We start from the raw sequence: 115,343 nt of genomic DNA, 5'->3' as shown, positions 1-115,343 counted from the left end.
GGCAAGCTCCTGTAGCGTGGAATAAAATCCACCGGAACACATAACTGTAACTTCCTTTTCGTTGCTTTTTACTGCGAGGTGGTCAGCGGTTTGAGCAAAAGCTGTCCCGCCCAGAGAAGATACCACTACTAGCATAAATGACAAGACCTTAATTAGCTTTAACTTCATAGAAAATCCTCCTTATAATTTGTATAGTTTTGTTTCAGTAACCAGAATATATAGATTACTCAGATTTTATCTTACAACTATTGCAAATTAATATGAAATATATTTTTTATATGGACGTCCATATAATTATTTGATATAGAGGGGGTTATGTTAGGGGAGACTCTTAGCGGTGCGTGGAAATTTGTTTTTATCCTGTCATTAGATAGCAGGTAAAGACAGGAAAGATGATTCGGACAGGTATACTATATTATACATGGAGGAGTTCTATGGATTGGCTTAATGCAATGAACAAGGCGATAGAATATCTGGAAGAGAATATTACGGAAAAGCTTGATATTGCAAAGGTAGCGAAGATTGCATTATCGTCCCCGTTTCACTTTCAGCGGATGTACCATATGATGACTGGAATTACAATAGCAGAATACGTCCGAAGAAGAAGACTGACACTTGCTGCGCAGGATATTATATCTGGTGAGAAAATTATTAATGTGGCTTATAAATACGGATATGAAACACCGGAAGCATTTACAAAAGCTTTCGGAAAAATGCATGGGATGACTCCTTCTGCTGCACGGGAACCGGGGCGAAATCTTAAGGCATATCCTAAACTCTCATTCCATATTTCAATAAAAGGAGATAAAGATATGGAGTATAAAATTGTTGATAAGGAAAGCTTTACGGTAGTAGGTAAACAAAAAAAGATAACGATGGTTGATGGAGAAAATTTTAAACAGGTACCGCAATTTTGGGGTGAATGTATGAATGATGGAACCTACGATTGGATTTGCAATAAAGCCGGGAAACTTGGTATCTTAGGTGTGTGTAAGGATTTTGAAGAAGATAAGTTTAACTATATGATAGCCGTTGAGGGCGTGAACGAAGAACTGCCTCAGGGCTATATTTCAGCTAAGATACCAGCAGCAACGTGGGCAGTATTTGAATCAGTTGGAGCATTACCTGATGCGATACAGGAGCTGACTCGACGGATATTTACAGAGTGGCTGCCAGCGACTGGGTATCAGTATGCTTGTGCCCCCGAGATTGAGGTTTATCCTAAAGGCGATACAACTTCTCCCGAGTATCGGTGTGAGATTTGGGTTCCTATCAAAAAGTGAAAGTTATAGAAGTGAAAATAAGAGCAAGAAGTGTTTTTTGAATTTGAGAATACTTCTTGCTCATTTGCGATTTGAACTTGTTTTTATAACATTACAATACTGTTTTCTGGAAGGCGTATGGGACAAGAAAGCTGTTTTTTATAGGAGATATTCTATTTTCTTGACAGCCAGAAAAAGGTGTTTTATAATATCTTTAATTCAAGATATTATAAATTGCGATAGGTGATACAGTGGAAAATGACGCCATGCCAATTAATCGACAAGCCATGCGACTTTATATTGCATTAACTAGAACGTATAAGAAGTTGCTTGATCGGGATCTGCAAAATATTCGTGCCTATGGACTCAATGCGACAGAATTTGGAGTGTTGGAATTTCTCTATAATAAAGGAAGTCATCCGTTGCAGCAAATTGGGAATCACATTCTCATTACGAGCGGCACAATTACCTATGTGATTGATAAATTAGAAAAGAAAGGCTTGATTACTAGGAGGTCTTGTGAGAAAGATCGACGCATCGTTTATGCGGAACTCACCGAGGCTGGTCGGAATAAAATGTTTAAAATTCTACCGATTCATTATGCAACGTTTAACGAAGCCTTTGAAGGTCTTACTCCTGCTGAAATGGAACAGACAATAGATTTATTAAAAAAAATAAGCTTTTATTCTAAAGAATAAAAGAAATTTTTTTACCTTAAAATCTTTAAATCAAGATTCTTTAATTGAAAGCATAATAAACATATCATGAAAAAATATTTTAATAACGAGAATTCTTGTTACTCACGATAAGGAGGGAATACTATGGTAAAGAAATATTCTGCAGCTAAGCATGGGAGAGCAGATCACGGTTGGTTAAAAAGCCTGTTTCACTTTTCCTTTGCGGAATACTATAACCCAGAGCGTCTGGATTTTGGCGTTTTACGGGTCGTGAATGATGATTTAGTCGAACCCAATACTGGTTTTGAAATGCATCCTCACCGTGACATGGAAATCGTATCTTATGTCATCGATGGCGAATTAACACACGGTGATAGCATGGGGAATCAGAATACCATTTCTCGGGGACACATTCAGTATATGAGTGCTGGCACAGGTGTTTTTCATAGTGAACATAATTTAGGATTAAAGACAGCTCGCTTCTTGCAGATTTGGATAAAGCCTAGTCAAATAGGGCTGAAGCCGCAGTATGGCGATCATAGATATGATTGGGATTTAAGAAAGAACCAATTATTGCATCTAGTGTCATCGCCAGAAGGGGGCGCTCCTGTCCAGTTAAACGCAGATGCCAACTTCTATGCGTTAGAACTGGATAAAGGACTAGAAATGGAGTTCACTGTAAAATCGGATCGACAAGCCTATGTCGTTCAGATTGAAGGAAGTTCTGACATTAATGGAACAGAATTAAATGCAAAAGATGCTCTCGAAAGTGTGGGAGAGTCTCTGCGAATCAAAGCATTGAAAACAATGCATATATTAATCATCGAAATGAAAAAAGCGTAAGCCAGCTTATTGTTTTTCTAAAAGACTGAGGTTTGTCCTACGCTGATAGGTACGAGATTTGTGTAAGCAAATAGAAAAATGAGGGATAGGGAGCGTATTTCGTCAAATTTGAAATACAATCCCTATCCCTTTGCTTTTTAGGGGAGATAAACTCATTTATCAGTTAGCTTTTCTTGATAATTATGCTTTTTATGTTCAATAAAAGCCAGTTGTTGTTCAATTTCATTTTTTTTGGCTAAAAGAAGTTCCTCTTGTTTCAAAACAATTGAATAACGTTCTTTAAGTTCAATTTGGTTTTCATTAGAAAGGTCTATATAATGGCGGATTAAATCAATTCCCATTCCTGTACTTCGCATACATTGGATCATTCGCAATCGCATAATTTGATCATCAGAGAATAAACGAATATTATTCTTATCTCGAGCTATATCTTGGAGTAATCCGATATCCTCATAATAACGTATGGTAGGTTTAGATAAGTTCGTTATTTTAGAAACTGCATTAATTGTATATTTTGGTTCAGATCCATAAATAAAATTTTCCATAAAAAATCTCCTGGATTTTCTTGACTTAAAGTTACTTGAATGTATTAAAGTGAGTGTAACACAGAGAAATACGAAAATCAATTTTGGAGGTAAAGAAATGGATAATAATAAAAAAATGAACCGAATTGATAAAATTTACATTAATGGAGAATTTATAAGACCTAAAGGGACAGACTCAATTGATATTATAAATCCTTCAACAAAAGAAATTATTGGACGTGTCACATTAGGAAATGAATTGGATGCACAAAGAGCCATTGCAGTCGCTAAAGAGACATTTAAGACATTCTCAAAAACTACGATAGAAGAGAGAAGTGAAATGCTTAAAAGTCTTCATGCTGCTGTAATGTCGAGAGCGGATGAGTTAACGCAGGCATGCGTAGAAGAGTATGGCGCTGCAATAAAGGCAGCTGAAGGTCGCACGCAACTTACTGCTAATAGTTTTCTATGGGCTAAGGAAGTGTTAGAAGAATTTGAGTTCACGAAGTACATTGGTAAAGCCAAGGTTGTTCTTGAACCTTTGGGCGTAATTGCTTTGATCACACCTTGGAATGCAAACAATTCTCAGATTGCTATAAAATTAGCAGCAGCTATTTCGGCAGGATGCACCGTAGTTATAAAACCCAGTGAATATTGCGCAATACAGACACAAATTCTAGCGGAATGCTTTCATGAAGCAGGAATACCAGCAGGCGTAATTAATATCGTAAATGGTCTAGGCGGTTCCGTCGGCGCCGAATTAACGCATAATCCAGATGTTGCAATGATTTCTTTTACTGGCTCTAGTAAAACCGCTAAGATAATTCATCATGGTGCTGTTGATACCATGAAAAGAGTTGTTCTCGAATTAGGGGGTAAATCCCCTAATATAATTCTTGATGATGCTGATTTTACCAAAGCTATTCCACGTGCAGTTAGGAGTTGTTTTGGAAATAATGGACAGATGTGTATTGCAGGAAGCCGTCTATTAGTTCCAGAACACCGTCTTAATGAAGTTAAAGAACTTATTAAAATGGCTGTTGAAAATATAAAAGTAGGCTATCCCTGGGAAGAGGATACGTTTATCGGCCCTATGATAAATGAAAATCACTATAATAACGTTCAAAAATACGTAAAGATTGGTATAGAAGAAGGTGCAGAATTAGTCGTTGGCGGGGAAGGGCATCCAGAAGGACTGGATAATGGTAATTTTGTAAAGCCAACGGTTTTTGCAAATGTAACTCGGGATATGACAATTGCTAAGGAAGAAATATTTGGCCCCGTTTTGTCTATCTTAACCTATAGAACCGAAGACGAGGCTGTAGAAATTGCAAATGATACAGAGTATGGCTTAGGCGCATATATAAGTTCTTCTAACATAGAAAAAGCAAATCAGATTGCATCTAAAATAGTTGCAGGAACAATTTATATAAATGATGTCATGCTTGAAATGAAAGCTCCTTTTGGCGGTTTTAAGCAGTCTGGAATTGGTAGAGAGTGTGGCATCTACGGACTTGAAGCGTATTTGGAACCTAAAACAATACTCGTTTCCGATTAGTATGACAGTCGTTTGGTGTGAAACAAAGGCAATATGGTTAAGTAATTGCTTATTTCGGCATTATAATTGATATGGGGAAAGGTATCAGGTATAGTTATAGAGAGTAAAGACTTGCGTTATTGTAAATTTAATTTGTTTTAGTCAAGAGTGTGGCATTAGTTTACAGGTTTTTGATGCTTATCTGTATAAATTTGATAGATTTTTTAGATTGGAGGAGTTTAATTTAAAATAAGGAGGAGATAATCATGTCACTTTTAGAAATTTGTCAGAAATCGCTTTTGAAAAATAATTTTAACTGTGAAATCGTAGAAAATGCAGTAGAAGCAGGTAATAGCATAAGAAATCTTATGGAAGGTATTAAGCCTAAAACTGTATCATATGGTGATTCGGAAACTCTTAGAAGTACAGGAATTATTGAATACTGTAAAATTTGTAGTGATTTCAAATTCATTGATACATTTGACCATGATAAATCATTTAAAGAACAGATCGCTCTAAGAAAAGAAGCACTCTCTGTGGATTTGTTTTTAACCGGAACAAATGCAGTAACCGTTGATGGTGTTCTTGTGAATCTAGATATGATCGGCAACCGTATTGGTGGAATCATTTTCGGACCCAGAAAGGTTATTTTAACTATAGGAATAAATAAGATAGCACCGGATATTCATTCTGCTTTTAAAAGAATTCGCGAGGATGCCGCACCGAAAAATGCGGCGCGGCATCCTGAGTTAAAGACTCCCTGTGTAAGCACTGGTATCTGTATGGATTGTTCTTCGCCGACAAGAATATGTAACAACTGGTCGATAACAGAGAAGTCCTATCCTAAGGGAAGGATACATGTAATTCTTATCAATGAAGAACAGGGACTCTAGTCAGCCACACCTTGGGGGAGAAATTGGTTCTCGCGGGACGGGGGAAGTGTTGTCTAGCCCCACACTTGTTCGGCGATTTCTTTAATAAAAGCAATCTTTTTCCATTGCTGATCTTCGGTCAGAAGATTCCCCTCTTCGGTGGAAGCAAAACCGCACTGGGGACTTAGAGACAAGCAATCCAGCGGAACATACTTTGACGCTTCATGAATGCGAGCAATAATCTGTTCTTTATTTTCAAGTTCTCCTGTTTTAGAGGAAACCAAGCCAAGCACTACTTTCTTATCCGCGGAGATTGATTTTAGCGGCGAAAAATCACCAGCGCGATCCGTATCATATTCTAGGAAGAAGCCATCAACATGGCATTTGCTGAATAGTGGTTCCGCTACAGCTGTATATCCCCCGGAAGAAAACCAGGTAGATCTAAAATTGCCACGACAAATATGCATGGTAATAGTCATATCTGTCGGCTTATTTTGTATAGCCAGATTGATCATCTCTACATACTTTTCAGCAACTTTATCCAAATTGATCCCTTTTTGTGCATAGGCTGATCTTTTTTCCGGATCACAGAATTCTCCCCAGGAAGTATCATCTAACTGCAGATAACGGCAGCCTGCATCGTAGAAAGATTGAATGATTTTTTGATAGGCTATTGCAATATCAGAATATAAGGCATCCTCATTTTTATAACGTTCAATGGGGATATATTGCTCGGCTCTGATGCAAGCAATTAAATGCAGCATCGATGGTGAGGGAATTGTCAGCTTGGCTATGTGGTTTCCCGCAACTGTTTTTAAATATTGAAAATGATCAAGAAAAGGATGCGTGGTAAAGTCGACTTTATCGACAATTTCTAAGGTTGCAGCTTTTGGCTGATGGCCTTTAAAGTCTACAGACCAACGTTCAGCCTTGATTTCTTTGACTCCAGCTAAAGCTGCCAAAAAATCAAGATGCCAATATCTTCGCCGAAATTCCCCATCGGTAACAGCTTTTAGTCCCACAGCTTTTTGTTTATCGACGAGTTTTTTTATTGCTTCATCTTCAACGCGTGTAAGTTCTTCCTGAGTGATTTTATTTGCTGTAAATCCTTCTCTAGCTTCTTTTAAAGCCTGTGGGCGCAAAAAACTTCCCACTATATCATACCGAAACGGTCCTGTTGCTGTTTTGGTGGTATTTACTAATCCATGATCCATCGGGGATCCTCCTTGCTATTCATAATTTTTGTTAGTATAGCATAGGAAAAGTGATATAGGGTAACATATAAAACTTATCCAGAGATATAGCTTTTAGCTATATCTCTGTCTGTGTTGTGCAGGAAAGTCCGTAGCTTTGGATTACTAGCTCTAATTCCTGTAAATAAGCACTTGCTTGTTTGCTCAGTTGCAGCTGATGATTGGAAATCCAGCCAACATCGATCTGATCATCAACTTTAAGCGGAACTGATATGATATTATCACCATTTAAATCGGCGCTGACAATTCCCGTAGAAATCGTATAGCCGTTCAAGCCGATCAAAAGATTAAATAGCGTGGCCCGATCACTGACATAAATGCTTTTTTTATGAAATACCGTACTTAAAATTTCTTCTGAAAAATAGAACGAATTAAATTCGCCTTGTTCAAAGGACAAGTAAGGATATTCCTGTAAGTCATCTAGTGTTACAAAGTCTTGGTTTGCAAGCGGATTTTGTGTACTAATAAAAATATGAGGTTTGGCCGTAAATAGGGGATGAAAATCAAGACGATTTTCTTTCAGCAGCTTCTCGATGACTTTTCGATTAAAGGGGTTCATATACATAATGCCAATTTCACTACGCATATTTTTAACATCTTCAATAATTTCATAGGTTCGTGTTTCCCGTAACGTAAATTCATATTCATCAGCGCCGCTTTGTTTTATCAGATTGACAAAAGCATTGACAGCAAAAGCATAATGTTGAGTAGAAATAGAGCAAAGCTGTCGGGACGGCTTATTATTCAAATATCTTTGTTCTAAAAGTCCGGTCTGTTCCACAACTTGTCGAGCATAACCAAGGAATTCCACACCATCGCGAGTGAGCACGATCCCTTTTGGTGTCCGAATAAAAAGCTCGATTCCAATTTCAGTTTCCAGTTCTTTAACTGCATTCGACAAACTAGGCTGTGTAATATAAAGTCTTCTTGCCGCCTCATTTATTGATCCGCAATTTACAATTTCGATTACATATTTTAGCTGCTGTAGTGTCATTGTGCCCTACCCCTTTTGCATTAAGCTGACTTAATATTTGTTTTGCCAACAGGCTACTTGGATTTATTGTACCATTATTGTAAGGACAAATCTGATTCAAAATTAAATAATTACCGGATGGAGGATTTTGTCATAATAAGTCCGAATATGAGATGATAATGAAACAATCGAAAGCAAATACCTAAAAGAACTTGTGGCTAAATTTAAGATTAGAGGGGGATAGAGTTTATGAATATCATTAAAAGGATGAGCATTGGGAAGAAAATACAAGCAATTTCTTTTTTGTTAATTGTGGCTTTAATTGTGAACGCAATAATTAGTTTTTACTTTGGTAAAGAGACAAACAAAGATGTTGATGAGGTCTTTTCACATCTTTATATGATTGAATGGGCGAATGATCTGCGACAACATAACCGAGCGGCTGAAGGAGATATGTTTAAAGCGATTAATGCCGCTAATGATACGGATAGAAAAGCCTTTTTAGATAGCTTAACTAAGCGCGATCAAAGTTTTGAAAGTCTCTTAGGCAAAATTGAGTCACATGGAGACTTAACGAATGATGAGAAGTTGTTGGTCAAAAAGGTGCAAGATAATCTTAAAATTATACAAGAAAAAAGACCTTTGATTATTGCGCTTACGCAGCAAGGCAAGCAGAGTGAAGCCTTTGTTCAAATGGGGCAATTACAACCGACCTATGAGAATGTTGCTTCTGGTCTTCGCGATTTAGCTAGTGAATTTTCAAAACAAGCAGGGATATTAAAGATCAGTGTGAATGAAAAATATAGCAATTCGGTCCAAATCCAGTTAATTATTATCGTTTTATCTATAATTTTTGGCATAGGGGTAAGTTGGATTATCGCAAGAATCATAACGCGAGTTCTTAAAGCGATGGTAGCACAAGCACTCACTATCTCCCAAGGAGATTTGACGGGGTGCCGGGACGAAAATGCTTGTGTAACAAATTATAGTCAAGATGAGATCGGTCAATTGGAAAAAGCTTTTGGCGAAATGTGCGTAAACCTTCGCGTATTAATCGGGAAAATTATTGATTCAGCTGTGCTTATGGCCGCATCGGCGCAGCAACTGAGTGCAAGTGCGGAACAATCGGCGCAGGCTTCGGAGATGGTGTCAGTTTCCATTCAACGCGTAGCCGATGGAGCGGAAGGGCAAAATAGTGTAGTTAGCCAGGGAAATAGTGCAGTTGCGACAATTGTCAGCCAGCTTGGTGAAACAGCGGAAAATGTTCAAAGAGCCATTGTTATTAGTGACAATATGACGACAGCTACTACGAAAGGCGTCAGTGGTGTTGAGCAAGCGATTGCGCAAATGAAGAGTATAGGCGAAGGAACTAGACAAGTTAAAACTGCCGTAGATAGTCTCGCACAAAGTGGACGTAGTATTGGTGAGACCGTAGGGATTATTAGTGAAATTGCCGGTCAAACCAATTTACTCGCTCTCAATGCAGCAATTGAAGCGGCTAGAGCGGGAGAACAAGGCAGGGGATTTGCCGTTGTAGCGGAAGAAGTTCGTAAACTTGCCGAACAGTCAGAGTCAGCGGCGAAACAGATTGCTTTGATGATAAAAGAAAATCAAGTGCAAATTGATTTGGCAGTACAAGTGATGGAGACCGGAAATAAGGAAGTTGACAATGGTATTGTTGTTGTGGATGAAGCAGGCAATGTTTTTATGCAAATTGCTGACTTAGTAAAACAATCATCGGTTGAAACGGGTGATATTTCGAAAATCGTACAGAGTATGGTGAGTGACAGCCGCAATGTTAGCTCAGCTATGGCGGAAATTTCAACAATTAGTAAAGAGACGGCGAGTGAAAGCCAAACCGTATCTGCTGCGACAGAAGAGCAGACGGCAGCTATGCAGGAAATTGCTGAGGCAAGCAAAAAAATGGCTCATATTGCCCAGGAACTCCAAGATGCGAGCAATCGTTTTCGTCTGTAATGATTTCATAATAAAAGAGTCTTCTGAATTAGCTTGCTGGTAAATGTAATTTTTTAGCAGGAGATGGTGTTTTGAAAATAGAAATAACCCATACCTTATATTGTCAAAGGTGTGGGTTATTTCTATTCTTCACCGCTGAGCAAGGGGAGGGGTGGAAGGGGTGGATGAATAATTAACACAATGCTGGTAGTTCAGCTGAATTTTTTTATGGTCATATTATTGTCAAGCATTGCGATTCATGCTTGGTTTAAGTTAGATAGAAAAGAGCGCCTACATAAACTGTTTTTGGCATTCATACTCATAACGATATTCATTTTGCTGTTAGAAATTTTAAGTGTCTTATTGAATTCTACTACGTATATCCATTTTATTACTGCCCATAAAATAGTAGATACTTTAGGGTTTTTATTGGCGCCATTGGTACCGATTTGTGCAGTATTATATGTATATGAGAGAATGAATAAAAGCACAAGTATAAATAGAAATCAGTTTCTCTGGCTAGGGGTACCTTTGGCGGTAAATAGCATTATATCGCTGGGGTGTTTGAAATTTAATTGGATTTTTTCGATAACGGATGAGAATATTTATGTACGAGGGCCGCTGTTTTTGGTTTCGCCAATCACAAGCTACTTCTATTATTTGGCCAACTTAGTCATTCTATATCGAGCTCGCGCTAAGATTTCGCGAGAAGAAATGGCTATATTGAGTTTGCTTACCCTTATTCCTTCCGTGTTATCAATCTTTCAACTATACTACTTTATCTATCTAACGATTTGGAATAGCGTAGCCATTGCGGTTGTCATTAATTATGTTTTCCTAGTACAAAGTCAGGCGAGGATCGATCCGCTAACACGATTAGGTAACCGCATTGCATATAATGAATACCTTGCCGCCTTGGCTAACAAAAGTAATATTGTTTTGGCCGCAATCAATATTGATTTAGATGATTTTAAGAGTATTAATGATAATTACGGACATCATGAAGGCGATCGGGTGCTGCAACTTTTTGCGAGGCAACTAGAAGAAGTTTTTGAAGGAAAAGGTGCTTTGATTCGTTGGGGCGGCGATGAGTTCATTATATTGATCAATGAGAATCGACCAGAATTTCTAAACCGGTATATAGAAATTCTAAACAATCATATGAACGCTTATAATGTTAGCAGCAACAAACCGTATGATATTAAATATAGCTATGGAATGGCTATTTTTGATAATACCTACAATACGATACACGAACTAATCGAATATAGTGATAAGCTCATGTATGAAGCAAAAAATAAAAAACGTTTAATGAAGAAGGAACCGATATGATTGCAGAATTCAACGCAAATGAAGGTTTTGTAATAGAAGCTGAACAAGCGAATGCAAGCTCTGGCTTTAAGGAATATATAATGAGTTGGGAAAAATAGGAATTGTAAGCTGACTATGGAAAAATACTTGATAGGTACAACAGAAAAAAGAGAAGCTCGATAAATGCTTTATTTATCAGAGTTTCTCTTTTTTAGTCAATATAATGAACCTACCACAAGCCTAAAACCTTCCACCAAGCAAGTCCCACGCCAAGCCAGCAGACTAGATACACTAAGGACATGGTAAACCCGATACGCCACCAAGTACCTTGCGACATATAGCCAGCTCCAAAGTAGATAGGGCCGACGCCGTTGCCGTAATGCGTCAGGCAGGAAAAAAAGTTAGAGAAGAAGCCCATTGTCAGAGCCACAAGCATCGGAGGAGCGCCAGCAGCTCCGGCCACAGCAATAAATGCCGGGTACATAGCCACAACATGTCCCGTAATGGAAGCAAAGAGGTAATGGGAATACAGGTAGATTACCAGGATTGCAATTAAGGTCAGCAGCCAAGGAATCCCTACAAGCGAGGCTGTTGCGGCCTTGCTAAACCAAGCAATTAATCCGTGCTTATTTAGCAGGCCAGCAATCGTACTTAATACGCCAACCCATACCATAGCATCCCAAGCGCCATTTTCGTTCAATACGTCTTTCCAAGTTAGTACGTTCGTTACCATCAGAATAGCGCCACTGCCAAGGGCGATGAGGGTCGCGTCGATGTTTGTCATAGTAGCCGTAGCCCAGAGCAGAATACTGCCAATAAATACGATAAACATGATTTTTTCATCAGTGGACATGGGGCCCATTTTCTTCAACTCTTCACGAGCCAAAGTTGGAGCTTCTGGTGTGTTCTTCTGTTCCGGCGGTAGGATATAGTACATGAGCACCGGGATTAGAATCATCGCTAATGTACCGGGAACAAATGCGGCGATAGCCCAGTCCATCCAACTGATTTTAAGTCCGAACGCTTGTTGCGCAAATACAACCATAACCGGGTTAGCAATCATTGCTGTCAGAAAGAGGCTACCACTCATGCAGTTGGATTGAAATCCGACTTGCATGAGGTAGGCGCCAATTTTTTTTGCGGTCGGGCCGGGCTCCGAATTAAAGGCGGCAGCTAAACTACGGGCAATGGGATATACAATAGCGCCACCGCGAGCGGTAGTAGAGGGGGTAGCAGGACTAAATACATATTCACTTAACATGATGGCAAAACCAAGCTTCATTGCCTTATCGCCGAAGTTCGATATTAAAAGATAGGAAATACGACGTCCCAGCCCCGTTTTACCGAAGCCTCTAGCTAGTAGAAACGCAGACACAATCAGCCAGATTGTTGAATTGGAAAACCCAGCTAGTAGTTCGTTGATTGTTGCCAGACCCAGAAATCCTACAAGGCAAAGACTTACCATTGAAATGGCTCCCAGCGGAATAGGTTGGATGATACAGCCCACAATTGTGGCGACGAATACAGCTAGTAGTTTCCAGGCAATAGGTTTGACACCGGCGGGAATGGGGATGAGATAGATCAGCAGGCCGGTGCAGATTACGATAAGCCATTTTTTAATTTGGTCATTCACGTTAAGTCCCCCGTTCTACTGTTTCTTTAACCCTAGAATCTCTCTTGCTTCAGCTGGTGTAGCGATTTCTTTGCCCATAGCCAGGGCAATATTTTTTATCCGGTTAACGAGGTCGAGGTTTGTAGCTAGGACTCCTTTGGAATAATATATATTGTCTTCTAAGCCAACGCGTACATTGCCGCCGAGTGATAGGGCCATGACGGATAAGATCACATGGTCTTTGCCGATAGCGGAAATCGTCCAGTGAACATCTTTAGGCAGACACTCGAATAAGTAGAACAAGCCCTTTGGCGTTGCTGGTTGTGAGCCGGGCACTCCCATTACGAGATTGATTTGGAGTGGCTTAGCAATCAATCCTTTTTCAGCTAATTGAATGGCACTAAACAGCATGGCTGTGTCAAAGACTTCTATCTCCGGCTTCGTTCCATACTGATTCATTTCATTGGCTAAATACTTCACCGTTTCCGGATCATTCAAATTTGCTTTGGCGGGAAAGTTTGAGGAGCCTGTTGCCAGACTTGCCATATCAGGAGCTAAACAGATCATTTGACCTCGCTCGGTATAGGAGTTGCCAGCTCTACCTCCCGTAGATAGTTGCCGAATAATATCACAGTCTTCATATTTATCTAGTTCCGCCATAATTTCTCGATAGACATTTACATCAGATGTTGGCTTTTCTTCTTTATCACGGGCATGGATATGGGCTACAGCAGCCCCGGCTTGCCAACATTCATATATTTGGGCGGCAATTTCTGCCGGCGTTACCGGTAAATTCGGGTTCATTTCTTTGGTGGGAACATTTCCGGTAGGGGCAATGGTAATAATGACTTTGTTATTCATCAGGCACACTCTCCTTCAAGTTTTTTATTTATTGCAATTTTATTACTATTTATCTTTGCAAGTTATATGCCAACAAAAAAAGCCAGAATGTATCGATATTTTACTCCAGAGTAATTCCGAATACCTGGAATAAAGGATCGAACAAATCGGCTTATTTTTAAGCAGGACAAGTATTTATTTAACAATATCTTCGTTCTTGTTTTCCAGAATAATATTCCGGAAACGTAGAATGGGTCAAATATTATATTTCTTTATCTTTTCATAGAGGGTTGAAACTGAAATTTGCAGTTCTAAGGCGGCTGCTTTTCTGCCCTTTAGCGTTTGATCATGTTTAATAAGCACCTTTCGAATTAACTCTTTCTCATAAGCAAGCATTTGCTCGCCTAAGGACTTTTTTACAGAGCGTAGCCCGCTGGCAGGAACAGCGGCAATCAAAGCTTGCGGTAAGTGATCGGCTTGAATGGTGTCGCTATCACTAAGCGCCGTAGCCAATTCTAAGGCATTGATTAGCTCTCTGACATTACCGGGCCAGGGGTAGTTTGTAAGAATCCCCAAGGCGTATTCACTGATTTTGAAGTGCTTTTTCCGGCGTTGGCTTATCGAAGTTAATTGGGCTGATACAATACTTGGGATATCTTCTTTTCGTTCTCGCAGTGGGGGAATCATAATTTGGGCTACATTTAAGCGGTAATAAAGATCTTCACGAAATTTATTTTGAGAAACGAGTTTTTGTAAATCTTGGTTTGTTGCAGCAATTATGCGGATATCTAAGGCGATTTCCTCTTGACCGCCGACGCGGCGAATTCGTTTGTACTGGAGCGCTCGCAGTAACTTTGCCTGTAACTCAAGGGGCATTTCCGCAATTTCATCCAGAAATATGGTACCGCCATTCGCTAGTTCAAACAAGCCGACTCGTCCGCCTTTTTTTGCGCCGGTGAAGGCGCCACTGTCGTAACCGAACAATTCACTTTCCAGTAACTCGGCGACAAAGGTTGCACAATTTACTACTACGAAGGCTTCGTTGGTCCGTTCACTGGCCGAATGAATCGCGTGAGCGAACAGTTCTTTGCCTGTACCACTCTCACCAGTCAGCAGAACGGTTGTGTCAGCTCGGGCTATTTTTTGAGCAATTGTGACGATATTTTTCAAGCCGCCGCCATGTCCGACAATGTCATTAAATGAAAAGTACGCATGGTGCAAGCCCTTTACGCCGTCGTGCAGCTCTTTCACTTTTGTTTTCATTTCGGTGAGTTGCTTGATTAACGACTTTACCTCAGTCAAATCTTTCGCAACGGTCACAGCGCCAAGTACTGTACCATTTTCTTTAATGGGCTCGATACTAACAGCATATTCAGCATCGTTAGCTTCTTGCTTTATTACATTCACGATCGCTTCACCGCTTTTTACAACTAAGGGCAGCAAGGCATTGGGGCGAACCTGCAGGATGGGGCGGCCAATAATATCTTCGGCACGAACTCCGGTCATTCGGCACCAAGCGGGGTTTACATATTGCACAATCGTATTCTTATCGGCAACGACAATGCCGTCATGAAGTGAAGAAATAACAAGTTTAAACCATTTTTCAATAGAGGCTTCTATTGCTTCGTTCATATCTCTTCCCCTTATTTTCTATGGTATGTATTTTACAATAAATCGAAAGGATTTCGCTAGAACGTACTGGAATGGTTATATATTATACTTTTAATAGCTAACGTACAAGGGGGACATCATATGAAACTTGGATTCATTGGATTAGGACAAATGGGCAGACATATGGCACTCAACTTGAGTAAATACGGCGATAAATTGATTGTCTGCGACAAAAGTTCAGCAGCATTTCCTATGTTCGAAGCAAAGGGCATTGAAGTAACTACGAATCAAGTCGATTTAGCGGATTGTCCAATTATTTTCCTCTGCCTACCGAATACAGAAGTGGTGACGGACGTTATAAATCACTTATCGCCCTTACTGCAAGCCGATCAAATCATTGTCGATATGAGTACCATTGATTACACGGCAAGTGTAGAGTTAGCCAAGAGTCTGAAAGCTAGAAACGTAGAATTCATCGATGCCCCGGTAACTGGTATGGAAGCGCGGGCCATTGACGCTACTCTGACGATCATGTGCGGCGGCAATAAAGATACCTATGAAACTGTGTTGCCCTATTTCAAATATATGGGCAACAACGTGCTGCATATGGGGGCGCATGGCGCCGGTCAGCTCACCAAGACCATTAATAATATATTATTTGATATCAATATTGCGGGACTGGCCGAAGTTCTTCCCATGGCTGTTAAACTTGGCCTAGATCCTGAAAGTATTGGTGCTGTTGTTAATAGCGGATCAGGCAGAAGTTATGCATCAGAGTTCTTTATTCCACGTATTCTTGCAGCGAATTTTAAAGATGGGTATCCCTTAAAGCATGCCTATAAAGACCTGATTGCTGGTGCGACAATTTCGGCGAATCATAGTATTCCTTTGCCAGTAACCCATGCGGCCACGTCAACCTATCAAATGGCCTTACTAAAAGGACTGGGTGACAAAGATAAGGGAGCTATGATCGAAATATTTGAAGAGTTGCTTGATACGAAGTTCCGTAAGAAATCGTAAATCGATTTGCCGATACGCGTCTAAAATGTCATGGCTTTGACAAGAACTAAGCGGCAATTAAGATTCGAATATGAATAATGCACACTCCATAAAGACATCAGTTGTATAATTACATAAAAATCTTGAAGGTCGCTATAAGCTGTGTTATATTAGTAGGAAATACAAGACCTGCGAGAAAAGTTCTCGTCTTTAACCGGATGAGAACTTTTGCATTCTTAGGGGGAGACAAACAACTAGGAATTTTGTAGGATGGTAGTATGGAGTGGTAATGAAATGGGGGAATTGGACGATGTGTAGAAACGTAGGCAAAGTAGGTAAGGGAATATTGTCAATCCTGGTAGGTGTTTTCTTGGCAGCCGTGTTGCTGACTGGCTGTGGTAAGTCAACTGAGCCGGAAAAGGTTAATGTAGGCTTATTGAAACTTACGAGTTCCGCGCCCATCTTTATTGGAATTGAAAAGGGCTTTTTTAAAGAAGAAGGGTTAGATTTAAATGTGGAGTGGTTTGAAGCGGCCCAACCTATTGCTGTTGCGACAGCATCTAATAAAGTGGATATTGGTGCGACAGGCATCACGGCTAGCTTGTTTAATATGGTTGGCGGTGGTCAATCGCTATCTATTGTCGCCGACAAAGGCCGGGAACAGGCGGGATATTCCTCTTCGGCTGTTCTGGTAAGAAAAGCGTTGTGGGATCAAGGAATAAAAAAAGTTGAGGACCTAAAAGGGAAGCGCATTGGCATTACCCAGAAGGGATCCACTTTTCATTATATGATAGGCCGCTTATTAGAGGAAAAAGGATTAACCCTAGATGATGTAGAGATCGTTTCGCTTGGCAGTATTGGTTCGTTAATGGCCAGCTTGCAAAGCGGGCAAGTTGATGCGGTTATCTTGAATGAACCCAATATTAGTAAGGTCGAATCCGCTGGTTACGGCAAAGTAATGGTACAAGTTGGCGATGTCATGGAGTATCAGACTTCAGGGATCTTTTTTTCACCGAAGTTTACTAAAGATAAAAATGTAGCGACAAAATTCCTTAAAGGTTATATAAAAGCAACTCGCTACTACTATGATGCGGTACTCAATAAACAAGACGGCAAAGTAGTGCCTGGTGCAAACTATAATGAAGTCGTTGATATTATTGCTAAATATACGGGAGTTCCGGTAGAAGATGTGAAATCCGGGTTACCCTATATTGATCGTGACGGGAAACTGTTAAGTGCCGATATCCAAACACAGATTGACTGGTATGTCAGCCACAAAATGATGGATAAACCGATTAGTGGTTCTCAAGTCGTCAATACAGATCTGTGGGAAGCCGCATTGAAAGAGCTGAAGTAGGGCTTTCAGGAGGATAGAATGAGAGTAATTATTGAAGACGTTCATAAGAGTTTTTCGACGCGAGGGCAAGCGACGGTTGCCCTTGAAAAGATAAATTTTGCGATTGAGGAAAAGGAATTTGTTGTTTTAGTCGGCCCAAGCGGCTGCGGTAAATCGACACTCTTAAATATGGTAGGGGGTCTGCTTAGCCCCACCTCGGGAAAAATTTATGTAGAAGGCTTAACAGTGGATCGCGATCCTTCGATTGGGATTGTCTTTCAGGAAGTGGGCCTTTTTCCGTGGATGACTGTTTCTGAAAATGTGGCCTTTGGTTTAGAAGCCATAAAATTACCGCAGGCGGAGCAGCAAAAGCGAGTACAATATTATACGGAGCTCGTTGGTTTAACGAACTTTAGTCAAGCTTTTCCGCACCAGCTTTCCGGGGGGATGCGCCAGCGCGTTGGAATTGCCAGAGCTTTGGCGATTCAGCCGGACATCCTCCTGATGGATGAGCCTTTTTCGGCTCTTGATGCGCAGTCTAGGACGTTGATGCAGGAAGAGTTGCTGCGAATTTGGCATCAGACGCAGCTGAGTACGCTTTATGTAACCCATAATATTCAAGAAGCCGTTTACCTGGCCGATCGTGTGATTGTTTTGTCGCGGCGTCCTGGCCGCATCGTGAACACGATACCCATTGATTTGCCTAAATTCGGCAGAGATGACAGTCAATATATGACCGCTTTTAATGACTATGCAGAACAAATTTGGCAGATGATCCGCAAGGACGCCCAGGATGCCCTGCAGGAGGGAGACGAATAATGGCTTATCAACGTGAAGTTGTGAATCGTTTAGCTTCTATCGAAAAAGACGCAGGCAAATGGGTCTCTGTCGTGGCCATGTTATTGCTATTTGTGCTTTGGGAATTGATTAGTCGCAGCGGTGTTGTATCAGAATTGTTTTTGCCTGCACCAACCTCCATTTTGCTGACTGGCTGGGATATGGTGATAAGCGGCGAATTGCTCATAAATGCGCAAGCCAGCTTGATCCGCATCTTAATTGGGTTCTTCATTGGCAGTACGGCGGGAATTTTAATGGGACTACTCTTAGGATTTTCTAAATTGGCTGATGCTATGGGCAATCCCGTGATTTATGCTCTATATCCTATCCCTAAACTTGCCTTATTGCCATTAATTATTCTTTGGTTGGGCATTGGCGAGTTATCGAAGGTTTTGATTATTGCTCTGGGAGTGTTTTTCCCTGTTGTAATCAACACCTATTCCGGCGTGAAAAATCTTGATCCACTTCTCATCAAGGTGGCTGTTAGTTTCAAAACGACTAAGTACAACATACTTCGCAAGGTGATTTTGCCAGGGGCTATGCCGGTCATTTTTGCTGGATTAAAGCTTGCCGCCGGGACGGCTTTGCTGCTCTTAGTTGCGGCGGAAATGATTGCAGCGAAGGAAGGCATCGGCGCGATGATTTTGCACTATGGCGATCTAATGCTGACAACGAAACTCATGGTTGGAATCTTGACGCTATCGTTGATGGGCGTTATTTTAAATCATTTTTTGCAATGGGTGGAAAAGTGCCTTATTCCCTGGAAAAATTAACTCATACTGTATTCAATCATTACGCCTGTACTATATGCAACTCATTATAGTACAGGCGTTTTTTTTGCCCAGGACGGTTTTGGTGTCTCGTATTATTCATTCAAGAAAAACTTTAAGATTGGAAAGGGAAAAAGCCTTGATTGTCAAATAATGATGGAAATGAGAATTTTATATCCGGAGGGATTTTATGGGGGCCTATATAAAACCAGAGAAGAGCGATTTTCTTACAATTCGGTTTTTACTGCTTGCTTACTGGAAGTCGAAGGAAAAGTGGGGGGCGCTTGGGCTACTAAGTCTTTTAATTGTTCTGGCTTTATTTAGCGTATATCTAAGTGTTCGGTTAAACGAATGGAATGTTGAGTTTTATAATGCTCTAGGCGCCTTAGATCAAGACGCCTTTTGGCAATCTGTCCGCGTGTTTGCTCTCATTGTGACTGTTTTTGTTCTGCTTACAGGCTACTCCACTTATTTGCAGATGTTGCTGCAAATCCGTTGGCGCCAATGGCTAACCAAGCAGCTAGTTGATAAATGGCTTGTTAATCATACTTACTATAGGATGCGATTTCTGGGAGGCGCTGGACAAGCTGATAATCCTGATCAGCGAATCAGCGAGGATATTGCCAGTTTTGTAAATATATCAATTAGCTTATTCCTCGCGTTTATTCATCAAGCCGTTAGTTTAGTATCTTTTGTCTTTATTCTCTGGGGGTTGTCTGGTGTCGGTAGCGTTACCCTAAGTGGCGTTAAGATCCATATACCGGGATATCTTGTCTGGTTAGCTATAGCCTATGCTTTGATAGGAACATGGATTACCACGAAAATTGGTCGACTTTTAGTACCGCTGAACTTTACACAACAGCAGTATGAAGCGGATTTTCGGTTTAATTTGATGCGCCTGCGTGAAAATGATGAAAGTATTGCTTTGTTGGGGGGAGAAAAGTGGGAATCGGGCAATTTAAGTGAGCGCTTTCGGTTCATTGTTGGCAATTATCGTCGTCTTATGACAGCAAATAAGCGCTTATCTTGGTGGAAGACGGGATATGAATATTTAACCATGATTTTTGCTTTAGTTGTTGCAGCACCACGCTATTTTGAGAAAGAAATTGCATTAGGTCAAATGATGCAAATTTCTAGCGCCTATCAACAGGTGGCATCGGCCTTATCTTTTTTTATTACGGTGTATACGCAATTATCGGAATGGAAGGCTGTTGCCAATCGTCTGCGCGGTTTTGCTGCTTCCATGGATGAGGCCGAGCTTATGCGGTCAGAGCGAGATAACGCGCCTGTTTCTAAAATTGAAAATGCGATTGCCGCCAAGCTAACAGTCTGTAAAGAGCCTGGCGCCGTTTTGATTCGAGATTTAACGCTCCAGCTTTCTCCTGGTGAGAAGTTATTGGTAACAGGACCTTCTGGTGTAGGTAAAAGCACGCTGTTGCGCAGCTTAGCCGGTCTTTGGCCGCATACACAAGGTGATACAAATTTGACGGAGCCTGTTTGGTTTGCGCCACAAAAGTTATATGCTCCTCAGACCTCTTTGCGGGAAGCACTTTGTTATCCCAGTCAACCGAACCTAAGTGATGAATCGTTAAAAGCTTTGCTAATTGAATGTAGTCTGTCGCAATTTACGGAGCGGCTTGATGAACGACAAGACTGGATGAAAATTCTATCTCCGGGAGAGCAGCAACGGTTAGCCTTTGCTCGTTTGATTCTCCACAAACCCCACAGCGTGTTTTTAGATGAAGCAACTTCTGCTTTAGATGAAGTAACGGAAGCAAAACTATATCGTTTGTTAGTGGAAAAATTTCCGCAGTCCATTATCATCAGTGTGGGTCACCGCTCAACACTTACTGAATTTCACGATAAGCAGTTAGTCATAACGGGCCAAGGTGACTGGAATTTGCAGGCGTTACGATAGAGCCACTTTAGCTTTGAAAAGTTAATAATGATTTAATAGCTACATTGAAATTTATATCATAAATAGAGGAGAGGGTATTAATGAAGTTTAAAAAGATTCTTGTATTGCTTACCTTTGTATTATGTTTATCCCTGTCAATTTGTCAGGCCGAAGAACGAAAAGATGAATGGAAAAGTCCTAGCTTTAATTTTGGTAGTGTGAAAACTGTAGTTGTTACTATGGCTATTGCTCCTGAAGCAAAGTTCGATGAATTTAGTTCGCGTAAGTTGGAAAATATTTATTTAAATACATTTTTTCAAGATAGAAATAGATGGGCAAAAAGTCATTTTCAATTTATTACGCTAAATCAATTAAAAGATCGAGTTAGTCAGGCGACAGGAGAAAATATTCGACAACTTGAAAAGGAAGACCCAGTTCGTTATAAATCCGAAATTGATAAATTTACGCCGATCATAGCAGATGCTGTTTTAAATATTAAAGTAACTGCTTTTGGCTATGACAAACGTTTTGTGCCAGAATCATCTTATACTTACACGGAGCAAGTTGAGTCGGAAGCGGATATGGAGGTTCTAGACTCAAATGGCCGTTGGGTACATAAAAAAATGAAGGTCAGAAAACCGGTAGAGCGAACTGTAGTAACACCGGCTCACTATGATACCTACGCAAATGCCGGAATGGAGTATATTTTGCTTGATAGTAAAACTAATGAAGCAATTTGGATGCTACGTGATATTCGAGAAGCGAATGGGAAAGATCCCATGGGGATGACAGAACGCATTATGAATCGGGCAGCAGATTATATGTTGAAGCTTTAAGATTAGAGGGATCATGCATGAAGAAAAAAAGACGTTCAATAGCTGAAAAGGTGGGACTTCCGCCCGGAACGTTATTACATATTGGTGATGTTTATTCTGAGGAGGTTAAGATTCGCGTAATCCATTATAACGAGAATCTTATCGAGGAAAAGGAGAATCCGCCGCTGGCGCAGTTGAAGGACTTAATGCATCAATCTGGTGTGACTTGGATTGATATTCAAGGATTGAACGCTCAGGTTGTTGCAGATATCGGAATGGAGTTTTCAATCCATCCATTGACCTTAGAAGATATATTAAATACGAATCAACGGCCTAAGTTTGAAGACTATGGCGAATATCTCTGTGTCATTGCCAAGTCCTTAACAATCCAACAAAATCAAATGGGCTATGAGAGTCAACAAATTAGTCTTATTTTGGGAGAGGGATATGTAATCTCTTTCCGGGAGAGGACTGAAGGCATTCATGATGTGTTTTCCGGCGTTTATGAACGGGTTATTCAAGGTCGCGCAAAGTTGAGAACAAGAAAAGCCGATTATTTACTTTATGCTTTGTTAGATAATATGGTGGATCATTATTTTCTTGTATTAGAACGAATAGGAGAAAAAATTGAGACGGTGGAAGAGCAGATTGTTATACATCCCTATGAAAGACTTTTACAAGAATTACATCAACTGAAGCGCGATATGTTATTTATTCGCAAGGAAATCTGGCCAGTTAGAGAATTGATTGGCGAACTGGAGCGCGGCGAGTCGGTACATATTCAAGAAGCGACTTATATTTATCTGCGCGATATTTATGATCACGTGATTCAAGTTATAGAAACCGTAGAGATTTACCGGGACATGCTGTCAGGCATGCTGGATATTTACCTATCTAGTATTAGTAACCGTATGAATGAAGTGATGAAATTACTTACAGTAATTTCGACAATCTTTATTCCCTTGACTTTTATTGCGGGCGTCTATGGAATGAATTTTGAAAATATGCCAGAATTGAAATGGCAGTATGGCTATTATGGCGTTTTAGTAGTTATGGTTTTCTTGACTTCGGCCATGGTAATTTATTTCCGAAGAAAGTCCTGGCTGTAATGCCAACCATATCCGTGGGAGATATTGATTATTTTACTTGCAATGAAAGGATTTGCTGAGCAACTGGCTGACTCCGCTGCCGAACTGAACAAATTAGTTGCAACCTTTACAAGTTGCTTAAAGATTTGGATAGATCTACATATAGAAAAAGCTGTTACTGATTTATTTCAGTAGCAGCTTTTTTGCGCAAATTCGAGGATCTGATTCGTTTTCTTGCTTTGCAATAATGTACTATACCTACTTATCTTTTAGCTGTATTATCCTTGATAACAACTATTGAGGGGTGTATATCATGGATATTACAACTTTTTTTATATACTGCATTATTATAACCTTTACCCCTGGGCCGACTAATATTGTCATATTAGCTACAGTACAGGGATATGGAGTTAAAAAAGCGATGCAATATACCTATGGAGCAACGATTGCCTTTAGTATTTTACTTGTCATTTCCGCAATATTAAATACCATACTTGTAAGTGTAATACCTAAGATTTTGCTGATCATGCAGATTGTTGGCGGCTCTTATATCGCGTATTTAGCTTATCAGATATATAATATGGATACAGTAGATACAGCTGTAGCGGGAGTCGCCAACTTTAGCTCAGGGTTCATTATGCAGTTCGTAAATCCTAAGGTCGTGTTGTTTACTATGACAGTAATTCCAGGTTTTGTTATGCCGTACTATACGGAATTGTATATGTTGGCAATATTTGTTGGGGTTATTAGTGTTATTGGCTTCTTAGCATTTGTGACTTGGGTGCTGTTTGGTGCAATTTTTAAAGAAATACTGCTGAAGTATCAAAAAATAGTGAATATAAGTATGTCACTTTTTTTACTCTATTCTGCTATAATAAGCTCGGGCTTGGTTGAAATGATTAGGTGGTGATGGGCGTGGAAAAGTTTATATATAAAAAATTGTCAAATATCACTGCATTATCGGCTAGTTTTACTGATTTCATGTATAAAAAGCATTGCCATGAAGAATACGCCTTAGGTGTAACGCTACGTGGTATTCAAGAGTATAATTTAGAAGGCAGTTTACATTCATCCTATGCTAGTGGGGTTATGCTGTTTAATCCCGAACAGATACATGATGGTAGGGCGCATGATAGGACGGGCCTTGATTATGTTATGCTTTATATTCAGCCACGGGTGTTTTTAGAGATACTAGGGAAAAGGAATATAGTTCGGTTTGTATCGCCTATTGTCTATAATCAAGGCCTTAGAAAACATATTTTGAGTCTTTCCAATGCCGTTTTGAGTGGAAAAGATGAGGACTTGTGTAACGAATTGCTGCTGTCTCTTATAAGTAAATTTGGACCAACTGAGATTTGTAAAGCGGATAAGAAAGATAGTAAACTAGTTACAAAGGCGAAAGAAATAATTTTTTCTAAACGAGAAGCGGTACTTAGTCTTGATGAAATATGCCAAGAACTTGCTATGTCGAAGTTTCAGTTTATCCGTTTATTTACTGCTAATACGGGAATTTCACCGTATCAGTATTTTATACTTTGCAAGGTACAGCGGGCCAAGCAATTATTAGAACGCAATGAAGATGTTTACTCGGCGATTGCCGAATGTGGTTTTGTAGATTTATCACATTTGAATCGGCACTTTAAGAGAATCTATGGAATAACAGCTTTTGAGTACAAAAGACATTTAATGTAATAGCAAAGAAGTGGCAATCCTTAATATGGGATTGCCACTTCTTTGCTATTATATTTTATTCTACTCAATATCAGTAGTTATTGCCTTTATTCTTACTCTTAGAGTAGTATATAGGTAAAAGCAAGGTAGCTGGTTAAAAGGAGGGTATTATGGATGATTTAATTCATAAGTTGACTCAATTAGGGTTCTCTACCTATGAAGCGAAAGCATATCTTGCACTTCTGCAAAAGAATCCGGCTATTGGATATGAAGTAAGCAAGATTGCCAAAATACCAACAGCAAAGATTTATGAAACTTTGACGAATTTAAAAAACAAAGGATTTATTCTATCAAGTACGTCTGAGCCGGTATTATATTATCCCATAGATCCTGATGTACTTCTGAGCAGAATTCATCGGGAATTTGACGAAAGAATGGAAAGCTTGAACGGGTTGCTAACTAAGGTAACACCAATACCGGATATTGATTTGACTTGGAACCTTTCAGGCTATCAGTCTGTAATTGAAAAAGCCGTTGAAGTTATTCAACATGCAACGAAAGATGTATTGGTTTCACTTTGGCCGCAAGAGGCTGAGGTGCTAAAAGAGCAGCTTGTTTTAGCAGAGCAGCGAGGAATACGGGTTATTGCTGGAGTATTTGGCTCTTATAGTCTCGGGTGTGCCTATACGATAAATCTGGATTCTTGCGGGGATAGCTCGCAAACACGACTAGGTAAGCGATTAAATGTCGTAGTTGGCGACTCAAATGAAGTTGTAGTTAGTGAGATGAGCGGTGATAAGGCAGCGACGGGAATTTGGACGACTACACCTTCCATCATCCTAATTACAAAAGAATATATCAAGCATGATATTTGGGGGAAAGCGCTTATTGATAAGTTAGGAAAAGAATGTTTTGATGAACTGTGCCAGGAAAGTGAAACCTTATCCTACTTAATTCGAAATCGTTGAAAGATCGCAAGATCACTAAATGCTGTAAAAGGAGGGATTTTCTTAATGCGTAAGCAACTAGAGTTACTGAATAACCTCAAAGTTGGAATTGTGGGATGCGGCCATCTCGGGCAAGCCATTACGCAAGTACTTCTCAGGCAAGGAATAAAAAAAGAAAATCTCCTTATTTCATACGGCGGAAGCCCTCAGACATACCAAAAGCTTGCAGCGAAGGGCTTGGATTCGTGTCTTACTACGAATCACCAATTGTTCCAAAGCGCGGACATTGTTTTAGTTACACTAAAGCCACTGGATATTTTTGTACTCAAGGAAGTTGCTATATCAAATGAGGTTCTCGTTGTCTCCTGTATGGCGGGAGTATCAACAGAAATGCTGGATCGGATACTAGGAAAGAAAGTCTATCGGATGATGTTTAGCGGACCGGATACGATAGCATCAGGCAAAGGGGTAGTAACGATGTATCCAGAGAATGATCTTTTGAAGGCGCTGCTTTTCTTGATGAATCAAACCTATGTTGATACAATGACGGAAGCTGATTTGGATATTTTTACTGTTGGCGTTTGTATGCCAGCGGCAATTTTGAAGCTGGAAAGTCCAGTCCAACAAAAAAAGGCGATTGACAGAATTAGCGTCGAATATCCGCTGTTTTCAGAGCTTTATACCTGGGCTTTAGGGGTGTTGCCTTCCTTTCAAAACGGTTCCGATAAAAGGGCCTATATTGAGAGAATGATTACGAAAGGAGGGGTTACCGAAGCAATTATTAAGAGTTTGATTAGTGGGGGCCAACTCGATGATTCCTTAAGGAAAGGAATTGCTCGGACAAAAGAAATCGTTTTTGAAATTCAGCAGTCAATTGATAACCAGGAGGAAGAGTAATTTATTTAACGGAGGGATACTATGGACAAGTTTGAAAATGCTACTATTGTTAAAAAGGCCAATGTGTATTATAACGGAAATGTAACGAGTCGTACCATTTTATTGGAGAATGGAATGAGAAAAACATTGGGCTTGATTTTACCAGGTCAATATGAATTCAGCACACAAGATAAGGAACAGATGGAGGTACTCGCAGGAAAGCTGGAGGTTTTGGCACCTGGCAGTACCGAATGGGAATGCTTTGAAGCCGGACAAACTTTTGAAATACCTGCCAACTCTACATTCAAGGTGTCTACGGATCAAGTGTCTGACTATTGTTGCTCATACATCAAGGCATAAGATTTGTAAATTGCAATAACCAATTTTAGAGCGTGAGATTTAATTTGTAAAAGGGGAAATTGCTAAAGTCACTGAAAGCGGTAGCCGAGGCATTGACGCCATGCAAGAATTTACTGATCAACTGGCTGAGTTCGCTGCCAAGTTGAATAAATTAGTTGTCACCTTCAAAATCTAGTTGTTGCTTCAAGCTTTGGATAAATCTAACGCACAGAAAAGCTGTTACTGATTCATTTCAGTAGCAGCTTTTTTGTGCGAAACGGTTTAAAGGATGGCTTGTTATTTTTGGCAGAGGAAATTAATTACAAAACTTGTTATTTTCATGTTAATATTTATCAGAATTATGAGAAAAATAGCAGGGATTGTTCACTAATTAACGAATAGCTTAAAAACATAGCCATTTTAATAACACAAATTTTAAAAAGAGGAGGAACCGAAGCGTGAAAAGCATTCAGACTAAATTGACAGTTATAATATTGAGCATTTTTGTAGTTGCTACAGCGACTTTAGGGGGATTAAACTACTGGAAAGCTAAAGCTATTATTTTTGAAGATGTAACAACAAACTTGAAGAATGAAGCGCAAGATACGGCTGGATTGATTGATAACTGGCTTGAAACTAGTAAGCTGGAATTAGCCGGTATTGCTACATCGCCGGTACTTCAAGCAGCAAAAGGTGAAGATATTGTTCCTTATCTTAAGTATCTTAAGCGGGAAAGAGGACGTTATGAAAATTACGGTTTTGTTTTTCCTGATGGTAAATATTATGATGAGGCAGGGAGTAGCGGTTCGCTGAAAGATCGAGCTTATATTCAGAAAGCTTTGCAGGGAGAAGCAGCGGTCTCAGATCCGGTTATTTCGCGCGGAACCGGAATATTAGTTACCCTTGTAGCTGTTCCGGTTAAGTCCAACAATCAAGTGGTTGGCGCTTTGTTTGGTGCAATCAGTATGGAAAATATGACAGAAAAAGTGCTGGGAAAAAAGGTGGGTGATACTGGCTATGCGACGCTAATTCGCTCTGATGGGCTTACGATTATTCATCCTGATAAAAGTTTTGTAATGCAAGTAAATCCTGTTACAGATACTCGATTTTCTGAAGAGATTCGCTCTATCCATGCGAATATTATCAAAGGTGGAAAAGGCGTAACGCAATATTCTTATGCAGGTGTTTCGAAAATAGTAGCGTTTACGCCGCTAAACAATGCGAAATGGTTTCTCACGATCAATGTCCCGACTGCAGAAGTGACGGAATCGTTATCATCCTTAACCTGGATTTCACTAGTGACTATTCTCGTTGTTCTTGTGCTTACTGGTATTATTATTGCGTTCTTTGCTCGGCGAATTGCCCAACCAATTCAATCACTGGAATTGGCAGCTAATAAAATAGCGTCTGGTGATTTGTCACAAACGAATCTCAACATTCAATCGAATGATGAAATCGGGCGCCTGGCCAAAAGCTTTGAGAAGATGACCCAAAATATTAGTTGGTTAATTCAGCAGATATCGAATAATGCAGAACAGCTAGCTGCGTCTAGTGAGGAGCTCACGGCTAGCGCGGATGAGTCAACGCAGGCAGCCAATCAGGTTGCTGGTTTGATTCAGGAAGCTGCCACCGATGCATCAACGCAGATGAGAGCAGCAGATGAATCATCTGCTAGTGTAACTGAAATTTCTCTTCGCATCGAAGAGGTTGCCAGTAATGCCAATTCTGTGGCCAATCAGACCGAGTCGGCAACGGCTAAAGCGCTTCAAGGCGAAGCCGCGGTAGACAAAGCGGTTACTCAAATGGGACAGATTGAACAAACTGTCAACACCTCGGCGCAAGTGGTAGTAAAATTAGGAGAACGATCTCATGAAATTGGTCAAATTGTGGAGGTTATTTCTGGAATTGCTGGACAAACTAATTTACTTGCTCTCAATGCTGCTATTGAGGCTGCTCGTGCAGGAGAACAAGGGAAAGGTTTTGCTGTAGTAGCGGAGGAAGTGAGGAAATTAGCGGAACAATCTGAGGTAGCAGCGAAAAAGATCTCTGATCTGATTGTTGAAATTCAAACAGATACGGGTAAGGCTGTTCAGGCTATGGAACAAGGGACTCAAGAGGTCAAAATCGGAGCAGAAGTTGTAAATGCCGCAGGCGTTTCTTTTCGGGAAATTGCTGTTTTGGTGACTGATGTATCTGGGCAGGTTAAAAATATGTCTAAGGCGATTCAAGACATGTCGCAAGGCAGCCAAAGAATTGTAAAATCCGTCAATGCGATTAATGGCTTGAGTAAGAAAAATGAAGGGGCCTTCCAGGGGGTATCAGCAGCAACGGAAGAACAATTGGCATCTATGACTGAAATTGCACGAGCTAGTCGAGCTTTGGCAACACTGGCGCAAGAATTGCAAATTGCCGTAAAAAATTTTAGAACATGATTGATTTATGAAATAGCTTTATAAAAAGGACAAGGAATTTGACGTTGCGTCAGTTCCTTGTCCTTTTTCGTTAGGCCTGGTAGCGCAGGCCATTTACCATGATTTGCATAACTCGTTTCATTTCCTGTTTTAAGTCGATAGAGCCGTCGTAGAGGCACCATTCATAGACGACGCCGCGGCCTGCTATGAAGAGAATGTTAGTTATTTCTTGGGGCGATAGGCTGGGAGAAATCTGTTGCGACTGTTGTCCTGCTACAATAATTGCACAAAGTATGTTTTGCATAGCGCGGCCTTTAGTAATAAACATCTTATTGTCTGCCGTATAGAGTTTTTTTACCATGTCTAAGCCGTTTAATAGGGTAAAGTCAGCATAGCGATCAAAGAATTCAACGATTTGATCTAAAGGCTTTTCTGCTTCTAGCTGACTTTCCACGTGGTTTTCAAAGTATTCATCAGCCTTCTTGAAAATTTCACTAAATAACTCAAACTTAGAAGGAAAGTAATAGTAGTAGGTACCGACGGAAACGCCTGCATCCGCAGCAATTTGTTCTACTGTAACCTTATCAAAGCCGTATTTTCGAATGAGCTTTACGCCACAGTCGAAAATTTTTGCTTTGGTAGCGGCAGCTTGTTTGGCGCGGTTTGTCATAGCAACCATAAGATCACCTCGATCAATCTCTATAGATGGGCAGCTACTTCATAGGCATCCCAGATTGCATACATAATGTTTGACACTTTGCGGGCGTCGCCAATCAGATGAAGCTCAGCCATCTCATATTTAAAAGTATGGTACAGAGAATTTTCCGAAGTGTAGCCTACGGCTAGAATTACACTGTCAGCAGGGGAGTCCTGCTCTTGTCCATTATGCTGGATTAAGACGCCTGTTGGTGTGGTTTTTAAAACTTTGGCATCTGTTAGTACAGTAACGCCGCAATAGGGAACTAGTTTTTCTAGCATATCTGAATTGGCATGACAGAGGGGGCCGTTTAGGGCGAGTAGCTTGTCTTGAATTTCCACTAGAGTAACCTTTGTATTGGCTTTGGCCAGCCAAATAGCAAGTTCGCAGCCCACTAAGCCGCCGCCGACAATCACGACCTGATTACCTGGGTCAACTTGTTTTAGCAATACTTCGGCAGCCGAGTATACCTTGCTGTTATCGCCGAGACTGAATCGCTTTGGTTTAGAACCAGTTGCGATTATCAGGGAATCGGCGGAAGTTTCTTTTATCATAGAAGGAGTCATTTCTGTATTGAGATGGATTTCTACTCCCAATTTGTTGAGGGTATGTTCATACCAGGCGACAAGGGCGTGATCATCCTCTTTAAAATCGGGCGCTCCGCCGGGAATCAGATTTCCGCCAAGGCGGCTAGTTTTTTCATAAATCACTGGGCTATGTCCGCGCAAGGCTAAAACTCTAGCGGCTTCACAACCAGCAACACCACCGCCGATAATGGCGACTTTTTTTCGGATTAAGGCGGGCGTTAATGCAGCTTCTTTTTCCCGGCAGGCCGCAGGATTTACGGCGCAATTTAAGGCCGAGTATTCTTGAATGCGTCCCATGCAGCCTTCCTGGCAAGAGAGACAGGGACGAATTTCAGCTAACTTATTGGCACGAAGTTTATTTACGTAATTTTCGTCCGCTAAGAGGGGGCGACCGAGGCTGATCATATCGCAAGCGCCATCATTGACAGCTTGCAGGGCTAAGGCGGGGTTATCCATTCGTCCGGCACATAGAATGGGCACGGAGACGACGTCTTTAATGATTTTCGCGTAGGGGATATAGAGACCTTTTTCTTGATACATCGGGGGATGGCTCCACCACCAGGAGTCATAGGAACCAACATCAATATCGAGGGCGTCATAGCCATAGGCGACTAACAGTTTGGCTGCTTCAATTCCCTCGGGAATATCCCGGCCTTTTTCTTCAAATTCCTCGCCAGGCAAAGCGCCTTCCCGCCAGTCTTTAATAAAGCTTTTCGGACTGTAGCGTAAAGTAACAGGGAAATCCTGACCGCATCTTGCTTTAATTTCTTCCACAATCTCCCGAGCAAAGCGCAGGCGATTCGGCAAGGCTCCGCCGTACTCGTCGGTGCGATTATTAAAGAAGGAAATGGCAAATTGATCGATAAGATAACCTTCATGTACAGCGTGAATTTGTACGCCGTCAAAACCAGCGCGTTTAGCCTGAAAGGCCCCCTCGCCAAATTTTTTAACGATGGTTTTAATTTCTTCGATAGTAAGCTCCCGGCAGGTTTTATCAAGCCAGCGATGTTTGATTGGCGAAGGCGCCACCGGGGGAAATTCTCCTAAATTAGTTGGGATTGTTACCCGACCAAAGCCGCCGCTAAGCTGCAGAAAAATTTTCGCGTCATAGGCGTGGATGCGTTCCGTCATTTCCCGGGCGGTACGGATAAAGTGGAGCGGATTATGGGTGGAACAGGGAACACTGGGCATGCCATGCTCTTCAATGACGTTATCAACAAAAGTTACGCCCGTAATGATCAGACCAGTGCCGCCGCGAGCGCGGGCCGTATAATATTCGATGCCGCGCTGGTTAAAGCCGCCCTCGGCGTCGGCTAGACCTAATGGACCCATCGGCGCCATGGCAAAACGATTTTTAATTTCTAGGGAACCAATTGTTACAGGTTCAAAGAGTTTTTTATATTTGTACGACATACAAGACATCCTCATTTCATCTAGTGTATTCAGTGAATTGATTAAGTTAATTTTATAACAAGCAGAAAGAAGCGTCAAGGCTTGGTATTTTTGTCGATAAATTACCCTGATATGTTTATTCGTTGACAGTTGATTCCAATAACAGTACTATTTAGATAATAATTACGACTAAAATGATGATTATAGCTGAACTGTTGAAATAAAATTTGCCAATATATCAAACTTTAGCCCAAGGAGTGAGACATGTGCATGATTGGAAGGAGAAATATCAGAAAAATATCAATAGTACGATCCCACTGGCGTTTCAATACATTGCGGAACGGGTCTTGGATGGGATTTTAGTATTTGATTGTTCGGGGAAAGTGGTATATACCAATCATGCAGCGTCTAAGATTTATGGGTATTCTGCTGAGGAGTTTAAGCAACTTAGCTTTCATGAATTGTATGCGACGCAAGAAGAAAGTTGTTTTGACAGACTGATGAGATCCGCGCGACAAGAGGCTGTCTTGTGTCAAGAAATTCACAGGAAGCGGGATAAGCTGACGTTTGCGGTAAGAATAAAGTATTGTAAAGTTCGGTTGGAAGAAACTGAATTTCTGATGGGCATTTTTAATGGGAAAGAAGGAAATCAGGCCGATAAGCTGCTTCCTGACGACAGTGAAAAGAACTATCAACTGCTTCACGAAGAGCTACTAGCCGCCTATGAAGAGCTCATGGCATCGGAAGAAGAATTGCGACAGCAATTCGATGAACTTCTAAGCAAGGAAGGAAAAATCTATCAACAAAATACAGTACTGAACTTGCTGCATGAAATGACGGCAGGCCTCATGACAGATAATGATTCTGATGATGCTATCTTTGAAAAGATTGTCGCCGGAGTTAAGGAGCTGTTTCAAGCTCCTCATACATATGTGCATGTTTTCGATGAAGCCAAGAGGACCTATACAGTAAAAACAGGGACTGGGATGTTTACCACTCATAAAAATGAAGTGGATATTACCAAGGCATTAGTCGGACAGGCTTACCGAACTGGTAAAGTTGCCGCTGTAAGTAATTATCATGCTTGGAAAGATCGGTTACCTCATTCTATATTTGACAATGTAGATTATTGTGTGGTAATGCCGCTTAAACAAAAAGACAGGATGTTTGGCGCTCTAGGGCTCGTCTTTGTTGAGCCAGGTCGGGTTTTATCAGAAGAAGAACTTTTTTTGTTGCAACGCTTTGCTGATCTGGCAGCCATTGCTTTGCGTAACTTTTTCTTAGTAGCTTCTTTGCGCAAGAAAATCGAAGAGCATCAACGAGAAGCTAAGCAGCGCAGGCAGTCAGAAGAAAGATTTTTTACAGCTTTTCAAATGAGCCCTAGTGCTGTAGCCATTGCCAGAATCGATGGCACCTATGCCGATGTCAACGAAAGCTTTTGCCAAAGTACGGGTTATACGAGAACTGAATTGATCGGCAGTACACGAGAACAAATTGGCCTTTGGCATGAAGCAGATAAAAAGCGATTGTTAGAGGAACTCGAAAAACAGGGGCAAGTAAATAATCTAGAAGCATGGTTTCGTCGGAAAGATGGACGAGAAATTTGCGGACTGATGTCAGCGAGAATGGTCACCATTGAAGATGAAAGATATATTTTAACGATTACTCATGATATTACGCAGCGAATACAGGCGGAGCGGCAGCGCAGGCAACAGGAAGCGGCACTGATCGATAGCCGGAATATGCTGGCTGTCGCAGCTGGGCTGGCGAGTTTAGGACCATGGGAATATACTCCGTCAACGGGGCTATTTACTTTTAGCGATGAGTTTTATAATATATATGCTACGACTGTAGAACGCGAAGGACCCTCGATGTCGTGGGATCACTATGCTCAAGAATTTGTTCATCCCGAAGATCTGTGGATGCTAAAGAATGAACAGAACTTTCTTATTTTCGGTGAACGGGACGAAGCAATTGAACCGGTCGATGATCTGGTTCATCGAATTATCCGGCGAGACGGTCAAGTCCGTACTGTTCTGGTGCGGCGATTTGCTGTAAAAGATGCGGCAGGTCGCTTTATCAAGGTTTACGGTACCAACCAAGATATTACTGAACGCGTGAAGATTGAAGCCGAAAGAACTCGGCAGGAGGAAGCCATTAAGCATATGGCTTATTTTGACTCATTGACAGACCTGGCCAATCGGCGGCAGTTAAATGAATGGTTAGCTGCTGAAATGGAACATGCTCGTAAAGGTCAGGTTTGCGGCGCTGTTTTGTTTATCGATTTAGATGACTTAAAACTCATTAATGATACTTATGGCCACACTTATGGCGATAAAATTATTGTGGAGGCAGGGCTTAGAATTGTTAGTATAGTGGGAAAAGATGTTTTTGTGGCTAGAGTAGGCGGCGATGAGTTTGTTGTCGTTCTTTCAGGCATTAAGGAACACAGTAAAATCAAGAAAATTGTCTATGAGCTAAATATGGCATTAGGAAGAACCAAAGAAATTTTTGGCAGCCAGTTTCACATGGCGGCGAGTATTGGTATTGCTGCTTATCCTGCTGATGGCAGTACAACAGAAGAAATCATTAAAAATGCCGATAATGCCATGTATGCTGCGAAAAGAGGCGGCAAAAATTGTTGGCGCTTTTATACAGAAGAGATGCAACAGGAAGCCTATCAGGAAATGCGATTGACTAACTCGCTGCGTTATGCCTTGGCGTTACAGGAGTTTTCACTTGTTTATCAGCCGCAGATTGATCCTGTCAGGAAAAAAATCATTGGCTTTGAAGCGCTGTTGCGTTGGCGTAGCGCCGAACATGGCATAGTATCGCCGTTGCAGTTTATACCGCTTGCTGAACGCGCTGGTCTGATTCCTGATATTGGACAATGGGTGCTCAACGAAGCCTGCCGCTTTGCTCGCCGTCTGACAGATCAAGGGTGGAGCGAAGTTCATGTTGCCGTAAATATATCGGCCAAACAAATTATCAGAGATGATTTTATTGCTATCGTTTTAAATGCCATGAAAGCAGCAAAGATTGAAGCGCAACAGTTGGAGTTGGAAATTACCGAGAGCTCGCTGATGGCGTCAATGGAGGATGCTGTCAGTAAACTAATTCAGCTTAAGAACCTAGGAATAAAGCTGTCCCTTGATGATTTTGGTACGGGCTTTTCCTCATTGACTTATTTACTGAATTTACCTGTGACAACACTTAAGATTGATAAGTCTTTTATTGATATGATCACAGCTGAGGTTCCAGGGGTAAAAATTATCAGTTCGATCATTAACATGGCTCACGATATTAATATGAAGGTTGTGGCGGAAGGAGTAGAGACGGAAGAACAATTGGCCTATTTGCTGGATCACCGGTGTGATTATATTCAAGGCTATTTGTTTAGTCGCCCGCTTACCGAAACTTCGGCAATTCAACTACTTATAGAGCAGGCAGAGAATCTATATAAGCCGATAAAATAGTCTAGTGTAGTTAAAGTAGTTGAAGGAGATAAGTAAGATTTATGGAAATATAATAAGTTTGGCACAAATATGTGTTATATTTTTAATATAAAACAATGAATAGATAGGCGGATAGATAATGAAGATTTCGAAGCAAGATGCGTTAATCTGGTTTGATTATTTTTCACAAATGGGCGATAACGAAGCATTTACTGTAAAACATGAAGAGATTGTTTATGCGGTCTTTGCTCAAATTGAAGCAGCAATTGATCAGCGCAATGAACAGCTAATGGCTGAAATTACAGACTTAAAAAACTTAGAAAATAGGACTTTGTTTGTTGGTAATGACAGCAAATTTCCCAAAGGCTGCCGCTCCTGCCTGCTTGGGACAGGGCTAAGTGCAATTCGAAAAACGAACAAATGCAATTTGGAATGTAAGTTCTGTTATAATTATGGCGAGCTAGATGATATTCGGCCCGTTGGCGAGGGCTTATGGGATATTGGCGGCACGAAATTTTATGAGAAGGATCTCGATTTGCTTCTCTCCATTCACAAAAAGCCAACAGGGATTTCTTATGTTTATTTAGAGCCGTTCATGGAAATTGAAAAATACTATTCTATTATTCGAAAATTTAGCGAAGCTCAGATTCACCAGCACTTATACACCAATGGCACGTTAGCGACCGAAGAAACTTTGAAAGCCTTAGGCGAAGCGGGTCTTGATGAGATTCGCTTTAATCTCGGCGCTTCTAACTGTGCCGATAAAGTCATTGCGAATATTGGTTTGGCAAAAAAATATATTAAAAATGTAGGAATTGAAACGCCTATGACACCGGAGTTTTTCGAAGCGTTTTTCAAGAAGAAGGAAGCAATTTTTGCCACTAAACTTGATTTTATCAATTGCGCCGAACTTCATTTAAATGCCAATAATATTGATAATTACTATGGGGAGAATATGTATATTTCTCGCCATGGTTATATATCACCGATTTGGAGTCGAGAACTGACTTTGAAATTCATGAAAATTGCTGCGGCAGAACAATGGGACTTGGTTGTTCATGACTGTTCTAATAATACCAAATTTGCCCGTAGCTTAAATTTGAGCAGCAAAGAAAGCATGTGGTTTGGCGCCAGTAATTATGCCTGTGAGTTTGCGATGATTCCTTATGAAGTTTTTATGCCAATTCTCAATGATGATAATTTTAAGTTTTTACAGGAAGAAGAACTGCCTGAAGAATATAAACCGGAACTCGTTGTGTTGTAGATTTTTACTTTTTAAAAAGTTTAGAATTGAAAAGGAATTTTGCCTGTCTATAGCTAATATAATTAGGCACGTATCTTATAATATATAAAGCGGATCAGAGAATAAGAGAGGTCCAATTACTTCCGGCAAGCATCGCTGCCGGAGTAATTGGGCTTTTTTCTTTTGGAGGAGGGCATATGATAAAACATTTTGACGTAATTGTCATTGGCGGCGGCGCAACAGGTACAGGAATTTTGCGCGACTTGTCTATGCGCGGCATTAAGGCGCTCTTAGTAGAACAGCGTGATTTGGCTTATGGCACAAGCTCGCGGTTTCACGGGCTCTTGCATAGTGGCGGCCGTTATGCTGTGAAAGATGGCGCGGCAGCGCGGGAATGTATTGATGAAAACACCATATTGCGACGTATTGGCAAGTATTGTGTGGAACCAATCGAAGGCTTTTTTGTTCAGGCGAAAGGTGACGGCGAAGAGTATGCGCTAAAATGGTTGAAAGCTTGTGAAGAAACGGGAATCCCTGTATCAAAGCTATCCGTTGACGAGGCGCGCAAACTAGAACCCGCATTATCGCCAGATATCGAGGCGGTTTATCGTGTGCCTGATGGGGCGATTGATGGCTTCCGACTAGTATGGCAAAATGCCCAGTCGGCACAGCGCTATGGCGGCGTTGTTCAGACTTATACAGAGGTTGTAGCGATCCATCATAGTAATGGGCAGGTTACTGGTGTAGTTGTCCGCAATACTTTGAGCGGCGAACAGGAGGAAATTGGTTGTAATATGATCGTGAACGCTGCTGGTTCCTGGGTTGGCAAGATTGCGGCGTTGGCAGGAGTCGAGGTTAATGTGCATCCTGACCGCGGTACGCTCATTGCTTTTAATCATCGCTTTACGAATCGGGTCGTGAACCGTCTGCGTCCGCCTGCTGATGCTGATATTTTCGTACCGCATGGTTCTATTACCATTCTTGGCACTACCTCAGTTGCTACAGATCGACCCGATGATTTTGCTGTTAGCAAGGATGAAGTTGTGCGTCAAATGAATGAAGGCAAGGCATTGTTTGGCGATATTTATGATTACCGTATTTTACGAGTTTTTTCTGGCACGCGGCCCATTTATAGTCCCGGCGGAGCGGGACGGAGCGCCTCGCGTAATTTTGCGATTCTTGATCATCAAGAGATTGATGGTTTGCACGGTCTTGTTACCATTGTCGGCGGCAAGTTGACGACGTATCGTCTCATGGCTGAAAAAACCGTAGATAAAGTATGCCAATTGCTTAAAATTCAGGCAGCCTGTCGTACCGCTGACGAACCTTTAGTGTCACCTGTCCCTGAGACGATTATGAGTGCAGCTAAACAGCATCTGCCAGCTTTTGGCGTGGAACGGGCGGCAGCGCGGCTCGGTAGTCAGATGGAAGCGGTGGCGCAGTGTATCGAGAAGGATAAAACAAAGAGTCAGCTTGTCTGTGAATGTGAAATGGTGACTTTAGCTGAAATCGAAACAGTGGCAGCTGATGCGGCAACTTTTACGCTTGATGATATTCGGCGAAAAACACGTATGGGCATGGGAACGTGTCAGGGCGCTTTTTGCGGTCTGCGGGGAGTCGGTGTTATGGTAACCCAGGGTCTGCATCAAGAGCGACCGGCGACGGAAGTACTCTCTGAGTTTTTGGAAGCGCGGTGGGGCGGCGTGCGTCCTGTTCTATGGGGCAATCAATTGAGAGAAACAGAGCTTACGCGTGCGATTTATGGTGCGACATTAAATATCAATGGAGAGATGCATGATGAAAAAGAGTGATGTCATTGTCATTGGCGCAGGCCTTGCTGGCTTAACAGCGGCATCAGCGGCGGCGAAAGGCGGCCACAGTGTGACCCTATTGACGAAAGGGGTCGGAACACTGGCCTTTGGCGGCGGTGTCATTGATATACTAGGCTATGCACAGCAGCGTTGCCTGCAGAGCCCCCGTGAAATTTTTGCGGCTTTACCTAAAGAACATCCCTATGCAATTAGCGGTCAAGCGGCGGTGGAACAAGGCGTCGAATATATTCGTAATCTTTGTGCGGCAGCGAATTATCCTTTGGATGGTTCACTTGATGAAAATATTTTAATTCCGACAGCGGCGGGAACCTTGAAACCAAGCTGTTTGGTACCGAAAACGATGAATGCCGCTGATATGCCAGCAGCAAAGGCAATTACAGTGATTGGTTTTGAGGGCCTTAAAGATTTTTATCCGGCTATGGTTATTATGGGCCTTAAAAGACATAAGGGCTATGGCGAGAAACAATTTTCATCCCTGATGGTAAGAACTGATTTAGCGCAAGGCCGAGATATTACGAACTTAGATATAGCTAGATGGCTTGATCAGGAAGCGGCGCAGAGCAGTCTAATTCAGCAGATTTCTGCAACTGTTGCCCCGGGCAGCTATATTCTCATGCCACCTGTGCTAGGAACTGAGCCAAGTTATGATTTGTGGCAGAAGGTAGAAGCAGCCACAGGCTGTCGCGTTGTGGAAGTAGCAGCGCCGCCGCCAGCAATTACGGGCAGTCGGCTGCGGACGTTACTCATGCGAACGATCAAAGCGCAAGGGATCCGGCTGATTGAGCATACTCATGTGAGACGGGCCGAATATGAGGGAAAACGCTGCAGCGCTGTGATTACGCAGCATTTAGATCGAGAAAGAAGATACGAAGCGGGAGCTTTTATTTTGGCGGCAGGCGGATTCTTAGGCGGCGGCTTAGACGCGACGCCGGAAGGCTTCTATGAACCCATTTTTAACCTGCCTGTTACTTCAGAAGGCTTAGCTTGCGCGCCAAGCGGCAGCTTGTTTGATTCGAATGAAGTATTTCGCGCCGGAATCCGTGTCGATACTTTGCTACGGCCCTGCGACGCCAAGGGCAATATGCTGTATGAGAATCTCCATGTGGCTGGAAAAATGCTGGCAGGTTATGATTACTCTGTTGAGAAATCCGGCAATGGCGTGGCTGTTGTTTCGGGATTTCAGGCAGCTCAGGCTGCGGTAAGGAGTGGGAAAAATGATTAAACAAAACACAATTGATCGCTGCACAGCCTGTGCGTCCTGCGTTATTGAGTGCCCTGTTACGAAAGCGACTGGAGAATTTCGCGGCCCAAAACTGTTGGGGCCAGGCCAGGAACGGTTTCGTCTATTTGAAAACGATCTAGAAGCTTCCATTGACTACTGTACGAATTGCAAGAACTGCGATATTACTTGCCCCTCAAACGTGCCGGTATCGACATTGAATATGCTGGCTAAAACCGAGCTGTATCGCAAAAAGGGCCATCGCCTGCGGGATTGGATTTTATCTCATGGCGAATTGTTTGCGAAGCTAGGCAGCCCGGTAGCGCCGTTGACGAACTTTGGCATGAATTTTCCTGTCACCAAGGCCGTCTTGAGCTCCATTGGCATCGCAAACCGTCCGCTGCCATCTTACGCTAGCAAAAGCTTTTATCAACGCTTTAACGCTTATAAGCAAAAGCCAAGCGACAAGAAAGTCGTTTTCTATCCTGGTTGTTATATTGGCTACAATACGCCACAGGTCGGGATGGATCTTGTCGAGATTCTCCAAGCCAACGGTATCGAAGTCATTGTACCTGATGTTGTCTGTTGCGGTACGCCAGTCGTTTCGAATGGTTATATGGATACGGCTCGTGAAAAGGCGAAGCATAATATTGCCGAGCTAGCCAAATGGGCCGAGAAGGGCTATCCGATCCTGACTTGCTGTACGAGCTGCGGGTTGATGCTGAAACAGGAATACTTGGAGTTGTATCAGATTGATGGCGCTGAAACAGTAGCGCAGCACCATTATGATGCTGGTGAATATTTGTTAGAGTTGCAAGAAGCCGGGAAATTAACTGTGAACTTTACAGCGCCGCCGGGAGAATTTTTATATCATGCGCCTTGCCATATGAGAGCGCAGGGGATTGGTCTGCCTGGATTTGAGCTGCTAAAGGATATTGACGGAATGCAGATCATCGAAGCAAACGCTGGTTGCTGCGGAATTGCCGGAAGTTATGGTTTTAAGCAGGAGAAATATGACATTTCCTTGAAAATCGGTGAAAAACTTTTTGAAGCAGTCCAGAAGAATCCTGAGGCAATTGTTGTTACGGAGTGCGGCACTTGTCAATTGCAAATCACGCACGTAACCGGGCGAAAAGTGCTTCATCCCATATCGCTCTTGCGGCAAAGCATGACTAACTAATTATTTTAATAGGCTCCAACCTTGGCATTGTAGCAGCAACGGTTGGGACTTTGTTTTCATTGAATTATTCTATTTGGTACGGCTAGTGGTATTTGCATTTTGTGAATGCTGGTATCTAAAAGGTTACTATGGTACTTTAAAGTGCGTACTTGATAAAAGCACACTAATGCTATATTATAAGTTCATAGCAGATTTAAATTAGTATATTTAGCTATACCGCAAGCCGTTTTGTTTTATCTAAGGCTTGCGGTATAAAAATGGCATATAGGTGTATATGCACCTTATAAAATAAATTAGGAGGAATTGTAATGAAATCTTTATTTGACTCAGTGAATTTAGCGGGAATGTCAGTTAAAAATCGGTTGATCCGTTCGGCTACTTATGAGGGGATGGCCAATCAACAGGGGCACTTGACGCAAGATTTATTTCAACTTTATGAAGACCTTGCCAAAGGCGAAGCAGGGATCATTATTACTAGTGTTACGGCTGTAAGCCCACGCGAAAAATGGATTCCTTGGCAACTCGGCATTGACAATGATAGTTTTATCGAAGAATATAAAAAATTAACTGACACGGTGCATGAATATGGTGCGAAAATTATTATGCAGATTGGGGCAATTGGCGCTCAGACTATGGATGATAACAATCCTGATCGTGCCATGAAAGGTCCTAGCGCGGTCACCGATATAGGTTATGGGACTACACCGCTAACCTTGGAGCAGGAAGAGATTCTGGCTTTTGAAGAAGAATTTGCCGCCGCAGCTTGGCGAGCAAAACAAGCTGGTTTTGATGGAGTACAGGTGCATGCTGCGCATGGTTATTTGCTAAGTAAATTTCTTACGCCCTATTATAATTTGAGAGCAGATCAATATGGTGGCAGTATCGAAAATCGCAGTCGATTTTTAGTCGAAACATTTCAGCGAATTCGCGAACGAGTTGGTGTTGACTATCCGATCCTGCTCAAAATAAATGCTGACGATTTCATGGAAGCTGGCATGTCTTTTGAAGAATGTAAATATGTGTGCCAAAAGCTGCAGATCTTTGGTTTAAGTGCGGTAGAATTGAGCGGCGGAAGTCGATCTTCGCGACAAGGCGAGGGATATTCACGTCCCAATCCGCGAGTTCACTCCTATTTCTTTTCCTATGCAAAAGAACTACAACAGGAAGTTGCGGTTCCGGTTATTGCAGTCGGGGGAAATCGTGATTTTGTGGCAGTTACTAATTTGCTCAATGAAAGCGAGATAGACTTTTTTTCTTTTGCCAGACCGCTGATTCGGGAACGAAATTTGTTCAGTCGCTGGAAGTCTGGTGACACGGCGCCTGCCTTGTGCATTTCCTGTAATCGCTGTTCTAAGTTTGGAAATAATCATTGCATCTTTAACGAAAAATGATATGAAGCTGTTCTTATTAATAGTGATAAAATGCATGGTAGCTTTTGCTATTTAGAAAAGATGGTGCTACAATTTAAATTATACATAATGTACAAAGAAGTGCAGGACAGCGGGAATGCTGTCCTGCCTTTTTTTGTAACTTATGAATTTTAGGAGGTGTTCTAGTATGTTTAAAGATGTACTAACTATTTCTGTTGTTACGTTTAACGCCGTATGGGGAAATAAGGAGAAAAACCTCAATCGAATTAAGGATTACATTGAATGCGCCGCTCGGAAAGGAAGTCATTTCGTAGTGTTTCCAGAGATGTGCTTGACTGGTTATGATGATGAGGCAGCTAAACCGAAAACCGAAAAAATGCAGAGCTTATTGGCTGAGACTATTCCTGGACCGGCAACGAATGAAATTGCTGAACTGGCAAAACAATTTGGCCTGTACATTATTTTTGGTATGCCGGAAAAAGACGCGCAAAAACCCGATACAATCTATAATGCGCTGGCTATTTTCTCACCTGAGGGACTCGTCGGTTCTTATCGTAAGATGCATTTGCCTTCCCCGGAACCAAACTGGGCAACGCGGGGCGATAAACCATTTATTTTAGATACACCATGGGGGCCTGTAGGCTGTAATATTTGCTATGACTCTTACTGTTTTCCTGAAATGGTTCGTTATTATGCCGCTATGGGCTGTAGGTTGTATATCAATTCGACCGCTTTGGCTAAATGTCATGGCCGCGGCTTGGGGACAACAACGTTGGAAGCCAGTGTGATTCGAGAAGGCGTTTATATTGCTTCGGCCAATCTTGGTGGTTTAGATGTGGATAATTACTTCTGGGGCGGTAGTAGTATCATTGGTCCTAGCCGAAAGACTTGGGAACCTTATTATTACGCTGGCCACCAATTTACTGATGAAGTGGCTGATGAATCGGAGATGTTTACTGCCACTATTGATCTGTCGCTGGCGGAACGCGGGCTTTATAAGCATAATCCCGCTGTAGATGGGACTGATTTTAGACCTGATAAGTATATTGCCATGTACCAAGAAATTCTGAAGAATCCTGATTTCGGTAAATAGCATTGGCTTAACTATAGTAGAGCAAGGCATCGATTCCTGTAGTAAAGGGGATTGATGCCTTTTGCGCTTTGGAAATGAAAAGGAGATTAGGTTTCGTCATCCTTAAAGTGGTATAATAAATACTAACATCTTGACGTGATAGGAGCGGCGAATTGTGTTTGTTATAAAAAAGTTTTGGGAAGATCCTTATCTAACCGAATTAGATGCTAAAGTAACGAGTGTTGATGGCGATTATGCCACAGTTGACCAGACGATAGCCTTCGCCTTTTCCGGCGGGCAAGAATCAGATACTGGCACTATTGGTGGCTATAAGATCCTGAAAGCGGAAAAACGAGATCAGCAGATTGTCTATCAACTGGAAGGCCATAATCTTTCAGTTGAAGACGCTGTTTTAATCAAGATTGACTGGGAACGGCGTTATCGACTTATGAGACTGCATTTTGCAGCAGAGATTGTTCTGGAGCTGGTAACTCAGCGATTTAATCATCCCGAGAAGATTGGGGCGCATATTTCAGAAGACAAGGCAAGAGTCGATTTTTATTGGCAAGGCAACATCTCGCAAATTTTTGATTCGCTCCAAACAGAAATAGAAACTCTTGTTAAAAGCAATTTGCCGATCCGAAGTGACTTTAGCGATACTCTAAATGAGGTTCGTTTTTGGGCGATTGAAGGCTTCGCTAAAGTTCCCTGTGGGGGAACTCATCCGAAACGAACTGGCGAAGTTGGTGAGCTTTTGCTTAAAAGGAATAATATTGGCAAAGGTAAGGAACGAATTGAGATATATTTAAAGTAGACCAGGTTTTGTTTATTGAATTTCAAAAAACGCTATGATATGATGAAGACAAATAAAAAGACTGGAGTTGAAAAGATGATTATTCTTTCTTGCTAAGTTTACAAAGCATAATAAATGATAGAGCGAGGACGCCTCTTGTTTTGTTATGCCTAGGCAAGAAAGATACTAATTCTTTTCACTCAAAATATATCCTTGCCATGCCCATTTTAGGGCTTGGTTTTGCTGTATTTATGAGCTGCAAGAAAGTACTTTCTTGCAGCTTTATAATTTTATTACAGGAGGATAATTTATGTCTTTAATAAGTGTTTCAAATGTAAGCTTCGCCTATGATGGCAGTTATGATAACATTTTTGAAAATGTGAGTTTTCAAATTGATACAGATTGGAAATTAGGCTTTATCGGAAGAAATGGTCGAGGCAAGACTACATTTCTCAATTTATTGCTTGGTAAATTTGAATATCGCGGTACGATTAAGGCTAAGGTCAATTTTGAATATTTTCCTTTTACAGTAACTTGCCCTGAAAGTAGTACCATGGATGTCATCGAAAGCATTGATCCGGATTGTCTGCAGTGGCAGATCATGCGGGAATTTTCGCTGTTGCAGGTCTCTGAGGATGTTTTGTATCGCCCTTTTGCTACGCTATCTCAGGGAGAGCAAACCAAAGTGCTGCTTGCTACTTTATTTCTTAAGGAAAATAGTTTCTTACTGATTGATGAGCCGACGAATCACCTAGATATGACCGCTAGAAAAATTGTTAGTGATTATCTAAAAACAAAACATGGCTTTATTTTGGTGTCCCACGATAGAGCTTTTGTCGATCACTGTGTTGACCATATTCTTTCGCTGAATAAAACAAATATTGAAATTCAAAAAGGCAATTTTTCGTCTTGGTGGGACAATAAACAACAACAGGATCGTTTTGAACTTGCCGAAAATGAAAAATTGCGCAAAGACATTACCCGTCTCCAGTCCGCTGCTAAGCGTACAGCCGATTGGTCTGATAAAGTAGAGAAGACCAAAGTAGGTACAAGAAATTCAGGTTTACGGCCAGATCGAGGCTACCTAGGACATAAATCCGCTAGAATGATGCAACGCGCCAAGTCACTAGAAGCAAGACAAGAAGCGGCTATTGACGATAAGTCCAAGCTACTTAAAAATGTTGAAACTTCGGCTCGATTGAAACTTTCCCAAAGTTCTTTTTATGCGGAGCGTCTGGTAGAACTGGATCAAGTAACGATAGATTATGACGGTAAGATCGTATGTGAGAATATAAGTTTTACGATTGAACGAGGGGATCGAGTAGCCCTTTATGGTAAAAATGGTTCGGGAAAATCTAGTCTTATGAAATTAATCTGCGGTGAAGACCTTTCTTATCGGGGGACGCTAAGAAAAGCAAGCCAGCTTCGCATTTCTTATGTCCCGCAGAATACTTCACACCTTACAGGGAATCTTACTGATTACGCCAGAGAGAATGGGATTGATGAAAGTATTTTCAAGGCTACTCTAAGGCAACTTGACTTTTCTCGAGTGCAATTTGAAAAAGATATGGCTCATTTTAGCGGCGGACAAAAGAAAAAAGTGCTGATTGCTAAGAGCCTTTGCGAGAAAGCGCACTTGCATATCTGGGATGAACCACTTAATTTTATTGATGTGATTTCTCGCATGCAAATCGAAGAACTGCTGCTTGATTACTCACCGACCATTTTATTTGTTGAACATGATAGTGAGTTTTGTAATAATGTTGCAACAAAGATTGTCAGACTCTAAATTTATTGTAAAATGAAATTTAATAGACCGGATAAATGAGTGATAGAATCAGTGGTAACGAAAGGGGAATAACATGATTATTCAACCGACTGTAAATGAATATGATACGTTAATCAAAATTTGGGAAAACGCAGTTCGAGCAACCCATGATTTTCTTACAGAAGAGGATATCCAGTTTTATAAACCGTTAATTTTGAACGAATATTTTCAACAGGTGAAATTATTTTGTCATAAAGATAGTAATAATCAAATTACTGGCTTTATGGGTATAGCCGATGGAAATTTAGAAATGTTGTTCATTGATCCTAGATCACGGGGCCAAGGCCTAGGTAAAACATTACTGTTTCATGCGATAGAGCAAGAAAAGGTCGAACATGTAGATGTGAATGAGCAGAATGATCAGGCGATTGGTTTTTATAAGCATATAGGATTTCAAGTCATAAGTCATTCTGAATTAGATGGGCAAGGGAAACCATATCCTATTTTGCACATGAAATTGACTACTCACGCGGGGCGTTAACTAATCTAAATAAGAAGAAAGGCGTTAGAAATAACGTAAGGAGTAAAAATGATTCTAAAAGTACTTGTTGATAATAATACGCTCATTGATCGGTATTTTTTCGGTGAACCAGGCGTATCTTACTATATTGAAGAAAGCGGCATAAAGTTGCTATTTGATGTTGGTTATAGCGATGTATTTTTAAAAAATTCCCGTAAGATGAATATTGATTTAGGAGCAATCAATTCGGTTGTGCTTTCACATGGCCACAATGACCATACGGGAGGACTCTTTTATTTAATTCAATATTATACGGAGCTTTTTATGGAGCATGGTATATATAACAAGCCCCAACTGATTGCTCATCCTGTGGCGTTTGAAAATAAGTGGGAAGGTCAAGTCGATATAGGCTCATTAATTAACGAAGATAAATTGAGGCAGCATTTTGATTTAATATTAAGCAAATCAGAGCTATGGCTGACTGACAAGTTAGTTTTTCTAGGTGAAATTGAACGGGATAATGACTTTGAAAACCAAAGGCCGGTCGGAACAATTCGCGGTGAAAGCGGGGATGCGCCTGATTTTGTCCTTGACGATTCGGCGTTGGTTTACAAGTCCGTCGACGGTCTAGTTATCATAACAGGCTGCTCTCATGCGGGGATTTGCAATATCATCGAAACAGCAAAAAAAGTTTGTAATGATACAAGAATTGCCGATATTATCGGCGGGTTTCATTTGCTGAATCCTAGTCAAGATTTGCTTGACAAAACGTGTGAATATATGAAGAAAAATAATGTTACCCATATAGCTCCTTGTCATTGTACGGATTTGTCTTCTAAAGTTGAGTTAGCTAAAAATTTTTCGATACAAGAAATTGGTGTTGGCTTTGTCCGGGAATACAAATAAATTTAAGTCATAACCTTATCGGGATCGTTATTCGACAGATCCGATAAGGTTCTTTTTATATTTTTATATTTGACAAATCATATATAATTTTGCTAATATAAAAATGAAAATAATTCCATATTAGGGGGCGCAAAATGTCACTACATCACACACTATTAGGCTTGTTATCTTATGAACCGATGACTGGATATCAGTTAAAACAGTTTTTTGAGGGGTCGATTAATCATTTTTGGAATGCTCATATTAGTCAAATCTATCGTGAACTTACTTCGATGGAAAAGAAGGGCTTGGTAACATTCTGCATTGAACCGCAAGACGGTAAACCTGATAAAAAGGTCTATTCTGTGACGCCGGAAGGTATGGCGTCATTTAAGAAATGGCTGCGGGAATTTCCGGAAATGCTGGATGAAACGGTGCGTAGTGAACTTTTGGCGCGGATATTTTTTGCTTCCTATATGGATGTACCTGACTTGATTTATGAATTGCGGCGGTTTCTACGCAAGCAGCAAGAACAGCTTTGTACGTACAAAGAAATTGAGGCCCATATTCAAAGCCAACAAGAGCATGGTGAAGCTAAAGCCATCTTTTGGCGCATGACAGTTCGCCGCGGTATTAAAACGACGGAAGGCGCTATCGAATGGGCTGAAGAATGCCTGCAATTATTAGCAGACAGGGAGTAGCAGCAATAAATTTTTAGACAGTAGTTTAGCCAATAAAATTACAAAATGAAAGGTAGGTTGAGTTAATGAAAGTAGTAGCGATTAATGGGAGCCCTAAAGGAAAATTTAGCAACACTGAGGTCATGGTAAACGCCTTTTTGCAAGGCGCCCAGGCTGCAGGCGCTGAAACGGAAACTATTTTCTTAGCGGAAAAGGAAGTGCAGCACTGTCGCGGTTGTTTCTCTTGTTGGTTTCATACACCTGGTCAATGCGTAATTCACGATGATATGGCTCAAATCTTATCATTATGTGAAGGCGCCGATATTTGGCTATTAGCTACCCCACTGTATTTTGATCATGTTACCGGTATTCTGAAAGATTTTATGGATCGTACGATTGTGAAAGGGGATCCGCACTTTCAGCAAGACGCTAACGGTGAATGTTGCCACTTGAAAAAACCGGACGTACCTTCACCGAAGCTTGTCATGATATCGAATTGCGGTTTTTCGGAACGGTCCCATTTTCAAGTTATTTCTCATTGGCTAGAGCGTGTCGCTCGCAATATGAAAACAGAAGTGCTAGGAGAATTCTACGCAGCTCAAGGCGGCCTCTTACGGTCTGAGAGCGATGAAATGGCCCCAATTATTACGGAATATCTTAAAAATTTAGCAGAGGCTGGCCGACAAATTGCATTAGGTCAACAGGTTTCGGCAGAAATAAAACGATCATTAGAACAGAAGTTTGTACCTGATGAACAGTATATTCAAGCAGCAAATGCTTATTTCGATACTGTTTTGCAGAGTAAAGTATAAGAGATACTATATAAAATCCTCCTGGATCAGAGCTGATACAGGAGGATTTGCTTTGAAATGGCCGTAAAAGCAGACGAATGTTTTTTGATAGCAGGGATTGTAGCTTATTTGCCGAAGAGTTTTTTAACTACTTTAACTATTTGGTGTGTGCGATGGCTAATTTATATGTGCGGAAAATAAGCATATTTTTTTCTCTGATTGTTCTGGTGTTGTTACTTGGGAGTGCGAGCTCCACTTATGACAAAGACCAGAGCTCACAAGTGGGTCCATTCATTTTTAACTTTGACATATTAGAGGATAAAAATGCTGAGGAAGACATACAAACTGTGAGTGATCCCCAAAACGTTTCTCAATTCCGTTACTATAGTAAAAACGCGATTTCCCAAGGAATTTCACCATCGATCTATTGGGTAAGATTTGTGTTGCCAAATAATAATTTAACGGGGGAGAAACGTTTTCTCGAATTTATCAGCCCCAATTTTAGTAAAATTGATATATATTTTCCGACAGGAATCGTGAATGGTACAACGCAGTATACGGTAAAAAAGGTAGGGACTTTTAGACCGACAAGGAATAATGATGTTTTAAATAATACATGGACGATTGCCGTTCCAACTGAATATATGACTGGACAGTTTGTTTATTTACGGTTAGATACGGTATCTGCTTTTCGATTGCCTGTCCGAATTTGGGATGAAAAGGACTTTTTAGCACAGGCTCTTATTAAACATTTAAGTTACGGGATTTTTTTCGGCATAATTATTGCCGCTTTTTTATATAATTTTCTTGCTCTTTATATTTTAAAGGATAAGGCCTATTTCTTTTATGTCTTCTATGTGGCAGCTTCCTTTATTTATCAGCTTGCGGCTTGTGGCTATTTGCGACTTTTACTCGATCTAAGTTATCCGATGTATCGAGGGATTTTTTGGGCGTCATTGTCGCTAGCCTTCATGTGTTCCGTTTTTTTTACTGGTTTTTTTCTTCGGGTACGTCGCGGTGAAATGATTTGGTTTAGGCTATTGGGCTCGTTTGTGGTTATTGCTTTGCTGGGAGGCGTTTTAGGAGTCTTAGGCTATGAACTTTCGGCGAATCGGATTGCTTATGCTTTGGGAATGACTTTGTCTGTTGTGTTTATGATTTTGGCATTTATTCGCTTTCGACAAGGGTATCAGCCTGCAAGGTTCTATTTGTTGGCTTGGGGCGTATTAGCGGTGGGCGTTTTCATTTGGACGATCTTGCCTTATCGACTTTTTGGTGTCAATGGCTTACTCGTGTCATCCGTAGTTGAAATGTTGTTATTATCCTTGGCATTATCGGAGCGATTTAAGCAGTTGAGATTACGCGAATTAATGCTTACAAAGCATATTGATTACTATAAAGATTTAAGTGATATTGATGAGTTAACAGGACTTTATAATCGACGTGGCTTGAATCGTGTGATCCAAAAAGCCATTAAAACAGCCGCACAGGAGAAGCGCAACTTGTCAATCATGATATTAGATATTGATTTTTTTAAAAACTATAATGATAACTATGGTCATTGGCAAGGTGATCAAGTCTTAGTTTCTCTTGGCAACTTACTGTTAAATAATCTTGAAGTAGCTAAAATGGCATTCCGTTATGGCGGCGAAGAATTTGTTGTTTTAGTGATGGATATACAACAGGCGGAAGTGATGAGGATTGCCGAACAAATCCGACAAGATTTTGCTAAAATGGAGTTTGCGCCGATTCAAAATCAGAAAGTATCTGTAACATTAAGTATCGGCGTAGCGGCGTTTATGCCAAGTGATTCTATGGCAAGCTTATTTGAGCGTGCCGATAAGGCTCTATATGATGCGAAAGCGCAGGGGCGGAATCAGGTTGTTCAATTATGACAGAAGTAAAAAAGTATACCGACTATAATTATAAAAAGTCTACGATGAAATTATTCGAATTAGCAGGAAAAAAGTCGAAACAAAAGAATTCATGCAATATAATAGGTGTCATTGCTGAATTTACTTGCGTTTACTCATGGCATAGCTATGAGGATATTAATTAGCGGGAGTGGAATTGTATGGATGATTTTCGTGTGCATCAACATGACTTGAAATTCCTTCAGGGCTTTTTTGGTATGGCAATCTATGCTTTTGAAGATGGTGCTTGTTTTTTTGTAACAGATAAAGAAAAGGTAACATTTAAATTGGAAAATGGCTTTCATATCCCGGGATTAGAGGTTGGCGGCGGTTTCAGTGACAGCGGCCCAGCGGCGCAGGCGATGAGAGCGCGAAAAGTCATTTCGATTCGCATTGCGCGAGATGTCTATGGGGTCAGACTCGTTGCTATAGCGGGGCCTGTTTGGGATGCTGCAGAATCGGAGGTTGTAGGTGCTTGGGTTCTGCCAATTCCGCGACAGCACACGATCGTAAAGGCTTTTGATTCTTTTGCACCGATTCTCGCAGAATTGATGCCTGAAGGCGCCTTCTTATATTTAAGTGACAGGCAAAAGTTTTTAAAACGCCAGTCTTCTAAGAAGTTCGATATGCCAACGATTCAGGCGGGAGACCCAATTCGTCAGGGAAGCACGGCTGATAAAGCGATGAATAGCAATCAACAGTCTTTAGAGGAGATTGACGCTAGTATCTATGGTTTTCCAGTATTAGCTGTATCATCGCCGGTGAGTGATGAAGAAACGAAAGAGGTTGTTGGTTCGTTTGGGATCGCTGTACCGAGAAAATTAGCCCGGGAGTTAAAGCAAGTTGTGATTTCTTTAGAAGAGGGGCTAGGCGATGTATCAGCGGCAGTAGAGCAGATTACGGCGGCAACTAGTGATATTAACGGGAATCAACAGACCTTACATAAAGAAATCGGCACGGTTGCTGAATTAGTTCAAAAGATTAATGAGGTAATGACTTATATTAAAAACATCGCCGATCAAATCAATATGCTGGGCTTGAATGCCGCCATTGAATCGGCTCGTGCTGGTGAGTTAGGTCGGGGTTTTAGTGTGGTAGCGGAAGAGATTAGAAAACTGTCCGATGTTTCGAAAAATACGGTCTTGCAAATTCGAGAATTAACAGATCAAATTGAACGGTCTATGAATACAACGAAGGCATCGTCGTCGGCAACGCTGACGATTGTACAGCAGACCGCTGCTTCGACGCAGGAAGTGAATGCCAGTATTGAAGAAATGACGGCCATTGCCAAAAATCTTGCCGTTACAGCTAGTGAGTTGTAGGCTTGGTTGCAGTCAGATCTTACATTTCAACAGCCTTTGTTTTTAAATTTAATAAAGTTTTATTATAAAAGATTTTTTTCTTTGTTGGTAAAGTCTCGCAGAGTTGCTAAGTTAGTGACTCTGTGGGACTTTTTTGTTTGTAATAAGACTCGTATTCTGTTGCTTAGTAAAAATTTACATATTCTTCATCTTATCTTAAAACTTATCGCTCTAATCCTTGTTATACTAAGGCTGAACTTTTAAGAACCTAGAACGAAAGGACGCTGAAGATGAAAAAGAACATTATAAAGGGTATTGCCCTGGCTTTGGTCAGTACGGTCCTGTTAGCTGGTTGCGGAGCGTCTTCAAACTCTGCGGGCAATGGTGACGCTGGGAAAAAGGTTAAAATTGAATACTGGCATTGCAATGCGGAAACCCAGGGGGGCAAAACGGTAGATGAACTCGTTAAGGAATTCAATGCCCAAAGTAAGGATGTAGAGGTTGTATCACGATATAATCCCGATATGTACAAAGGTTTAATGCAGAACCTGCAAGCGGAAGTAGCCACAGGGAAATCTCCTGCTGTTGTACAAATCGGCTGGGCTTTTCTAGACTATTTTTCCAATAATTTTCAGTACGTAGAGCCGCAAAAGATTATCGACAGAGATTTTCCTGATGATAAAACCTTTTTGCAGGATAAATTTCTTCCTAATGTGTTAGGTCTAGCAAAAAATAGCAAGGGTGTTCAGGTTGGGATTCCTTACTCCTTAAGTACGCCTGTATTGTATATTAATAAGGATTTGCTGCGGCAAGCTGGTTTAAACGAAAATGGCCCGCAGAACTGGGAAGAAGTAATCCAGTTTTCTAAAGTGATTAAAGAAAAGACCGGTAAGTACGGTTTCTATATGCAAGAGCCGGCCGATAACTGGGCGCAGCAGTCTCTGATCGAAAGTAATGGCGCACGGATGATCACCGATGGTAAAGCAAGCTTCGCTTCGGAAGATGGGATTAAAGCTTATCAAGCTTATGCTGATATGGTGACAAAAGATAAATCAGCGTTGCATATTTCTTGGGGAGAAGGCGTGCAGTCCTTTATTGATGGCAATGTGGCGATGCTCTATACCACGATTGCTCAGCGAGCGAATGTTCAAAAAGGGGCTAAATTTGATGTTGCAGCGGTAAGTTCGCCTGTATGGCAGGGAAAACCAAGAAGATTACCAGCAGGCGGCTGTTTCCTCGCGATTACGGCGCAAAAACCAGAAGAGCAAAAAGCAGCTTGGGAGTTTATGAAGTTTTTGTATAGTGTAAAATCGATGGCGGAATGGACGAAGGGAACTGGGTATGTACCGCCGCGTAAAGATGTAGCTGAGGCCCAGGATGGTCTGAAAGATTTCTTAGCGAAAAATCAAATGATGGTTGCTGCCACTTCGCAGATGGATGGCGTAGTACCTTGGGCATCCTTCCCTGGTGACGCTGGCTTGCAAGCGGAACAGATCTTGCTTGATGTACGTGATCGAATTTTACAAGGAACAACTCCTGTTCGTGAAGGCTTGACAGAAGCGCAGAATAAGATCAATGCGTTGCTTAAATAACGATTGATTATTATAGGGAGAATTGTGAAAACGGTGGCGCCAGAAAGTCATTCTGGACCATCGTTTTCACGTATTTAGATTCAAAATTCGTAAGAAAGATCGAAATAAGGGGTGAGAGCATGGATAAAAAGCAAAAGCTTTGTGGGATCAAGCGCAGCACCTTGTGGGCCTGTGGCTTGATAATTCCTTCCTTGCTGGTTTTTACGATATTTATGTTTTATCCGCTGATTTACACGGTTTACTTAAGTTTTTTTGACTGGAATATGATTAAGCCATTCAAAACCTTTGTAGGGTTGGCCAATTATGCGGCTGTCTTTCAAGATCCGCTTACTTATGTAGTACTTAGAAATACGTTAGCTTATCTGGTCATTTTGTTGCTGCTTAACTGCGCCGCTCCTTATGTACTTGCTTTTGTTCTGTCCTTTGTAGTTAAGCGGGGACGAGGCTTTTATAAAAGCGCTTTCTTTTTACCCAGTGTGATTTCACTTGTTGTTGGCTCTATATTGTACTTGTGGATCCTCAATCCTATATCAGGGCCAGTGGCGATACTTGCTAAATATTGCGGGATAGTCCTGCCTGTCTGGAGTAAGACGCCAGGACTGGTAATTATGGTGCTGAGTCTGATTACGACGTGGAAAATATTTGGCTACAATTTCATCGTTATATTTGGCGGCGTAACCGGTGTCCCTCAGGAAGTGATTGAAGCTGCCCGTATCGACAATGTGCCGCTACACCGGATTTTTTGGGATATTGTATTGCCCATGAGCGGCGCTACGGGGATCTACATTTTTATTATCACTATAGTGCAGGGACTGCAGTATGTATTTACGCCAATCAAGGTAGTGACGCAAGGCGGGCCTGATAATGCCAGTTCAAATTTGATCTACAATGTCTACCAAGAGGCCTTTACTTTTTATCATACCGGAGTGGCCTCAGCTTTTGCCATCATAACGATGGTGTTGTTTATCGCCTTGCTCTTGCTAGAATTTAAGTATGTAGAGAAGGGTATCTATTATGAAAAATAATCAACAGTATACGTGGCATGTGTTGTTAGGGATCGCCTTGTTTTGTTCTCTTATGCCTATAGTTTTTGCTGTTTCTAGCTCATTCAAAGAGCTCAGTGAGGCCTATAGTAACGTGTTAGGTCTTATTCCCCAGCACCCAACTTTTAATAATTATACGCAGGTTTTTTCGCAGCTTCCTTTTTTTCGCATTGCCACGAACACCTTTCTCGTTGCCGCCACAGTCACCATATTTCAAATTATTACGAGTGTACTGGCGGCTTACTCTTTCGTATATTTTGATTTTAAGGGGAAAAATGTGCTGTATTTTGTCTTGATTAGCACGATCTTTATTCCTTTTACGGTTACGATGATTCCCAACTATCTCACTGTATCGCAGTTAGGCTTTAGGGACCATATTATCGGCGTTATTTTGCCGCAGTTGAGTGATGCGACAGGGATTTTTCTGATCCGCCAGGCCATGCGGACGATTCCTTACTCTTTGGTGGAGGCGGCTCGGTTAGAGCAGGCCGGACATATGCAGATTCTGTGGGACATTATCCTTCCTTTAATTAAACCAGCCGTGGTGTCCACAGCGATTATGTTTTTTATTAACTCCTGGAATGAATTTGTCTGGCCAGTCATGATCTTAAAAGATAAGATGAATTTTACGCTGCCGCTGGCCTTGCAGTTATTTATCAGTGCCGAAGGCGGTACGGATTTTACGTTGGCTATGGCGGTAGCGGTAATTACTATGGTGATTCCTTTAGTACTTTATCTCATTTTCCAACGCTATATTATTAGCACTTTTACTTCCTCGGGCGTAAAAGGGTAGACTCCTATTGAGTTAGATCAGTAGTGAAGAAAGGCGGGCAGCCATGAAAGAAATTATTTTTGAAAATGTGTGTAAATCCTACGAAAAAGCAACCGTCATCGATCACCTAAACCTTACGATTCGGCCCGGCGAGCGGCTGATTTTGCTCGGGGCCTCAGGGTGCGGTAAGTCGACAACCTTGCGACTGATTGCCGGGTTGGAAGAGATTACATCAGGTAACTTGTATATGAACGGGCAAAAAGTGAATGATGTGGACAGTGGCGCTCGTAATGTAAGTATGGTCTTTCAAAATTACGCCCTGTTTCCGCATATGACAGTCGCTGAGAATATTATTTATGGGTTGAAGGTGCAGAAACTGCCGCAGGCGGAGATGAAAGAACGGCTGCAGACAGCGCTGCAGATGCTGGAACTTACGGGTCTGGAGAACCGAAAGCCCAAGGATTTATCAGGCGGACAGCGGCAGCGAGTAGCTTTAGCGCGAGCTGTTGTCAAACGCAGCGACGTGTTGTTGCTTGATGAGCCGCTTTCGAATCTGGATGCTCAGCTACGCGGTCATGCGCGAAAGGAACTCGTTAAAATTCATCAGGCTTATGGACAGACTTTTGTTTATGTAACTCATGACCAGGTAGAGGCTATGACCGTAGGCGAGCGGATTGCTCTCATGGATAAAGGCCGCCTGCAAATGATTGATACGCCTCATAACGTATATCATCGGCCAGCTAACGTATTTACTGCTAAGTTTATCGGCGCGCCGCCTATGAATATTTTTACGGCAGTCTATGAAAATCGGTTATTGCGGCTAGGCAATCAGACGGTTTCCTTGGCAGACGCTTGGAGTGATTATATTGGTAAGACTGGGTGCGGCGTCTTCTATTTAGGGATTCGACCAGAGCATATTCAATTGCAGCCAGAAGCGATAGGAAATTCTTTTGCCGGGACGGTAAAGTATATCGAAGAGTACGGCAATCGTTGCGGTATTTATTTTGAAATCGAAGGCGCCGAAGCAATTGCCATTTGCGATCAAACGAGTTTGCAGCCAGGTCAGCCAGTATGGTTTGCGCCAGATGCCACTCAGATGCATGTTTTTGATAATCAAACAACAGCCAATATTGGCTATCCCGAGGTGTAACTATGAATTTATATATTAGTACGAATATGTATGGGCCGGAAGACTTGCCTAATATTTTCCCCCTGCTAGCAGCTACTCATGCAGAGTGTGTGGGGATTGAACTTTTTCCGGAGTGGCATGATCCGGTATTTTCTACGGTTATTGAAAAATATGGCGAGGCGTTTAGCCAATATCCGATCTCCTTACATGGGCCCTATTATCGCACCGAACATAGTAAACCGATAGGCAGTAAGGAATATCTCCAAGCCATGGATTTCTTTCAGAAAACTATTCAATTATCGCAGCAGTTTGATAGCAAATATATTGTATATCATCATAATAACTGCCGCGTTGCTGCTAACGAACGTGATGAAATGGTGCGTGTTGCCGACGAAAACTTAAAGCAGCTTAGTAAAGTGGCCAAGCCGTTTGGCGCTCAGATCGTTGTCGAAAATGCCGGCGTTTTATCGCGCGATAACATGCTTTTCGATGAGGCTCAGTTTATCCAAATGGCGCAGGAAATTCCGCAAGCTATTTTAATTGATATTGGCCATGCCCATGCGAATGGTTGGGATTTGCCGCGGCTGATCGAAAAGTTGGCTCATAAAACGGTAGCCTATCATGTACATAATAATGATGGGAGAGAGGACCAGCATAATCGTATTTTAGATGGAACGCTTGATTTTGATCGATTTCTAACTTTATATAAAAAGTTTACGCCGCAGGCCGATCTTGTTATTGAGTATGGGAAACATTGTGCGCAAGATACTGCCGATATTCTTGCTGATGCTGCCTATATTCGTGAGAAGCTGCGGTAGGAAGAGATGTTTGGTGTGACTCCAGGAATTTATATAAAGTCCGTAAAATAATAAGAGCAAAAATGATTTTTTGGAAGCTGCCAGCGTATTTTAGTTGGCAGTTTTATTTTTATAACTATAATTATTTTGAAAAGTTTTGTTTACAGGGAAACAAAATAAGAGTATGATTATATTGTTTCCATAGAAACAAAGGAGGAGATCGTTATTATAGACTATAATGTGGCAATTATAAAATCGTTGGCGAGGATACAAGAACGGGCTGGTATTTTTGAGCATCACCACGCCGACGTTATTGGTGTAGCCACTTTGGCGGAAGCGCACTGTATTGATAAAATCGGTTCGATCGAGTACGCCAATGTTACCAAAGTAGCGGCGGAAATGGGCATGACACGCGGCGCCATAAGTAAGATAACGAAAAAACTGCTCAATAAGAAGTTAATTGCTAGTTACCAAAAGCCAGATAATAATAAGGAAATTTACTTTTCTTTGACGCAGCTGGGCAAGCAAGCCTATGAAGCCCATAAAACGTGTCACGAGCAGATCAGAAAAGAAAAATTAGCGATTTTATCAACATATAGTGAAAGTGAACAAGCGATTATTCTGCGGTTTTTGAATGAAATGAATCAAAATTACGATAAAAAAATGGCGGAAGAAGACTAACTTAGTGATAAAGGGGCTGAAGATATGAATCGAAATTATGTGTATGTAGTTGCGTTAGGGCATTTTTTCTGTGATATTGGCATGGGAGCCTTGCCAGCGATTTTACCGTACTTTATTTTGCAATATGGCATGGATTATCAATCCGTGGCAGGTCTTATGTTTGCCTCCTGTTTTTTATCTTCCGTAGTACAGCCGACTTTTGGCTGGTTGGCTGATCGAACATCTAAGACTTGGCTTATGTCGCTAGGCATTTTTTTATCAGGGGCAGCTATGGGGCTTGCTGGCCTCTTTACAAATTACTGGGCGATTTTTGCCGTCGTAACAGTGAGTGGTATCGGCAGTGCTATTTTTCATCCCGAGGCGGCTAGAATGATTCACAAGCTTTCGGGTACGAAGCGTGGTACGGCGTTGAGTATTTTTTCCGTAGGCGGTAACGGCGGTTTTGCTGCTGGCCCGGTTGTTGTTGTTGCGGCAATCAGCGCTTTTGGCATGGCAGGAACGACGGTATTTTGTGTGCTGGCGGCTACAATGTCTATCGCTTTATTGCTAGTTGTTCCCAAGATGAAAGCCTATATCGAGAAAAATCTTGTAACAACTGCGGCGGGGCCAGTAACCAGCGCGACATCTTCCCAGCAGCTTCAAAATGATTGGAGTTCCTTTGCTCGTTTGACCTTGCTTATTATTTTTAGTTCGATTGTTATTTGCGGCTTGCGCAGTTTTATTCCGCTTTATCTAGTGCAGGTTATAGGGCTTTCTGCAGCTGCAGCTAGTTCGGCTTTAACGATACTATTTATGTTTGGCGTAGTAACTACGCTAATCGGAGGAATACTAGCTGATAAAATCGGTTATCTGAAGGTTGTGCAGTTTAGCTATGGTCTTTTGGCGCCGATGATTGGTTTATTATCGCAGTCGACGAGTGTGTTTGCTTGCTATGCTTTAATGATTCCCATTGGTTTTGCTATGTTTTCGCCCTTTAGTTCTATTGTTGTGTTAGGACAGAGTTATTTAGCGCGTAGCATTGGTTTTGCTTCAGGTGTGACGCTAGGTCTTAGCTTCAGCGTCGGCGGTATCTTTGTTCCGCTCATTGGCCGATTCGCCGATACGTATGGGTTGACAGCTACGATGGAGCTTTTAACAGCTTTTGCCTTAGGCGCTGCATTCTGCTCAATTTTTTTATCGCAGCCGATCAAGAACGAAGTAAGCAAAGCAAAAGCTATGTAATAGACAAGATTGTTAGGTCATGTTAATAATAAGTGAACACAAAAAAGTGCGCTGATTTAGCGCACTTTTTTTGTATTTGAATAAACTGTAAGAGACAGTTTATTGGGCAGAGGAGTGAGTGTATGGGCTATTATGTTAAAGCAGAAAAGGATGTAAAAATCTATGTGGAAGATATAAACCCGACAGGACGTGAAACGATACTATTTATTCATGGATGGCCAGCAAACCATAAGATGTTCGAATACCAATATTCGGAGCTTGCCTGTAGAGGCTATCGTTGTATCGGTGTTGATACAAGAGGTTTTGGCAAATCAGATAAGCCCTTTCACGGCTATTCTTATGATCGATTGGCAGATGATATTCGTTGTGTGATTAATGCACTGGAGCTAAGAAATATTGTTCTAGCTGGTCACTCTACTGGCGGGGCAATCGCCATACGCTATATGGCGCGCCACAAGGGGCACGGTGTAGCCAAACTGGCGCTGTTTGCCGCGGCGGCGCCGAGTCTGATTCAGCGGCCTGATTTTCCTTATGGAGTAAAGCGGGAAGTTGTACTAAAAATTATTCAAGATACATGCCAGGATCGTCCGAATATGTTAGTTGGTTTTGGCAATCTATTTTTCTTTCAACATGTGACGCAAGCCTTTTCTGATTGGTTTTTCCAGCTTGGCTTGGAAGCGGCTGGTTGGTCTACTGTGGCAATAGCCAAGACCTGGCTTGATGAAACTCAATTATTCGCGGACTTAAGGCAGATTTGCGTTCCCACATTAATCCTTCACGGGATTCATGATCAAATTGTTCGCTTCGAGTTAGGCGAGATCCAAAATCAAGCGATAAGAAATTCCAAGTTGATTCCTTTGCAATACAGTGGTCATGGCGCATTCTACGATGAACGTGAAAAGTTTAATCATGAGCTGATCCGCTTTGTTGAAGCGTAGTTTCTTAAGTTAACGTAGCTTTTTAGGTAGTGTGATTTGGTTTTTGTAAAGAGATGATTCGGGAGAGTTATATTTTTCATCATAGATAATAAAATTTCTTAAAGCTGTAAACTACGGTGTTGGCAGGATTTCTAAATTTGTTACCGAAATAGGCATAAAAAATTAAGAGCTTGTTTTGGGGAGGCTGAGGATGCTAAAACAGCAACTAGAAGTGTTACTTAAGCGAAAGCGGTTTTTTCTGGCTTTCATCGGTATTGCAGTTTTGCTATATGGGATCACTCTCCCTCCGTTTCGTTTACAACCTCGTAACATAATGCTTACTTGGACCGGCGCGCCAGATTCTACACAGACTATTTCCTGGCAGTCAGGCCGCCATGCTGCTCCAGGCAAGGTCGAATATGCTCCGATTGATGAGGCGAGTCATCCGCTTTTACAGGAGGCTATTGCCAGTAAAGTAGATACTGACGGCGGGATGATTTGCACCTACGCCGCTGAGCTAAAAGACCTTAAACCGGAAACTACCTATCGATATCGCGTCGGGAATGGCTTTTTTTGGAGTTCCTATTATACGTTTACCACAGCTCCTAGCAAGGTAAGACCTTTTAAGTTTTTGCTGTTTGGCGATTCGCAGGGGAATTCATATCGTGTATGGCACAAAACTTTACGAACTGCTTATGATAGCAATCGCGATGCTTCGTTTCTCATCAATATAGGGGATTTAGTGGATATCGGCCTTAATTACGAACAGTGGGATGATTGGTTTCAAGCAGGTCGAAAGGTGATTGATACAATCCCAGTTATGGCGGTCATGGGAAATCACGAGACGTATACCAGCGACTGGAAGATTGCTCGGCCTTTGCTATATACAGCTTTTTTCCGTCTGCCCGCTAATGGTCCGGAAGCATTGCGGGGCAAAGTATATTCCTTTGATTATGGCGACGCTCATTTTTCAATTCTTGATAGTCAAGTGCAGGAAGAAGCTCAGTGGCTGCCAGATATGCTGGCGTTGCAACAAGCCTGGCTGGAGCAAGACTTAGCAAAAACACAGAAACGTTGGAAGTTGGTATTGCTTCATAGACCGCTTTATCATAATCGTCCGAGCGAAGGCGATCAGGATTTGCGTGATACCTTTGCTCCGTTATTGGATCGTTATAAGGTGGATGTTGTTTTTTCTGGCCATGATCATGTTTATGCACGATCTTATCCGATCTTTGCCAGTCAGTGGAACAATGAACAAGGCAACGGTACTGTGTATTTTACTAGTGGACGAAGCGGCAAAAAGACGTTTCCCCGTGCCGTGGCAAAAGATTGGGATGCCCTATTTTATAACCCTGTGGACGAACCGAATTATTTAACTATTGAAGTGAGTAAGCAGAATATAACTGTTACAGCATTTTCTTTAAATGGTGATATTATTGATGCATGGAGCAAACATAAAAATTAATGATAAATAGGGTAATGTAATAAGGAGAGTGGTGACATGAAAGTAGGCGATTACACAGTTTTCGTATTATCAGATGGCATTAATCGGCGGACTTTGGCGCAGCAGGCCGAGTTATTGCAAGGCGACAAGGCGGAGATGCAAGCTGCTCTAGCCAAAGCGTATCCTTTAGGTGAGATCGAATCGACAGTCAATGCATTTTTAATTTGCCGCGGCGAGAAACTGGTATTAATTGATACAGGTAATGGAACGTTTGGCGCTCCCACAATGGGGAAAGTCGTTGACAATCTGCGGTTGATCGGATATCAGCCAGAACAAATTCATGAGATTTATTTGACGCACATGCATGGCGACCATGTTGGCGGGCTGGTTACTGCAACAGGAGAGCCTGTTTTTGCAAACGCAACGGTTTATGCGAATGAATGCGAAGCTGCTTATTGGCTCGATATGAATCATTTTGATTCCGCACCGGAAGCAACGAATCGGACTTTCCATACGGTAAAAGAGGCGCTAGCTCCTTATCAACAAGCGGATAGGTTCAAGACCTTTCAGGGAAATTGCCAATTGTCTATGGGGATTCATGCTAGAGATTTATTTGGTCATACGCCGGGACATACCGCTTTTTGTATCGAAAGTCAGGGGAAAACCTTGGTTTTATGGGGAGATATCATTCATGTAGCCGCGATTCAATTTCATGATCCTGCTGTAACTATTGCCTATGATAATAACAAACAGGCGGCAGCTAGCATTCGTCAGCAAATTTTGGCGGAGGCGGCACGGCAGCGTTGGCTTGTTGGCGGCGCCCATTTTGCTTCGCCAGGTTTTGGATATGTACAAGCCCAAAAGAGCGAAAATAAGAAGTATCGTTTTATTGCAATCGAAGAGGGCGAGGATATTTAGGCGAGGACATTTAACTGCATAAACATATAAGAATCGGTTAGGTTCGGCGAAACAGGGAACTATTTGGTTGATGATAAATAGTTCCCTGTTTTTTTGCAATACCTCAATTGCATATTGTGAAATTACTTACAAGTTTTCATTGACAAAAGATGTGAAATAGAGTAATTTATTAATTGAGAAGAGTTATTGATACTAATTAATAATAAATATTAATTAAGTAGACCCGATTCAATCAGTTCAGGCAAAACTATTACATGTGGAAACTTAGTGATCTTAAACTTTAGGATCACTGCTAAATAAAAAGGAGGCTTATATTATGTCTTTAATTGGAAAAGAAGTTAGTGATTTTACAGTGCAGGCTTTTGTCGATAAGGATTTCAAAGAAGTTACGAAGCAAGATATCTTGGGAAAATGGTCGGTCTTCTTCTTCTACCCGGCGGATTTCACTTTTGTGTGCCCAACAGAGCTAGAAGATTTAGCTGATAAGTATGAAGAGTTCCAGCAAATTGGCACTGAAATTTACTCTGTATCTTGCGATACCCATTTTGTTCATAAGGCTTGGCAGGATGCATCGAAAACCATTCAAAAAATCAAATATCCTATGCTAGCTGATCCTACCGGAGCACTGGCTAGAGATTTTGATGTAATGATTGAGTCAAAAGGCCTTGCTGAAAGAGGGACTTTTATTGTGAATCCCGCCGGAGAAATTGTTGCTTATGAAGTTGTTGCAGGGAATATTGGCCGCAATGCTGATGAACTGCTTCGTCGCGTTCAGGCTTTGCAGTTTGTTGCGGAACATGGCGATCAGGTATGCCCAGCAAAATGGACGCCAGGCAAAGAAACTTTAAAACCGAGTCTTGACTTAGTCGGTTTATTATAAACACAAAATCTGTATGCGGCAGCGGACGATTGTTTCGTTTACTGCATACAGATTTCTTTTATTATGATGTTAAAGGGGGAGATTGCCGCAAACATGGAACGCTATGATGCAATTGTGATTGGTTCAGGCCCGGCAGGAATGACGGCCGCTTTATATTTGGCGAGGGCTCGGTATCGTGTAGCCGTCTTGGAGAAGGAAAAAGCCGGTGGTCAAGTAGGAACTACGGCAGAGGTCGTCAATTATCCAGGAATTCGCACAATCAGTGGTAGCCAGCTATCGGCTACGATGCGCCAGCAAGCGGAAGACTTTGGCGCTGAATTTATCAATGGAGAAGCGATTGGGCTTGATGCAGTCGGTGATGTTAAAACAGTACATTTGGCTGATGGCAGGTCGCTAACAACTTTTGGTATTGTTTTGGCGCTGGGAGCCAATCCTCGTAGGGCTGGATTTCGTGGCGAAGACGAATTTCGCGGTAGGGGCGTAGGCTATTGCGCTACTTGTGATGGCGAATTTTTTACGGGAAAAGAAATTTTTGTAATTGGCAGCGGTTTTTCCGCGGCGGAAGAAGCGCTTTTTTTAACGCGTTATGGGCGAAAGGTTCACTTGCTCGTGCGCGGCGATAAACTGAAGTGCGCGGCTTCGATTACGGAAAAAGTGGTAAAACATCCTAAGATTGAAGTACATTATCATACACAGGTCTTGGAAGCTGGCGGTGATTCTGTTTTGCAGTATCTTGTCTTAGAAAATCGACTGACAGGCGAAACACAAAAATATATACCGGCAGAACAAGATAATATAGGCGTATTTGTTTTCGTTGGCTATGATCCAGCGACGGACGTTGTTAAAGGACTTGTCGCAACGGACGAAGCAGGGTATTTGCTTACCGATCGAAATCAAAGGACGAATATAGCTGGCATTTATGGCGCTGGTGATGCCTGCCGGAAGAATTTACGACAAGTCGTGACGGCCGTGGCTGACGGAGCTGTAGCGGCTACCGAACTAGAAAACGTGCTTGATGAAATCTATGAACGGCTGCAGTTGGAACGAGTTGCTATAGTAACGCAACAAGTTAAAGCAGTCGAATCTTTGGCAACGGTTGAAACGCCGCCGGAATCAGCTCAAGAATTTTTTGATACGCCCATGCAGAAGCAGCTAAAACAAGTTTTTAAGAAGCTGACAAAACCGGTGACTTTGCGAGCTAGGCTTGATGCACGGGCTGTTTCTACAGAGCTTCGCCAGTTTGCGCAGGAAATCGCTGCTTTATCAGATCACTTGTTATATGAAGAAGAACAGGGCGAGCCAGACGAACTGTTGCCGGAGTTATGTCTTGATGTGGCTGGGCAATACAGTGGCTTAAGTTTTCATGGCGTTCCTGGCGGGCACGAGATCAATTCATTTATCGTTGCGCTCTATAATTTGGGTGGCAGCGGTCAGCCCCTTGATAATCAGCTTGTTGCCCGGACGCAGGCAATTAAGTCAAAAGTTCAACTGGATCTTGTTGTAACTCTTTCCTGTACAATGTGTCCGGAACTTGTTATGGCGGCACAGCGACTTGCTGCGTTAAATCCGCAGATAACGACTCATGTTTATGATTTGAATCATTTTGCCGCTTTTAAACAGCAGTATGAGATTCTAAGTGTTCCTTGCTTGATTATCAATCAGGAGAAGGTGTTGTTTGGCAAGAAAGATATTCCTGCCTTGCTAGCGTGTTTGGAAGAGTATCTGACAGACAAGGAAACTGGAATTAGGCCTTTAGCTTCGGCCATGTAACAAGAAAAAACTCTCGGTGCGATTCAACTGAATCTTGCCGAGAGTTTTTTGTTAGGGTTTTAAGTTTTTTTGTTAGGGTCTTAATACCATGTCTTTCGTAATTTCATTTAAAGTGAAAGCACCGCACATAGCCATGGTATCTTTCAATTCTTCTGCGAGTTTTTCAATATAAATTTTTACGCCTTCCGCGTCGCCGCCATACACTGCTGTAACAAAGGGCCGGGCGATAATTACGGCATCAGCGCCAAGGGCTAGCGCTTTGAATATATCAGCGCCGGAACGAATGCCGCCGTCGACGAATATTTTCATGCTGTCGCCTACTGCTGCAACGATATCTGGCAAAACTTCAACAGTCGCCGCACACTGGTCAAGAACGCGGCCGCCGTGATTGGAAACGACAATAGCTTTAGCGCCAGCTTCTTTTGCTTTAAGCGCACCTTTTACTGTCATAATGCCTTTGACGATAAAGGGAGCGTCGGCTATTTCAGCAATTTGCCGCAGTTCTTCTACGGATTTACTGCCGGCAGGCGGCGTCATGTTTTTTAGAAAGGGTAGTCCAGCGGCATCGATATCCATGGCTACGGCAAAAGCGCCTGATTTATGGACAAGTTCCATTTTTTCCTGAATGACCGCAAGATTCCAAGGTTTTACCGTCGGAATTGCGCTGCCCTCTGCTTTGGCAATCGCTGCTGTAGCGCTTTGCATCACTTCTGGATTTGCACCATCGCCAGTGAAAGCGGCAATTCCGTTTTCTTTGCAGGCGGAAACAAGAATGTCATTATAAGTCATATCAGTATGTTTATCGCTGTAGTGCAGATTGACAGCACCGACGGGACCGGCAAAAAATGGGTATTTGAAGGTTTTTCCGAATAAGTGGAAGGTTGTATCGACAGGCTTATTTTCACAAAGCGTGTCCATTTGAACGCGGATTTCCTGCCATTTTTGATAATTGCGAATCGCTGTATCGCCCACACCTTTAGCGCCTGGGCCGGGCATTGTGTTTTTACAGGCAATTCCGTTACAGATAGGGCAAGCTTTGCAATGTGTTCCGAGGGCCGTACGGGCGCTTTCTAGTAGTTCTTTATAATTCATATAAATTCACCTTTTTCTTTGACATTATTTTACTAAAGACTTCCATAACTGTGTCAGAAATCCTGCTCTGATTGTTATTTTTCCCTCGCATCAGCTTTGAAAAATGCGAAACACTAGAATTAAACCAAAGCGAGGGGGAATAGTATGATAAAAAACTTAGCAAAACGGAAACAATTACGGCGAAAATTACGGCGCCGTGCGGCGGCTTTAGTGGGAACAGCTATCATGACAGGCGCCGTTTTAGCGGGCGTGCCTGTCAGTAAAACTTTTGCATCAGAGGCCCCGCTAAGTCCACAAACAGCAAAAATTGCTCAAGAGCAGGCCGCAAAAGATCAGTCTATGGCCAGAGAAGGTTGGCATGAGCATAAGCATAGCTGGCCAGGATCTGATGAAAATGAAGCATGGTATAAAGACGGCAAGCTGTATTATCGCAGCGGACAAGACAATGAAGACACCTATTTTAATGAGTATGCCTATTATGACCAGAGTCCTGTGTCTTATGTGCAAGACCATGCAGGAGATTATGGGTTTAATACTGCAAAAGACACTTTTTCTTTAGTTACTGTCAATCGACACAGAGCATTAGTGCAGGTGATTAAAGCTGATACAGGCCAACAATATCGAGTCATACTGCGCTGGGGTGACGATGGTTGGACGATTCGGGGCGTTATACCAGCTTAAAGGCAGAAAATCTGCCTTTATTTTTTTATTGAGAAATAATTTTGAATCGATTGACAATAAGGCAAAACGAAATGTATACTAAAGTGGTAAGGTATAGGACGGCTTTTGAAATCTGTTCTAGGTACTGTAAGTATTCGCTTAGATCACAGTAGGGGGGAGAGCAATGGACAACATATTAGAACAATTTAGTTTATTTGCTTTTTCGCACTCAAGTATTGTGCGGTGGTGGTTCAATCTGAGACTATCTTGGAAGTTGGTTCTGGCTTTTACGGTCAATGGAGCTATTACAATGATTGCAGGATTTATTACATATTATTTTGTTAAAGAAGGAACCGAATTTGAACAGCAGGCGGTTCTTGTTCTTATTGCTTTGGCTAGTTTGCTGAATATTGTATATGGCTGCTACATTGCTTATTTAACAACGGCGCCGATTCGGCGTAGTGTTCAATTTGCTGAAACGGTAGCTCACGGTGATTTGACACCTAATTTAAGCTGTATGACGGAAAAAGATGAAATTGGCCAGCTCTGTAAGTCGTTGAATATCATGGTAAATCGGTTTCGGTCACTTGTCGGCGACATTTCCCAGGGCGTTGATGTTTTTGATGAGACGTCTACCATTTTATCGGGACAAGCCGAGGCGACGATGCAAGCCGCGCAAGAAGTGATTGATGCAGTGAGCCAAGTGGCGGCAGGGTCACAAAGTCAGGCTGAACGGATTGATGAAATTAAAGCAGCCATAGATAAAATGCTGATCGGTCTTAAAAATATTGAAAGGAGTGTACAGACGACCAAGGAGGCGGCAGGGCTGGCTTTACAAATTGCTCAGGCCGGTACGGATTCAGTGGAGCAGACAAACTCGCAAATGGTTCATATTCATCAGAGTGTGGAAGAAACGAATCAAATTATTCTAGAACTTGGTAATAAATCAGCTCTAATCGGCGGAATTATCGAGACGATTAAAGCCATTTCTGATCAGACTAATTTACTAGCCCTTAATGCCGCTATTGAGGCTGCGCGGGCGGGAGAGCACGGCCGCGGATTTAGCGTAGTAGCCGAAGAAGTTCGCAGACTCGCTGAACAGTCGACCTTATCTAGTTCTCAAATCGGAATAATCATTCAGGATATTCAACATAATGTAGAACGAGCCGTGAGTAGTATGAAATTTGAAACAGAAGTTGTTATGGCTGGTTCGCAAGTGATTCAAACCACGCAGCAATCGTTTCATCGTATTGTCAATAGTGCAAAAACGGTGAATCAGCAGATTGGCGAAGTTTTTGGTTTTGCTAACACGATTGCCGTTGGTTCAGATGAGGTTTCTGATAAAATGAATGAAATTGCTCATATTGCGCTGGAAAGTAGTGCTCAGGCCAAAGAAGCGGCAGCGAATGGCGCCAACCAGCTAGGAGCGATGCAGGAAGTCAATGCTTCTGCGAGTGAACTGTCTGATGCCGCTCATAAATTGCAAAGAGCATCAAGACAATTTAAGTTAGCTTAGGGTAGATTTTTAGATTAGCTGTTGATTCTGAGTGTAGATTAGTCTTGCTTATTTCGAGCATTTTCTTTTTTGGAGCACAAAGGATTTTTAGAGGCTGAAACAGAAACTTCCCAGTAAATAGACAGTAGGCGCTAGTATGTTGCGGCCCCAAGGAGAGTGCTCCGTTGTATAAGCAAGAACCGGAAAAGCAAATTGAAACCTTATTTGATTGTGATGGATTTCAAATTTTTTCAGAGCAGGTTGATGATGGAATCCTGGTTATTAATAATCAGGGGAAAATTTTATACAACAATGAAGCGGCTTCTTTGCTTTATGGTTATTTGGCAAGTGAGTTTTGTATTTTGACTGCGGCTGATCTGTATGCTCCGGAGAAAGCAGAAACCGTTGCGGCACAACTAAATGCAGGCCGAAAGACGCCTATTGTCTTGCAAACGGTTCACCGTCGGCGCGATGGCGGGCTTTTTCCTGTTGAAATCAGTTTTCAACAGGCTAAATGGAATGGCAGTAGCGTTTTAATAAGTTCCGTGAAAGATTTAAGTGTATCAACGTCAGGCCGTGTGCTGCAAAGAAGCGAAAGAAAGTATCAGATGCTTCATGAGGATCTTTTGGCTGCTTATGAAGAGCTGACAGCTACGGAAGAAGAACTGCGACAGCAATTTGATGAGCTCATGAGCAAGGAAGATAAGTTATATCAACAAAATCGGGTATTGAATTTACTGCATGATGTAGCCTTAGATCTGATTAAAGATCTTAACTTGGAAGATTCATTACGGAAAATTGTTGGGAGTATTAATGAAATTTTCAATGCCCCCCATAGTTTTATTCATTTTGTCGATGAGGCTAAGGAGCACTTTCAGCTGAAAATAGGTACTGGCATATTTACTGGTCTTTTAGTAGGAGGAAATCTGTCTGAAGGTATTGTTGGTGAGGCCCATCAAACTGGTGAAGTTGTTGAAGTAAGAGATTATTGCCGTTGGGAAAAACGACTACCTGACCGTATTTTTGATGCCGTTCATTATTTTGTTGTGGTACCGTTAAAAGATGCTGAGAAGATGTTTGGCGCCATTGGCGTTGCCTTTACCGAACCGGAAAAGCGTCTTGCAGAGGATGAATTGATTCTTTTGCGCCGATTTGCTGATCTTGCTGCTTTGTCCTTGCGTAATGCTGAGCTTGTAAGCGCCTTGCAAGCGGAAGTAAAAGAGCGCCAAAGAATTGCTGAAGGTCTGCGCTTGTCCGAAGAAAAATTTTCTCAGGCATTCTATCTGAGTCCTGATACAATTACGATCAGCCGAATGGATGGAACTTATCTTGAGGTGAATGAAGGTTTTGTTCGGATGAGTGGTTTTTCTCGGGAAGAAGTCATTGGGAAAAAAGCGATTGATTTAGGAATTTGGGTTGATCCAGCTGAACGAGACAAGATGGCGGCCGAGCAACAGCGGTACGGTTCTATTTCCCATATGGAAGTGCCTTTTCGGCGTAAAGATGGGCAAGTTCGTTATGGGCAATTGTCGGCCTCCTTGATTTATGTGGCAGGCGAGCCTTGTCATATGGTGGTTGTCCGAGATAATACAGAGATTCGGTTAGCTGAAAAAGAACACCGTCGTCAAGACGCTGTCATTCAGCGTATGGCTTATTATGATCCTTTAACAGATTTGCCAAATCGCCGCTATCTAACAGAGTGGTTACAGGAAGAAGTAGACAAAGCTCGGCAGGGAAAAACTGCTGGGTTTGTCTTGTTTGTTGATTTAGATGATTTAAAGCTAGTGAATGATACTTATGGTCATAGTTGTGGTGACGAAATTATTATTGCCACAGGGCGAAGAATTATTGAAACCTTGGGGAACGAGGCTTTTGTTGCGCGGGTTGGTGGCGATGAATTTGTTGTAGTTTTGCCACATGGCCATGATTACAGCAGTGCTGAAACTGCTGTGGTGCGGTTACTTGAGGTTTTAGGAAAAACCTATACAGTGGCGGAAACGCATTTTCACATGTCTGCGAGTATCGGCATCGCTGCATATCCTGCTGACGGCGATACGATGGAAGAGGTAGTAAAAAATGCTGATAATGCCATGTACGCTGCCAAGCGAAGCGGCAAAAATTGTTGGCGCTTTTATACGAAAATGATGCAGACTGCAGCCTACGAAAAGATGCGTTTAACAAGTGGTCTGCGGTATGCTTTGCCGCGAGGCGAGCTTTTTTTGGTGTATCAGCCGCAGATCCTGTTGCGTGAAGGGCGAACCGCTGGTTTTGAGGCTCTGTTACGCTGGAATAGTTCTGAGTATGGGGCCATTCCACCGTCTCTATTTATTCCGTTGGCAGAGCAGGCAGGAATGATTCATAGCATTGGTCGCTGGGTCTTTGAAGAAGCCTGTCGATTTGCTAAGCAGCTTGCCGAGCAGGGATGGGAACAGATTCCTGTGGCTGTTAATATTTCATCCAGACAGCTTGATGATGCGGAATTTCTCTCGTTTATCGAACAAACGATTACTCAAGTCGGTATAAAACCGCAGCAGTTGGAACTTGAAATTACGGAAAGCTTTTTACTGACTTCTATAGAGGATGCAACAAAGAAGCTAACAAGGCTGAAAGAGTTTGGTGTCAGGATGTCTTTGGATGATTTTGGCACAGGCTATTCTTCTTTAACTTATTTGCACAAATTGCCTGTAGAGACGCTTAAAATTGATAAATCCTTTATTGATATGATTACTGTTGATGGACAAGGCGAGAAAATGATTGCTTCGATGATTGCTATGGCTCATATGATGAATCTCAATGTTGTAGCTGAGGGAGTAGAAACAGAAAGACAGCTTGCCTATTTAAAAGCCAAGGATTGTGATCGAATTCAAGGCTACATTTTCAGTCGGCCTGTGCCAGCAGAAGCAGCAATGCAGTTTTTGCAAAATAATAATAGCTAGATGAAAAAAGCTCCTGACCTATTTTATAGGCAGGAGCTTTTTATTTAGACTGAATTAAATTTTATAGGTTTAAATATGTTTTAGTAAAGCAGGGCCAATGCCGATGTATTCCGAGGGAGTCAAAGCAAGTAGCCGTTTCTTATCAGCTTCCGGCAGATCTACACTGGCGATGAAAGCTTTAATGTCTTCTTCGCTGATGCCTTTGCCGCGAGTAATGGCTTTGAGCTTATCGTAGGAATTGGCATGACCATGTTTGCGCATGACCGTTTGCACAGCTTCCGCCAGTACTTCCCAGGCATGAGTTAAATGCTCAGAGAGGGCGTCTTCATTGATGACCGTTTTCTTCAGACCTTTTAAGGTATAGGTAATGGCTAGATGCGAATGGGCGATGCCTGTACCAATATTGCGCTGGGCCGAAGAGTCACTCAAATCACGTTGCAAGCGGGAAATCGGCAGTTTGTTCGCTAAGTGATCAAGTACAGCGTTGCTTAAACCCAGATTCGCTTCGGAGTTTTCAAAGTCGATCGGGTTTACTTTATGCGGCATGGTGGAAGAACCAACTTCGCCGGCAATCGCTTTTTGTTTGAAGTAGCCCATGGAAATATAGAGCCACATATCGCGGTCAAAGTCGAGGAGAATATTATTGAAGCGGGTCATGGCGTGGAAGACTTCTGCTACATAGTCATGTGATTCAATTTGGGTAGTCAGAGGATTATAGTTCAATCCGAGTCCTTCGACAAAATCACGTGACACAGCTTCCCAATCTGCTTCGGGGTAAGCGATACTGTGGGCATTGAAGTTGCCAACGGCACCGTTGAATTTTCCTAAGTATTCTTGTAGGCGAATTTGTTTTAATTGACGCTGCCAACGGTACACGAATACCGCAAGCTCTTTGCCGACGGTTGTCGGTGAGGCTGCTTGACCGTGCGTGTGGGCCAGCATGGGAACCTGTTTATCGGCTTCTGCCATTTCGGCAACGATTGTAGTCAAATTTTCTGCTGCTGGCAACCAGACTTTTTCGATGCCGTCTTTCAGCATTAATGCATAGGAAAGGTTGTTAATATCTTCAGAGGTGCAAGAAAAATGAATAAATTCCAGTATGTCAGCCAGCGACATAGCGCCGAGCGTTTCGCGTAAAAAATATTCTACTGCTTTTACATCATGGTTTGTAGTTCGTTCAATTTCTTTGATTCTTGCCGCCGCTGTATCATCAAAATTAGCGACGATGTTACGTAAAAAAGTGATTTCTTCTGTGGTAAATGAACGGATTTCTGGAAAAGACGAATTACTAGCCATGGCAATTAGCCATTCGACTTCAACATGAATCCGATATTTAATCAAAGCCCATTCCGAAAAAAAGTCGCCTAGAGGCGCAGTAATGGCTCCATACCGCCCTTCCAGCGGTGTAAGCGATTTAATACTCATCTCTATCCCTCATCATTCTTCTTAAATTAACAGCAGCTATGGAAATTGCCGTTCAAAATCTATGCCTATTATACTACATTAGCGTCTTAGAATACCACGCTCTTTTTCTTTCTTTACAATATCGGGTAAGTAGCTTATTTTTTTAGGCAGTATCTATTTTGCAAAAAAGGGAGACTAATTATATGATTCGCTGTTCATTGCAACAATAAATTCTGGTTATAGATAAATAAGGGGAAGTGAACGGTATGATGCGACGGCTCATTGATGTAAAAATGTCGGTGAAAATTTTAGGTTTTGTCACCTTTATCGCCCTAGCGCTAAGCTCGGTAGGGGCTTTAGGTTATTATCACCTTATGGCGGCTAATGATGATATTGCTATTTTGTATCAAGAAAGGCTGCTGCCTGTGCAGTGGTTGAATGAGAATGCTACTTATACGAGAGCTATTCAGACAGATCTTTTTGAAATTATGGTTACAACTGATTTGGCGAAAAAACGAGAATTGCTGCAAAGCATTGATCAACGAGCCGCACTATTTCGTCAGAACATAAAGCAGTTTGAAAGCACGCCTTTAACAGAATTTGAGCGTCGCAAACTGACTGAAATGGAGCAGAACTTAAAAGCGTATATGACGTATCGTGATCAAATTATTGCGCTGGCTTTGCAAAACAATAACAATGCGGCTTATGCCCTGTATAATCAATCCGCTCGTCCACTAGCGGAAGCTTTCATTCGTAATTTGGAAGAGCTGGCTCAGTTTAATAATGAGGCTTCAGCACAGCTAAAAGTAAAGAATGAAGCGAAACTTGTCAGTAATAAGCGGCTAGTTATTGCTGTGGTAGTTATCGTTCTCTTCCTTGTAATCGCCTGGGGTGTTTTACTTGTGCTTGCTGTGACCAGGCCGATTCAGCGTGCGGGCGTTCACGCAGCGGCTATTGCCAAGGGGGATTTTACGCTGGCAGTTGCTCCTAATGATTTAGCAGCAAAAGACGAATCAGGCATTTTAGCAAATGCCTTTCACTTAATCAATCAGGAAATGCAGCGACTGATTCGAAAGGTTGTCCAGTCAGCTGACCTTGTCTCGGCTTCTTCACAAGAAATGAGCGGTATTGCTGAAGCCACAGCTGCTTCAGCTACGGAAATTGCTGCTGCTACGGTGCAAATTGCCAGCGGCGCACAGCGACAGGTGCAGAAGGTTAAAATGGCAGAAACAGTTATCCGTAAAATGACAGAAAATATGCAGCAAGCGGCAGTAAATCTTGATGAAACGGCTGCTGCATCACAGGATGCAGCTACAGCGGCCCAATTAGGCAGAGAGTCTGCTCAAGCAGCTACGAATCAAATGAAAGATGTGGAGCAGCGTGTAGCTCAGTTGACTGCCGCTATTAAAAATTTAGGGAAACAGTCAGAGCGGATCAGTTCTGTAGTCGATACGATCGGCGGGATTGCCAGTCAGACCAATCTGTTAGCGCTTAATGCCGCCATCGAAGCGGCTCATGCTGGTGAGCGCGGGCGCGGCTTTGCGGTAGTAGCGGCAGAAGTACGGAATTTGGCAGAGCAATCGCAGACCGCTACCAAAGAAATTGCTGTTTTAATTCGTGATGTGCAAAGTGGTACGAAGGAAACAATCGCTGCTATGGAAGAGGGGAATGCCGAAATTCTTGCGGGAACGCAAGTTGTAGAAGCCACAGTCAGCAGATTTGTTGAAATTGCCGCTACGGTGGAAAAGGTATCGCAGCAGACTTTATGTACAACTGATTTTGTGAAAAGCGTCAGTAGTGAAAGTGATGAAGTGATTGACGCCATGCAAGAAATTTATGAGATTGGCGCCCAGATGGCTGCTGCCACTAAAAATATATCAGTAGGTACAGAAAAAGAATCTTCTATGGTAGAGGAGCTTGCCGCGTCAAGTCAAGAGCTAGCACGATTAGCGGAAGACTTAAAAGGAACGCTCCGGCAATTTAAATATGAATAAACAGCGCAATAATTTGTAATGAAATAAAAAAACGCCGATTCAGAAAGAATTTTCTTTCGATCGGCGTTTTTTATTGAGACGTTAGTTATACGACAGTAACTGGTAGTACAAGAATAATAGAGCTTACATTAATCGCTACGTCTGTCGTTAATTCAGCGATTGTTAAAGGGAAGCCGACTGGAAGAATGGCTGAGGTAACGCGGACAATAAGGAACTCTTCTTCAGTAGTTACTTCACCATCAATTTCAATTTTTTTCGGAAAACACGTTGGCGGATCGTCATGATGACGTGGCAGTTCAGCGAGGACCGTGCCTGTTATTACAAGTGGTGCAGTACCGCCGACATTGACCAAAATCGTGACAGTACCGAATTTAATTTCTTCTAGTTTCATAGTCTCACTCCACTTCATTATTTTACATAAGACTGTTTACAGAGGCTTACGCTATAGCATATTCGGGAAATTACTAAGAAGTGAGATGAAATAAGAAAAAGCATAAAAAGTTTGAAAATTGCCACAGGGAAATTCGGTTGACAAAGAAAAAAACGCGTGTTATATTGTAAAGCAAATGTTACGTTGTAAAGCACGTGTTGCATAGTAACTCCATAGAGGTTTTAAAAATGCGATGATCAGAATAAAACAGAAGCAGATTTTTCTGGCAGAGAGCTGTCGGTTGGTGCAAGGCAGTAGAAAAACTTCTTCCTATCTCCTCTGTGAGCAGAATGCTGAACAGAAGTAGGCATATCCGGTATTCTACCGTTATGAAGAACCATATTCGGATTGCATCCCGATATGAGTGAGCGGCTGCGCAAGCGGCAAATGAAGTGGTAACGCGGAGAATTTATTCCTTCGTCTTCAACATGGAATATCCATGGGAGGCGAAGGTTTTATTTTTCTCTGACAATATATAAAAAGGAGCTATTTCACATGAATGGATTAACTTTATTAGCAATTGCAATTATTGTTTGTGCAAGTGGTTACTTCATTTACGGCCGCTGGCTGGCGAAGCTTTGGGGAATTGATCCTCAGGCGAAAACACCGGCCTACCGTTTTGAAGATGGGGATGATTATGTCCCTTCCTCTAAGTTTACTGTTTTTACCCATCAATTTTCGTCGATTGCCGGGGCGGGCCCAGTCACAGGTCCGATTATAGCCGCTATGTTTGGTTGGGCGCCGGTTATGCTCTGGCTGATGATTGGCGGTATCTTTTTTGGCGCCGTACAAGACTTTACCGCATTATATGCTTCCGTAAAAAATGACGGAAAATCGATTGGTATGATGATTGAACAATATATCGGCAAAACCGGCAAGCGCATGTTCTTGCTCTTTTCCTGGCTATTTACGCTCTTAATCATTGCCGCTTTTGCCGATATTGTAGCAACAACTTTTAATGGTTTTAGTGCAAATGGCGCTTTGGCGACGCCGAATGCGGCGGCTGCGTCTATTTCCATGCTGTATATTGTTGTGGCTATTTTCTTCGGACTTTTCCTAAAAAAATATCCCTTGTCCGAAAAAACGAAACTGGCTGTTGCCCTTGTATTAATTGCGGCAATGCTGGCCGTTGGGATTGCTTATCCTCTGTACTTTACAAAAACGACTTGGATTTATGTGGTTTTTGCTTATATGTTTATGGCAGCAGTTATGCCGATGTGGCTGCTTATGGAGCCGCGCGACTATTTGAGTTCCTTTTTGCTGCTAGGGATGATTTTAAGTGGTGTTGTTGGTGTTATTTTTACGAACCCAACAATTGAATTACCAGCCTTCAGTGGCTTTGAAGTGGGCGGTAAACCCATGTTTCCCATTCTCTTCATTACGATTGCTTGCGGCGCTGTATCTGGTTTTCACAGTCTCGTTTCGTCTGGTACATCCTCAAAAACGATTTCCAACGAGAAAGATATGCTCTTTGTCGGCTATGGCGCGATGATGGTGGAAACAATTTTAGCCGTAGTCGCTCTCATTGTAGTAGGGGCGGCTTCGGTAGGCGGCGTTCTGCCAAAAGGCACGCCTTTCCAGATTTTCTCAGCTTCTGTTGGCAATTTTATGGCTATGTTCGGACTGCCTAGCGCGATTGCAACCTGTATTATTACGATGTGCGTATCGGCTTTGGCGTTGACCACCTTGGATTCGGTGGGGCGAATTGGTCGTATGTGTTTACAAGAATTGTTTACGGGGGATACAACGGATCCGGCGCAAATGACGACAGTGCAAAAAATCTTTACGAACAAATATTTTGCTACGATCCTGACACTTTTCTTTGGCTATCTGCTCTGTTTGGGCGGTTATATGAATCTCTGGCCGCTCTTTGGGGCGGCGAATCAGCTTTGTTCCGCCCTAGTATTAATTGCTTTGGCCGTATTCTTAAAGGTAACAGGCCGAGAAGGCAAGATGCTCTATATTCCCATGCTATTTATGTTTAGCGCTACAATGTTAGCTCTGTTGATGTCAATCTATGGTATTGTGAAAAAGGTACTGTACACAGGCGGGTTCTCTTTCTTGACTGATGGACTGCAGCTTATTGTCGCGATTGCCTTGATTATTCTGGCCATGCTCGTAGCCTCAACGAGTGTTCGCAAGTTAGTTGACTCACCGGCCCGTCCGGCTGTTCAACAAGATTAGGTTTAACTGTTCAATTGGATTTGTTTTAAATGAACCAGCTTTCTGTCATTTTTAGTGGCAGGAAGCTGGTTTTTTAGACGATTACAAAAGGAATTTGTTTAAAAATGCAGAAACTAAGTTTTATTTAATGAAGGGTTCTTATTACGGAGGCACTACTATGGACGGACAAGTTAGAATAGCGAAAAAAAGCCGGAAGTTGTGGCGCTACGGGGTCGTACTATTCGTTGTAATCGTATTTTTTAGTGTCAATGGCGTCGGCTTTTTCTTGGGAAATAAGGTTTTTGAAGAAGCCAGTGTGCTCCATACTAGGCCCAATCGGTCCGATTCTGCTCAACTGAAAGCGAGATTGGAACGAGGGAAAGCGCAATTAGGCTGGCAGGACATTACACTCACTTCCCCTTTTGGCTATCCGTTGCAGGGGACTTTTATTCCAAACTCACAGCCTAGTACTAAAACTATTATTTTTTTACATGGCTTTACGGGGAGCCGCTTAGATGGTTTGGGCTACGCCCGCGTATATCTAAATGCTGGTTTTAATTTTTTAATGATTGATTCGCGCCGCCATGGCGATAGCGGCGGTGATTCGGTGTCTTGGGGCGTCTACGAAAAAGATGATTTAGATCAATGGATTGGTTGGCTGCAGCAGCGATTTCCCCATGGGCAAATCGGCGTTCACGGTATTTCCATGGGGGCGGCTACAGCATTACTTCATGCTGCTAAAAATAATCAAAATGATGCGGTTTCTTTTTATATTGCCGACAGTTCTTTTGATGATTTTGATGCGCTATTACGAGAGCAAATCAGGCAGCGACTGCCGCAGCTTGAACCCCAGTTATCCGATCTGCTACTCGTTTATGCAAATCTAGCCGCCTACTGGCATGGCCGCTTTTTGTACTATGATGCATCACCGCTTCGTGTTGCCAGTCAGATTCATACGCCTGTACTCTATCTGCATGGCGAGGCTGATAAACTGATTCCTGTCGCTATGTCTCGTACGCTTTATGAACGGACTGGCGCACTAACACAGCTGGTAACTTTTCCGGCGATGGATCATATTCAAGCAGCTTTTCAGGTGCGCCGCGAATATTGGCAGACCGTTGAAAACTTTATAGCGCTAGTGCCTAAAACGCCAAGGTAGATTAAAAAAATATTGGTAAAATAAGTAATCGCAGGTTTCGGTGCTTTTCCTGATTTTATGCATTATTGCTTACCAAGATAATATGAATAAAAAGTGGTTATTTGTCAAGAAGACGACAGGTAACCACTCTTCTTTTGTCGAAAATGATCAAAAATAAGTCTGAAAGCCTATAATGTTTATAGCAATTTTACACGAATTACTAATAGCAATCTTTTTGTTATAGGATATTGGTGAACTGTAATTTGGTTTGTTTTTCCAACCTTCTCTGAAATGAGTAGTTGTGACGAATGATAAGCAAAAGGTGAATAGCAATAAACCTAAAATGTAGATGGAGTTGCAGTATGGAAAAACAGCGTTGGCAGTCGTGGCGTTTTTTGATGGTATTGATCTATATGCTAGGAATGGAAACTGTCTGGGCCGCGGAATTGCCTGACAGCGGGCAACTTATTGGAGCAGGCAATGAAAAGCGCTTGATAAGCCCGGAAAAGAAAACACTGCAGATTGTTGTTCCAACGGAGGAATCAGGGAAAGAAAGTGGAACGGCTGCAGTGTTTGTTCGAGCGATTCGGATTCAAGGTGATAGTTTATTTGCTGGGGAGAAATTGCGTTTTTTGTGGCGAGGCCATTTAAATAAACAATTATCGCTCGCGGAGCTGGAGCAGATAGCTGATCAAGTTCGCTCCTATGTACAGTCGCGGGGATATTTTTTAGCGACGACAGTCATTCCCGCGCAGAATATAGTCAATGGCGAAGTAGAAATTGATTTATTTGTCGGTCATTATGGCAAAATCTTCATTAAAAATGAGGCAAAGCTTGATTCAAAAGTATTAAAAACGCTTTTGGCACCGTTACAGCCGGGCGAACTGATTGATAAAGATACTCTGGATGGAGTACTTTCGCGACTAAATGATCGTGCGGGCATTAGTATTAGGGCAACGCTTTCGCCCGGGGAATTTACCGGTGAAAGTGATTTACTGGTGGAATTGTTGCCAGGCCGATCGGTGAATGGTCAAATCTATAGTGACAATTATGGCAACCGCTATGCCGGAGCCAACCGAAGCGGCGTAACTGTCTCCTTTTCAAACTTGACTGGGCGCGGCGATCAACTGCTTCTAGGAGGCGTTATGACTAGTGGCGCTTTGCTGCGGGATGGAAGTTTTCGCTATACTTGGCCCATGTTGGGCAATGATATAAATTGGACGATTGCTTATTCTTCGCTGGGGTATCGTCTTGGTGATCCCTTCGCCGAGTTACAGGCATCAGGTCGTATAACGGAAAAAGGCATTTATGAAGAGATTCCTTTAGAACGACTGAGAAACCGTTCACTGACAGCAAAAATTGGTTATGAAGTAAAAACAAGTATTGATGAAAAAAGGGGTCTAGCCTACCGCGCTGACAAAAAAGTGCAGCAGGCTGTATTTGCTCTATATGGTGATAGTAGTGATGATCTAGGCAATGGCGGCGTAAACTATTTTTCCTTGGCTTATTATCGGGGTAAGCTCTCCTTGCAATCGGAAGATAGTCGGCTTGACGATCAATTGCCCCAAACTGCTGGGAAGTACGACAAGTGGCTCATTAACGGGTATCGGCGTCAGTCTTTAGGGAATCGTCTTGATTTGTCTCTAGAGGTAACAGGGCAGTTAGCGGGAAAAAATCTTGATTCAGCGGAAAAATTTTATTTGGGAGGTCCTCATGGCGTTCGGGCTTATCCACAAGGGGAAGGTGGCGGCGATGAGGGATGGCTTTGGCGTAGCGAAATAGCCTGGAAGATGCCTGATGATCAGTTTCAAGTCCTCGCTTTTTTTGATCGTGGTCAAGTGAAAATCAATAAAAACGCTGTTGGTTCGGGGCCTAATGGACGGTTGTTATTGGGGGCTGGTGTCGGATTATTATGGCAGCAACCAGGAAAGTATGGAGTTCGATTGGATTATGCCTGGAAAGTAGGTCGCGAAGCTGCACTGTCCGCGACTGATAGCCCATCGCGTTTGTGGTTGCAAGGCGTTATGTATTTTTAAGGAGGAGAAGCCATGAAAAAAAGCAGTGTAATGTTTCTCTGTTGGATTTTTTTTGCTTCTTCTGTAGGGGCTAATCCGGCGGGCGGGCAGATTAGCGGTGGTACAGGTCAGATTACGCAAAATGGTGGTCAGGTAACTATTACGCAAAGTAGTGAAAAGCTTTCCATAAATTGGCGCGATTTTTCCATACGACCTGGCGAGGCCGTCCGGTTTATTCAACCGGGAAGTCGATCGATTGCTTTAAACCGTGTTAATGGTTTAGGTAGGTCCGATATTTTTGGTTCTTTGACAGCGAATGGTCAGGTCTTTTTATTGAATCCTAACGGTATTTTATTTGCACCAGGCGCGCAAGTTCAGGTCGGTGGTCTTGTTGCAACTTCACTGGGAATGACCGATAGTGATTTTTTTGCGGGGAAATATGTTTTTTCTGGCAGTGGTACGGTTGCGAACCAAGGAACTATTGCGGCTAAGAACTATGCTTTACTATTAGGCAATACTGTAACAAACGAAGGGGAAATTTCTGTATCGCAGGGATTCGCTGGACTGGCGGCAGGGAAGCGTATGACTGTTGATTTTTATGGTGATGGATTGCTGAACTTGTCTGTCGACCAAGCTGCTATTCAGGGGACAGTAAAGAATATGGGGTTGATCCAAGCTGATGGCGGTCACATTATGATGTCAGCTGGAGCTCGTAGCGGCTTGCTTCAGACTGTTGTCAATAATGGCGGCGTCTTGCGGGCGCGCAGTGTTACCGAGAAAAATGGCATAGTCCGTCTGGAGGGCGGTTCAGTAACACAGCAGGGACAGATTGATGCACGCGGCGAAAATAGCGTGGGCGGCCAGGTTTGGCTACTGGGACAGGATATTGTTCTTAGTGGAGCTTCGAAAATTGATGTAAGCGGCAACACCGGCGGGATGATTCGTGTTGGTGGCGATTTTCAAGGGGCAGGCACGGCTGAAAAGGCCCAGAATGTTACGGTTAATGCTGGGGCAAAGCTTTATGCCAACGGTTTAGGCCGAAGTGATGGCGGCACCGTTGCGATTTGGTCTGAGGGGCAAACCGTTTATGACGGGATGATTTCAGCGCAAGGTGGACCTGAGGGCGGCAATGGCGGTCGCGTTGAAACTTCAGGGAAAAGCTTGCGGCTTACAGGAACTGTTACAGCTGGTGCACCGCGCGGCGTTGCGGGAACCTGGCTTATCGATCCGTACGACGTATATATTGAGGATCACGGTTCTTTGGGAGATCAAGATATAGTGAGCGACCAAAGTATGACTGGGATTACGGTACTAACGCCTGCGGCTTCCGTGGGAATTCTCGATGTTATTAGTACAGGCAGTCTGACTACGGCGCTTGCCTCAACGGATGTAACGGTGAAAACGGCAGGGCCGTCGGCTGCACCCGTGGCATATGGTGATATCACGGTAGCTAGTCCTTTTTCCTGGAGCAGCGGTCATTCTCTGACGCTGCAAGCGGATCGTAATGTAATCATTGATTCTTCTGTCCAGTCTGATGGAGGTGCTTTAACTCTTCAAGCTCCTAGTGGAAAAGTTCAGATTACTCCTGCTGGTTCTATAGCAACCCAGAGCGGTCATGTTACGATTTCTGCTGGCGATAGCGGCGTTTCCATCAAGGGACCTGTAACAACTCAGAGTGGCAATATTACGATTAATGGTACGAATCAAGCAGTATCAGGGGTAAGTGGTGTTGAAATTTCTGGAAATATTACTACATCCACCGGTCAAATTAAAATTACTGGTACTAATTTGGTAACGAGTTCTAATGATTACGGCATTTTACTTTCGAATGGTACTGTCAAAAGTACGGGTTTTACGAGTAATGGGGATGGCTTAATTGCGCTTGATGGTACTGGCGGCGTAGGTACTCAGAACGAGTATGGTATCTTTATTGATGATCATAGTCATGTGACAACGGCTGGCGGTTCTATCACTCTGACAGGGAAGTCGAAAGGCGCAGGCGCAACCGGTTTATCCAACCATGGGATTTTGTTAAGTAATAACAGCAGTGTTGCGGCGACTGGCAATGGTGTTGTTACCGTGACTGGGACAAGCGGCACTGGGTATAAAGATAATTACGGTATTCAAGTTGACTATAATAGTAGTATATCAGTTGCGAATGGCAATCTTAGTATGACAGGGACGGGAAATGCCGTTAGTGCTAATGGCATGGGGATTGTGATTGATCACAGCGGTTCTAACATTGCAGCAAGTGGCAGCGGCAACATTACTCTTACTGGTACGGGAAACGGCGACGCCGACAGTATCGGTGTTTGGTTTGTTAATGGATCTGCCAGCGACATAGCGCTTGCGGCGAACACTGGTGATGTAAAAATTATTGGCACAGGCGGGACAAGTGGCGCTGGTTCCGGCCGAGACGGAATTCGGATTGAGGGTGGCGTTACCTTACAGAAAATTGGTTCAGGATCAATGCTGTTGGTGGGAACTGGCAACGGCGCTAATAAAAGTATTAATCTTGTTAATGGAACGGTAAGCTCTGGCGGGAATCTGATTCTTGTTGCGGCTGGAAGCGGTGATGTTGTCAGTGGAGGCTCCGCTTCGTTTTTAGCTGGTTCTGGCAAACGATGGTTGTTTTATGGGCAAAATGCTGCGCAAAATCAAACGAATCTTTTGGATAATGCTTTTACGCTTTATGGAACAACCTTTAATGCCGCTGCGCCAGAAGTTAGCTACAGCGGCAACGGATTCATTTACGCAAATCCACTAATCTTGACGGTAGTACCTCAAGGAACGGTAACGAAGGTTTATAATGGAACTAAGATAGTATCGCTTACAACAACCAATTTTTTAAGAACGGATTCTTTTGGCGGCACAGCCAATATTACTGGTGGTAGCGGCTTATTTGATACGCAACAGGTGGGTAACAGTAAAGTTGTTACAGTAACTGGGGTTTCGGTTGACACTCTTATAGATGGCAGCAGCCATCCTGTCTATGGATATACAGTCAACGGTGCTTCCGGCACGATTAGTGGTAGCATCACCGCGGCGCCGCTGACGGCAAGTCTGGTCGGAACAGTACAGAAAAACTACGACGGAACGACAACAGCTACATTAACAAGCAGTAACTATCATTTGGTTGGTAGTGTTTTGGGAGAGGATGTTACTGTTTCTGGCAGTGCAGCCGCCTATGACAGTGCAGCCGTAGGTAGTGGCAAGACTGTGACGGCAACCGGGCTAACGCTTTCCGGAGCTGACAGAGCCAATTATACGGTGAATTCTTCGGCAAATGCCGCCATTGGACAGATTATTGCAGTTGCACCACCAGTAACACCACCGGTAACACCACCGGTAACACCACCGGTAACACCACCGGTGACTCCGCCCGTGACACCACCGGTAACACCGCCAGAGACACCATCGGTGACGCCGCCGATAACACCGCCCGTGACACCGCCAGAGACACCATCGGTAACGCCCCCAGTGAAACCCCCGATAATGCCGTCAGAAGTAGAGCGGAGTGTCAAGGCATTACCTGCTTTAATGGTACAAGGGGAGCCGCAGCGAGTCTCTGAAACTGGGATTGGAATGGTTCTTGTTTTTCCCGACAATAGAGTGTTGAGAGCTGGCGATTTTTTTGAACTTGTAGTACCGCCCGAACAATTACCGCCTGATTTGCCGCGTTGGCGGCAGACGGTTCGGCAAAAAAATGGCAACAATCTTCCGTCATGGATTTTCTTTGATTCTCGTCGGGTTCGTTTTTATGGCCGTGTTCCGATCGGCTTTAAGGAATCGCTGGATCTTGTTTTATTGTTGCAGCGAGGGGATGGACGAGAATTGCGGTTGGTATTTCCCGTACGGCCAATAGCGTAAACGGAATTGATTGATCTAGTTGCGAGCTTAGAACCCCGCTGTGGCGGGGTTTATTTTATTTTAGGTTTATACAAAAGAAATTTTCTTGTAAAAAAGAGGATATTTCTCCCTGTACTTTTAGATAGTGGAAAAGAGGTCACTATTTGTTATTCTAAATAGTAAGTAGTGACTTTGTGAAATCGACTGATTTCGCCATTATAAGGGGATGAATAAAATGCTTCAAAAACTGTTTCAACCGGGAATTTTTATAATGAGTCGATTTCGCTTGATGACTAAATTTTTTATGGTCAGTATTATTTTAGTTGCTTTGCTGGCGCTAGCTTTATATCAATTTTTTGCGGGAAATGGTGAAAGTAAGGATTTTTCCCAAAAAGAAAAATATGGCGTAGAATATGCCGTAGCGTCTTATCAATTAGCGCGATCGATACAAGACTATTCTTTTCACTCGCGACAAGCCTTTGAGAATGTGGAAACTGCTTTTTCTGAGATTGAAAAAGTAGACCAAAAATTTCACAGTGTTTTAGATGCGCCAGAACAGAAGAAAGAAGTATCAAAAGACATTGCGAAAGCAAAAGAATTATGGGCAGGGCTTCGCGGCGGCCAGGCGGTTTATAGTGAGCTTTTTGGGGCGTTGACGACGCTACATAGCGATATTTCGGATAACTCGAATCTTACGCTCGATCCGGATATTGATTCTTATTATAGTATGGATGTTGTCATGTTTCGTAGTCTCGCACTTTCCGACGATTTATTTCAGGTGCGGGCTTTATTAGAAAAACAACAGACGGGACCACTGACTTATGGCGATCGCAAAAATTTAATTGCCTTAAGTACAAAAATCGGTGGACTTGTTGATACGATGAATGCAGATTGGGAAACTGGACTTGCTTTTAACCAGACTAAGGGCAAAGGTGTGCTGACGCCACTGCAGTCGGAAGCCGATGGCTTCAAGACAACTTTTAGCGCAATGCTGCAAAAACTGGATGACGGTTTAGCTCAAGAACAAGGTGTTATCGCGCTTTCATCTAGAGATATTGATCAGGCTGTTAGTGTGAATGATCATTTATTTGCCAATTTAGGACAGGCGCTAGGCGAATTGTGTTCGTTACGAGTCGAGCAATATGAGCGAAAAGCCAATATTGTTTTGATTGCGCTCGTCATTGCGTTACCACTCTTGTTATATGTTTGTATTGCCTTGGTGTTGTCTATAGTGAATGCTGTTTCGGTTATTAGCAGCGGCCTTGTGAAAATTGAAAAAGGGGATCTTTCTTCTAGTGTTGAAGTGAGTTCGCACGATGAGTTGGCGCAGATCGCGGCAGGAATTAATCGGATGACCGTAAATATGCGTGATATTTTGCAGAAAATATCTGATTTTTCTCGGCAGATTGCAGCATCGGCAGCGGAGCTGCAGAGTGGCACAGAAGAATCAGCTGAAGCTGCTGGCAGTGTGGCTCAGTCAGCCGGTCAGGTCGCTGATGGGGTTCATTCACTTTCCGCTTCCGCCGAGGAATTTACCGCCTTTACCGCAAATGTTAGAAGTCATGTTCATCAATTATCCGATAGTTCGCTAGAGGGGAGCCGCGTTGCGAAAACGGTAGATCACAAAGCTGCTTTGTTACAGCATAATGCAGCTGATTCACGCCAAGCGGCTTTAACCTTGTATGACGGCATTAACTCTAAAGTAGTGCAAGCCATTGAAGACGGTAAGGTAGTCGATGAAATTGTAAAAATGGCTGATTCCATTGCTGCTATCGCGGCACAAACCAACCTATTAGCGCTTAACGCCGCTATTGAAGCGGCTCATGCCGGTGAAAGCGGCAGGGGATTTGCCGTAGTCGCTGAGGAAGTTCGCAAACTGGCGGAAGAATCGTCGCGTACTGTTGATACGATTCAACACTTAACAGAAAAAGTTCAGCTTACAATGCATGTTCTTGTTGATAACAGCAAGGAACTGCTGGAGTTTATTAATGCCAAAGTACTGTGCGATTACGACGCTTTTGTTCAAGGGGGCGTTCAGTATAAACAGGATGCCGACGCATTCTTAGCAGTGACGGCGGAATTTAGCGACCAGTTAGGGAAAGTATCGACTGAGATGCAGGAAATTAATGGAGCGATGGAGTCGGTAGCTGCAGTCATTGTTCAAAATGCCCAAGAAACTGAGACGATTTCCAATGGTACTGATCAGGTTAGTCAAACAATGCAGGAAATTAAAGCAGCGGCGAACTCTTTATCATCTGTGGCTACGCAGTTAGAGGGACTCGTTCTCTGTTTTAAATTATAAGAAATGGAATAAGGAGCTTTCTGTTAGATTCGCCTCAGGCGAATCAACAGGAAAGCTCCTTAACTTTTTTAGGTCGAATGCCAGCGCTACTCGCAGGCAATATATATTCGTTTGATTTATTACTTGGTAATCGGTGTAAGCGAAGCTTGGAAATGCCGCAGAATAGGCGGTTCCCAAGTGATTTTATAGCCATGTTTGATTTCATGAGCACGATCTTTGATGGCAATCAACGCTTCCGCCATAATATCAAAATGGGCCTGAGTATATACGCGGCGCGGGATAGCTAGACGAGTAAATTCAAAGTCGGCCTGCAGTTGTTCTTTCGTGTCAGGATCATTGCCCAGCATGTAGGAACCAATATCACAGGCGCGAATTCCCGCCTCTTTATAAAGTTCCACAGCGAGAACCTGGCCAGGAAATTCATGGTAGGGAATTTGGGGGAACAGAGCTTTGGCATCGACGAAAACACCATGTCCGCCTACGGGGGATTGATAAGCAATGCCTGCCTCATCCAGTTTAGCAGCTAAATATTCCATCTGACCAATTCGATAACGTAGATAATCTTCATCTAAACCTTCATATAGGCCAATGGCTAAAGCTTCTAAGTCTCGGCCGGAAAGACCGCCATAGCTTGTAAAGCCTTCATAGGAGATGCAGTTTGCTTTGATTGGCAGAATCAGCGCTGACTCGCTATTCTTTACGCCGATAAGCCCGCCCATGTTGACAAGCGTGTCCTTTTTCGCTGACATGGTAAAGTAATCAGCGCAGTCGAACATCGCGCGGATAATTTCTTTAATCGATTTATCTTTAAATTCTGGCTCACGCTGTTTAATGAAAAAAGCGTTTTCAGCGTAACGAGCTGCATCAATATTGAAGGGAATTTGATATTTTTGGCAAAGCGCTGCTGTTTCGCGGATATTTTGCACGGAAACGGGCTGACCGCCAGCGGAATTATTTGTCACTGTCATAACGATGAGGCCGACTTGCGCTGCACCATGTTCTTGAATCAGTTTTTCTAATTTTGCTATATCCATATTGCCTTTGAAAGGAGCTTTTTTTACGGGATCTTTTGCCTCGGCGACGACGCAGTCAATTGCTCGAGCGCCGCATAGCTCAACATGGGCCCTTGTTGTATCAAAAAACATATTGGAAATAGCCACTTGCCCTTTTTTTAGAATGGCGCCAAAAAGTACTTTTTCTGCTGCCCGTCCTTGATGGACTGGTTGAATGTACCCATAATCAAAGATATCTTTACCTGCTTCGATCAATTTATAATAGCTGCGTGAGCCGGCATAGGCCTCATCACCGCGCATGACACCAGCCCACATTTGGTCAGACATGGCATTTGTGCCTGAGTCGGTTAATAGGTCAATATAGACGTCTTCCCCAGCCAAGTTAAAGAGATTATACTGTGCCTTAGCGATTTTTGCTTCGCGTTCTTCTCTTGTAAGCATTTTAATGGGTTCAACCATTTTAATGCGAAACGGTTCTGGAATATACTTAACTGCCATAATAATTCCTCCAATAATTTTTTCAGAAGATTTTGATCATGCTTTTAAGTACTTTGCAAAACTCATGCCAGCTTTCACAAAAGTAGCAGAAAGTAGCTATTGCTAGCCAAATTATTAAGAAACTGCGATTGCATAGAAAGGATTATAAGTAGTTTTGATAGAAAAATTGCCAAGAAATTTTATCGGTGATAAATTTTCTTGGCAATTTATTTTGACGATTTAATTCTGATGAGAGTGTTTTTGCAGCTGATAAGCATGTATTTTATTTAGGATGGTTGTATTTGATACGCCTAAAGCCTGGCCAGCGGCGCGGGATGATGGGTATTGCTCCAATACGGCAGCAAGAATTTCTTTCTCAACGGCAGTCACAATTTCTTTTAAGGTAGGCCAGGGGCGTGTTGGTGACAAAGGAATTTGAATGGCGAGCGAGTCTTCCTGGCGACTGACTGTTTCAGGCCTAAAAGCTGCAGAATCAAGATCCGACCAAGCTGCAATATCTTGCGGCTGAATTTCACGACCATCAATAAAATTAATGATTCGTTCTAATGTGTTTTCCAGTTGACGTACATTGCCTGGCCAGCTTTTTTTGAGCAGCAGAGCAACACTGGCTGGTGTCAGTTGTAAAGGCGGCTTATTCAATTTTTGGCAAATTTTCTTAACTAGATGTTGTGCTAATAACGGAATATCTTCTTTGCGGTCACGCAGCGGCGGCAGCGTTAAGGGGATGACATTGAGACGGTAATAGAGATCTTCGCGAAATTGACCGCAACGAATCAGTTCTTCCAAGTTGCGATGCGTCGCCGCGATAATGCGAACATCTACTTCAATTTCCCGACTACCGCCGACTGGGCGAATGGTGCTGGTTTGCAGCACTCGTAAGAGCTGGACTTGAAGACGAGGAGAAATATCGCCAATTTCGTCAAGAAACAGCGTTCCGCCGTTCGCTTGTTCAAATAGGCCCTTTTTTCCCTGCTTTGCGGCACCGGTAAAAGCACCGGCTTCATAGCCGAAAAGTTCGCTTTCCAGTAGTGTGTCTGTTAGGGCGGTACAGTTGATCGCCAGTAAGCGTTGTGTTGCCCGTTGGCTTGCCTGATGAATGGCGGCGGCAAATAGTTCTTTTCCTGTTCCGCTTTCGCCCCGTAGCAATACGGTAGAAGTGCTTTTTGCAACTGTTTTGGCAGCGGTAATGACTTGGTTCATGCTGGCGCTTTGACGAATGATAGCGTCAAACGTAGTTTGACGAGAGCCTTGTTCCGTATTTAGCAGAGCTTTTTCTACTTGTTTTAAATCTTGAATGGTTGATACGGCGCCAATAATCTCGTTTAAATCATTGGTGACAGGCAGGGTACTTGTAAAAAATGAGAACTTTTTCCCTTGTATTTCTAGTTTTTGTTCTTGGAGACGATAGACTTTGCCGCTATCCAGCGTTTTTTTGATGAGGGAATGGGGGCCGAGAACAGTTTCGACTGGTAGTCCAATGACGGTGGCGTTGCAGCCGAACAGCTTACAGGCCACTTCATTAATATGAGAAATACATCCTTTTAAATTAATCGCAATGATTCCTTCGCTGACAGAGTTTAGAATCGTTCCGAGTTCTTGTTCCTTTTCACGATAAGGCATTTGATTCAGAAATTGAATGGACTTAATGCTCGGCAGCGCCGAGAGATCAGTCATTAATTGCTGAATCTGTTCTTGCATCTCACATTCGAATTGTAGGGCCATACCGATTTTCGGCAGTACTTCCATGGCAATTTTATTAATTTTATTTTTATCAGTGATTTTAAAAATTTCATAACCTAGCCCTGGTGAATCAATGAAGTCGATTTGCATGATATATTCTGGCATAACAGACGTTCCTTTCCCGCAACTATCCAATAATTAATTCTTACTAAATCTTCTGTATGAAGTTCTCAGTTATACTTTGATTATAAGCAGGGGCGTCTTGCAAAACAATACAGAGATTTATCATAACAAGCAATTTGACGTAATGATCAATTTTCTTGAGATTTTCTGTGATTTATGATACCATGCAAATAGTATTCGGTGAGTCTTTTGAGCAAGAGAAAATAGTTGCTTGAGACAAACCACACTGTTTAGCAAAATCGTACTGATTACACGAGGGGTATCCCGAATGAGAAGGCGAGAGCATAGGAGTTGGAGAAAAAAGGTTTACGTAAGCCTTTTTGCTTCGTTATAACATTCTATCCTTGCGCTTATAGCTGCAAGGATTTTTTAGTTATTTGGAGGGCTAGATGGAAACAAGACTTGCTTTAGTAGGAATTATTGTAGAAAATAAGGAATCTGCGAAGAAGCTAAATGATATTTTGCACGATTATGGCGAGTATATCGTAGGTCGTATGGGGATTCCTTATCATAAACGGAATGTTTCTGTCATCAGTATCGTTATGGATGCTCCCAATGATGTAATCAGTGCTTTCGCCGGCAAATTAGGGATGGTTCCACAGGTAAGTATTAAAACAGTTTACTCGAAAATGACCTTTTCTGGAGAGGAATAGGTCTTAGTCGAATGGTAAAGGAGCCAGAAGAATGTATAATGTAAAATCAAAGCAAGCGGCAGAATTTATTGATGATCAGGAAATCCTCGATACTCTTGCGTATGCGTCTGCTAATAAGACGAATCGGTCATTAATTGAAAGCATTTTAAATAAGGCGAAAGAATGTAAAGGCTTAAGCCATCGTGAGGCAGCTGTTCTTTTAGAATGTGAGCTTGATGATGCCAATGAGGCTATGAAGACTTTGGCGCGAGATATTAAACAAAAATTCTATGGCAATCGGATTGTCATGTTTGCTCCCTTATACCTTTCTAATTACTGTGTGAATGGCTGCGTATACTGTCCTTACCATCAAAAAAACAAGACCATTACCCGCAAGAAACTGACGCAGGAGGAAATTGTCCGCGAGGTTATCGCGCTTCAGGATATGGGCCATAAGCGCTTGGCCTTAGAAACTGGCGAAGACCCTGTTAATAATCCCATTGAATATGTGTTGGAAAGTATCAAGACGATTTATAGTATTAAGCATAAAAACGGGGCGATTCGCCGCGTCAATGTGAATATTGCGGCTACCACTGTGGAAAATTATCGCAAGCTGAACGAAGCTGGGATTGGCACTTATATTTTATTTCAAGAAACCTATAATAAGAAAAGTTATGAAGAGCTTCACCCGACGGGGCCGAAGCATGATTATGCCTACCATACGGAAGCGATGGACCGCGCTATGGAAGCTGGGATCGATGATGTTGGCGTTGGCGTTCTCTTTGGACTAAATATGTACCGCTATGATTTTGTGGGACTCTTAATGCATGCGGAACATTTAGAAGCTACGATGGGCGTTGGACCGCACACGATTAGTGTACCGAGAATTCGCCCGGCTGATGATATTGATCCAGAAAACTTTACGAATGCCATTTCTGATGAGATTTTTGCTAAAATTGTCGCTGTTTTACGAATTGCTGTGCCTTATACCGGTATGATCGTATCAACTCGTGAGTCGCAAGCAACGCGGGAACGTGTGCTGGAGCTGGGAATTTCTCAGATTAGCGGCGGTTCCAGTACGAGTGTGGGCGGCTATGTGGAAAAAGAACCGGAAGAAGAAAATTCGGCGCAGTTTGAAGTAAACGATAACCGTACGCTTGATGAGATCGTGAATTGGCTGCTAGGACTTGGCTATATTCCGAGTTTCTGCACAGCCTGCTATCGCGAAGGCCGCACCGGGGATCGCTTCATGAGTCTTGTTAAATCAGGACAGATTGTGAATTGTTGTCAGCCGAACGCGCTGATGACGTTAAAAGAATATCTAGAAGATTATGCAGCAAAAGATACGCAGGTAAAAGGGGAGCAGGTGATTCAACAGGAAATTCCTCGCATTACCAATGAAAAGGTGAGAAAGATTGCGATCGAGCACTTGCAGGAACTGCATGATGGTAAACGAGATTTTCGTTTCTAATTCACTTCACAAGAAAAAAGATTATCAAGAAGGTAGCCGCAGAATGATTTCTGCGGTTTTTCTATTGACCAATTAGGAAAAGTATAGTAAATTTACAATTAAAACAAACGTTTATTTAAAACAATTGTTTTATCTATTCTGAAAAGTCTATTTAATGTTGTTAAATGTTCGTTTACAGTTAGGGGAGGCGTATTTTATGGAAGAAGATAAGCGAAGTCGTTTGCTTGCGACTGCGACAGAATTATTTGCTCATAAGGGATTTTCTGCTGTTTCCGTGCGGGAGTTGGCTATTGGCGCCAAATGCAATGTAGCGGCAATTTCTTATTATTTTAATGGCAAGGAAGGGCTGTATCAGGCTGTCTTAGAGGAGCAACTTGCCCCAATCTTAGCGGCTCTACAGAGTGTTAAGAGCCGCGTAGACCTTTCACCTGTCGACAGGCTCGCATTTTATGCCGATCAAATTGCCAATATTCATGGCACTCGGCCCTGTTTAGCTTGTTTCATTATGAGTGAAATGATTAATCCGACAGAATGTGGCGGGGAAACAATTCAGCGTCATATCTCGCAAGCTTATCAATTTATGTTTGAGGCCATTGCAACAGGGATCAAAGAAGGCTTCTTTCGCTCGGATTTAAATGTGAATTTCACGGCTGTTTCTCTGGCCGGTATTTTAAACTTTTTCTTTTTAATGAAGCCTTTAATTCAAAAAAATGTGCCCCTATCACCGCAATCAAATGAAGAATATACGGCCCACGCTTTTCAGGTATTTTTGCAGGGGATATTACCACCAGATGATAAGGCGTGTATCAATATAAGCGAGCAAGAGAGGAAGTGATTTGATGAAGATCACAGCAAAAAAAGCAAAGATCATTATCGCGCTGCTCCTTCTGGTCGGCGGAATCGGCGGTTATTTCTATCTTCAACGAGGGGCCGTGTCGACTGACGATGCCGCGATTGAAGGTCAGATTGTAACGATTAGCCCGAAAGTGCAAGGGTATGTAAAAAAGCTAAATATGGCAGATAATCAGCTTGTTAAGGCGGGAGATGTTCTTGCCGAAATTGATTCAACGGACTATGTGATTCGCCGCGATAAGGCGAAAGCCGCGCTAGCTGCAGCCGAAGCGGCAGCCAGTGCTGCTAAAAGTAATGCAGCGACCACAGCAGTTACGGCACCGTCGAATTTGGCGGGAGCGTCAGCTCAAGTAGCTGTAGCGGCCGCAACATGGGAAAAGACTTCGCAGGATTTAAGTCGGATGGAAAGCCTATTTGGCTCTGGGGCTGTTTCCCGGCAGCAACTTGATGATGCTGTAGCCGCCGAAAAATCAGCGAGATCGACGCTTGAAAAAACGCGGGCCGATCAACGTTCAGCCAGTACAGCATCCACAGTAATTGCTGCATCGCAAAATACAGCGGAACAGTTAGCAGCGCAGGTTCAGCAGGCGCGAGTCGATTTAGCGCAGGCGGAAAGCGACTTGGCTAATACGAAAATAGTGGCCCCGATTGATGGACGGATTACAAAACGCAGTGTTGAGCTTGGCAATTATGTCCAGGCAGGGCAGCAACTTTCTTCTTTAGTAGGTACAGAGCTTTGGATTGTAGCGAATTTTAAAGAAACACAGCTGGCTCACATGCGAGTTGGTCAAAAAGTCCATATAAAGGTTGACGCTTTTCCTGATTTGCTGCTCAATGGGACGGTAGATAGTCTACAGGCAGGAACTGGTTCGCGTTTTTCCTTATTTCCCGCTGAAAATGCTACAGGAAATTTCGTGAAAATTGTACAGCGCGTTCCTGTTAAAATTCGTTTTGACAGTCAGCCTGACGCCACTTTGGCGATTGGGCCAGGTATGTCAGTACTTCCAACTGTCGAGACGGAAAAGGCAGGCTGGTAATATGGTCGAAGCAGCCTTTAGACCGAAAAACCCCATGCTCGTCGCGACGGTTGTTAGTATTGCCGCTTTTATGGAAGTGCTTGATACAACGATTGCCAATGTGGCACTTTCGCAAATTGCCGGTTCCATTGGCGCTAGCTCGGAAGAGAGTACGTGGATTCTGACCTCTTATCTTGTATCAAACGGCATTGTTTTGCCGCTATCAGGCTGGCTATCAGGGCTGATGGGGCGTAAGAACTTTTTCATTGCTTGTATTCTTGGGTTTACCCTGACTTCTTTTCTCTGTGGTATTGCTAATTCTTTAACACTTCTGATTGTATTTCGTTTGCTGCAAGGGCTGGCTGGCGGCGGATTGCAACCAGCCCAGCAAGCAATTATTAAAGATAGCTTTCCTCCAGAAAAACTAGGGATGGCCTTTGCGATTACCGGGATTACGACCGTGTTGGCGCCGATCATCGGACCAGCACTCGGTGGATATATTACCGATAACTACAATTGGCGCTGGATTTTCTTTATGAATGTGCCTGTCGGTCTGTTAGCTGCTTTTTTAGTGAAATTACTTGTAGAAGATCCGCCGAGCGCCCAAAAGCGTCCTATAGGATCGATTGATTATATCGGGCTGAGCTTGATTGCTCTAGGGTTAGGCGCACTTCAGATTGTTCTTGATAAAGGGCAGCAGGAAGACTGGTTTGATAGCTCCTTTATCATTGTATTTTCCGTGATTGCCGCTGTAGGACTCATCACAGCCGTTTTCTGGCTGCTGCAACAAAAGCATCCAATTGTAAAACTGCAGTTATTTAAAATTCCTAGTTTTGGCATGCCTTGCGTGATGATGTTTTTTGTTGGTTTTGCCCTCTATTCTGGTACAACGCTGTTGCCCATGCTCGTACAGACTTATTTTGGCTATAATGCTACGCTCTCAGGGCTGCTACTATCGCCGGGCGGGTTAGCGGTTTTGACGGTAATGCCCCTTGTGGGGCGCCTTGTGAATAAAGTACAGGCAAAATATCTCGTTTCTTTCGGTATGGCCATTATGGCGCTGGGAATGTGGGCCACAGGTCAGATTACGCCGCAAACCGATTATTGGACATTTGCACTTGTGCGGGTCTTACAGACTCTCGGCTTGCCCTTTCTGTTCGTGCCTGTTACGACTTTAGCTTTTTCCAAGATTTCACGCGAAGAAAGCAGCAATGCGTCAGCCATTATTTCGCTCATGCGAAATTTAGGCGGCAGTGTAGGAATTGCCATTGTAACGAACTACCTGATTCATCGGCAACAGGTCGAGCAAGCCTATTTAGCGGAGCGGCTGACAGCAAGCGACTGGGGCTACTCACATGCTATGGCTGCTTTATCGCAAAAGCTTACGCAATTCGGAATTCCCAGTGGCGAGGTTTCTCAATATGCCATGGGAAAGATTTATCAGGAACTGATCCATCAAGCGGGCATATTGGCTTTTTGCGACGCCTATCATTTTGTCGCGGCTGTTTCACTTTGCCTTGCTGTGGCGGCGTTATTTATGCCTAATAATAAAAATAGCGATGAAATAAACGCATAATAATAAGACCAGACAGCGATTGTAACAAGGCTGTCTGGTCTTATTTTAGAATGAACAGGATGGTTATGGTTCTAATTCAGTTTTGATGATGGCGGCGCTAAAGCCGGACGAGGAAGAAAGTAAGCCCAGCGTGTCCATTATGCTTTTGTTATAAGTCAGTGTGGCTGCACTTGTCAGTCTTAGTGTTCCATTTGTATAAAAGGGGCCGATTTGTGAGCCACTTGTTACCTCTGAAATGCCGCCTCCAGCCATAAATACCGTATTTCTTTGATCTTTGGTTCCTGGCAATACAATCGGGCCTTGATTTGTTACAAGTACGGCTTTACCGCCGATAGCATAGGAGTTATCAAACTGCATGGTATTTGTATCATTAGAGAGGATGCGCGTAATCGCGTTGGCGTAAGCGCCATTGGTTTTCTTGGTAGTTTGATAGTCGATCGGGATATTTTCTGTATTCATCGCCGCATTTACAGTCAAGTTGCAAGCCTGAGCCGATTGGATTTTTATTGTATCGCCGGCTAGCAAGCTTGAATTATTCGTTAGTTTTACAGGGCCATTCGTGCTTGTGATTGTAATTTTTCCAACTGGCGGGTCTTTTTGGGGGTCTTTCGGTGTTCCCGGAGTTTCAAATCTGGCATAATTGTCAAGCAAAATGCCACTATAGCCCTTTACATCGATTTGTCCGCCATATAGCGTGCTAGAGTTGGTAAAGTGTAATGTACCGGTAGTTGAAGCAAGTGATAGAGATCCCGTATCCTTGGCGATGATACTAGAGGGATTGCTCATACTCAAGTCACTTACTGTTTGAATATTGACGACACCGCTCTGGATTTTAGCCGCGGTTGACATAGTTAAAGTTTTTGCTGTGTAGATATTTACAGTTGAGCCAGTTGGCAGAGCATTTTGGATATCTTTTACAGTTGCTTTGCCTAGAGCGTCTTGTATGCCGATATAGGCTCCGTTCGACAGGGAAACCGAACCTGTCACATAAATCGTTAGGCTCGAATTTTCCTGAGCCTTTTGATAGAGGGCGGGGATTTTAGCCGCATCTTGAATATTCAAGGTTAAATCGCCATTGATAAATAGAGTTACATTGGGACTGGTAAAGGTCAGGGTTGAAGAGTTTAGAGTATAAGAACCGTTGCAATAGTAGGCGCTTTCACTTAGTGTTAAGTTCTTCATAGCTACCGGAGAACCGCCAGTGGCAGCGACAAGATCGGTATACTTGCTCCACTCTGCTTTGGTTGGAAAGGGTTGGGGTGAAAAAGAATCAAAAGTTACTTTGGGTACTTTTAGCACTCCGACGGGATCAGCGAATTTCCAGTTGTGCACATAATCTCGAACAATAGCGCGAGTATTATAATACTGGTTGTAGGGGGGGATATAGCTTTCCGCCCGCGCCCAGGCATAGTCAACTACAGGCTTTGTTGTGCCGGAGATATTATATTGACCATTGCTGCCAATGTGAGTTGCGGGAGTGGGGTCGTCTGGAGAAGGCGTAGAGTTATTAAAGAAATAAATCGTATCATTCGTAAGGATAAAATCCCCATTAGAGTAAGCCACATATTTACCGGCAACATTGCCATAGTCGCCGTCTCCGCCACTATTTGGCGTTAGATTTACGGTCAGGTTAATCGCTTTGCTTATCGTTTTTTTCGTAGTATCAGATCGGAGCGTGGCCTCTGATCTGATATGAAAGACTCCGTCTTTATCTTTCGAGAGAGTAACAACATAAGAGCCCGTTTGATTTGGTTGCGGTGAGAAATTTTGCAGGGAAGAAATCGTCACTAGCTTGTCAACTGCTTGTCCCGTTTTATGAATAGCATCATTTATTTTAGGATCATGTGCGCCTGCTTTGATTTGGGCCAACAGGTCATGTACACCTGCTTCAGCAATATACTCGGTAGCTACTCCGTCGCGATAATCTGTGGCTGTGTTTTGACTTGTCTTGCTTATCGTCATAAGGCCAGCGCCTAGGATACTGAAAATAAGCATCCCGCCTAAGACGAGTATGGCTGTTGAGCCTCTAGAGTTCTGTAAAATTTTGCGAATTGATAAAACCATAAACTAACTCCCTTTCAGTGAATTTATTGCAATTCAAAGGTGGCTTTAGCGGAAGTGATCATCGTAGAAATGGCTAATTCCGGCGGGGTATGAGTATTGGGATCTGTCGTAGTGGGGTTGACCAGCTTGAAGTGGATTGTTACAGATTCGTTGGTGGAATTGGGGTCGACTATGAATAAAGGCCAACTGCCGCTGGCATTGCTGTCAAGTTCAATTACAATATTGCTGCCCTGACCATATAATTTGCGCTTTTCTTTTGTAGCAGTGTTAAAGAGCATCAGTTGCTTGGTGGTACTGTCACGATAAATAATTTGAACTACTTCTGGCGGATTTTCGATTGAAGAGTTTAACGGTGGTGCTGTAAATTGAATGGCTTGTCCTGTTGCAGCACTAAAATTGGGATTATTATCTACCAATTTATAATTATGGCCTCCATGCAGGTTCAATATCAAATCATTTGTTAGTATGGATGCAGAGGTTCTTACTTCAAATTTACTGCGACTATCAAGCCACGCTTTCACCGTTGCGGAAAAATAGCTACCCACCGCACCGAGCAGAACGGCTGTGATTGCCATCCAAACTAACAGTTCAACCAAAGTAAAGCCCTGCTGGCGGGAATGACTGAATTTCATAAAAGCCTCCTTATCTAACGCTGCGGAATAAATGTAATGAGTTCAACTTGTAATGGTTTATTTTGCTCTTGCCAAGTCACTTTTACGGTATAGGCGACAAGTGTTTTAGCGCTGTTCTTAGCAGTATCGCTTGTTGTTACTGGTTCGGGCGTGAAAGTGACTGTGTAATTTTCGTATATTTTCGGCAAGGTTTTTGGATCAATTAATGTGGCGCCATCAAAAGCAGGGGTCTGAGTTGCTGTAACTTTGAATTGTTGCGCATCAGGGGATGTGCTTTTTTGTGCTGCCTTAAAGGTTTCTATGTATAATTGGGCCAAATTCGTTGCATTTGTATAATTGGCTGAGTTTGTTGTTGATTTGCTAAGCATTATATAAAAACCGCCAAGCGCCAGTAGGGCGACACAAAACATGATAGCAATCAAGGCTTCCGCTAATAAAAAACCGCCTTGGGAGTGCAAATCTTTTTTCATAATTAGACTCCTTTAGAGAAAATCAAGTTCAATATAAAAGACTGGTATATCTTTATAGTAGTAGTTTATTTCATTTTAATATAAGATTACAATAGCAAGATCCCATATATTAAGATTTCTTAATAATAAATTGTCTTTTTAAAGATTATTTTAATAAAAATTAGTTCTTAATAAAATTGTCGTTTTATTGAATATCTGTTACAATAAATTACACAAAGACTAGGACTCTTATCCTGGTTTTATTGTACAGTTATGGAATTTTACAATGGGATAGAGTCTTGTTTTATCATAACGGGAGGCAAAGAGTTTGCAAATACCAAGTTGGCTGCAGCAAGAGATTGTAATTTCTGAAGCAATGAAAAAAAAGTTAATAGGAGTTGCAGTTGTCGTCGTAATTATATTTTGCTGCTGGGTGTATTTGAATTTAGGCGACGGTCAATCACGTCCTGTCTCGGTCAGTGAACCGCTTAAAACGCCAATAGCGGAACCCAAAAAGAATCCTCCCGGAAAAATTAGTTCTGGCGAACCAGATTTAATTACTCGCAATCCTTTTTCGCTTCCGCCTGAGTATCGACAGGACGGTCAGCCAGCAGCGACTAATTCGCCGCAACCGCCGGTAAATTCTACAGGAGCAATGAAGCAGCCTGATTTTTCGCGGCAGGATACAGTGACAACCTGGCGTCCGACTACTGGCAGTACCGCTATGAAATTAACCGGGATTGCTGAATCAGACGGTCTTCGTTTAGCGGTTATTAACACAGGGGGAGAGTCGAAGGCTTATCGCGTCAATGAGCAGGTTGGGCAATATCGCCTAATTGCGATTGGTGCAGACTATGTGGTTTTACAATCAACTGGAGCAAGAAAAATTCTTCAGTTAGAAGATATAAGAGAAAATGGAGGCGCCGCAAATGGAAGATAAAGGACGCCGTATTTACTGCAATTGGAATAAAATACTTTTTTCCTTCTTAGCCGTAATTCTACTAGGGCGAACAACTTGTTTTGCCGAGGAAAGTTTTTATAATCTCGTATTTGTGAGGGAAAATCTCCCTGTCGTTTTTCATACTATGGCTAGTTTAGAAGGGGTAAATATTGTTTTTGATAGTGATAACGTAAAGGATAAGTCCAGTGAGCTTACCATCAAACTAGATCATGTAACTTTTGCTGAGGCGATGAGCTTGATTACGCAGAGCAAGGGATTGACCTATCGTTATATTGGCGAAAAAAATATTCTTGTCGAAAAGAATGATTTGGCCAGCCTGAAAACGATCAAGTTGGAACATGTTATGGCTGATGATCTAAAAAAATCACTGACTGGCGCAGCGGATGGTCTTAAAGTAAAAGTAGATATAGATCCTGTTTCTAATTCACTTTTAGTCAGCGGGCCAATTGCTGGAATTGAACGGATGACTGATATGGTTGCAAAGCTTGATGTAGCCGTTCAACAGGTAGAGCTAGAGGCTAAAGTTTTGGCAATTAGTAAATCGGCTACGAAGGATCTAGGAATTGACTGGAAGTGGGATGCAACGCCAAAGATGTATGATTATACGGCGCCGACTTATACGGCAACGACTGATAGCAATGGGAAACTTGTGTATACGCAGACGACACCGGCAAAGATTACTCGTAACAGCACTTTGACGAATCCTGGTGTGGTTCAGTTTGGCAAAGGGCCGGAAGGGCGTCCTTACGAATTTTACTATCAGGCGACAATTAGCGCTCTAGTCAGTAACGGCAAGGCGCAAGTTTTAGCCAAGCCTAAAATCTCTACCGTGAGTGGTAAAGAGGCGCAAATTATGATTGGTGATAAAATTCCAGTACAGACGCAAACGATACAGAATGGGCAGACTACGACGTCGATACAATATGTTGATGCTGGGATTAAACTGGTTTATACGCCGGTCGTTTCACCAGATGGACAGATTTTTGCCAAGGTACATACAGAAGTGAGTACGCCAGAGCTTGTGTCAGATATTAAACAATATAAAATTTCGACGCGGGAAGCGGAAACGAATGTAAAAGTAAAAGATGGCGAAACCATGGTGATTGGCGGATTGATTGGCCAACAAACATCGGAGACGGTAAGTAAAGTACCCTTTTTAAGTGATCTGCCGATTTTAGGAGCTTTGTTTAAAAGTGTTCACAATACAGGGAGCGATAGTGAAATTGTGATTTTCCTAACAGCCCATATTGTGAAATAGATAAATAGGCGAGGATACTATGGTGATACAACGGAAGCGCTTAGGCGACTTGATGATTGAGACAGGCATTATTTCTCAAGAACAATTGAATAAAGCCTTAGGAATACAAAAAGTTTCCGGGGAAAGACTCGGGCGGATTTTTTTAGATCTCGGTTATATTACGGAAGAACGGATGGTTGAAGTTCTTGAGTTTCAATTGGGCGTACCTCACGTTGAGCTGGCTCAGATTGAAATTCAACCGGAAATCCTAAAAAAGGTGCCTGTGGCGATTGCCGAAAAATATAAAGTTTTTCCGGTAAAACAAGATGGACGCTTTTTGACACTGGCCATGACGGATCCTACGAATCTTTACGCAATTGATGATGTGCGCATGGCTGCCGAGTGTGAAGTTACGCCGGTTATTGCGACAGAAAGAGATGTTCTGCGCGCGATTAGCAAGTATTACGGTGTCAATGAATTAGTCGAAAAAGCTGTAAGCCGCTTGCGGATCGAAGAGACACCCATCGAAGAATTGCAAACGGCTGACGACGCCCCCATTATTGGCATTGTAAACTCTTTGTTTTTGCAGGCTGTGCGTGAACGGGCCAGTGATATTCATATTGAGCCGCAAGGAGAAAATCTGCGGGTCCGTTTTCGGATTGACGGCGTGTTGCGCGAGATTTGCTGCTTTACGGCGAATATTCAGGCAGCGATAATTTCCCGAATTAAAATTATGGCCGGCATGGATATCGCTGAAAAGCGGTTGCCCCAAGATGGGCGAATCTTTCTAAATGAGCTAGGCCCTACTGTAGATATTCGGGTATCAAGTTTACCAACGATTTATGGCGAAAAGATGGTTATGCGAATTCTTGATCAAAGAGCGGTAGTGCTTGATATGGAGAAACTCGGTTTTTCTGGCGAAAACTTAGCTCGTTATCGCCGCTTGTATCAGCATGCCTATGGTATGATTCTCGTTACTGGTCCCACTGGTTCCGGTAAGACAACGACACTCTACTCTTCCCTAGAAGAATTGAATGATTTGCAGCAAAATATTGTGACTCTAGAAGATCCAGTCGAATATCGTTTAGCCGGAATTAATCAGGTTCAGGTCAATGCGAGAGCAGGCTTGCATTTTTCTACGGGGTTGCGATCCATTTTACGCCAAGATCCGAATATTATTATGGTTGGGGAAATTCGCGATAATGAAACGGCTGATATTGCTGTCCGTGCCGCTCTTACAGGGCATCTAGTGATGTCAACTTTGCATACCAATGATGCGCCTAGTACGATAACGCGCTTAATTGATATGGGAGTTCCACCGTTTCTGGTGGCTTCTTCGATTCTTGGTATTGTGGCTCAGCGACTTGTTCGGTTGTTGTGCCCTCATTGCAAAGAGCCTTATCAATTGAATCCAGATTCACCAGAACGCTTTTTTTTAGGACTTGATGCTTCCGAGCCTGTGACGCTTTATCAGGCGCAAGGTTGTACGGAGTGCAGTAGTACAGGCTATCGCGGCAGAATTTCTATTCATGAAGTCATGGTTATCAACGAAGAAATTCGTACTTTGATCAGCCAGAGCGCTTCCACCGATCAAATTCGATCAGCCGCTACAGCAAACGGCATGACAAGTATGCTTGACGATGGTATTCAAAAAATTCTGCAGGGACTTACGACGGTTAAGGAAGTTATGCGCGTTTCGCAGGGGTGAAAGGTGAGGAATCAGTTATGATACGAGAATTACTGGAAGAAGCCGTGCAACGGCGTGCTTCTGATGTACATATTACGGTAGGCGTTCCACCGGTTTTTCGCATAAATGGCCATTTAATTCATACAGATCGACCAGTGCTCACGGTAGCTGATACAGCAGCGCTAGTCACAGGGATACTGAATGAAGAGCAACAGGCCCGCTTTCGCGAGAATGGAGAACTCGATTTTTCTTATGCTATTCCCGGTGTAAGTCGCTTTCGGGTAAATGCTTTCAGGCAGCGTGGTTCCATGGGAATGGCAATTCGACTCGTGAATGAGACCATTGCGACGTTGGATCAGTTAGGACATCCGGAAATTTTAAAGAACTTTGCTCGCTCCACACGCGGCCTTGTTCTTGTTACCGGACCGACAGGCAGTGGTAAATCTACTACGCTAGCGGCGATGATTGATCTCATCAATACGGAGCGAGATTGTCACATTCTGACACTGGAAGATCCCATTGAATATTTACATAGACATAAAAAAAGCATTGTTAACCAACGGGAGATTCATGCGGATAGCAAATCCTTCGGCAATGGGCTGCGAGCGGCCTTAAGAGAAGATCCCGATGTGATTCTCGTCGGTGAAATGCGTGATGCCGAAACAATCGGCATTGCTGTGACTGCGGCGGAAACAGGGCATCTTGTTTTTGCCACGCTTCACACAGGTGATGCTTCGCAGACGATTGACCGCATTATAGATGTATTTCCGCCTTATCAGCAGCAGCAGATTAGAGTACAGCTTTCCTTGACACTGCAAGGGATTATCTGCCAACAACTCTTGCCGCGAAAAGACAATACTGGCAGAGTGGTAGCTTTAGAGATTCTAGCAGCTACGCCTGCTTTACGCAATTTGATTCGCGAAGGGAAGACCCATCAAATTCTGTCAGTTATCCAAACGGGGATGCGTAGCGGCATGATTTCTATGGACATGTCTTTGAAAAATCTCTACACAAATGGTTTAGTGACTTACGAAGACGCAGTAATGCGGGCGTCTCACCCAGAATCTTTTGTCCGTTTGGCTCAGCCCTACTAATAACCTAGTTTATTTTGACGGCGAGAGGAGTAGAAAGTGGCTAAGACATATATTTATACAGCTCGCAGCCGAGACGGGCAGAGTCTTTCCGGTACTGTTCTAGCTGATACGCAGCAGGCGGCGGCATCTTATGTGCGGGAAAAAGGGTATTTTGTTACGGCTTTAAAAGAAAAGCAGGTTAGCTTTTCCTGGCGGGACATAAAGCTTTTTAGTTCTAAGGTCAAAACAAAAGATCTAGCTGTTTTTTGCCGACAACTGAGTACGATGATGAATGCTGGCGTGCCAATGGAACGTTGTTTAAATATTCTTGCGGAGCAAACAACGAAGTCTTCGCTCAAAGCGGCGGTGCAGGACGTATATAAAAAAATCCGTGAAGGCGAGGCACTTTCGGTTGCTTTAAAAAATCACAGTGAGGTTTTTCCCACGATTATGATTCATATGGTTGAGGCCGGCGAAGTCGGCGGTGTGCTCGATATTGTGCTAGTACGGCTGGCAGCCCATTTTGAAAAAGAGCATAAACTCAATCAAAAGGTTAAATCAGCTATGACCTATCCGGCCGCAGTCCTTACGATTGCGTTGATTGTCGTTACCTTCATTTTAACGTTTGTATTTCCAACTTTTATGGAAATGTTTAAAAATATGAAGACGGAATTACCGCTGCTTACGCGGGTTTTGCTTGCTGCTAGCGCCTTTATCAGGGAAAATCTGTTGGCATTAGCGCTACTAGCTGTTGGTAGCGTATTCTTGCTCCTGCAGTTTTATCAGCGACCGACAGCAAGACGGTTTATCGATGGGGCTTTCTTTCGTATTCCTGTCGTTGGAGGATTGATTCAAAAGGTTGCAGTGGCTCGCTTTAGCCGGACGTTAAGTACCTTAATTAAAGGCGGCGTACCAATTTTAGCTGCTTTGGAGGTTGTGAAACGGACGCTCGGAAATTTTGTCATGGTCGAAGCGCTTGATAAAGCCCAAGTTCACGTTGCCGAAGGAATGGGACTAGCCTATACACTGCAAGAAAGCAAGGTTTTTACGCCGATGGTGGTACAGATGATTGCTATTGGCGAAGAAAGCGGCGCGACAGATGAAATGCTCGAGAAGATTGCCGACTTTTATGACGACGATGTCGATGACCTTGTCAGCCGCCTTAGCAGCTTGATGGAACCGGCGCTGATACTCTTTTTAGGTTTGACTATTGGTGCGATTATTGCCGCCGTTATGCTACCGCTCTTTGATGTGATGACATCGATGAACTCGATCTAAGGTGTATTATTTGATCCATGAAGGGAGGTGAAACCATGATCGAAAGAATCAGAAAACAGCTAAAACTGCAACAAGGCTTTACCTTAATTGAACTTCTTGTCGTTATTGCTATTATTGGTGTTTTGGCGGCTATTGCAATTCCCAAGTTTGCTGATGCGACAGCTACCTCCGGGACGGCGAAGATTCAGGCGGATCTCAGCGCGATTGATACGGCTAGCCAAATTTATCAGGCGAATAACGCAGGAACAATACCTGATACTGTTGATGCCCTTGTGACAGCAAAACTGCTTACAAGTAAGCCTACGCCCCCAGCTAAGGCCATGTATAAAGGTAGTGCACAAGACACATCGGGATCAGCTTATAGCATCAATACAGATGGGCGTGCAATAATCGATAAGATTGGTACGGGAGCAAATTTGACAGCTGAAAACGTGACTGCAAAATGATCTCTTCAGCCTGCCGCTGCCTGATGGCGGCGGCTCCGGCTGAATTCTTTTCTAAGTTAAACTCTTTATGGTAAGTGAAATTTTTCAATCTAATTTGTTTGGGATGATGACCGTGTTATTCCTTTTTTTTATAGCAGGGCTGTTTATTGGCAGCTTCTTAAATGTTTGTATTTATCGGTTGCCACGCGAAGAATCGATCCTTTATCCGCCTTCGCATTGTCCGACTTGCAAGCAACCCTTAAAACCTTGGAACTTAGTACCTCTTCTTAGCTATATTTGGCAGAGCGGGCGTTGCAGCCACTGCGCTGGCAAGATTTCGTTGCGCTACCCAATGATAGAATTGGTAACCGGATTTTTATTTGCTTTTTGCTACTGGCGCTATGATTCGTTTGATTATGGAGCAGCAGCGGCTATATTTGCCGCTTTTTTACTTGTTATTACTTATATCGACTATGATTACCAGTTGATTTTAGATAAGGTTTTGTTGTGCCTTAGTGCGGCTGGTTTTATAATAGAAATAGTGTTGTTTCATTTAGATTGGATTGATTTCTGTGTTGGACCGCTGTTAGGCGGCGGTGTGTTATTATTATTAGCGATTATCAGTCGTGGCGGTATGGGCGGCGGCGATGTGAAATTTGCGGCGGTCTTAGGGCTGTGGTTGGGAATTAAAGGCGTGATTCTTATGTTATTTCTCGCTTTTTTATTAGGTGGCTTTATCGGGATTGTTTTGCTAGCCTTGGGGCGTAAAGGAAGAAAAGACGCGATTCCCTTTGGGCCGTTTATGGCGGTTGCCGCTTTGATCACCTGGCTTTATGGAACCGATCTATTAGCCTGGTATTTTGGTATGATACTTTAATTTTGCAAGCAGGTGAGAGGCAATGATTGGGAAAATAGTGAAACGTATAATATTAGGACAGTCCGCCGAAGCTCTAGGCCTTGATATTGGCAGCGGTTATATTAAAATGGCCTATATTTCCCATAAAGATAGCGCGCCTATGCTACTGGGAACAGCTATTCGCGCGATTCCGGCTGAAATTATGCAGAATGAGGAAATTATTGATATGGAAGCTTTAGCGGAATTGCTTCGTAGCATGACAGCGCAGTTTCCGCAAGCTAGAAAAAATGCCGTTTTTGGTATTGGCGGCAGGATGGTCTATTCCCGAGAAGTTATACTGCCTGATTTATCACCGAAAGAAATGGCAGAAGCGATCAAATGGGACATGGACTCCTATGTTCCTTATGCAGCAGACTCCTACTATTACGACTATACCGTAGTGGAAAAGGTAAGCGGCGAAAAAGGAACAGAGGCAAAAGTTCTCATAGTTTCGGCCTTAAAGGAACGAGTGAATCGATTTATCCAGTTAGCTGAAGCGGCAGGATTGCAAATCGGTGCGATTGACTTTGAAGCGCTAGCTGTGCAGCGTACTTTTCCCACTTCTCTAAATGGGATTGTTGTCGATATCGGGAAAAATGTTTGCCAAATTATGATTTTACAAAAAGGCTCACCTGTAGTAGTTCGTACAATTCCTTTAGGCGGACATCAAGTTACACAAACCATGATGCAGCACATGGCAGTGGATTATGTAACAGCAGAGGCGGTGAAGGTAAAAGGGAGAAATCTCTTGCCGTCGCTTACTGCCAAAGGGCCGACAGAGGAACTGCATAGTCAGATTCAATATGTTGTCGAAGATTTAGCGCGGGAAATTAGACGAACTTTTGAATATCATCAAATGCAGCACAAAGAAATGATTGCTGAGCAAGTCTTTTTGACTGGTGGTGGCGCTTTACTGAAAGGTCTTGCTGAGCATTTAGCGGTACAGATTGAACTGCCTGTCCTACTAAATAATCCGTTCGAGGCGGTTCGAATCAGCAAGAAGCTTGACCGAAGCTCACTTTATGCCGCAGCGCCGCAGTTTACAGTCGCCATCGGTTTGGCTCTACAGGAAGGATAAATTATGCTAAGAGTGAATTTGTTACCGCCGGAGCACCGGCCACCCTCGCTTCCCCTTGCTCGAATTTCAACTATTTTTAGTAGTTTGTTATTACTAGTCTGTGTGACTCTTTTCTCTTATAACCTATACTCTATCGGACATATGGATTCACAAATCCAAGTACTTCAGGCTCGCAATGATGAGCTTGAACCGCTGGAAAAAGAGATTGCCCAAACAGAAGGGCAGCGACAGGAAATTGCTAAGCGACAAGGGCTAGTTCAGCAAATTTCCCAAGCGAGAATTCCGTGGTATCATATTATTTCGCATCTTACAGCGATTGCACCGCCTGATCTTTGGTTTATAAACTTTTCATCGGAAGATAAAGAGCAGAGTGCCAGAAAAGTTATTAAGATTACGGGGGTTGCCAAAAATTATCTGGATTTAACCTTATTTATTAATAAAATGGAAAATGATGCTATGTTTGTAAATCCCAGTTTAGCGATTGCTGAGGAAAATACGAATAAGCTTCAGTCAAGTAAGCGTTTTGAAATTACGGTTCAAATCCGGGAGTTGAAGTGATGAATGGATAGCAAGCAGTTGCTGGATAAGTGGAAAGAGCAGCAAAGACAATGGACTGTAAAGCAAAAACTAGCGCTGCTCGGTTTAGGGTGGCTCTTTGTGTTAGTTTTGCTATATTTTTTTGTTCTTGTGCCGCAGCAGGAAGTTTTACAGGAGCGAACGAGTCGGTTGCAAGCGGTTACCGTGAAAAATACACGCCTAGAAACCTTTCGTAAGGATCATCCTGATGTTAGCGTATATTGGGGAGAGCTTGATAGTGAGCTAGCTGCTGTTTCCTTGCAAATTCCTGATCATAATGATTTGAGCGGCATTTTATTTCAAGTGGATCAAGTGGCCAAGAAAAACAATCTAGAATTGGCTCGAATTAAGCCAGGAGCACCGATCAATCAAAAAAATTACCGCGAGATTCCTCTTGAATTAGATGTACGGGGCATGTTTTTTGATACGATGCACTTTCTACAGGATTTAGAAAAAACAACGCGTTTGGCTAATGTTGTTGTCGTCGATACCCAGGCAAAACAAGATAAGTTACAAACGAAAGTCGTAGTTGTTGTCTATAGCTATGGAATTCTTCCGAATAGCCCGGCAACCAGCCAGCCCGTGAAACCAGCCGGAGCGGCTAAAGAGCAGCCGATCAATACCGTTGAGTCAGCCGCTAGAGGCGATAGTTCTAGTGCTAAGCAAAAGTAAAATTTCTTCATTCTTTTGCCGATTCCAGCATAGAAATGTATTGTGCTGTTTTTAAGGCAGTGCGAAAATGCATTGGAAAAGGTGAGAAGAGAATGGAAGGAAAAACTGTTGCAAGCTCTGCTTTGATCATGTCTGTAGTAATGCAGCCAGATCAAGCAAATCCCTCGGGTAATGTCCATGGCGGCGAAATTATGAAACTAATGGATAACGCCGCCTATGTAGTAGCGCAGCGCCATGCCCGCACGAATGTTGTTACAGCCAGGGTTGATGAATTGATTTTTCATCAACCGATTTTTGTAGGCAATTTGGTGACTTGCCATGCTTTTCTTACCTTTGTGAATCGTTCATCTATGGAAGTCGTTGTTACTGTGGAAGTGGAGGATTTATTTAGTGAAGCTTCGGCAAAGGCTGCTTTATCGGCTTACTTTACCATGGTCGCACTGAATGTGGGCGGTAAGCCGCTTAGTGTTTCGCCACTAAAATTAGAGACGGAAGAAGAGAAAATTCGTTTTGAGGCAGGCCAGCAGCGACATGAAATGAACAAACGTAAAAAGGAAGAAGGTCAAACTGTATTATTTGATCGCTAAAAAGGTGATTTGACAGCAAGAGAGATTTCCGATAGTTTTCAAAAATTTAGGAAATCTCTCTTATTTTTGCAGGAATTATTTTAAGACTCGCGAAATTAAGAATAATTCGTGGCTTAGTATATTTTAAATGGTATACTGTACACCTTAATAATGGAAGCCATTGAAAATTACAGAAAATGCATAGGAGTAGAGAAAGGAGTTTTCATGGAAATTTTTGCAGTATTTAAAGGAATTATTCAAGCGGGGCCAACGGTATTATTGCCCATTATTATCTTTTTATTTGCACTGGCTTTCCGGTTGGAGTTTGGCAAAGCTTTGCAAAGCGCCTTAACGGTAGGCGCGGCTTTTGCTGGTTTGAAATTAGTTATTGAGTTTTTAGGTAAGAGTTTGGGACCAGCGACGAAAGCAATGGTTCATCATATGGGAGTATCGCTGAATATTGTTGATATGGGTTTTGGTACTGTTGCGGCCATTGGCTGGAGCTCTCCGATTGTACCGATTATGGTTTTAGCAATTATGGCTACTAATATTATTTTACTAGTATTAAATAAAACGAATACTTTTAGTGTAGACATCTGGAATTATCATCATGCTTTAACTGTAGGCGCTTTAGTCTATTTTCAGACGGACAATGTAGCGGCTGCTGTGGGTGCTGCGGCTTGTACCGCTTTATTTGTCTATAAGATGGCCGATTGGGCAGCGCCACTTGTTAGCAAATATTATAAAATGCCGGGTGTTACGATTCCGGCGATTCATGCTCTGATGAATTTGCCGATTGCCGTTCCTTTGAACTTATTATTTAATCGTATTCCTGGTTTTAACAAAATCGATTTTAATATGGCGAGTCTGCAGAAATATTTTGGTCCCTTCGGCCAACCGTTAGTAATTGGTTTGATTTTGGGTGTTGGGATCGGTTTTCTCGGCGGTTATGACTTCTATAAGGCTTTTGGTTTAGGGATTAATATGGCCGCGGCTATGTTGCTTTTACCTAAAATGACGCATATTTTTGTAGAAGGCTTAAAGCCGATTTCTGAGCAGGCCCGCAAAATTAGTGACGAAAAGTTTAAAGGCAGAAAAATATTGATTGGTCTTGATCCGGCTATTTTGCTTGGTGATGCTGCGGTTATTACGACGGCGCTGCTTATGGTACCAATCCTACTGGCCTTAGCTGTGTTGTTACCTGGAAATAAACTGTTACCTTTTGCTGACCTAGCTGCTTTGCCTTATAAGGTAGCAATGGTTGTTGCTTTGACGAACGGAAATATTTTTCGCAGTTTGATTTTATGTACGATTGCTTTTATTCCATACTTCTTTTTTGGTACCTGGACAGCATACTTGGTTACGGCCGCTGCCACTTCAGTCGGTCTTGGCGATACCATTCCTGCCGGTATGATGATTAGTTCCTTTACGGGTACGACGATGCCGATTGTTTTTATGATTTATAAGGTGTTTACAGGCAATCTCTATCTGACTGTGCCAATTTTGTTGGCACTATTCCTAGCGATTTGGTTCTACATTGAACGAGTGTTAGCCAAAAGAACCGTACAGGAAACCGTTGCTTAATTCATAATTATTTCAAATTCAATAAATCAAGAGACTTTTCTAAGCCGTTGGCATTAGAAAAGTCTCTTTTTTTAATGCCACAAATGTAGTATTATACTGCAACTGTTGCGATAATATGGTGAGAATGCAACAAGAATACATTTTATAAATAAATAAGAATGCTGTAAAATATGGCAGTAGCGGCTTAATAAGATAATTGGCACGATACTTGCAATTTGATGATTTCTGAAAATGGTAAAACGGATCATGGTTTTTGAAGGAGGAGGTATGCTATTAGACCGTTCTGAAGGCAGGATGCGTATTTTCAGAAAAGTTAAAATGAGTTGGGGGATAGGAAAATGTTTAAACAATATCGTAAAGTTGTCTTGTTAATGCTTTTTTTTGCAGCTTTTATTAACTATGTTGACCGGGCAGCTTTGTCAATTGCAGCGCCTCATATTTCCAAAGAGTTTAATTTGAATCCAGCAGATATGGGATTAATATTCAGTAGTTTTTTTGTCGGTTATGCACTTTTCAATTTTATCGGTGGTTGGATGTCTGATATTTTAGGACCACGTAAAATTTTTGGTGCGGCTATGTCGATATGGTCGATTTTCGGTGGATTAACTGCTATTACTACAAGTTTCACGTCCTTATATATTGTAAGAGTTCTCTTTGGCCTTGGCGAAGGACCGATTGGTTCATCCAATAACAAAACTATTAATAATTGGTTTCCTGCTGGTGAACGAGCTAGAGCCGTGGGGATTTCAACAGGCGGCATGTCGCTCGGCGCTGCTCTTACCGGCCCGATCGTAGCTTTTATGATTTTACATTGGGGTTGGCGGACTCCGTTTATTGTATTAATGATTGCTGGTTTTATCTGGACTTTTTTCTGGGTCAAATTAGTTACAGATCATCCACGGCAGAATCGGCGTGTATCGCCTGAAGAATTACAGGAAATCGAAGCTGGTCAAATTACAACAGCGGAAGTAAAGGGAAAGACTTCGTTAGCATATTTTTTAAAACAGCCGACAGTTTTAGCTACAGCGATTGCTTTTTTTGCTAGCAATTATATTCTTTATTTCTTTTTGACGTGGTTTCCCAGCTATCTTGTTATGGCGCAGGGGTTAAGCCTTAAAGATATGGCTATTGTTTCTGTTATTCCTTGGTTGATTGGGTTTATTGGGCAAGTGGGCGGCGGGTTTGTATCTGATGCAGTATATCGCAAAACTGGCAAACTCATGTTTTCTCGCAAGGTCGTAATTGTTAGCTGTTTAATCGGGTCTGCTATTGGGGTCAGTCTTGGTGGTATGGCGACGACTGCTTTTGGCGCTGTAGCACTCATGTCACTCACGATTTTCTGTCAGTATTTGACGACTTCGAACTATTGGGCAATCATCCAAGATACTGTTAAAGGTGAAAATGTAGGCGGTGTGGGTGGTTTTGTTCATTTTCTATCGAACTTAGCTGGTATTGTAGGGCCTGCCGTGACGGGATATATCGTACAGTCAAGTGGCGGCAATTTTTCAGCAGCTTTCTTATTAGCGGGCGCTTTAGCCATTATTGGTGCATTAGCTGTTGCTTTCGCTGTTAAGCCAATCAAAGAAGAGGCTGTATTGGAATCGGTACCAGCAAAATAATTCTTTGGAGGCTTTTGCATGAACTGTGATATATTAATTCGCGGCGGACGAGTGATTGATCCGGCTGTGAACCGCGATGAAATTGGTGATATTGCAATCTATAACGGGAAAATCGGTCCCTTGCCAACACCTGGCGATACAGTTAGCGAAGTAATTGATGCGACAGGTTGTTTAGTATTGCCAGGGTTGATTGATTTTCATGGTCACGTATTTTTTCGGGGAACAGAAAACAGTGTTGCTCCTGATAGCGCTTTTTTACCTTATGGTGTAACGACTGTTGTCGATGGCGGCAGTGCCGGAACAGCAAATTTTGAAGTGTTTCAACAAGCCGTGGTAAATCATTCACTTATGAGAATTTGCAGTTTTGTAAATGTTTCACCTACAGGTCAGACAACAAATCGTTATGATGAAAACTTAGATCCAGATTGTTTTGATGCAGATAAGATCGGTCAATTATTAGAGCAATACCAAGGGACTCTGCGCGGGATTAAGTTACGTCACAGTCGTGGTATTGTGAAAGAATTCGGTATGGCGCCTTTGAAGAAAACTTTGGCCATTGCAGAACGATTTGACTGTCCGATCATGGTACATGCAACAAATCCGCCTAATGATACGAGCGACTTAGCTGATTTGTTGCGTGGCGGCGATATTTTCGCCCATATGTATCATGGAACGGGAAGTACAATCTTAACCGAGACAGGCAATATCAAGGCAGCTGTGCAAAGCGCCCGTGATCGAGGCGTGTTATTTGATGTAGCGCATGGTCGGACTAATTTTACCTTTGCTACAGCTCGGCAGGCTCTAGCCGCTGGCTTTGAACCGGATATTATTAGTTCTGACACGACACCCTTGACTTTGTATCGTCCTCCCGCCATGGGGCTGCCGTTCTTACTTTCTAAATTCCTGGCCATGGGATTGTCTTTGACTGAACTGGTTCGCACTTGCACAGCCACTCCGGCAGCAGCACTTGGCTTGAATGGAAAGATTGGTACGTTGGCCCCAGAAGCTTGTGCCGATGTAGCGATTTATCGGCTGACCAAGGAAGCTGTGACCTTTAGCGATTTTAAGGGGGATTTACTTCTAGGCGAAGCAGTATTAGTGCCTCAGTTGACTCTGTTAGGCGGTCGACTTGTTTATCGTCATATTACTTTTAATGTATAATTACTGTAAGGTTTGTTTTCAATAAAACCGCTTTTAGCCGCTTTGGCAAAAAAGCGGTTTTGCTTTTATCTCCTTCTTGTATTATTATAAATACAATATTGTTTAAAATGATTCTCAATTGATGGGGATTTATATTAGGAGAGATTTTATGAGACTACAAGACAATTCAGGATTAGCTGCGGCTGTAGGCGCCTATGTTTTATGGGGGATTTTGCCTGTTTATTGGAAACTGTTAGGCGGAGTTGCGGCTCCGGAGATTTTGGCGCATCGCATTCTCTGGTCCTTTGTATTTATGACTTGCCTCATTCTGTTGATTCGTCGTCAGCGGGAATTTTGGGAAGAAGTAAAATCTATTGTATCTTCCCCCAAAAAAACATTTGTTGTGATTTGCGGGGCTTTATTAATTAGTTTGAATTGGCTTGTCTATATTTGGGCTGTCAATGAGGGCCGTATGATCGAAACAAGTCTAGGCTATTATATCAATCCGCTTGTGAATGTCTTATTAGGCGTAGGCGTATTGAAAGAACGGTTGAATGGTTGGCAAAGTTTTGCTATTTTGTTAGCCGGAGCGGCTGTTGGCTACTTGACCTGGCACTTTGGGTCCGTTCCCTTTGTAGCTTTAGCGCTTGCTAGCAGTTTTGCGCTATATGGATTATGTAAAAAGCTAGTGAGGGTCAGTCCGATTACAGGGGTTACTTTAGAGACGATGCTCATTGCACCGGTCGCTTGCACCTATTTATTCTATTTAGAAAAAACGACTGGGAGCTCTTTTTCTGTTTCGTTTACGGCAACATCATTTTTTTTGATTGGTACAGGTATTATTACGGCAATTCCGCTATTATTATTTGCTCAAGGCGCTAATAAATTACCGCTCAGTATTTTAGGGTTGATTCAATATGTATCGCCCACGTTGACCTTGTTACTGGGGATCTTTCTGTATCAGGAAGTCTTTACAGCGGTTCATTTTATTTCCTTTTCTTGCATTTGGCTCGCTCTGCTACTTTTCTCCTTAGCGAAGACCCCTTTCTTTACCGCCTTGGGAAAATCTTTTGCAAAGGTTTTGGTTCGCTAAGAGACGTGCTGCCAAGAGGCAAGGAGGCCTAAAATGAATAAGTTTTGCAAATTCACTATTGTTGCTGTTGCTTTACTACAACTTTTTAAAATTGTTGAGCCAAATGGCTTGTCGGTTTCGCTAGGTATCGTGTCATTGCTGTTATTTCTTACAGGTTTTCCGGCTCAGGGAAAATCTTTTCAGAAAATGACGCTCTTTTTTCTCGCTTGCGGTACTTTTTTACTTTGGAACTATCAATTGCCGCTGTCTATCTGGCTTGACTCTTTTATTTCGATGACGAATGTCATTGCAATTATTGTGGTCATGCAGCTATTTACTTTGCCTATTAGTCTGGGAAAGTATAGCGACACGATTGAATATTGGTTGAAAAAATCTTTTCGTAAAGAAAGCGGCTTATTTCTGTTTGCTACTTTAATTACCCATGCGTTTTCCAGCTTTCTGCTTTTTGGTACGGTTCCGGTTATGGTTGCTTTATTTAGCAAGGCCTTTAAAAATACAATTTCTGATTATCCGCGTTTTTTATCAGCAGCTATTGTACGTGGTTACGCTATGGCCTTGCTTTGGGCGCCAGGCGCTGTCATTATGCTATTAGTATTACAAGTGACAGGCGCTTCTTGGTTTTCCTTATTTTTGCCTAGTGTTTTGTTAAGTATACTAGGTTTAGCGACAGCCTATGTCTTAGAGCATTTCTCTGGTTTAAATCGACCTCTGGCTATTTCAGCTCAGCAGGCAGCGCCTAGCGCAACAAAACAGACTGCCTTACGGCAGTCTGTTCATATTGCGGCAGTTGTTCTTG

General features: G+C 42.5%; 94 protein-coding genes and 1 other annotated feature (2 of these 95 running past the window's edge). Of the genes, 77 read left to right on the top strand and 17 right to left on the bottom strand.

Annotation, left to right across the window (positions count from 1 at the left end; genetic code table 11):
* Window positions 1-168 carry the 5' end (the start) of a substrate-binding domain-containing protein gene (locus AC0MXB_RS10765; protein ID WP_474039676.1) on the bottom strand. Its footprint begins 648 nt before the window's first position, so the window shows 168 of its 816 coding nt (coding positions 1-168); it begins with the start codon at window positions 166-168; the stop codon falls past the left edge of the window.
* A gap of 266 nt (window positions 169-434) precedes the next feature.
* On the opposite strand from AC0MXB_RS10765, the gene AC0MXB_RS10760 reads away from it, so the two are divergent.
* The 3 genes from AC0MXB_RS10760 (at window position 435) to AC0MXB_RS10750 (ending at window position 2,782) form a co-directional block, all read left to right on the top strand.
* Window positions 435-1,283, top strand: a complete 849-nt coding sequence (locus AC0MXB_RS10760; protein WP_474039675.1) for an AraC family transcriptional regulator — start codon at window positions 435-437, stop codon at window positions 1,281-1,283.
* A 230-nt stretch (window positions 1,284-1,513) separates the two neighbouring features.
* Complete coding sequence (locus tag AC0MXB_RS10755; RefSeq protein ID WP_474039674.1) at window positions 1,514-1,960, top strand: MarR family winged helix-turn-helix transcriptional regulator; 447 nt, start codon at window positions 1,514-1,516, stop codon at window positions 1,958-1,960.
* 123 nt (window positions 1,961-2,083) lie between these two features.
* A complete protein-coding gene (locus tag AC0MXB_RS10750) occupies window positions 2,084-2,782 on the top strand; it encodes a pirin family protein (protein WP_474039673.1) in 699 nt (232 codons plus the stop codon).
* Between the two features lie 152 nt (window positions 2,783-2,934).
* Here the strand turns inward: AC0MXB_RS10750 and AC0MXB_RS10745 are convergent, their stop codons facing one another.
* On the bottom strand, window positions 2,935-3,327 hold the full coding sequence (locus AC0MXB_RS10745; protein WP_474039672.1) for a MerR family transcriptional regulator: 393 nt from the start codon (window positions 3,325-3,327) through the stop codon (window positions 2,935-2,937).
* 97 nt (window positions 3,328-3,424) lie between these two features.
* Here AC0MXB_RS10745 and AC0MXB_RS10740 point away from each other — a divergent pair, with 97 nt between their 5' ends.
* Together AC0MXB_RS10740 and AC0MXB_RS10735 are read left to right on the top strand one after the other, a co-directional pair.
* On the top strand, window positions 3,425-4,864 hold the full coding sequence (locus tag AC0MXB_RS10740; RefSeq protein WP_474039670.1) for an aldehyde dehydrogenase family protein: 1,440 nt from the start codon (window positions 3,425-3,427) through the stop codon (window positions 4,862-4,864).
* A 245-nt stretch (window positions 4,865-5,109) separates the two neighbouring features.
* On the top strand, window positions 5,110-5,736 hold the full coding sequence (locus tag AC0MXB_RS10735) for a lactate utilization protein (protein ID WP_474039669.1): 627 nt from the start codon (window positions 5,110-5,112) through the stop codon (window positions 5,734-5,736).
* 53 nt (window positions 5,737-5,789) lie between these two features.
* Here the strand turns inward: AC0MXB_RS10735 and AC0MXB_RS10730 are convergent, their stop codons facing one another.
* Window positions 5,790-6,929 (bottom strand): 5-methyltetrahydropteroyltriglutamate--homocysteine S-methyltransferase, encoded by a 1,140-nt coding sequence (locus tag AC0MXB_RS10730; RefSeq protein WP_474039668.1) that lies wholly within the window; start codon window positions 6,927-6,929, stop codon window positions 5,790-5,792.
* Window positions 6,930-7,026: 97 nt separating this feature from the next.
* On the bottom strand, window positions 7,027-7,962 hold the full coding sequence (locus AC0MXB_RS10725) for a LysR family transcriptional regulator (RefSeq protein ID WP_474039667.1): 936 nt from the start codon (window positions 7,960-7,962) through the stop codon (window positions 7,027-7,029).
* Between the two features lie 228 nt (window positions 7,963-8,190).
* On the opposite strand from AC0MXB_RS10725, the gene AC0MXB_RS10720 reads away from it, so the two are divergent.
* Both AC0MXB_RS10720 and AC0MXB_RS10715 read left to right on the top strand, forming a co-directional pair.
* Window positions 8,191-9,918, top strand: coding sequence for a methyl-accepting chemotaxis protein (locus AC0MXB_RS10720; RefSeq protein WP_474039666.1), 1,728 nt, complete (start codon window positions 8,191-8,193; stop codon window positions 9,916-9,918).
* A gap of 510 nt (window positions 9,919-10,428) precedes the next feature.
* Window positions 10,429-11,229 carry a GGDEF domain-containing protein gene (locus tag AC0MXB_RS10715; protein ID WP_474039665.1) on the top strand — a complete coding sequence of 267 codons (801 nt, stop codon included), beginning with the start codon at window positions 10,429-10,431 and terminating at the stop codon, window positions 11,227-11,229.
* Between the two features lie 208 nt (window positions 11,230-11,437).
* Here AC0MXB_RS10715 and AC0MXB_RS10710 read toward each other — a convergent pair whose 3' ends face one another.
* From AC0MXB_RS10710 to AC0MXB_RS10700, 3 genes are all read right to left on the bottom strand, one after another.
* Window positions 11,438-12,841 (bottom strand): anion permease, encoded by a 1,404-nt coding sequence (locus AC0MXB_RS10710; protein ID WP_474039664.1) that lies wholly within the window; start codon window positions 12,839-12,841, stop codon window positions 11,438-11,440.
* Between the two features lie 15 nt (window positions 12,842-12,856).
* Complete coding sequence (locus AC0MXB_RS10705; protein ID WP_474039663.1) at window positions 12,857-13,681, bottom strand: beta-keto acid cleavage family enzyme; 825 nt, start codon at window positions 13,679-13,681, stop codon at window positions 12,857-12,859.
* A gap of 234 nt (window positions 13,682-13,915) precedes the next feature.
* A complete protein-coding gene (locus tag AC0MXB_RS10700) occupies window positions 13,916-15,292 on the bottom strand; it encodes a sigma-54 interaction domain-containing protein (RefSeq protein ID WP_474039662.1) in 1,377 nt (458 codons plus the stop codon).
* A gap of 120 nt (window positions 15,293-15,412) precedes the next feature.
* Between AC0MXB_RS10700 and AC0MXB_RS10695 the strand changes: the two genes are divergently transcribed.
* The 13 genes from AC0MXB_RS10695 to AC0MXB_RS10635 all read left to right on the top strand — a co-directional run bounded on the left by AC0MXB_RS10695 (window position 15,413) and on the right by AC0MXB_RS10635 (window position 29,278).
* The gene (locus AC0MXB_RS10695; RefSeq protein ID WP_474039661.1) at window positions 15,413-16,291 is read left to right on the top strand and encodes an NAD(P)-dependent oxidoreductase; all 879 of its coding nucleotides are present in this window, start codon (window positions 15,413-15,415) and stop codon (window positions 16,289-16,291) included.
* Between the two features lie 289 nt (window positions 16,292-16,580).
* Complete coding sequence (locus AC0MXB_RS10690; protein WP_474039660.1) at window positions 16,581-17,627, top strand: ABC transporter substrate-binding protein; 1,047 nt, start codon at window positions 16,581-16,583, stop codon at window positions 17,625-17,627.
* An 18-nt stretch (window positions 17,628-17,645) separates the two neighbouring features.
* Window positions 17,646-18,425: an ABC transporter ATP-binding protein gene (locus tag AC0MXB_RS10685; protein ID WP_474039659.1), complete on the top strand. Its 780-nt coding sequence runs from the start codon at window positions 17,646-17,648 to the stop codon at window positions 18,423-18,425.
* Window positions 18,425-19,216 carry an ABC transporter permease gene (locus AC0MXB_RS10680; RefSeq protein ID WP_474039658.1) on the top strand — a complete coding sequence of 264 codons (792 nt, stop codon included), beginning with the start codon at window positions 18,425-18,427 and terminating at the stop codon, window positions 19,214-19,216. The genes AC0MXB_RS10685 and AC0MXB_RS10680 overlap by 1 nt, the downstream gene beginning before the upstream one ends.
* A gap of 187 nt (window positions 19,217-19,403) precedes the next feature.
* Window positions 19,404-21,131: an ABC transporter ATP-binding protein/permease gene (locus AC0MXB_RS10675; RefSeq protein ID WP_474039657.1), complete on the top strand. Its 1,728-nt coding sequence runs from the start codon at window positions 19,404-19,406 to the stop codon at window positions 21,129-21,131.
* Between the two features lie 80 nt (window positions 21,132-21,211).
* The gene (locus AC0MXB_RS10670) at window positions 21,212-21,946 is read left to right on the top strand and encodes a hypothetical protein (RefSeq protein ID WP_474039656.1); all 735 of its coding nucleotides are present in this window, start codon (window positions 21,212-21,214) and stop codon (window positions 21,944-21,946) included.
* A 17-nt stretch (window positions 21,947-21,963) separates the two neighbouring features.
* Window positions 21,964-23,034, top strand: a complete 1,071-nt coding sequence (corA, locus tag AC0MXB_RS10665) for a magnesium/cobalt transporter CorA (RefSeq protein WP_474039655.1) — start codon at window positions 21,964-21,966, stop codon at window positions 23,032-23,034.
* Between the two features lie 292 nt (window positions 23,035-23,326).
* Complete coding sequence (locus tag AC0MXB_RS10660; RefSeq protein ID WP_474039654.1) at window positions 23,327-23,923, top strand: LysE family translocator; 597 nt, start codon at window positions 23,327-23,329, stop codon at window positions 23,921-23,923.
* Between the two features lie 5 nt (window positions 23,924-23,928).
* Window positions 23,929-24,705 (top strand): AraC family ligand binding domain-containing protein, encoded by a 777-nt coding sequence (locus AC0MXB_RS10655; protein WP_474039653.1) that lies wholly within the window; start codon window positions 23,929-23,931, stop codon window positions 24,703-24,705.
* A 149-nt stretch (window positions 24,706-24,854) separates the two neighbouring features.
* The gene (locus AC0MXB_RS10650) at window positions 24,855-25,652 is read left to right on the top strand and encodes a TrmB family transcriptional regulator (protein ID WP_474039652.1); all 798 of its coding nucleotides are present in this window, start codon (window positions 24,855-24,857) and stop codon (window positions 25,650-25,652) included.
* 45 nt (window positions 25,653-25,697) lie between these two features.
* Window positions 25,698-26,528 carry a pyrroline-5-carboxylate reductase family protein gene (locus AC0MXB_RS10645; RefSeq protein ID WP_474039651.1) on the top strand — a complete coding sequence of 277 codons (831 nt, stop codon included), beginning with the start codon at window positions 25,698-25,700 and terminating at the stop codon, window positions 26,526-26,528.
* Between the two features lie 21 nt (window positions 26,529-26,549).
* Window positions 26,550-26,867: a pyrimidine/purine nucleoside phosphorylase gene (gene ppnP, locus AC0MXB_RS10640; RefSeq protein WP_474039650.1), complete on the top strand. Its 318-nt coding sequence runs from the start codon at window positions 26,550-26,552 to the stop codon at window positions 26,865-26,867.
* Window positions 26,868-27,304: 437 nt separating this feature from the next.
* On the top strand, window positions 27,305-29,278 hold the full coding sequence (locus AC0MXB_RS10635; protein WP_474039649.1) for a methyl-accepting chemotaxis protein: 1,974 nt from the start codon (window positions 27,305-27,307) through the stop codon (window positions 29,276-29,278).
* Window positions 29,279-29,348: 70 nt separating this feature from the next.
* Here AC0MXB_RS10635 and AC0MXB_RS10630 read toward each other — a convergent pair whose 3' ends face one another.
* Both AC0MXB_RS10630 and AC0MXB_RS10625 read right to left on the bottom strand, forming a co-directional pair.
* A complete protein-coding gene (locus AC0MXB_RS10630) occupies window positions 29,349-29,936 on the bottom strand; it encodes a TetR/AcrR family transcriptional regulator (RefSeq protein ID WP_474039648.1) in 588 nt (195 codons plus the stop codon).
* A gap of 20 nt (window positions 29,937-29,956) precedes the next feature.
* Window positions 29,957-31,954: an oxidoreductase gene (locus AC0MXB_RS10625; protein WP_474039647.1), complete on the bottom strand. Its 1,998-nt coding sequence runs from the start codon at window positions 31,952-31,954 to the stop codon at window positions 29,957-29,959.
* A 245-nt stretch (window positions 31,955-32,199) separates the two neighbouring features.
* Between AC0MXB_RS10625 and AC0MXB_RS10620 the strand changes: the two genes are divergently transcribed.
* The 27 genes from AC0MXB_RS10620 (at window position 32,200) to AC0MXB_RS10490 (ending at window position 65,119) form a co-directional block, all read left to right on the top strand.
* Complete coding sequence (locus AC0MXB_RS10620; protein WP_474039646.1) at window positions 32,200-35,409, top strand: EAL domain-containing protein; 3,210 nt, start codon at window positions 32,200-32,202, stop codon at window positions 35,407-35,409.
* 118 nt (window positions 35,410-35,527) lie between these two features.
* Window positions 35,528-36,652 carry a radical SAM protein gene (locus tag AC0MXB_RS10615; RefSeq protein ID WP_474039645.1) on the top strand — a complete coding sequence of 375 codons (1,125 nt, stop codon included), beginning with the start codon at window positions 35,528-35,530 and terminating at the stop codon, window positions 36,650-36,652.
* A gap of 179 nt (window positions 36,653-36,831) precedes the next feature.
* Window positions 36,832-38,442, top strand: a complete 1,611-nt coding sequence (gene glpA / locus AC0MXB_RS10610; RefSeq protein WP_474039745.1) for an anaerobic glycerol-3-phosphate dehydrogenase subunit GlpA — start codon at window positions 36,832-36,834, stop codon at window positions 38,440-38,442.
* The gene (glpB, locus tag AC0MXB_RS10605; protein WP_474039644.1) at window positions 38,426-39,685 is read left to right on the top strand and encodes an anaerobic glycerol-3-phosphate dehydrogenase subunit GlpB; all 1,260 of its coding nucleotides are present in this window, start codon (window positions 38,426-38,428) and stop codon (window positions 39,683-39,685) included. The genes glpA and glpB overlap by 17 nt, the downstream gene beginning before the upstream one ends.
* Window positions 39,678-40,862 (top strand): anaerobic glycerol-3-phosphate dehydrogenase subunit C, encoded by a 1,185-nt coding sequence (locus tag AC0MXB_RS10600; protein WP_474039643.1) that lies wholly within the window; start codon window positions 39,678-39,680, stop codon window positions 40,860-40,862. Before glpB ends, AC0MXB_RS10600 begins: the two co-directional genes overlap by 8 nt.
* 308 nt (window positions 40,863-41,170) lie before the next feature.
* On the top strand, window positions 41,171-42,253 hold the full coding sequence (locus AC0MXB_RS10595; RefSeq protein WP_474039642.1) for an NADH:flavin oxidoreductase: 1,083 nt from the start codon (window positions 41,171-41,173) through the stop codon (window positions 42,251-42,253).
* Window positions 42,254-42,419: 166 nt separating this feature from the next.
* A complete protein-coding gene (locus tag AC0MXB_RS10590) occupies window positions 42,420-43,325 on the top strand; it encodes a carbon-nitrogen hydrolase family protein (protein ID WP_474039641.1) in 906 nt (301 codons plus the stop codon).
* A gap of 154 nt (window positions 43,326-43,479) precedes the next feature.
* Window positions 43,480-44,118, top strand: a complete 639-nt coding sequence (locus tag AC0MXB_RS10585) for an alanyl-tRNA editing protein (protein WP_474039640.1) — start codon at window positions 43,480-43,482, stop codon at window positions 44,116-44,118.
* A 289-nt stretch (window positions 44,119-44,407) separates the two neighbouring features.
* On the top strand, window positions 44,408-45,886 hold the full coding sequence (gene abc-f, locus AC0MXB_RS10580; protein WP_474039639.1) for a ribosomal protection-like ABC-F family protein: 1,479 nt from the start codon (window positions 44,408-44,410) through the stop codon (window positions 45,884-45,886).
* 73 nt (window positions 45,887-45,959) lie between these two features.
* On the top strand, window positions 45,960-46,406 hold the full coding sequence (locus AC0MXB_RS10575; protein WP_474039638.1) for an acetyltransferase: 447 nt from the start codon (window positions 45,960-45,962) through the stop codon (window positions 46,404-46,406).
* 48 nt (window positions 46,407-46,454) lie between these two features.
* Window positions 46,455-47,291 carry an MBL fold metallo-hydrolase gene (locus tag AC0MXB_RS10570; RefSeq protein ID WP_474039637.1) on the top strand — a complete coding sequence of 279 codons (837 nt, stop codon included), beginning with the start codon at window positions 46,455-46,457 and terminating at the stop codon, window positions 47,289-47,291.
* 134 nt (window positions 47,292-47,425) lie between these two features.
* The gene (locus tag AC0MXB_RS10565; RefSeq protein ID WP_474039636.1) at window positions 47,426-47,971 is read left to right on the top strand and encodes a PadR family transcriptional regulator; all 546 of its coding nucleotides are present in this window, start codon (window positions 47,426-47,428) and stop codon (window positions 47,969-47,971) included.
* Between the two features lie 65 nt (window positions 47,972-48,036).
* Window positions 48,037-48,762, top strand: coding sequence for a flavodoxin family protein (locus AC0MXB_RS10560; protein ID WP_474039635.1), 726 nt, complete (start codon window positions 48,037-48,039; stop codon window positions 48,760-48,762).
* 77 nt (window positions 48,763-48,839) lie between these two features.
* A complete protein-coding gene (locus AC0MXB_RS10555) occupies window positions 48,840-50,636 on the top strand; it encodes a sensor domain-containing diguanylate cyclase (RefSeq protein WP_474039634.1) in 1,797 nt (598 codons plus the stop codon).
* A gap of 179 nt (window positions 50,637-50,815) precedes the next feature.
* Complete coding sequence (locus tag AC0MXB_RS10550; protein ID WP_474039633.1) at window positions 50,816-51,976, top strand: methyl-accepting chemotaxis protein; 1,161 nt, start codon at window positions 50,816-50,818, stop codon at window positions 51,974-51,976.
* 269 nt (window positions 51,977-52,245) lie between these two features.
* On the top strand, window positions 52,246-53,547 hold the full coding sequence (locus AC0MXB_RS10545) for an ABC transporter substrate-binding protein (protein ID WP_474039632.1): 1,302 nt from the start codon (window positions 52,246-52,248) through the stop codon (window positions 53,545-53,547).
* A 119-nt stretch (window positions 53,548-53,666) separates the two neighbouring features.
* Complete coding sequence (locus tag AC0MXB_RS10540) at window positions 53,667-54,572, top strand: carbohydrate ABC transporter permease (protein WP_474039631.1); 906 nt, start codon at window positions 53,667-53,669, stop codon at window positions 54,570-54,572.
* Complete coding sequence (locus AC0MXB_RS10535) at window positions 54,562-55,383, top strand: carbohydrate ABC transporter permease (RefSeq protein ID WP_474039630.1); 822 nt, start codon at window positions 54,562-54,564, stop codon at window positions 55,381-55,383. The genes AC0MXB_RS10540 and AC0MXB_RS10535 overlap by 11 nt, the downstream gene beginning before the upstream one ends.
* Before the next feature lie 43 nt (window positions 55,384-55,426).
* Window positions 55,427-56,512, top strand: coding sequence for an ABC transporter ATP-binding protein (locus tag AC0MXB_RS10530; protein ID WP_474039629.1), 1,086 nt, complete (start codon window positions 55,427-55,429; stop codon window positions 56,510-56,512).
* Between the two features lie 2 nt (window positions 56,513-56,514).
* Window positions 56,515-57,309, top strand: a complete 795-nt coding sequence (locus tag AC0MXB_RS10525; protein ID WP_474039628.1) for a sugar phosphate isomerase/epimerase family protein — start codon at window positions 56,515-56,517, stop codon at window positions 57,307-57,309.
* Window positions 57,310-57,528: 219 nt separating this feature from the next.
* Window positions 57,529-57,969 (top strand): MarR family winged helix-turn-helix transcriptional regulator, encoded by a 441-nt coding sequence (locus AC0MXB_RS10520; RefSeq protein ID WP_474039627.1) that lies wholly within the window; start codon window positions 57,529-57,531, stop codon window positions 57,967-57,969.
* A gap of 24 nt (window positions 57,970-57,993) precedes the next feature.
* Entirely contained in the window at window positions 57,994-59,190 is a 1,197-nt protein-coding gene (locus AC0MXB_RS10515) for an MFS transporter (protein WP_474039626.1), read from the top strand.
* Between the two features lie 122 nt (window positions 59,191-59,312).
* Window positions 59,313-60,128 (top strand): alpha/beta fold hydrolase, encoded by an 816-nt coding sequence (locus AC0MXB_RS10510; protein ID WP_474039625.1) that lies wholly within the window; start codon window positions 59,313-59,315, stop codon window positions 60,126-60,128.
* Between the two features lie 190 nt (window positions 60,129-60,318).
* Window positions 60,319-61,572 (top strand): purple acid phosphatase family protein, encoded by a 1,254-nt coding sequence (locus AC0MXB_RS10505; RefSeq protein WP_474039624.1) that lies wholly within the window; start codon window positions 60,319-60,321, stop codon window positions 61,570-61,572.
* 36 nt (window positions 61,573-61,608) lie between these two features.
* Window positions 61,609-62,469 (top strand): MBL fold metallo-hydrolase, encoded by an 861-nt coding sequence (locus AC0MXB_RS10500; RefSeq protein ID WP_474039623.1) that lies wholly within the window; start codon window positions 61,609-61,611, stop codon window positions 62,467-62,469.
* 316 nt (window positions 62,470-62,785) lie between these two features.
* Complete coding sequence (gene ahpC / locus AC0MXB_RS10495) at window positions 62,786-63,349, top strand: alkyl hydroperoxide reductase subunit C (RefSeq protein WP_474039622.1); 564 nt, start codon at window positions 62,786-62,788, stop codon at window positions 63,347-63,349.
* 93 nt (window positions 63,350-63,442) lie between these two features.
* A complete protein-coding gene (locus AC0MXB_RS10490; RefSeq protein WP_474039621.1) occupies window positions 63,443-65,119 on the top strand; it encodes an FAD-dependent oxidoreductase in 1,677 nt (558 codons plus the stop codon).
* 72 nt (window positions 65,120-65,191) lie between these two features.
* On the opposite strand, the gene AC0MXB_RS10485 is transcribed toward AC0MXB_RS10490, so the two are convergent.
* Entirely contained in the window at window positions 65,192-66,211 is a 1,020-nt protein-coding gene (locus AC0MXB_RS10485; RefSeq protein ID WP_474039620.1) for an alpha-hydroxy-acid oxidizing protein, read from the bottom strand.
* A gap of 144 nt (window positions 66,212-66,355) precedes the next feature.
* Between AC0MXB_RS10485 and AC0MXB_RS10480 the strand changes: the two genes are divergently transcribed.
* From AC0MXB_RS10480 to AC0MXB_RS10470, 3 genes are all read left to right on the top strand, one after another.
* Complete coding sequence (locus AC0MXB_RS10480; protein ID WP_474039619.1) at window positions 66,356-66,892, top strand: hypothetical protein; 537 nt, start codon at window positions 66,356-66,358, stop codon at window positions 66,890-66,892.
* A 163-nt stretch (window positions 66,893-67,055) separates the two neighbouring features.
* Window positions 67,056-68,387, top strand: a complete 1,332-nt coding sequence (locus AC0MXB_RS10475; protein WP_474039618.1) for a methyl-accepting chemotaxis protein — start codon at window positions 67,056-67,058, stop codon at window positions 68,385-68,387.
* Window positions 68,388-68,551: 164 nt separating this feature from the next.
* Window positions 68,552-71,302 (top strand): EAL domain-containing protein, encoded by a 2,751-nt coding sequence (locus AC0MXB_RS10470; RefSeq protein ID WP_474039617.1) that lies wholly within the window; start codon window positions 68,552-68,554, stop codon window positions 71,300-71,302.
* Between the two features lie 69 nt (window positions 71,303-71,371).
* On the opposite strand, the gene purB is transcribed toward AC0MXB_RS10470, so the two are convergent.
* On the bottom strand, window positions 71,372-72,727 hold the full coding sequence (purB, locus tag AC0MXB_RS10465) for an adenylosuccinate lyase (RefSeq protein WP_474039616.1): 1,356 nt from the start codon (window positions 72,725-72,727) through the stop codon (window positions 71,372-71,374).
* Between the two features lie 245 nt (window positions 72,728-72,972).
* On the opposite strand from purB, the gene AC0MXB_RS10460 reads away from it, so the two are divergent.
* A complete protein-coding gene (locus AC0MXB_RS10460; protein WP_474039615.1) occupies window positions 72,973-74,700 on the top strand; it encodes a methyl-accepting chemotaxis protein in 1,728 nt (575 codons plus the stop codon).
* An 85-nt stretch (window positions 74,701-74,785) separates the two neighbouring features.
* Here the strand turns inward: AC0MXB_RS10460 and AC0MXB_RS10455 are convergent, their stop codons facing one another.
* Window positions 74,786-75,091, bottom strand: coding sequence for a hypothetical protein (locus AC0MXB_RS10455; RefSeq protein WP_474039614.1), 306 nt, complete (start codon window positions 75,089-75,091; stop codon window positions 74,786-74,788).
* A gap of 223 nt (window positions 75,092-75,314) precedes the next feature.
* Window positions 75,315-75,558, top strand: a binding site (T-box leader).
* 67 nt (window positions 75,559-75,625) lie between these two features.
* Here AC0MXB_RS10455 and AC0MXB_RS10450 point away from each other — a divergent pair.
* The 5 genes from AC0MXB_RS10450 (at window position 75,626) to AC0MXB_RS10430 (ending at window position 86,597) form a co-directional block, all read left to right on the top strand.
* Window positions 75,626-77,314: a carbon starvation CstA family protein gene (locus AC0MXB_RS10450; RefSeq protein WP_474039613.1), complete on the top strand. Its 1,689-nt coding sequence runs from the start codon at window positions 75,626-75,628 to the stop codon at window positions 77,312-77,314.
* Between the two features lie 157 nt (window positions 77,315-77,471).
* On the top strand, window positions 77,472-78,452 hold the full coding sequence (locus AC0MXB_RS10445) for an alpha/beta hydrolase (protein WP_474039612.1): 981 nt from the start codon (window positions 77,472-77,474) through the stop codon (window positions 78,450-78,452).
* A 341-nt stretch (window positions 78,453-78,793) separates the two neighbouring features.
* Entirely contained in the window at window positions 78,794-80,467 is a 1,674-nt protein-coding gene (locus AC0MXB_RS10440) for a ShlB/FhaC/HecB family hemolysin secretion/activation protein (RefSeq protein WP_474039611.1), read from the top strand.
* 12 nt (window positions 80,468-80,479) lie between these two features.
* Window positions 80,480-84,316 carry a two-partner secretion domain-containing protein gene (locus AC0MXB_RS10435; protein WP_474039610.1) on the top strand — a complete coding sequence of 1,279 codons (3,837 nt, stop codon included), beginning with the start codon at window positions 80,480-80,482 and terminating at the stop codon, window positions 84,314-84,316.
* A gap of 214 nt (window positions 84,317-84,530) precedes the next feature.
* Window positions 84,531-86,597: a methyl-accepting chemotaxis protein gene (locus AC0MXB_RS10430; RefSeq protein WP_474039609.1), complete on the top strand. Its 2,067-nt coding sequence runs from the start codon at window positions 84,531-84,533 to the stop codon at window positions 86,595-86,597.
* 119 nt (window positions 86,598-86,716) lie between these two features.
* Here the strand turns inward: AC0MXB_RS10430 and AC0MXB_RS10425 are convergent, their stop codons facing one another.
* Both AC0MXB_RS10425 and AC0MXB_RS10420 read right to left on the bottom strand, forming a co-directional pair.
* Window positions 86,717-88,108, bottom strand: a complete 1,392-nt coding sequence (locus AC0MXB_RS10425) for a tryptophanase (protein WP_474039608.1) — start codon at window positions 88,106-88,108, stop codon at window positions 86,717-86,719.
* 219 nt (window positions 88,109-88,327) lie between these two features.
* Complete coding sequence (locus tag AC0MXB_RS10420) at window positions 88,328-89,953, bottom strand: sigma-54 interaction domain-containing protein (RefSeq protein ID WP_474039607.1); 1,626 nt, start codon at window positions 89,951-89,953, stop codon at window positions 88,328-88,330.
* A gap of 407 nt (window positions 89,954-90,360) precedes the next feature.
* Here AC0MXB_RS10420 and AC0MXB_RS10415 point away from each other — a divergent pair, with 407 nt between their 5' ends.
* From AC0MXB_RS10415 to AC0MXB_RS10395, 5 genes are all read left to right on the top strand, one after another.
* Window positions 90,361-90,624 carry a TM1266 family iron-only hydrogenase system putative regulator gene (locus AC0MXB_RS10415; protein WP_474039606.1) on the top strand — a complete coding sequence of 88 codons (264 nt, stop codon included), beginning with the start codon at window positions 90,361-90,363 and terminating at the stop codon, window positions 90,622-90,624.
* 31 nt (window positions 90,625-90,655) lie between these two features.
* Window positions 90,656-92,074 (top strand): [FeFe] hydrogenase H-cluster radical SAM maturase HydG, encoded by a 1,419-nt coding sequence (hydG, locus tag AC0MXB_RS10410; RefSeq protein ID WP_474039605.1) that lies wholly within the window; start codon window positions 90,656-90,658, stop codon window positions 92,072-92,074.
* 196 nt (window positions 92,075-92,270) lie between these two features.
* A complete protein-coding gene (locus AC0MXB_RS10405; protein WP_474039604.1) occupies window positions 92,271-92,909 on the top strand; it encodes a TetR/AcrR family transcriptional regulator in 639 nt (212 codons plus the stop codon).
* 4 nt (window positions 92,910-92,913) lie between these two features.
* Window positions 92,914-93,963, top strand: coding sequence for an HlyD family secretion protein (locus AC0MXB_RS10400; protein WP_474039603.1), 1,050 nt, complete (start codon window positions 92,914-92,916; stop codon window positions 93,961-93,963).
* Between the two features lies 1 nt (window position 93,964).
* The gene (locus AC0MXB_RS10395) at window positions 93,965-95,518 is read left to right on the top strand and encodes a DHA2 family efflux MFS transporter permease subunit (RefSeq protein WP_474039602.1); all 1,554 of its coding nucleotides are present in this window, start codon (window positions 93,965-93,967) and stop codon (window positions 95,516-95,518) included.
* Between the two features lie 63 nt (window positions 95,519-95,581).
* On the opposite strand, the gene AC0MXB_RS10390 is transcribed toward AC0MXB_RS10395, so the two are convergent.
* From AC0MXB_RS10390 to AC0MXB_RS10380, 3 genes are read right to left on the bottom strand one after another with little or no spacing between them, the layout of a single operon-like run.
* Complete coding sequence (locus AC0MXB_RS10390) at window positions 95,582-97,582, bottom strand: hypothetical protein (RefSeq protein WP_474039601.1); 2,001 nt, start codon at window positions 97,580-97,582, stop codon at window positions 95,582-95,584.
* 23 nt (window positions 97,583-97,605) lie between these two features.
* Window positions 97,606-98,214: a PulJ/GspJ family protein gene (locus AC0MXB_RS10385; protein WP_474039600.1), complete on the bottom strand. Its 609-nt coding sequence runs from the start codon at window positions 98,212-98,214 to the stop codon at window positions 97,606-97,608.
* A gap of 14 nt (window positions 98,215-98,228) precedes the next feature.
* Complete coding sequence (locus AC0MXB_RS10380) at window positions 98,229-98,684, bottom strand: type IV pilus modification PilV family protein (RefSeq protein WP_474039599.1); 456 nt, start codon at window positions 98,682-98,684, stop codon at window positions 98,229-98,231.
* A gap of 307 nt (window positions 98,685-98,991) precedes the next feature.
* Between AC0MXB_RS10380 and AC0MXB_RS10375 the strand changes: the two genes are divergently transcribed.
* From AC0MXB_RS10375 to AC0MXB_RS10300, 16 genes are all read left to right on the top strand, one after another.
* Window positions 98,992-99,603 carry a hypothetical protein gene (locus tag AC0MXB_RS10375; RefSeq protein ID WP_474039598.1) on the top strand — a complete coding sequence of 204 codons (612 nt, stop codon included), beginning with the start codon at window positions 98,992-98,994 and terminating at the stop codon, window positions 99,601-99,603.
* Window positions 99,593-100,882, top strand: a complete 1,290-nt coding sequence (locus tag AC0MXB_RS10370) for a secretin N-terminal domain-containing protein (protein WP_474039597.1) — start codon at window positions 99,593-99,595, stop codon at window positions 100,880-100,882. Before AC0MXB_RS10375 ends, AC0MXB_RS10370 begins: the two co-directional genes overlap by 11 nt.
* Before the next feature lie 19 nt (window positions 100,883-100,901).
* On the top strand, window positions 100,902-102,569 hold the full coding sequence (locus AC0MXB_RS10365; RefSeq protein WP_474039596.1) for a GspE/PulE family protein: 1,668 nt from the start codon (window positions 100,902-100,904) through the stop codon (window positions 102,567-102,569).
* 17 nt (window positions 102,570-102,586) lie between these two features.
* Complete coding sequence (locus AC0MXB_RS10360; RefSeq protein WP_474039595.1) at window positions 102,587-103,642, top strand: type IV pilus twitching motility protein PilT; 1,056 nt, start codon at window positions 102,587-102,589, stop codon at window positions 103,640-103,642.
* Between the two features lie 36 nt (window positions 103,643-103,678).
* Window positions 103,679-104,899 (top strand): type II secretion system F family protein, encoded by a 1,221-nt coding sequence (locus tag AC0MXB_RS10355; protein WP_474039594.1) that lies wholly within the window; start codon window positions 103,679-103,681, stop codon window positions 104,897-104,899.
* A 35-nt stretch (window positions 104,900-104,934) separates the two neighbouring features.
* Window positions 104,935-105,345: a competence type IV pilus major pilin ComGC gene (locus AC0MXB_RS10350; RefSeq protein WP_474039593.1), complete on the top strand. Its 411-nt coding sequence runs from the start codon at window positions 104,935-104,937 to the stop codon at window positions 105,343-105,345.
* A 106-nt stretch (window positions 105,346-105,451) separates the two neighbouring features.
* The gene (locus tag AC0MXB_RS10345) at window positions 105,452-106,201 is read left to right on the top strand and encodes a prepilin peptidase (RefSeq protein ID WP_474039744.1); all 750 of its coding nucleotides are present in this window, start codon (window positions 105,452-105,454) and stop codon (window positions 106,199-106,201) included.
* Between the two features lie 22 nt (window positions 106,202-106,223).
* On the top strand, window positions 106,224-107,297 hold the full coding sequence (gene pilM / locus AC0MXB_RS10340) for a type IV pilus assembly protein PilM (protein ID WP_474039592.1): 1,074 nt from the start codon (window positions 106,224-106,226) through the stop codon (window positions 107,295-107,297).
* Window positions 107,298-107,300: 3 nt separating this feature from the next.
* Window positions 107,301-107,855 (top strand): PilN domain-containing protein, encoded by a 555-nt coding sequence (locus AC0MXB_RS10335; protein ID WP_474039591.1) that lies wholly within the window; start codon window positions 107,301-107,303, stop codon window positions 107,853-107,855.
* A 3-nt stretch (window positions 107,856-107,858) separates the two neighbouring features.
* Complete coding sequence (locus AC0MXB_RS10330; protein WP_474039590.1) at window positions 107,859-108,545, top strand: type IV pilus inner membrane component PilO; 687 nt, start codon at window positions 107,859-107,861, stop codon at window positions 108,543-108,545.
* A 92-nt stretch (window positions 108,546-108,637) separates the two neighbouring features.
* The gene (locus AC0MXB_RS10325) at window positions 108,638-109,132 is read left to right on the top strand and encodes an acyl-CoA thioesterase (protein WP_474039589.1); all 495 of its coding nucleotides are present in this window, start codon (window positions 108,638-108,640) and stop codon (window positions 109,130-109,132) included.
* Between the two features lie 204 nt (window positions 109,133-109,336).
* On the top strand, window positions 109,337-110,695 hold the full coding sequence (locus AC0MXB_RS10320) for a PTS galactitol transporter subunit IIC (RefSeq protein ID WP_474039588.1): 1,359 nt from the start codon (window positions 109,337-109,339) through the stop codon (window positions 110,693-110,695).
* Window positions 110,696-111,033: 338 nt separating this feature from the next.
* Complete coding sequence (locus AC0MXB_RS10315; RefSeq protein ID WP_474039587.1) at window positions 111,034-112,314, top strand: MFS transporter; 1,281 nt, start codon at window positions 111,034-111,036, stop codon at window positions 112,312-112,314.
* Between the two features lie 18 nt (window positions 112,315-112,332).
* Window positions 112,333-113,475 (top strand): metallo-dependent hydrolase, encoded by a 1,143-nt coding sequence (locus AC0MXB_RS10310; protein WP_474039586.1) that lies wholly within the window; start codon window positions 112,333-112,335, stop codon window positions 113,473-113,475.
* Between the two features lie 148 nt (window positions 113,476-113,623).
* Entirely contained in the window at window positions 113,624-114,547 is a 924-nt protein-coding gene (gene rarD, locus AC0MXB_RS10305) for an EamA family transporter RarD (protein WP_474039585.1), read from the top strand.
* Window positions 114,548-114,580: 33 nt separating this feature from the next.
* Window positions 114,581-115,343, top strand: the 5' portion of a protein-coding gene (locus tag AC0MXB_RS10300) for a hypothetical protein (RefSeq protein WP_474039584.1). The gene runs 596 nt beyond the window's last position; only the first 763 of its 1,359 coding nucleotides appear in the window; its start codon is at window positions 114,581-114,583; its stop codon lies beyond the right edge, outside the window.

The sequence above is a fragment of the Pelorhabdus sp. sgz311001 genome (assembly GCF_055901755.1).
The sequence above is the reverse complement of the archived record's forward strand: the minus strand, read 5'-3'. Positions and strand labels throughout refer to the sequence as shown.

Bases quoted from the DNA above. Each gene is read 5' to 3' on its own strand.
- AC0MXB_RS10760 (WP_474039675.1), top strand. From the start codon at position 435: ATGGATTGGCTTAATGCAATGAACAAGGCGATAGAATATCTGGAAGAG.
- AC0MXB_RS10750 (WP_474039673.1), top strand. From the start codon at position 2,084: ATGGTAAAGAAATATTCTGCAGCTAAGCATGGGAGAGCAGATCACGGT.
- AC0MXB_RS10745 (WP_474039672.1), bottom strand. From the start codon at position 3,327: ATGGAAAATTTTATTTATGGATCTGAACCAAAATATACAATTAATGCA.
- AC0MXB_RS10740 (WP_474039670.1), top strand. From the start codon at position 3,425: ATGGATAATAATAAAAAAATGAACCGAATTGATAAAATTTACATTAAT.
- AC0MXB_RS10735 (WP_474039669.1), top strand. From the start codon at position 5,110: ATGTCACTTTTAGAAATTTGTCAGAAATCGCTTTTGAAAAATAATTTT.
- AC0MXB_RS10730 (WP_474039668.1), bottom strand. From the start codon at position 6,929: ATGGATCATGGATTAGTAAATACCACCAAAACAGCAACAGGACCGTTT.
- AC0MXB_RS10725 (WP_474039667.1), bottom strand. From the start codon at position 7,962: ATGACACTACAGCAGCTAAAATATGTAATCGAAATTGTAAATTGCGGA.
- AC0MXB_RS10720 (WP_474039666.1), top strand. From the start codon at position 8,191: ATGAATATCATTAAAAGGATGAGCATTGGGAAGAAAATACAAGCAATT.
- AC0MXB_RS10705 (WP_474039663.1), bottom strand. From the start codon at position 13,681: ATGAATAACAAAGTCATTATTACCATTGCCCCTACCGGAAATGTTCCC.
- AC0MXB_RS10700 (WP_474039662.1), bottom strand. From the start codon at position 15,292: ATGAACGAAGCAATAGAAGCCTCTATTGAAAAATGGTTTAAACTTGTT.
- AC0MXB_RS10695 (WP_474039661.1), top strand. From the start codon at position 15,413: ATGAAACTTGGATTCATTGGATTAGGACAAATGGGCAGACATATGGCA.
- AC0MXB_RS10690 (WP_474039660.1), top strand. From the start codon at position 16,581: ATGTGTAGAAACGTAGGCAAAGTAGGTAAGGGAATATTGTCAATCCTG.
- AC0MXB_RS10685 (WP_474039659.1), top strand. From the start codon at position 17,646: ATGAGAGTAATTATTGAAGACGTTCATAAGAGTTTTTCGACGCGAGGG.
- AC0MXB_RS10680 (WP_474039658.1), top strand. From the start codon at position 18,425: ATGGCTTATCAACGTGAAGTTGTGAATCGTTTAGCTTCTATCGAAAAA.
- AC0MXB_RS10675 (WP_474039657.1), top strand. From the start codon at position 19,404: ATGGGGGCCTATATAAAACCAGAGAAGAGCGATTTTCTTACAATTCGG.
- AC0MXB_RS10670 (WP_474039656.1), top strand. From the start codon at position 21,212: ATGAAGTTTAAAAAGATTCTTGTATTGCTTACCTTTGTATTATGTTTA.
- corA (WP_474039655.1), top strand. From the start codon at position 21,964: ATGAAGAAAAAAAGACGTTCAATAGCTGAAAAGGTGGGACTTCCGCCC.
- AC0MXB_RS10660 (WP_474039654.1), top strand. From the start codon at position 23,327: ATGGATATTACAACTTTTTTTATATACTGCATTATTATAACCTTTACC.
- AC0MXB_RS10650 (WP_474039652.1), top strand. From the start codon at position 24,855: ATGGATGATTTAATTCATAAGTTGACTCAATTAGGGTTCTCTACCTAT.
- AC0MXB_RS10645 (WP_474039651.1), top strand. From the start codon at position 25,698: ATGCGTAAGCAACTAGAGTTACTGAATAACCTCAAAGTTGGAATTGTG.
- ppnP (WP_474039650.1), top strand. From the start codon at position 26,550: ATGGACAAGTTTGAAAATGCTACTATTGTTAAAAAGGCCAATGTGTAT.
- AC0MXB_RS10630 (WP_474039648.1), bottom strand. From the start codon at position 29,936: ATGGTTGCTATGACAAACCGCGCCAAACAAGCTGCCGCTACCAAAGCA.
- AC0MXB_RS10625 (WP_474039647.1), bottom strand. From the start codon at position 31,954: ATGTCGTACAAATATAAAAAACTCTTTGAACCTGTAACAATTGGTTCC.
- AC0MXB_RS10615 (WP_474039645.1), top strand. From the start codon at position 35,528: ATGAAGATTTCGAAGCAAGATGCGTTAATCTGGTTTGATTATTTTTCA.
- glpB (WP_474039644.1), top strand. From the start codon at position 38,426: ATGATGAAAAAGAGTGATGTCATTGTCATTGGCGCAGGCCTTGCTGGC.
- AC0MXB_RS10600 (WP_474039643.1), top strand. From the start codon at position 39,678: ATGATTAAACAAAACACAATTGATCGCTGCACAGCCTGTGCGTCCTGC.
- AC0MXB_RS10595 (WP_474039642.1), top strand. From the start codon at position 41,171: ATGAAATCTTTATTTGACTCAGTGAATTTAGCGGGAATGTCAGTTAAA.
- AC0MXB_RS10590 (WP_474039641.1), top strand. From the start codon at position 42,420: ATGTTTAAAGATGTACTAACTATTTCTGTTGTTACGTTTAACGCCGTA.
- abc-f (WP_474039639.1), top strand. From the start codon at position 44,408: ATGTCTTTAATAAGTGTTTCAAATGTAAGCTTCGCCTATGATGGCAGT.
- AC0MXB_RS10575 (WP_474039638.1), top strand. From the start codon at position 45,960: ATGATTATTCAACCGACTGTAAATGAATATGATACGTTAATCAAAATT.
- AC0MXB_RS10570 (WP_474039637.1), top strand. From the start codon at position 46,455: ATGATTCTAAAAGTACTTGTTGATAATAATACGCTCATTGATCGGTAT.
- AC0MXB_RS10565 (WP_474039636.1), top strand. From the start codon at position 47,426: ATGTCACTACATCACACACTATTAGGCTTGTTATCTTATGAACCGATG.
- AC0MXB_RS10560 (WP_474039635.1), top strand. From the start codon at position 48,037: ATGAAAGTAGTAGCGATTAATGGGAGCCCTAAAGGAAAATTTAGCAAC.
- AC0MXB_RS10555 (WP_474039634.1), top strand. From the start codon at position 48,840: ATGTTTTTTGATAGCAGGGATTGTAGCTTATTTGCCGAAGAGTTTTTT.
- AC0MXB_RS10550 (WP_474039633.1), top strand. From the start codon at position 50,816: ATGGATGATTTTCGTGTGCATCAACATGACTTGAAATTCCTTCAGGGC.
- AC0MXB_RS10545 (WP_474039632.1), top strand. From the start codon at position 52,246: ATGAAAAAGAACATTATAAAGGGTATTGCCCTGGCTTTGGTCAGTACG.
- AC0MXB_RS10540 (WP_474039631.1), top strand. From the start codon at position 53,667: ATGGATAAAAAGCAAAAGCTTTGTGGGATCAAGCGCAGCACCTTGTGG.
- AC0MXB_RS10535 (WP_474039630.1), top strand. From the start codon at position 54,562: ATGAAAAATAATCAACAGTATACGTGGCATGTGTTGTTAGGGATCGCC.
- AC0MXB_RS10530 (WP_474039629.1), top strand. From the start codon at position 55,427: ATGAAAGAAATTATTTTTGAAAATGTGTGTAAATCCTACGAAAAAGCA.
- AC0MXB_RS10525 (WP_474039628.1), top strand. From the start codon at position 56,515: ATGAATTTATATATTAGTACGAATATGTATGGGCCGGAAGACTTGCCT.
- AC0MXB_RS10515 (WP_474039626.1), top strand. From the start codon at position 57,994: ATGAATCGAAATTATGTGTATGTAGTTGCGTTAGGGCATTTTTTCTGT.
- AC0MXB_RS10510 (WP_474039625.1), top strand. From the start codon at position 59,313: ATGGGCTATTATGTTAAAGCAGAAAAGGATGTAAAAATCTATGTGGAA.
- AC0MXB_RS10505 (WP_474039624.1), top strand. From the start codon at position 60,319: ATGCTAAAACAGCAACTAGAAGTGTTACTTAAGCGAAAGCGGTTTTTT.
- AC0MXB_RS10500 (WP_474039623.1), top strand. From the start codon at position 61,609: ATGAAAGTAGGCGATTACACAGTTTTCGTATTATCAGATGGCATTAAT.
- ahpC (WP_474039622.1), top strand. From the start codon at position 62,786: ATGTCTTTAATTGGAAAAGAAGTTAGTGATTTTACAGTGCAGGCTTTT.
- AC0MXB_RS10490 (WP_474039621.1), top strand. From the start codon at position 63,443: ATGGAACGCTATGATGCAATTGTGATTGGTTCAGGCCCGGCAGGAATG.
- AC0MXB_RS10485 (WP_474039620.1), bottom strand. From the start codon at position 66,211: ATGAATTATAAAGAACTACTAGAAAGCGCCCGTACGGCCCTCGGAACA.
- AC0MXB_RS10480 (WP_474039619.1), top strand. From the start codon at position 66,356: ATGATAAAAAACTTAGCAAAACGGAAACAATTACGGCGAAAATTACGG.
- AC0MXB_RS10475 (WP_474039618.1), top strand. From the start codon at position 67,056: ATGGACAACATATTAGAACAATTTAGTTTATTTGCTTTTTCGCACTCA.
- purB (WP_474039616.1), bottom strand. From the start codon at position 72,727: ATGAGTATTAAATCGCTTACACCGCTGGAAGGGCGGTATGGAGCCATT.
- AC0MXB_RS10460 (WP_474039615.1), top strand. From the start codon at position 72,973: ATGATGCGACGGCTCATTGATGTAAAAATGTCGGTGAAAATTTTAGGT.
- AC0MXB_RS10455 (WP_474039614.1), bottom strand. From the start codon at position 75,091: ATGAAACTAGAAGAAATTAAATTCGGTACTGTCACGATTTTGGTCAAT.
- AC0MXB_RS10450 (WP_474039613.1), top strand. From the start codon at position 75,626: ATGAATGGATTAACTTTATTAGCAATTGCAATTATTGTTTGTGCAAGT.
- AC0MXB_RS10445 (WP_474039612.1), top strand. From the start codon at position 77,472: ATGGACGGACAAGTTAGAATAGCGAAAAAAAGCCGGAAGTTGTGGCGC.
- AC0MXB_RS10440 (WP_474039611.1), top strand. From the start codon at position 78,794: ATGGAAAAACAGCGTTGGCAGTCGTGGCGTTTTTTGATGGTATTGATC.
- AC0MXB_RS10435 (WP_474039610.1), top strand. From the start codon at position 80,480: ATGAAAAAAAGCAGTGTAATGTTTCTCTGTTGGATTTTTTTTGCTTCT.
- AC0MXB_RS10430 (WP_474039609.1), top strand. From the start codon at position 84,531: ATGCTTCAAAAACTGTTTCAACCGGGAATTTTTATAATGAGTCGATTT.
- AC0MXB_RS10425 (WP_474039608.1), bottom strand. From the start codon at position 88,108: ATGGCAGTTAAGTATATTCCAGAACCGTTTCGCATTAAAATGGTTGAA.
- AC0MXB_RS10420 (WP_474039607.1), bottom strand. From the start codon at position 89,953: ATGCCAGAATATATCATGCAAATCGACTTCATTGATTCACCAGGGCTA.
- AC0MXB_RS10415 (WP_474039606.1), top strand. From the start codon at position 90,361: ATGGAAACAAGACTTGCTTTAGTAGGAATTATTGTAGAAAATAAGGAA.
- hydG (WP_474039605.1), top strand. From the start codon at position 90,656: ATGTATAATGTAAAATCAAAGCAAGCGGCAGAATTTATTGATGATCAG.
- AC0MXB_RS10405 (WP_474039604.1), top strand. From the start codon at position 92,271: ATGGAAGAAGATAAGCGAAGTCGTTTGCTTGCGACTGCGACAGAATTA.
- AC0MXB_RS10400 (WP_474039603.1), top strand. From the start codon at position 92,914: ATGAAGATCACAGCAAAAAAAGCAAAGATCATTATCGCGCTGCTCCTT.
- AC0MXB_RS10395 (WP_474039602.1), top strand. From the start codon at position 93,965: ATGGTCGAAGCAGCCTTTAGACCGAAAAACCCCATGCTCGTCGCGACG.
- AC0MXB_RS10390 (WP_474039601.1), bottom strand. From the start codon at position 97,582: ATGGTTTTATCAATTCGCAAAATTTTACAGAACTCTAGAGGCTCAACA.
- AC0MXB_RS10385 (WP_474039600.1), bottom strand. From the start codon at position 98,214: ATGAAATTCAGTCATTCCCGCCAGCAGGGCTTTACTTTGGTTGAACTG.
- AC0MXB_RS10380 (WP_474039599.1), bottom strand. From the start codon at position 98,684: ATGAAAAAAGATTTGCACTCCCAAGGCGGTTTTTTATTAGCGGAAGCC.
- AC0MXB_RS10370 (WP_474039597.1), top strand. From the start codon at position 99,593: ATGGAAGATAAAGGACGCCGTATTTACTGCAATTGGAATAAAATACTT.
- AC0MXB_RS10365 (WP_474039596.1), top strand. From the start codon at position 100,902: ATGGTGATACAACGGAAGCGCTTAGGCGACTTGATGATTGAGACAGGC.
- AC0MXB_RS10360 (WP_474039595.1), top strand. From the start codon at position 102,587: ATGATACGAGAATTACTGGAAGAAGCCGTGCAACGGCGTGCTTCTGAT.
- AC0MXB_RS10350 (WP_474039593.1), top strand. From the start codon at position 104,935: ATGATCGAAAGAATCAGAAAACAGCTAAAACTGCAACAAGGCTTTACC.
- AC0MXB_RS10345 (WP_474039744.1), top strand. From the start codon at position 105,452: ATGACCGTGTTATTCCTTTTTTTTATAGCAGGGCTGTTTATTGGCAGC.
- pilM (WP_474039592.1), top strand. From the start codon at position 106,224: ATGATTGGGAAAATAGTGAAACGTATAATATTAGGACAGTCCGCCGAA.
- AC0MXB_RS10335 (WP_474039591.1), top strand. From the start codon at position 107,301: ATGCTAAGAGTGAATTTGTTACCGCCGGAGCACCGGCCACCCTCGCTT.
- AC0MXB_RS10330 (WP_474039590.1), top strand. From the start codon at position 107,859: ATGGATAGCAAGCAGTTGCTGGATAAGTGGAAAGAGCAGCAAAGACAA.
- AC0MXB_RS10325 (WP_474039589.1), top strand. From the start codon at position 108,638: ATGGAAGGAAAAACTGTTGCAAGCTCTGCTTTGATCATGTCTGTAGTA.
- AC0MXB_RS10320 (WP_474039588.1), top strand. From the start codon at position 109,337: ATGGAAATTTTTGCAGTATTTAAAGGAATTATTCAAGCGGGGCCAACG.
- AC0MXB_RS10315 (WP_474039587.1), top strand. From the start codon at position 111,034: ATGTTTAAACAATATCGTAAAGTTGTCTTGTTAATGCTTTTTTTTGCA.
- AC0MXB_RS10310 (WP_474039586.1), top strand. From the start codon at position 112,333: ATGAACTGTGATATATTAATTCGCGGCGGACGAGTGATTGATCCGGCT.
- rarD (WP_474039585.1), top strand. From the start codon at position 113,624: ATGAGACTACAAGACAATTCAGGATTAGCTGCGGCTGTAGGCGCCTAT.